The organism is Paenibacillus taichungensis, assembly GCF_013359905.1.
Lineage (GTDB): Bacteria > Bacillota > Bacilli > Paenibacillales > Paenibacillaceae > Paenibacillus > Paenibacillus taichungensis.
Map to the genome: position 1 here is coordinate 230686 of NZ_JABMCC010000121.1, position 115343 is coordinate 346028.

The following is a 115343-nucleotide window of genomic DNA, read 5'->3' on the forward strand; positions in this document are numbered from 1 at the left end:
AAACAAAAAATTAGAGTTGAGCACGGTAATTCTTTTCTTGAAGCTCATCCCTCTTCAATGATCTCCTATTGCGTGTGTTTTAAAAATGAACATAAAATTGCCTACCTCTCAGATCAAACATCCAATTTTAATTTTATAGAAAACAATTACTTAAGGGATATCGCACCAGCTAGAACATTTTGTTTTGAAGAAGAAATAACGTACTTAAAAAGCAAAGGTTTAATTCAAGGTGCTTCTTTAGAGCATGGAATAGTTATTGGTGAAAAGAAAATTTATCCCAATTCACGTTTTCATGATGAATTGTCTCGTCACAAGCTGTTGGATCTTATTGGCGATTTAGCTTTGAATCCTCCTTTTCATGCAAGAATCATAGGCTCGGGAACGTCTCATTATTTGAACACTCTTTTTGCTCAAGAATTATTAAATAATCTTATCTAAATACAAAAGGAGACCATATTATGTCATGTAATTTGAATGAAATCTCTGAACAGTTAAATGGGGTTTTAATAGGTGATGGCAATGTCGTTATAACAGGCGTAGGTTCAATTAATGCTGCTAAAGAGGGAGAAATTGCTTTTGTTACGGATAAAAATCTAAATAAATTAGATCAATGTAAGGCTTCAGCTTTCATTGTGCCAGAAACGACAATAATAGAATTTAAAGTACCTGTTATTAAGGTGAAGAATCCCAGGCTCGATTTTATTCGCTTAATTGAAATGTTCAGTGAGAAAACCAAAAGTAGGGGTGTATTATCATCAGAAGCAATTGAGCCTTCGGTAACGTTAGGCTACAATGTGCAGATCGACGAATTCGCGGTAATCAAAGAAGATGTTTCTATTGGGGATCATACTATTATTTCCGCGCATTCATTTATTGGTAGAAATGTGACCATTGGAACGAATTGCTTGATCCACCCTAATGTCACTGTTTTACATGATACTATCATCGGAGATAATGTCATCATTCACTCTGGCGCAGTGATTGGCGCTGACGGCTTTGGTTTTGAATGGGATGGTCAGAGACATGTTAAAATCCCGCATATTGGAAATGTCATTGTTTTTGATGATGTTGAGATTGGTGCAAACACCACTATTGATCGCGGGACGATTGATTCAACAACCATTGGTACAGGAACCAAAATGGACAACCTTATTCAAATTGGTCATAATGTGCAAATTGGTGAGCACTGCATTATCGCAGGTACAAGTGCAATTGGGGGTTCATCAAAAATTGGTAATCGCGTCATATTGGCTGGTGGAAGTGCGGTAATTAATAATATCACCATTGGAGACGGCTGCATTGTTTTAGCTAAAACCATGGTTACTAAAAACATGCCCGAGAACTCAATGGTTTCGGGATATACAGCTCGTTCACATAAGAGACAACTACGAGAATCCGCTGCACTTTCCAGACTCCCCCAAACGATAAAAAAACTAAATAAAAAAATTAATGAACTTTCCAAAACAAAGGAAGGTGCTAAATGATACATCAGTCAGCCATTATTCATCCTACAGTAGTAATTGGGGACAATGTCGAAGTCGGACCTTTCAGTATCATTGAAGAAAATTCAAAAATAGGTAGCGGGTGTAGGATTGGAAGTCACGTTATCATAGGGGCTAACACGATATTGGGGGGGGATAACCATATTTCACATGGTGCCATTATCGGTTCAGATCCACAAGATAAAAGTTACCAAGGCGAAGAATCGTATCTCATTATTGGAGATAATAATACCGTGAGAGAGTATGTCACTATATGTAAAGGCACATCAAAAGGAGATTGTTTCACGAGAGTAGGAAGTAACAACTTTATTATGAATTATGCTCATATCGCACATGATGTATTGATGGGAGATCATAACGTCATCGTCAATAATGTGCAAATTGGTGGACATGTTAATATTGAAGACCATATCACTTTTGGTTGTGGTTCTGGTGTACACCAATCATGTAACATCGGAAGGTTTGCAATGATTGGAGCGGGAAGTAAAGTTTCACAAGATATCGTTCCATATTCTTTAGCAGATGGTCCGCGTTCGTACATACATGGTGTTAATATCGTTGGTCTAAGAAGAAATGGGTTTTCCAATGAAGAAATAAGCACGATAAAAAAGATTAATACCATTTTATTTCGCCAAAAGCGAACTCTCGATCAATCTATTGAAGAAATAAACAACTTACCTCCTTCTGAATTTAAAGAACACACATTGAATTTTCTATATAAATCTACACGCGGAATTGTACGAATGAAGCGATAAAATGGAAACGCCGCAAAGGTCCGGAATAAAACGGAACCTAATGCGGCGTTTTTGTTGTGTTTCTGTGTTTTAATCATCAATGAACACGAACCCAATCAGGTAAGCTGACCCTGATGCAACTGATAATAGAAACCTTGCTGTTGCATCAACTCATCATGGCTGCCTCGTTCGGCGATCTTGCCGTCATCAATAACCAGAATCTGATCGGCCTCACGAATCGTGCTTAATCTATGGGCAATGACAAAGCTGGTGCGATCCTTCATCAAGGTGCGCATCGCTTCCTGAATTTGCATTTCGGTGCGTGTGTCGATGCTGCTGGTCGCTTCATCCAGAATTAGAATCGCAGGATCCGCAAGAATGGCACGAGCAATGGTTAACAGTTGTCGCTGTCCCTGACTCAGATTGCTGCCACCGGAAATGATCGGGGTATCATAACCCTGCGATAATTTGCGGATGAAGGAGTGGGCATTTGCCAACTTCGCTGCTTGCTGGATCTGTTCGTCCGTTGCATCGGGTTTGCCGTAGGCAATATTGTCACGAATGGTGCCGGAGAACAGATAGGCATCCTGTAACACAATGCCAAGTTCGCGCCTTAGCTGGTCTTTCTCTAGTTCGGAGATGTCACAGCCATCAATCGTAATCCGTCCGCCCGTAATCTCGTAAAAACGGGGCAGTAGGTTGATGATGGTTGTTTTACCCGCCCCAGTCGGGCCGACAAGTGCAATCATCTCGCCTGGCTTGGCGGTGAAGCTGACCTTTTTCAAAATCTCCCTCTCGGAGTTATACCCAAAGGATACATCTTCAAATACAACTTTACCCTGAATCTGCTGCAGTTGTTTCTTCTGTTCTTCCACGTATTCACTTGGTGTATCAATAATGTGGAATACACGTTCAGCACCTGCAATAGCTGCCTGAATCAGGTTGTACTGGTTCGCCAAATCATTGATGGGCCGCTCAATTTGGCGGGAGTATGCAAGGAAACTTACAATCAGCCCGATGGACGTCAGATCATGATAAGCCATCCATCCACCTACGGCTGCCAGTATGGCAAAGCCGATATTGTTCATAACGTTCATCGTTGGCCCGACCAGACCCGATACGCTCTGAGCTTGGGTACTGGAAGTGCGAAGCTTTTCGTTCAAATTTTGAAAATGTTTTTGTGCCTGCTCCTGGCGGTTATAGGCTGCAACCACCTTTTGTCCAGCAATGGTTTCCTGAGCGTAGCCATTAAGCTCACCAAGCAACTTTTGCTGGGCGGTAAAATGTTTGCGTGTTCTTGAAGCGATCAGCCGAGTGGCGATCGTAATCAGTGGAACCGTCACCAGACTGAGCAGTGTCAGTCGGACATCCAGGGCTAGCATAATCGACAGGGAGCCAACCAGCAAGATGGCGCTGGACATCAATTGAGTTACACTTTGATTCAGTGTCGTGGACACGTTATCGATATCATTGGTAGCCCGGCTCATCAGATCACCGCTCTGATTTTTGTCAAAAAAGCTGATCGGCAGCTGCTGCAGCCGTGAAAACAGAGCATGACGCAAATCCTTCACAGTCAGTTGAGAGACACCGATCATGACATAGGATTGAGCCCACATCATGAATGAGCCGAGAACGTATACGGTCAGTAATAACATGCAGTCTTTCAGCAGACCGTCCGTAATTTTGGGAACGATATGTTCATTGACCGCACGGCCGAGCAGATAAGGTCCTGCCAGATTAAGTAACGTTCCAAGAGCCGTCAGTATCAGAGCGGTGATAACCCCTTTACGATGACGTCCCATGTATGACCACACTCGAATGATGGCGTGCCGGGCGTTCTTGGCTCGTACTTTGGGAACCGGACCTCGGCCGGGTGGCCCAGGTCTTCCGATCATCGGTGGGACAACGGTCTGATGGTTGGAGGAAGAAGCGTTTTTAGCCAAACTGAACATCCTCCTTCCGTTGCTGCGAATAATAGATGGATTGGTAATGTGGCGAATGGGCCATGAGATGTTCATGTGTACCACTTGCCACGATCTCTCCTTCATCAAGCACGTAAATACAGTCTGCATCTTTTACAGAAGAGATCCGTTGTGCAATTAAGAAGGTCGTACTATTTTTCATTAGTGAATGCAGCGCCTTCTGAATGCTTGCTTCGGTACGCAGATCGACGGCACTGGTGCTGTCGTCCAGAATCAGAACCTCCGGTTGCATGAGCAGGGCACGGGCAATAGAAATCCGTTGTTTCTGCCCACCTGAGAGATTGACCCCGCGCTGGCCCAACTCCGTGTTATATCCATCTTTCAGATTCATAATAAAATCATCGGCCGCCGCCGCTTGAGCTGCGGCACGTAGTTCAGCTTCCGTTGCATCAGGTCTGCCGAAGCAGATATTATCCCGGATGCTGCCACTAAACAGGATGGATTCCTGTAATACGATGGACACACGGCTGCGAAGATCCTGGAGATCCCAGTTACGCACGTTCACTCCATTCACGAGCACTTCACCCTGTGAGGCATCATACAAGCGGGGGATCAGCTGTACAAGCGAGGTTTTACCTGATCCTGTAGATCCGAGCAGGGCCACTTTTTTTCCCGGCCGAGCCGTCAGTGTAATTCCAGAGAGCGTATGTTCTCCATCATAGCGGAAATAGACATCCCTGAATTCCACCTGACCTGCTCCTTTACGAGACATATCATCTCCCGATTGAATATCAGGCTGGGTGTGAAGCACCTCGTTGATTCGTGTTGCAGATACTTTGGCGCGGGAGAAGCTCATCATCATCATGCCGATTGAAGTGAGCGACGAGAGTACAACCGTTACGTAGTTGATAAAAGCAATCAAATCTCCGGCGGCAATATCGCCTCCTACTACCTGAAAGCCCCCAAACCACAGTACCGCTACAATGGTTGCATTCAGCATCAGGCTTAATACCGGTGCATTCAGCGATACGATGCGCCAGGCTTTCACTGCCGTATGGGTATAATCTTCATTGGCTTGCTGGAAACGTTTCTTCTCCTGACGTGCGCGTGCAAAAGCTTTGACGACACGAATGCCGGCCAGATTCTCTTGAAGAACCGCGTTCACCTTGTCGAGTTTGTTCTGAACGCTGGCGAACAGCGGATAGGAAGCGGATATCAGGATGTATAAGATGATAAAAAGAATCGGCACGGACAAAATGAGAATGAGCGCCAGTTTGACACTGATTGTAAACGCCATAATAATACTGCCGATAATCAGCATCGGCGAACGGATAAACATACGCAGAAGCATCTGTACAAAGGTCTGCATCTGGGTGATATCACTCGTCAGGCGAGTGATAAGCGAGCCCTCCTGGAAGGTATCCAGATTACGGAACGAAAACTTCTGGATATGATCAAACAATTCCTGGCGCAGATCAGTGCCATATCCAACGGCAGCTTTGCTTGAAAACAGCGTACAGCCTGCACCGCCAACCCATCCGATTAACGCAAAAAGAAGCATAAATAAACCTGTAGTCACGATGTGGGACAGGTTCCCTGCAAGAACACCATCATCCACAATGCTGGACATCAGCTTGGGTTGAAGGAGGTCCATGGCAACCTCAAGGACCATGAGCAGCGGAGCAAGAATAGCTGCTGACTTATACGGGGTAAGAAATCGTTTTAACGTCCACAATGGGAAAAATCACCTCATTCGTTATGAAATAATCATGTTGCAAATATTGATGAAGATAGATGAATCTCAATTAATATTCTCGCAGATTCTGAACCATGCGCTGGGCGAGCGCTGCCATGAGTTGCGATTCTTCAGGTGTAAAATCTTTCTGGGCTTGGCGATCAAGCTCCTGGAATACTTCTCTCAGTTCCTTAAGCGCAGCACGGCCCTGATCGGTCAGATAGACACGTAGACTGCGAAGATCCTTCGGGTCAGCTTCACGCCGTATAAACCCCGAGCTTTCCATACGTTTCAGCATTACCGTTACCGTTGCAGGGGCGCGGCGAAGCTGTTCGGCCAGATGTTTCTGGGTCTGACCATCTTCCCGTTCAAGCTGGAACAGCAGCGGCGGTTGTCCAGGATATAACTCAGGGTGGTTGACAAGCTTCTCATGAGCCTTGTAACGCTGTAGCTTGACGAGTTCTGATAACTGTCCCATTAACCGTTCATTTCGATCTGATTTCATAAGCGCTTCCATCCTTTTAATTAGTCGACTAACTAAATGATAAGTTTCATTTGACATATCGTCAAGCGATTTTTGACATCCCGAGGAAGCATATCTGAGAGTGCTCTAATGAATTTTTCAAGGAGATGGAAAATATTGACCTAGGGCAAAAAGATATGTTAGATTGTTATTATCTAATTGTTAATAACAAAATGTTAATAACAGAATGGGGTCTTTCGAAATGACACATGCAGGTAATTCTGATCAAAATCCATTAGATCATCAGAATCACGTGAATATAAGTGAACAACAGTTTCTTGAAACCTATGACGCGAGCGATTACGAACGTCCCTCCGTTACGGTGGATATGTTGGTATTTACAATACGGAGTGAAACGCAGGAGAACTATCGTAAGCTTGCGGAACCTGAGCTCCAGTTGCTGCTGATCCGTCGTGGCGGTCATCCCTATATGGGGCAGTGGGCTCTTCCGGGTGGGTTCGTTTCCATACAGGAATCGTTGGAAGATGCCGCTAGGCGGGAACTGTTCACCGAAACCGGACTGGATGATATTTATCTGGAGCAGCTGTATACCTGGGGAGATGTGCATCGCGATCCGCGTACGCGTGTTATCAGCTGTTCTTACATGGCGCTGGTTGACAGCAGCGAACTGCAACTTCAGGCTGGCGACGATGCCAGCGAAGCAGACTGGTTCAGAATGGAGCAGCGGCTTCTGGAGGAGAAACGCCATATCCATGAGCGTGGACGTGTGACGGAGTGCAGGGTGCAGTTGATTTTGACCAATGGAACAGAGGAATTGTCGGCGGTCATTGAGACAAAGGAAACGTTGGAAGGCAGAGTGCGCAGCAGCCATATTACCGTGAACGAAGTTCAAGGAATTGCTTTTGATCATGCGAAGATCATTTACTACGCGCTGGAACGTCTGCGGGCGAAGGTGGAGTATACGGATATTGCTTTCAATTTGATGCCGGAGACATTCACGCTAACTGCTCTTCAGAAAGTATACGAGACCATCAGTGGCAAAAAACTGCTGGCTGCCGCCTTCCGGCGCAAAATCGCCGATTGGGTCATCGAAACGGGAGAGTATACAGGGAATGCTGGACATCGCCCATCCCGTTTATACAGACTGAACCCAGAAAGATTGGCCCCATAAAGTTAGGAGGGAATATCGATGGAGAAGTTTACATTTTTCTGGCGTACAGCGTCTCCGTTCTCACAGTGGCACCCGGCGGATTTTACCGTGAGTGGCGTTCACTACACGAGTGCAGAGCAATACATGATGCATCAGAAAGCACTGCTGTTCGGCGATCAGATTATTGCAGATAAGATCCTGAAAGCAAGCTCCGCATCTGTCCAAAAAAAGCTGGGGAGACAGGTCGCAGGATTCGACCAGACTGTATGGGAAGCGGAGTGCAAACGTATTGTCTATGAGGGAAACGAAGCCAAATTCACCCAAAACGAACAACTGCTGACCACGCTGCTCGCCACCCGCGGAACGACCCTTGTGGAGGCAAGCCCGGATGACCGCATTTGGGGTGTTGGACTGGCGGAAGAAGACTCGCGTATTCGTAATAGAAGGACGTGGCGGGGAACCAACTGGCTGGGTGAGATCCTCACCCGTCTTAGAGAAAATATAGGAAGTGATGAAGATGAACGATCAACAACATAAGAACAATATTCAGAACAACAATCGCAGTAAAACAACTGGCTTCAATAGTACGAATCAACGTTCCAGACGATCCCAGATCGCCCATCAGACGCTGGCTATTCTGGAAGAAGGAGAATACGTGAACGGATATGATCGCAGGGTTCAGATCGGTACGGATTTACAGCGAGCGATCCGAGATTCGGTCTTATATCGTCCGACGGAACTTATCGCTCTTCGAGAAAAACGAAGTAAAGAAATGGTTCAGCTGCAACCTCGCGCCGAAGCTTCAGTCGTTCGCATCGAGGTTACGGGTGAGACCACACTCGCAGCCGCATCACGTCTTTCTGTGGATGAAGGAAGGAAAGATGTCGTTTGTCTGAACTTTGCATCAGCGAAAAACCCCGGTGGTGGCTTCCTGGGAGGCAGTCAGGCACAGGAGGAAAGCTTGGCTCGGGCGACGGGACTGTACCCATGTATCGCCCAAATGAACGAAATGTATGATTATAATCGTAAGCAGCGATCTTGTCTTTACTCGGATTATATGATCTATTCGCCTGCAGTTCCGGTGATCCGTGATGACGAGGATCGGCTGCTCGACAAATGCTATCTGACATCATTCATCACAGCGCCTGCTGTAAATGCGGGAGTAGTGAGAGAGCGGGAAGATGCCGATGATCGGCAGATTGAGTCCGTCATGAAAGGGCGCATTCGCTATATTCTGGACGTGGCCGCGCTGCATGGACATCGAACCATCGTACTAGGTGCATATGGCTGCGGAGTATTCAGGAATGATCCGGCGGACGTAGCGAAGTATTTCCATGATGTATTGGTGGAAGAGAACTTCAGGCATTCCTTTGAACGAATCGTATTTGCCGTATTGGACCGGTCATCAGGACAGAAAACAATCAAGGAGTTTGAGGATCGTTTGGCGGGAAAGTGAACTAGAAAAAGGTGGAAAATAAAATTTGTAAGGGAGAAGAAGACAATATGGATTTTCGCGAAATACAGCAGGATTTGTTTGCCATGGATGATCACTACACGCTTGCACACTGTATTTCTGCGGATGCCCGCATGGGTGCAGGAATTGCTGTGCAGTTTCGGCAGCGATTTGGATTGGAGATTCTCCAGGAGCAGGCGCAGCAGGAGCCGCTTGAGATCGGACAATGTTATTCGGTGGGGCGGACACTGAATCTGGTCACCAAGGCCAAGTTCTCTAACAAACCAACCTATCAGTCGTTTACCCGAGCCGTTGAATCCATGCGTGACATATGCGTTAGAGATGGGCTCAACAAACTGGCGATGCCACAAATCGGCTGCGGGCTGGACAGGTTGAAGTGGGATAAGGTGAGGGGCATTATTCAAGATGCTTTTGCCGAAACGGATGTTGAGATCGTCGTTTGTACCTTGTGATTAGGCCATGCCGACGGACTTTTACCTACAGGAATACCAATTTGGATTCAAAAAAACCTCTGCTTTGAGCGGATGGAGAGAGCATGTTAGCTTACTCTGTTCCGATCTGCAAAGAGAGGTTTTTTGGTGTTTTTTTAAATGTTGTGCGTAAGGATCATTTTACTTCTTAGAAAACATTTCTTTGGCTTCATCCATGGCCATTTTATTGCCGATTGAAGAATAGTCCAACCAAGGTTGAGCACCGATTGGGTAGACATGACCTGCTTTGACAGCCTTCAGTCCTTGCCAGATCGGATTGTTTTGCAGTTCTTTGAACATGTTCTGAGCTTCATCATCCGAGTTCACGACAACGAAGATCGCATCTGCATCAAAGTCCGGCAGTATTTCACGTGAAACAACTTGATACGGTTTGGACGAATCGAATTCTTCAATGCCTTTAGCCGGAGTTAACCCCAGATCTTCATACAAAATCGGGCCCATTGGGCGGCGTGTACTGAATACACGCAGTTCTTTGGCGGTAACACGGATAGCCATTACGGTGCCGTCACCGATTGTATCGTGAATCAGGGATTTCACTTCTTCCGTTTCAGTTGCATAATCCTGAATGTATTGCTCTGCTTCTTTCTCGCGGTTGACCAGTTTACCAATGTCTTTCAGGTGGTCGCGCCAAGTGCCATCATCCAGATTGAAGACGTGTACAGGAGCAATTTTCTCGAATTTGGCAATATCATCACCGGAGAATTCTTCGTCCAGGTAGATGACATCTGGTTTCAGGGCAAGTAAGGCTTCCATGTCCGGGTCCTTAACGGGACCGAGCGGCGTTGTATTTTGAAGACGGTCAGCCACATGGGACAGGAAGGCTTTGGCTTCCCCGCCGATCACCGAACCAACCGGTGTAATGCCGAGAGACAGCAGGTCATTGGTCAGATGGATCGACATGGATGCAATGCGTTGATCCCCGGAAGCGGAATTGCTATCCTGTGTAGCGTTCGAAGTGTCCGTAGTAGAACCTTCCGACGCAGAAGATGAATTATTGGCGTTCCCGCAGGCTGCGAGTACAAGCACAAGACAGATGCTCATGAAGAGCATAAGGTTTTTCTTTAACATGGGTAATCTCAATCTCCTTGAACATCTCATGGATGTCGTTTTTATGTTGGGTGTACCGGTGAAATTTTTCGGATTGTTCCGATAAAGCCATTACTTGGTTCGTACCAGCAGGTATAAAAAGTAAGGTGCGCCTATCGCCGCGACCACAACACCTGCCGGAATAGAATTGGGCTGAAAGATCGTTCGCCCAACCGTATCGGCGGCAACCAGGATCAACATGCCGATGAGTCCTGCGGCTGGGATCAGATGGCGATGCATCGGGCCAACCAGTCTGCGGGCCAGATGCGGCGCCGCCAGACCAATGAATCCGATCCCGCCAGCCATGGACACACTGACGGCAGACAATGCTACCGTGCACAATAGTAAAATAACGCGTTGGGATCTGACGGGTGTACCAATACTGGTCGCGGCAGCATCTCCCAGATTGAAGGCATCCAGCGTTTTGGAGCGGCTCCATATGTACGAGATGCACAGCACAACCCATGGAAGCAGCGCCTGAACATGTACCCAATCTCTGCCCCAGACGCTACCTGCCAGCCAGCGGGCGGCGAAGGAATAGGTGTCTTCATCCAAACGCAGGGACAGATAGAGCGTCAGGGCATGGAAACCGGCTGCTACGGCAATACCCACCAGAATAAGCTTAATGGGGGATACTCCGTTATGTTGGTCATAGGATAGCAGCATGATAATTAATGCCGCGGCGACACTGCCTGCAAAAGCAAACAACGGAATCAGCAAGGCAACCGAACCATTCATGGAATGGGAGAAGCTTACGAATACCATCAATCCAAAAGCCGCTCCTGCATGCAAGCCGAGGATGCCCGGATCGGCCAATGGATTGCGTGTAATGCCTTGCAACGCTGCACCAGCCACACCGAGTCCCGCTCCGGCGAGCACAGTAACCAGAATGCGTGGCAGTCGATAGTCGAACAATACAATCTGATCATCCGGCGTTCCATAGCCAAGCAGGGTGTGAAGCACGGCTATTGGTGACAGGCGAATTGTTCCCGAGTTGAGGCTGATAACGATAACGGCACAGGCGATACAGAGCAGCGCAACGCTGACCGCTATGGAACGTTTACCTCGTGAAGGTGCATTGGTGTTCATCGCTATAGGGCCCTCCTTTCTTTACGGGCCAGATAGAGGAAGAAGGGTACACCGACAAAGGCGACCATAATGCCTACTGCCAGTTCCTGAGGCGGGTTCACAATGCGTGATCCCAGATCGGCGAGCACCAGCAAGACGGCTCCGAGCAGGGAGGACATCGGAATGATGAGTCGATAATCCACGCCAACCAATTTGCGAGAAATATGTGGAATGACCAGTCCAACAAAGCCGATCGAGCCTACAGCAGAAACGGATACGCCAGCCAGCACAACAACCGCCGTCAAGGCAAACAGCCTGGTCCAGCGGAGATTGATTCCGAGATTAATCGCAACTTCTTCTCCTAGCGACATGAGAGATATCCGACGGGCCATAGGTAAAGTGAGCACGAGAGTAACCAGTAGAACAGGCAGAATCAACTTCAGATGCCGCCATTCAATCCCCCCGAAACCACCCGCATACCAGAAGGCCAAATCCTGGCTCAAGTCAAAATATATGGCGACACCAGTGCTGAGCGAACTCAGCATGGCTGCAATAACGGCACCCGCAACGGTAAGCCTGATGGATGTCAGCCCTCCAGGGGCCGCCATTCCCAGCAGGAAAATGAGCAGCGTGCCAAGCACAGCCCCTGCAAATGACAGGAACATAATCCAGCCGTAAGGCAATCCCGGCCAGAAGGCGAAGCTGAGCGCCACGACAAAGGTAGCGCCTGCATTGATCCCCAGAATGCCGGTATCTGCCAGCGGATTACGTGTGATTCCCTGCATGAGCGCTCCCGCCACAGCATAGGCTGCGCCAATGACAGCAGCAGCAATGACACGTGGCAGCCGTAGTTCGTGAATAATCTGATGCGGCGTCAAAGCCGGGTTGTACTGAAATATAGCAGTCCATACGGTTTCCAGTGTCAGTCCCTTGGCACCAAGAGAAATGGCGACAAACATACTAAGCAGCAGTGCGGCAATGGCCGCCAAAAACATCAGGCCAACCGTCACTGCGGATTTTCGTGATTTGGATGGACGTTGTGACAATCCCGGATGTTGAATGCGGGTCACTCCTTTGGTACCAACAACGCATTGCTGTTGTTATTGATTATCATTATCAATTAGTGAACATTATAAAATCTTAATTCAGGCCCGTACATGGCATAAATTAAGATTATAGAGATGGACATTTTTTAGATTACAGAAATGCTGGTTTGTTCGTCAACATAGAGAGCGCTTCATCGAGCTGGATGTTGATGGAATACGGAGCGTATACCACCCATGAATTCCAGTCTATGACATGCACACGCCCAGCTTTTACCGCAGGATAGTTTTCCCACAACGGATCAACAGTAATCTGCTGTAACAGAGTAGTACGTTCGTGCATAGACGTAACCGCAATCAGCAGCACATCCGCTTCGAGGCCATCCCATTCTCCAGGCGTGAAGGACATCCAGTTGAATCCCACACCTTCAGGTTTGCCTGTCAGTTCTTTCTGAATTCGATCTGGAGGTGACAGCTGCAGGCTGCGGTAAAATACATGACCGAAGTTGCGATTGCTGTACATGCGCGGTCCTTTTGCAGTTAAGGTACAGATCGCCACGGTGACCTGACCTGCTGTATCTCTAATCTTTTTGCGAGCCCGCTCCGCCTTACGCTCATGCCGATCCAGCCACTCCTTAGCCGCTTGAGTACGATCCACGATAGAGGCTATTTTCTGCAAATGACCAAACATGTCTGTCTGATTCCAAGGGACGGTAATGATTGGAGCGACATCTCCGATATGTTCCATCGCCTTAGCGGCGGCGTTGTCCTTAGTCAGAATCAGGTCGGGATTCACATCAAGAAATGCCTGACGTCCCTGTTCCCATGGTTCATAGGCATGGAATGGCAATGTCAACGATTTGGGAACATGGGGCAGATGGCCCTGGATCTGCGCTGCACATGGTGTGATGCCAAGAGTCATCAGGTGATCGGTGTAAGGATAGGAGAGTGAGACGATATTTCGATGTACCTGCTTGGCATAGGAAGTTGGTGCATAACCGGCGTGATTTCTGAACCGGCGGCTGAAATAGAATTCGTCCCGATAGCCTACTTGGCGAGCTACGTCACGAATTCGCAGTTCTGAAGTCATAAGCAATTCCTTGGCCCGATTCATTCGTAAATGAGTGATATATTCGATTGGATTTTTCTGCATCCGGCCCTTGAATAGCTGTGAATAATACGACGGATGCATACCTGCCAGTTCGGCCAGCTTTTCCAGCTTGATTTCGTTCATATAGTTTTCCCGCATGTACTGCAAGGTGGATCTGAGCCATTGTTCAGGCTCGTCCTGTGCTTCCGCATGCACCGGACCTTCTTGTGGCCAGAGGGTATGAAGAAGATCGGTCAGAAGCAGCTGCACTTTCAGGCTGGTCTGTGAAGCTTCGGTTGTTAATTGTGCGGCTATTCGCTGTATCCCATAGTAAGGGCCCTGAATCCACCCTGTTACAGGTGAACCAAGCTCTCGCTCATATATTCGTCGTTCTTCCGTTTTCTCAGCAACCCGAAACAGATCGAAATGAATGATATACAATTCAATCTCATGGTCCGCATCAGAGAAAAGCTCCAGAGAAGTTCCTGGTGTAGACAAGAAGGCGGATTTACGAGTGACAAGGGATTCGATACCGTTCGCTACCAGCTTGCCCGTGAATTTATGCATGTAGACAAAGGTATGGTGAGGGAGCTCAGTCTGACTCCATTGCCAATGCGTATTCATGGTAACCAGCTCTGCCTGACGCAGTTCAAGCAGCGCATCGTTCAGAAAAGCATCCATTTCCGTTCGTGTCATGGATTCATCAGTGCGTTTCGGGTGATCCGGTTGGGTCAACGTGTTGGAGGTATTGCGGTTATTATTGGTGCTTGGATGGGTTAACATGGTGTGACCTCCTTTCCTCGCGAGGTTGATATATCATAGCGAGCGCAGCCGCATATCCGATGTAAACCACTGTCGGTACGTCATCATGCTGAGCAGAATGCTGGTAATGGCGGCTGAGCTTGTAAAAGCAAACACGATCAGAATCTGGTAACGCACGGCCTCAACCGGATCAGCACCCGCAATAATCATGCCTGTCATCATGCCAGGAAGCTGTACAAGTCCTACCGTTTTCATGCCATCGATCGTGGGAATCATGCTGGATTTTACAGAACGTTTCAATACGTCCTGAAAAGCACGTCTTGGCGTTGCGCCCAGTGCAAGCAGGGATTCAATCTCTCCTTTGGAGGACTCGACCTCGCGTTTCATCTGATTCAGGAACAGCCCGGACACTACCATGGCATTACCGATGGTCATCCCACTCAATGGAATAATGTATTGGGGAGTAGGCTCTACAATCCCAAGTCCCAACAACAGTCCCATCATGAGCAGCTCCGTAACCGTAATTGCAGCCGCAATATACAAGGAAATCCAGCGAAGTCCTTTGCCGCGTTTGCCAGCATTAATGGAGGCTACTATTATCATGAATCCGACAATGGCAATGATAAGAACGGGGTGGTCCGAGTTAAATATAAATTGAAGTACATATCCGACAAGCAACAGCTGTACAGCGGAACGAACGGTGCCTATAGCAATATCCTTTTCCAGATCAAGCTTCTGCCAGACAGAGATGAGCATGGTGACCATCACAAATATAATGGTAAAACTCAAAGCGATGAGTGACATGATTTCTCCTTATTCTGCCGCAGGGGCAGGGTGCATAATGAATTGTCTGGCCAAGTCAGTGGCCGGATTGTCAAAAAAATGAGCTGTCGGCTGGCGTTCCAGCAGTGTCTGATTGCCCATAAACCAGGTGGTTGTACTGAATGATTGTGCCTGTTCCTGATCATGGGTAACCCAGACGAGCGAAGTACCTTCCTGCTGGCTCCAGCGGGTCAATTGCTCTTCCACCAGGCGTGCGTTGGTCCGATCCAGGGAAGCAGTCACTTCATCCAGCAGTAGGACCTCAGGACGCAGCATCATGGAACGAATAAGAGCTATGCGCTGTTTCTCCCCACCGGAGAGGTCGATGGCCCGCTTATGAATATCAAGATTCTCCAATCCCATACCTGTAAGCAGGCGTCGGGCGAGATCCTGATCGTATGGCTGCCTGTGAAGCAGATGCACTGTTTTCAGGTTATCTTCCACACTGCCTGCCAGCATGACAGCTTGCTGTGCGACATAAGTCATGCGTGTGCGCCAGATACGAGGGTCCGAATCCCGATAAGAAATTCCTTTCCAGATCAGGTCTCCTTCATCAGGAATATCCAGCAGGGCGAGAATGCGGAGCAATGTGCTCTTCCCTTGGCCGGATGCACCGAGTATGGCAATACGTTCTCCCTGATCCACTTCTGCGTTCACATGTTCAAATAAAATACGCTGCTCGGTTAAACCGATACGTTTTACTAGTTTATCAATGGTTAAAAGTGTGGACAAAGTCGGGTCGTCCTTTCATCCGTGATCTGCAATCATCTTAGCAAAAATACGAAAAAATTGAAATGAGAGTGAATCTCAATTAGATCATTGAACTTAGAGCATGGAATGTAAGAGATGAAACGGGTCTGACGCAAGCGGTTCTTTTTGGTAAAATAAAGAAGACTCCGTGTTGGCCTAATCGAGATCGTGATCTTTTTAAAATATGTTGATATCAGGGGAGGCTTTATGATGACGAAAGTTGTTGGACGGGACAAAGTGAATTGGGGCATTATGGGTACAGGATGGATTGCATCCCAGTTCGCACGAGATCTGGAGCATGCCGGAAACGCCGTAAAAGCGGCGGTGGGTTCACGAACATCCGGAAGCGCAGAGAAGTTTGCAGCTGAATATGGTTTTGCACGCGCTTACGGTTCATATGAAGAGATGCTTCAGGACCCTGAAGTGGATATTATTTATGTGGCAACACCGCATCCGCTACATAAGGAAAATGTACTTGCTTGTCTGGAAGCGGGCAAAGCAGTACTCTGCGAGAAACCGTTTACGATGAATGCCCGTCAGCTGGAGCAACTGGTGGAGAAGGCGCGTGAGCGCAATCTTTTTCTTATGGAAGGTATGTGGACACGCTTTCTGCCACCAATCACCCAAGCGAGAGCATGGATTGCGGAAGGCAGAATCGGCGAGGTACGTTTGGTCAAAGCAGACTTTGGTTTCCGCGTAGGCTGGGAGCCGGAAGGCAGGTTGCTTAACCCGGATCTGGGTGGAGGTGCTCTGCTTGATGCAGGGGTATATCCGATCTCCTTCGCGTCCATGATTTTTGGCGAGCAGCCTCAGCATGTGTGGAGTACGGCGAACATTGGACAGACGGGTGTGGACGAACAGTTCTCCGTACTATTGTCTTATTCCGAAGGTCGTTCTGCATCGCTGAATGGGGCCATTCGTCTTAACTTGAGTAACGAAGCTATCATATATGGCACGGAAGGGTACATTCGTTTACCACTTTTCCTGGCAGGCAAAGAAGCTTATCTGCATGTGAACGGTCAGGACGAACCGGAGACATTTATCGATGACCGGACGTGTATTGGATATGCGTTTGAAGCGGAGGAAGCAGGTCGCTGCATCCTGGAAGGACGTACGGAGAGCAGAACGATCCAACTGGACGAATCCCTGGAAATCATGAAGCTGATGGACACGATTCGTGGGCAGTGGGGTCTGCGGTACAAATCCGAGTAAATAGACAGGAGTGGAAAAGCGATGGTGAAAATTCTGATCTCCGGATTTGAACCTTTTGGCGGGGATGCTGTGAATCCGACGGGAGAACTGATGGAGGCACTTGCGCATGAAGTGATAGAGGGAGCGGATCTGAAAACAGTGCTGCTGCCTGTACACTTCGATGAATGTGCGGATCTGCTAATCGCAGAGATGGAATCCTATCAACCGGATGTCGTCATCGCCTGTGGTTTGGCCAAAGGCAGGACAGCTATTACACCTGAACGGATTGCTGTTAATGTCAAAGATATTCCTCCTGGCTCCTATGCGGACAACCAAGGGCAGAATCCCGTGGACGAGCTCATAGTGGAAGGCAGCCCGGATGGCCTGTTCTCCACATTGCCGATTCGTGCAATGGTGAATAACATGGGGGCAGCAGGCATCCCGGCTGCGGTGTCCAATACGGCAGGCACGTATATTTGCAACAATACGATGTACCGGGTGCTGGATCATATTCGGTTGAAGCAGCTTCCGATTCGTGCCGGATTTGTACATTTTCCAGCTTCAACGGAGATGGCTGTGCTTCAGCCTTCGGTGCCGTCACTGCCCATCCCCATGATGCTGGATGCTCTGCGGGTTATGATTCGCACGGTAGTGGCGGAGTAATTGAGTTTGGATCAACATTTTGTATAGGTTTGGTTTGTCGTTGAATAAATTAATAAGGGCTGTCCTATTGTCATGAATATGACGTTATAGGACAGCCCTTTGTATTATCTAACGAAATAGAGTCACGCTAATGGGCGGGTTTCCGCAGATAATGGAACCTAACGAACTCCAGAATCGTTATTTTGCCGTTCATTTGTTTTTTCTGTCTTTTCACTGAGATTTATCCCCAATAGAAAATAGAAAAACGAGATTGATACAGCCTCATTGATGTTTTGTATTAATGCTGGCGAATTAGATCCGTAACAAATCCAGATCAAACTCGGGAACAAGTCCTTCTTTCATCGCTCGTCCAAGCAACGCTGTAATTGCACCGTAACCGTCATCGCCCAGGTTGGCGCTGAACTCGTTAACGTACAGGCCAATATGCTGCGCAGTTACATCAGGGTCCATCTCTTGTGCATGTTCCATAACGTATGCTTTGGACTCATCCGGATGCGCCCAAGCGTATTCCACTGAGGCACGTGCCCAACCTGCAAGAGCGTGAGCATCCAGGTTACGACGGGCGATGATTGCACCCAGCGGGATTGGCAGGCCCGTGTCGCTTTCCCACCAGTTACCGAGATCTGTCATAAGTTTGAGATCATAATTCTGGTACGTGAAACGTGCTTCATGGATAACCAAACCTGCATCGATCTTGCCATCCCGTACAGCAGGCATAATCTGGTCGAATGGCATAACGACAATCTCACCTACACCGCCGGGAACATTTTGTGCTGCCCAGAGACGGAATAACAGGTAGGCTGTTGAACGTTCGCTCGGCACGGCAACTCGGCGTCCCGAGAGATAGGCTGGATCGGTTGTACCGTTAGCGGTCAGAACCAGCGGACCACATCCTCTGCCAAGTGCGCCGCCCGCAGGCAAGAGCGCATAATCATTCAGCACATAAGGCAGTGCTGCATAGGATATTTTCATAACTTCAGGTGTATCTGGTCCATCCGGATTTGCCGCAAGGCCGTTGGTAATATCGATGTCCGCATAACGGACATCAAGCTCAGGTGCACCAGGAATCAGTCCATGCACCCAGGCGTGAAAGATAAATGTATCGTTAGGACAAGGGGAAAATGCAATTTTCATGATGTAAGTACCTCCCGTAAAATGGAACTTGCAGCCTGGAGCGCATCCAGAGCATCCTTGATGCGCCAGGCGTCGCGGTCGCGTGGACCGACCGCGTTGGATATAGCCCGCAGTTCGAGTGCTGGTATGCCGAACTGCTGGGCTGCAGTTGCTACGCCGAAGCCTTCCATGCCTTCGGCGGCGGCATCTGGCACGCGGCGCAGCAGCTCCGCGGCCGTCTCGGCAGTTCCGGTCGCCGTGGATACGGTGACCGCCGTGCCTCCGCTGACAGCGAGCCCTGCCCGCTGCAGCTCATGGCGCAGGCGCGCGGCAAGCACCGCGTCCGCCGCCACACGGGACGAGCCGAAACCGAGCTCGTCCACGCTGAGGAAGCCGTCTGGCGTCTGCGAGCCCAGATCGGCGGCAATCATAACGTCGGCCACCACGAGTGAGCCGACGTCCGCCCGGCCGGGGAACCCGCCGCCAATGCCGGCACTGACCACCAGCGTGTACGCTGGGGTCAGTCCGGTTCCGGCCAGGGGCCCCGGCCTTGAGGATGCGGCAGATGCTTGTGCCGCATCGGGTTCGCTTGGCGCGGCGGAGCCCTGCGCCAATGCATTTGCGCCAGCCGCTGCTGAGGCAAAGGCCAGCGCGGCAGCGGTTCCTGCTGCGGCCGAGGCAGGGCCTACACCAGCAGCAATCACATCAAAGTGCGCAGCTTGGTCACCCAGGCCGCGCAGTACAGCCTCTTTTTCCGCATCAACGGCGGTTACGATTAATACACGTTGTGTCGAAGCTGTGGATGTCGAGTTTGTTTCAAAGCTACTTGACAAGTTTGTAGTTTCTGGGCGATTACGATCTATAGAATCATTCTTTTTCTGTTCATTCATCCCGAATTCTCCCTCATGAGGTTTTTATAAAGCCATCTATAAAATATGTACGCATAGGCCAGACGGAGTGACAACTGTACTGACACGAGCGAAGCGAGCACGTGAACCAGCGAACGAGCACAACGTTCTTCTCCATCATAACGGAAGGGGAAAGATCAGAACAAGCTTTGAACGTATTTAGCCGAATAAGTGATTTAACGAACAGCAGCAATCCGTCCGAACCAGTCTGAACCCTGAAATTACGCGTTTCATATAACAGAATAATCTATTTTCACCTGGCTATATGTCACTTTGATCATATATATAAACCTAACGCGAATCATATAAGAAGTCAAAGTAAATGGTTGACAATCTGTATTAACTGTATTAATAATAGTAGTACAGTTAATACACCTTAGTGTTGGATACATACACTTCAAAATACAGTCATCGTTCATCAATAGGGTATTACAACTTTTATAGAGAGGAGGTGCGGGATGTTCGAATTGGATGTACGCAGCCGTAAGGCGATCTATGAGCAACTAGTAGACAAAATCAAAGAAATGATCGTGTACGGTGTTCTCCAACCCGATGAGCAGTTGCCTTCCGTTCGCACACTGTCCGGGCAGCTTACGGTTAATCCGAATACGATTCAGAAGGCGTACCGGGAACTTGAACGTGAAGGTTATATCTATTCATTGCAGGGAAAAGGGAGCTTCGTATCATCGTCCGTGGAACATCCGAATGCAGCCATGAGAGATGAAATCAGAGCCGCTCTGGTGAAGCTGATTGCGGAAGCTTCATATTCCGGTTTGAGCAAAGCCGATATGAAGCTTTTATTTGAGGAAGCGATGGCCCGTATAGAGAAGGGGGAGCCACATGATTGAGCTGAATCAGGTCATTAAGGCATTTGAACAGGAAAAAGCCGTTGATGGCGTCACGATGCAAGTACATAAGGGTTCGATCTACGGTTTGCTGGGTTCCAACGGGGCAGGCAAAACGTCGCTGCTCAAAATACTGGCAGGCATCTATCGTCAGGATAGCGGCACGGTTCGCATTGATGGACAAGAAATATATGAAAATATGGACCTCAAGGGACGTACCATTTTTATGGCAGACGCGCCATACTTTTTCCCGCAATCGTCCATCCATCAGATGGCTGCCTTCTATCGTTCGGTATATCCGCGCTGGAATGAAGAGCGTTTTGTACAGCTCGGCAGTGTATTTAAACTGGATGTGAAACGTAAACTGCATCGCATGTCCAAAGGCATGCGCCGTCAGGCAGCCGTATGGCTTGGACTTAGCTGCATGCCTGAAGTGCTGCTCATGGATGAGCCAATTGATGGGCTTGATCCGGTCATGCGGCAGCAGATCAAAAATCTGCTGTTCCAGGAAGCAGCGGAGCGTCAGGTGACGATTCTGATCTCGTCTCACAATTTGCGTGAGATTGAAGACCTATGCGACCATGTTGCCATCATGCACAAGGGCCGGATTATCGTAGAGAAAGATCTGGATGATCTGAAGGCTGATACACATAAAATTCAGGTCGCTTTCCGTCATCCTGATCATGCCAAGGCTATGGACGAACAGGTGAATATTTTGCATGAAGAGCAGCGTGGAAGTGTATCCCTGTTTATTGTGAAAGGTAATCGCGAGGTCGTGACGGAACGGTTCCGTGCATTTGATCCCTATCTGCTGGATGTGCTGCCGCTGACGCTGGAAGAAATATTTATCTATGAAATGGAGGATGCAGGATATGATATTCAACCGATTGTTCTGTAACCGGGGCATCCTGTTCCAAAATTTCAGGCAGCATGGATGGATCGGCATCTTGTACCTGATCACGTTGTTGTTTTCGCTACCGCTCCATATCGGTACAGAGTATCGGGATTTACCACAGCAAATTACGAGTTTGTTTCAGGCGAATGGAGAAGTACAAATTCTGTTTGCCATTACGTTCCCGGTAGCTGCGGGCATTTTTCTGTTCCGGTATGTTCAATCCGGTGCACCTTCAGATCTGTTCCACAGTTTGCCGCTGCGCCGAAAGCATCTGTTAACCGTTAATTTGTTGACAGGATTTATGATGATCCTGCTTCCGATCTGGATAACGACTGCCATTACAGGCTGGGTATGGGCAGCACTGGATCAGCCCGCATTTATATTCGAAGCTAGTTCAATCTGGATGTGGGGCCTCAGTATGAGCATCTACTCGTTGTTTATGTTCATGCTGACCGTGGTGGTTGGTATGTGCATTGGACAGTCCGTGTTGCAGGGACTCACCGTCTATGCGCTTCTATTGTTGCCTGTTGTTGTATGGTTCATTTTTTCCTTGCATCTTCAACATTACCTGCTTGGATATCCGTACGATGAGGTTGGGCGAAATGCAGAAAAAATATCTTTAGTTCTTCGCATGGCTTCGATTAGTGGAGCTCCTGTGATCGGTTGGGAACTCATTATTTATTCGATATTGACACTGTTATTCATCCCGTTGTCTTACGTATTCTATGCGAAGAGACAGGTGGAATCTGCTACCCAAGCGGTGACGTTTACGCTTGTTAAACCCATATTCCGATTTGGTTTAATGTTTACGCTGGTTTTAATTAGTGGAGCCTACTTCACCATTATTGCTCCAAGAGGATCATCGGGGTGGGGAATCTTCGGATATATCCTCGGTGGAATTGTCGGTTATATTGTTGCCGAGATGATTATTCGCAAGACATGGTTGATCTGGAGCAGCAAGCTGCTGCCCAAGATGGCTTTATATGGTATTGTGGCCGGATTGATTCTGTACGTGCCTGTTGCCAGTTGGAGTGGATATGCTGCACGAGTGCCTGAGTTGAACAAGGTCAACAGTATCAAGCTTGGTGGAGAGAGATACACTTATACTAACGGTGTTTCATCGAAGTTGGATGATGGCCCTTTCTATTCAAGTGATTCTGAATATATGAAAGCCGTTATTGCTCTTCATCAGAAGATTGTGGATTCTGATCTGTCATTGCTGGATGATCCCATCAATCCTGGTATGCGTAATGACGAGTATGTGTTTATTAATTACAAGCTGGATAACGGCAAGGTGATGAAACGCAAATATTACATTCCCGAAGCTGAGTTCCGTCAGGAATTGATGGCGCTGAAGCAGTCTCAGGCTTACAAAAAATTTGCATTTGATACGTATAAGCTGGATGAGGACGCGCTAAGTATTGGTATTCGCTCAACGGTTAGTTCATACCGAAAAGTATATATTAGCAATCCGAATCAAGTTCGTGAATTCAAGGAATTGCTGAAACAGGACATTATGGACCAGACTTACGAGGAACAACGTTCTCCGTGGCAGTCTTTTGCATACGCTGAAATGAATCAGGATTCCTCATCGAATGACCCTTCTCAACCCAAGGAGATGTGGAACTTTGAGATCAAACCGAGCTATGACAGGGTACTGCACTGGCTCAAAGAGAACAAATTATACGAGCAACTGGAATTTCCAGTAGATGAGGTGGCTTCCGCACAATTTGTAAAGCAGGAGATCAACAGTCCCGGAAATCCTCAGATGGTGTACCCTCAGTCAGAATATGTGGACGGGAATTTAAGTGGCAACAAACAAATCGCTACCAAAAATAAAAAAATTATCAGCGAATTGCTTCAACGTCAAAGGTCCGGTTATCAAACAGAGAGAGATACGCTCTATCAGATCAAATTGAATGTCACCCGCGGGGAGAACATCTATATGATACTGACGGAAGAGGACCTGACGGAAGAAATGAAAGCCATCCTGGCCGGACAGTAAGTTAATCTGCAAGCGGGAAGGGTTCTCCCGGTAAATATGCTGATTTCTCTATCTGACTTGACCAGAATACAAGTATGGAATATATTAGAAAAAGGTAATGATTCGATTCGAGATGATGACCATTTCGGCGAATCCCATATGGAACGGCTTATGAGGGAAGCACCCGTAAGAGCAGGCAATACGCCTGACTTGCGGGTGCTTTTTTTGTTTTTTGCCAGTTTGTATATCAGGGATCGTAATCGAGTCACCGCACAGACACATCCAGCAGGTTCTAACTATCAATTCATATTGAAGGGAGCATAAGAGAATGCAAACTGGAATTTTGGAGGAAAAGGAAAATCATCAGGTGGGTCTTTGTTCATGTTCAGTGCAAGCCAGGCAAAGCCGCATAATTGAGGGAAATGATGACAAGCAACAAATTATGAACCAATATCATATGAGGAGCATGAAGAAACATAGTTTCATGAGCAACCTTAGCAACCGATACGGGGCACGCCCTAACCTTTGCGCTAACGTATGGACGCGTATGAGTCTGGGACTCATCATCATCTTCAGTATCAGTGTGATTTACTATTCCTCCGCTGCTGAAGCGGCGGGTCCTGAGCTTGGCGTAACAGCCCAGAAGGCGTGGGAGACCGTGCTGAGCAAGGCCGATTCGCAGACCAAGTTGTCCCTGCAACGAGCGTACGAGAACGTTGGCAACTGGACGACGCAGGAACAAGCTTGGGAACAAAAGACAAAGACCATTCATGCCGCCAATACCAAGGAGCTGGAACAATTACGTGTGAGTATAAGGCAAATCGATGATGCAAAGATCGCTGGTTTAATCGAAAAGGTAAAACAAACCGAGGCACGGTATGAGTCTTTGTTTGCCTTGTACAGTTCAGTGAATAGGCAGCTCGATGCTACCAAAGCGATCAAAAACAAGGAATGGAGTGCGGCTATTCGCACCCAAGCGGATACGTTGAAACCAGTTGTTCAGCTTGCCCGACAAGACATTCGTTTCAAGAAAAAGGAGCTTGGAGAAGCCCGCAAACGAAAGAGCGCAGAAGTGAAACGGTTGCGTACTTTACTGGCTGGAGCTGATCCGGTGAAGAAGCAGATTCAAACGGGCAAAAAACAGGCGAGCCTATCGAAAGAGCGATATTCAAACGCGTTGCAGCAGTTTAAACAGAGTACAAAACTAGGCCAGTCATCACGCGTATTAAGCTCGTTGAACTCCTTATCCGCAGCAGCGGAGAAATGGGCAGGCTCCAAACAACATATCTATACACTGGAACAGAAGGTAAGTGCTACCTATGCCAAAGTCAGACAGGAACTGACCAAGAGACCTAAATAAAAGCGAGCTACATTATCCTTTTTGCCGCTACCGAGAAATAACAGGATAGTCGATGAGAAGACAGGACTGTGGTACACTCGAAGCAAACGAGGCGGCAGGAGGATATGAATGGCAGACAAAGAAGATTTGACCCGGTTCGGTGTGGCATTTCCCACGCCTCTGATCGAACAGTTTGACAAATATATTGAAGAGCAGGGATACAAGAACCGTTCGGAAGCTTTTCGTGATTTGGTCCGTAAAACATTGCTGGAGCCCTCTGCATTGCATTCCGAGCAGGATGTAGCTGGAACCATTGTGATGGTGTATGACCACCATATCAGTGATCTTCCTATTCGGTTAATGGAGCTGCAGCACGAGGCACACCACGATATTATCTCCAATATGCATGTGCACTTGAATCATGATCAGTGTCTGGAGGTCATTGCGGTACGGGGCAACCTAGGACGATTGCGTCATCTGCATCAGCAGATCCAGGTTCAAAAAGGAGTACTGTATGCAGAGCTGTCCGTAACGTATGTGGATGAGCTCAACAAAATGGCAAGCCACCACAGTCCTCGCAATCATGATCACAGCTAAAATTAACAAAGTCATCACCATCATCCTGATTCCTCAGCGAATTAACTTTTAAAAATTCAATAACCGATTCATTGGTTTTAGCCGACTTCGTCCATGGCACGTATTTAGAACAGCAGATTATTGGTCCAATACCGATAATCTGTTGTTCTTTTGTTTTGTTATAATACCTAACTTCAAATAGTGGATCATCTATTTACACCTCTATTAATCTCATTTAAATTCCCTGTAAATGAAAATAAATGGATTTTGAAGTTAAGTTTGTTGACACAATAAATCTATTTTGTGCTACAATTTTCAAAAAAAGTAACACAGAATTGGATTGAATCGTAAAAGTTAGAGGGGGAACAACGTAAATGCGTGAATTTTCATGGGGGAAACGATCAGTTAGAGCGGGAGTAGGCATTTTACTGATATGTACAGTTGGGTTGTCAGGATGTACACAGGTGACATCCTCAACAGAGAGCGTCCATCAGGCGGCGGCTTCTCTTCCCAAAGACGAATTGGTGCTGGCCGTTGGCACGGAACCGGAAGGTGGATTTGATCCCACTACAGGTTGGGGACAGTACGGTTCGCCGCTCTTTCAGAGCACTTTGCTGAAAAGGGATGCCAAGCTTCAACTGGTCAATGATCTGGCGACAGAGCATTCCGTCAGTGAAGATGGGCTGACTTGGACCGTCACACTCCGGGATGATGTAAAGTTCTCTGATGGTGAGCCACTGACGGCCGAAGATGTCAGGTTTACATTTGAAACGGCTGCCAAGAGTGGTTCGGTCATTGATCTTACCAATATGGCTGATGTGGAAGCACCGGATACAACAACTGTCGTCTTTACATTGAAGTCGCCGCAGTCCACGTTTATCAGTCTTCTGACTACACTCGGTATTGTGCCTGAGCACGCCTATGGTCCTGATTATGCCGAGCATCCGGTTGGGTCTGGTCCATACAAGCTGGTGCAGTGGGATAAGGGTCAGCAGGCGATCGTCGAGGCTAACGAACAATATTACGGGAAAAAGTCCACATTCCAAAAACTGACGTTCCTCTATCTGGATGAGGATGCAGCCTTTGCAGCGGCGCAAGCCGGAACAGTCGATATTGCGGCTATCCCGGCGGCATTCAGCAAGCAGCAGGTAAGCGGCATGAAGCTGGAATCAGTGAAAACAGTCGATAACCGGGGCATCATGTTCCCGATGCAACCCGCAGGGGCTAAGTCTGGTGACGGCCTGCCGGCAGGCAATGATGTTACATCCGATATCTCCATTCGAAAAGCGGTAAATGTCGCGATTGATCGCACTGCATTGGTGGAGGGGGTACTGGAGGGGCAAGGTCGTCCAGCCTACTCGGTCAGCGACGACCTGCCGTGGAGCAATCCGGATTCTGTTTTTGCAGATGGGAATCCCGATGAAGCGAAGCAGATTCTGGCTGATGGCGGCTGGGTGGATACAGATGGTGATGGAATTGTAGAAAAGAACGGCATAAAGGCCGAGTTCAATCTGATTTATTTTGCAGGGGATCTAACGAGACAATCTTTAGCGCTGGCTGCTGCGGATATGGTGGCCCAGGCAGGGATCAAGGTCAATGTAGAGGGAAAGAGCAGGGAAGAGACGAAAAAGCTAGCCTATACTAATGCCGTATTATTTGGGTGGGGAAGTCATGATCCGCTTGAGACATACAACCTCTACAGTAGTACCCATAAAGGGGAAGGTTACTACAACACTGGATTGTACAGTAACCCAACTGTGGACAACTGGATGCAACAAGCTCTCCAAGCGACAACGGAAGAAGAAGCACTGCCCTTCTGGCAGAAAGCGGAGTGGGATGGATCGACAGGATTTAGTTACCAAGGCGATGCGCCATGGGCATGGCTGGTGAACATTGATCATCTGTATTTGGTGAAGAGTGGTTTAAATATCGGTGAACAGCAGATCCATCCACATGGTCATGGGTGGCCTGTGACATCCAACCTGGAAGAATGGTCCTGGGAGGAAGAATTGAAATAGAAACGCTGCGGTAGCTTTAGCCTGAATTGGGGAGAGATTGGATGGAGGACAGGATGGGATGGGCCAGATTTGTCGGATTTAAAATGCTGCGGCTGTTATCTTTGCTGGCAGGAGTCAGCGTGGTGTCTTTTATATTAATGCAGTTCTCTCCAGTGGACCCGGTGGAGGCTTACATTGGTGGAGATATGATCAGGGTGAGCGCAGAACAACGCAGTCTTATTGAAGAACGTTGGGGACTCAATGATTCACCCGTAGAACGGCTGTTTTCTTGGGGGCAGGCACTAGTTCAGGGCGATCTGGGAACATCGATGATCTATAGACAGCCAGTTGCGGACATCATCCAGGAACGATTCATGAATTCTGTCGCTCTTATGGCGGTGGCATGGGTGTTATCCGGTCTGATTGGATTCGGTCTGGGTGTCGCTGCTGCTATGAGGCGGGATTCGCGGCTGGATCGTCTGATCTGTTGGTACTGTTACACACTGGCTTCCACACCGGTATTCTGGATTGCGCTGTTACTGCTCATGGTATTCGGTGTATGGCTTGGCTGGCTGCCAATCGGACTTGGTGTACCTGCGGGCATGGCAGCAGATCAAGTGACATGGGGAGATCGGGCCATGCACATGATTCTTCCTGCGCTGACGTTGAGTCTGACGGGCGTAGCCGCTATTGCCTTACATACCCGGCAGAAGCTCGTGGATGTGCTGGACTCCGATTATATTCTTTTTGCGAGGGCACGAGGTGAGAGAGGTGTTCAACTGTTTCGTCGTCATGGGTTCAGACATGTGGTACTGCCAGCTTTGACGCTGCAATTTGCTTCATTTAGTGAATTGTTCGGTGGAGCTGTGCTTGCGGAGCAAGTGTTTTCCTATCCCGGATTGGGGCAAGCAACAGTCCAGGCTGGATTACGCGGTGATGTGCCGCTGCTGCTGGGACTTGTGCTGTGCAGTGCAATATTTGTGTTTACAGGCAATATGCTGGCCGATATTCTGTACCGTATCATTGATCCGCGCATGAAGGAGGAGGCTATAGGATGAAACAGACATTAGAACGTCCCTCCCGGCCTGCGGCTCAGACTGCACAGCATCTGAAAGTTAACTCTCCCAAAAGTGAGGCGGGGAACAAGAGAAATTGGAGGCCAGTACATCCACGTATTCATGGTGGGAAAGGTTATTCAGGTGGCGGTATTCCTCGTTTTCGTAATCCGCGCAAATGGGCGATAATCTGGGGTGGCCTAGGTGTGATCTGGATTGCCACCGTGTGGCTGACAGGCAGACTGCTTCCCGCAGAATCGACGCTGACCTCATTAATGGATCGGAATCTGGCTCCAGCCTGGGCACATCCTTTCGGTACGGATTGGCTAGGACGAGATATGTTCTTGCGCACATTGAAAGGATTGGCAACGAGCATTCAGGTGGGATTACTGGCGGCTTGTGGCGGCGGACTTATCGCACTTTTGCTGGGTCTTGCAGCTGCTTCAGGGAAAGCTGTGGACCGGGTCATTTCATGGATCATAGACCTCTTTCTGAGTGTTCCCCACTTGGTGTCGCTGGTAATGCTAGCATTTGTGTTCGGTGGAGGGTTGCCTGAGGTGACGTTAGCCATTGCCCTGACTCATTGGCCGAATCTGGCCCGGATTGTAAGGGCAGAGATGATTCAGCTGAGATCAGCAGAGTATATTCACATCTCACGCAGATTGGGTCATTCGCGAATTCGTATTGCGGTGCAACACATGCTGCCTCATCTGATCCCGCAGCTATTCGTGGGAGTGCTGCTGATCTTCCCTCATGCCATTCTGCATGAGGCAGCGATTACGTTTCTGGGGCTGGGGCTGTCACCGCAGCAGCCAGCGATCGGTATTATTTTATCAGAGTCGATGAGATATTTGTCCGCAGGGATGTGGTGGCTGGCCTTTTTCCCAGGTCTCGCATTGTTGTTGGTTGTTCGTGCGTTTGATGTGTTGGGCGGTAGTCTGAAGACATTAACGGGAACCGGCAGTTCAAGGGAGGTGGTGTAGACATGGCGCTTCTTGAAGTGGAGGAAGTATCGGTTTCGTTCCGGCGTGCTCGGGGATGGTTTGGGCACGAGGAGACCCAAGTTATTCAGGATCTGAATCTGTCTGTCAATGAAGGGGAGATTGTCGCCGTCGTAGGGGCAAGTGGATCAGGCAAAAGTGTGTTGGCGCAGGCAATCATGGGCATTCTTCCTGCCAATGCGACGATAGAAGGCCGGATTAGCTATGCAGGCGAACCCTTGACCATGGACCGGCAGCTTCATCTGCGTGGAGATAAAATGGTGTACATTCCCCAATCGGTCAGTTATTTGGATCCGTTGTTGAAGGTGGGCAGGCAGGTTCAACCTGTAAGCCAAAAGACAGGGCGTAAGCACCGATCGACGCTCCGATCCACGATGCAAAAGGCAGAGCAGGAACTGACGGGACGTTATGGATTGCCTCAGGGCACGTCGGGCAAATATCCGTTTGAGCTGTCAGGTGGCATGGCTCGGCGGGTGTTGATGGCAACGGCCACCTCCGGTGATCCGAAACTCATTATTGCAGATGAGCCCACACCTGGCATTCATCCCGAAGTGCTGGCTGAAACGATGAAGCAATTTCGACAACTGGCCAATGAAGGCGTAGGCATCCTTTGGATTACCCATGATATTACGACTGCTTTGACGGCAGCAGACCGCATATCCGTATTTTACGCAGGCTCCAATGTGGAGACGGCGCAGGTTTGTGATTTTACGGGAAAGGGCGAAAGATTAAGACATCCATACACGAAGGCGCTCTGGAATGCATTGCCGCAAAATGATTTTCAACATCTGTCTGGTACCCAGCCTGCAGCAGGTCGGCAGCAGGTAGAAGGATGCTCATTTGCACCACGCTGCATTGGAGCGACGATGGCTTGCACGAACGAACGTCCTGAGCTGCGCAAAGTTCGTGGTGGGGAAGTGAGGTGCGTTCATGCCACTTGAAGCTAGAAAGACAGGGTATCGTTATGGTAAAGACGCTTGGGTACTTCAGGATATAAATATGAAAATACAGCAGGGGGAGGTCGTTGGCTTGTGGGGGCCCAGTGGGTGTGGAAAAACAAGTCTTGGGCGTATCCTTGCAGGGTATGTGGAACCGTTGGCAGGTCAAGTGCTGCTGGATGGGAAACCGCTGCCCAAAACCGGGGCCTGTCCGGTCCAACTTGTATTCCAGCATCCGGAGAAAGCGGTGAATCCACGCTGGCGAATGCGCCGTGTCTTGAAGGAAGCCATGATCGAGGATCAGGAGCTGCTCAATGACTTGGGTATCCAGACGAATTGGCTGGATCGAAGGCCCGGTGAGTTGTCAGGCGGAGAATTGCAACGATTCTGCGTTGCACGTGCACTCGGCACAGCAACTCGTTACGTGATCGCTGATGAGATGACCACCATGCTGGATGCGATCACACAGGCACAGATCTGGCATACCGTGATGAATATCGCGCGTCAGCGCAACCTGGGACTGTTGATCATCAGCCATGATCGGGAGTTACTGGACAGGTTATGCGATCGGATTGTGCAGATGCCAACTTCATAGCTTATGGTGTATAAACCGTTTTCCAATATAAAAGGGGTGTCCGAGTAGTCCATCATGAACATGAATCATGGATTTGACTACAGGGACAGCCCCTTTTGCAATTTTACCGAACTCAGCGCTTAAATGAAACGAGCGCGAGTTATTAGACGAAATTCTAGTTTCGTTGTTGGAACGAATTGAAGACACCTTATGCCTGATTCGTTAGCGTCTTTAATTTACTTTAACGTATTTCAACTTTCTTGGTCGACAGCCTGCCCATTAGCACAGACAATCTGCGCATGGCTTCTTCCACTGTTGAACGTGGGCAGGCTACATTCATACGCATGAATCCTGTGCCTTCTGCTCCGAAGATACTTCCATCATTGAAGGCGAGTCCCGCTTCCTTGAGCAGCATCGTACACAGCTGCGCATGTGGAATATTCAACTTTCGGAAATCCATCCACAGCAGGTAAGTCGCTTCTGGAAGTCGGATTCCGACTTGCGGCATATGCTCTGCGACATACTCCTGCACGTATTCCATATTTCCGCGGATATAGACAAGACAGTCATCCAGCCATTCTTCGGCACCGTTGTAGGCCGCTTCGGCTGCAACTGCTCCCAACGTGGAGATGTTGGCAAGTCCCATCGTTTTCACGCCCTGCATGAATGATTCCCGCAGCTGGGCGTTTGGAATGATGATATTGGAGGTGCAGAGACCTGGAATGTTGAACGTTTTGCTTGGAGCTGTACAGATGATGCTAAGATCAGCGACAGCTTCAGAAATAAGGGCCAACGGAGTATGCGCACCGCGTTGGTGTACCAGATCGGCATGAATCTCATCCGAAACGATAATTACATTATATTGCACGCAAAGTGCAGTAAGGCTTTGAAGTTCTTCATGAGTCCATACCCGTCCAATCGGGTTGTGAGGACTGCACAGAATTAACATTTTGACCCGACCCGTCTTCAGGCAGGATTCCAGATGTTCCAAATCCATGGAGTAATGTCCATCGTTCTCTACCAATGAATTGGTCATCAGTTCTCTGCCTTGACCACGTACCACATCATAGAAGGGTGCATACACCGGAGTCTGAATTACTACTGCATCTCCCGGTACGGTGAACCGTTGTACAGCAATGCTGAGTGCAGGCACAATACCTGGGGTGAATACAACCCATTCATTGTTAATACTCCAGTTGTGACGGCGCTCCATCCATCCCGATAGCGCAGCGTGATACGCATCTGTTCGCACCGTATAGCCAAAAATCCCATGTTCCATTCGAGTCTTCAGCGCTTGAATGACCGACGGCGGAGCGGCGAAATCCATATCAGCAACCCACATGGGGAGTGCATCCGCAACGCCAAAGATCTCCTCAAGCGCATCCCATTTCTCTGATCCCGTGGAGAGCCGATTAATCGGCTCGTCAAATGTATGATTATTGTTCTTGCTCATTGCTTAAATCCCCCTTGAAATCCGTTCCTTCGACTACAATCGACAGATTATTATCTAATAAATTTGGTGATTTCGCAACTTGTAACCAGCAGATGGATTCCATTTTATATAGGGCTGCTTCCATGATTTTGTTCATGCAATAACAATGATTCGAGTGTGCGTATGGACAGTGAAGCAGTAACTGTCCCATATCCAAACATCCAAACAGTAAAAGCCACCAGAGAAGGTCAGGATATGACCGATTCTACTGGTGGTTTTTTTGCTGATCCTGAATTCTTCTCGCGCAGGCAGACATGAAGAGCAGGAGGAAGAATATTTATTTTTATTTCATAAATGTGATCTTATGATGGCGTTACAAGTGCTCGTTAAACCATCCGGCAATATGCTCCAGACGACGTACCCTTAAGTGCGGGTGACCTCCACGGGACAGCTCGTGATTGGCTCCCGGGAAACGAACGAACCGAGTGGTCTGTTTGCGCCGCTTCAAGGCAACATACAGTTGTTCAGCCTGTTCAATCGGACAACGCAGATCCTGCTCACCATGCAAAATCAGCAGCGGCGTGCTGACATTACCCACATATGCAAGCGGGGAGTGTTTCCATAACTTCTCGGTGTCATCCCATGCATTACCGCCAATCTGGTCTTCCGTGAAAAAGAATCCAATATCACTGACTCCGTAGAACGAGAGCCAGTTAGAGATGGAACGCTGAGTGACGGCTGCCTTGAAACGGTCAGTATGTCCAACGATCCAGTTGGTCATGAAGCCACCATAGCTGCCGCCAGTGACGCCCAGACGGGACTCGTCGATAAACGAATATCGGGACAACGCATAATCCATGGCTTCCATCAGATCACGATAATCCCCGCCGCCATAGTCACCCCGGCAGGCATTCACGAATTGCTGCCCGTATCCGAGCCCACCTCTTGGATTGATATATACAACAGCATAGCCCTGTGCTGCGAGGATCTGGAACTCATGCATAAACGTAAAGCCATACATCATATGTGGACCGCCATGAATCTCAAGGATGGTTGGGACTTTGACCCCTTCCACCATGCCAGCCGGTTTGAGCATCCAGCCTTGCAGTCGCAGGCCATCAGAGGAATCGAACCAGAAGGTCTCCGGTGTGCTAAGTTGGATTTCTTCATCCAGTTGAGGATTGCTATGGGTCAATTGTATAGGCTCGGCCCCAACTTCATCAGGTTGGGTATACAGAAAGAGATCACCAGGATGAAGTACGTCTGCTACGCCTGCCACAATCTGTCCATTTTCCAGCATAGCAAATTGATAGAACTCTTTCTCGTCCGGCAAGATGTATTCGGCATGACTGCCGTCCCGTGCAAATCGGGCAATCCGGACGCTACCTTCAATAGTAGCAAGACAGAGAATGGATAAACCATCACGACTGAATACCGCGCCCGTATTAATCAGGTGTGAACGCATATCACCAACGAGGCTGTGATTGATCTGGACATCCCAATCCTTGCTCAGACATACGGGTTGGCCGCCTGAGATCGGAAGGGTATAGAGCTTGACCAACGTAGCATTTCCATAGGAGCGGTCGCTGGCAAGCAGTGCAAGGGATTGTCCATCAGGTGCGTACGTCAGCCGGCCGAAAGAGTATCCTTCCGGGGTCAACTGCTGCACGTCAGATCCGTCAGCCTTGGCGCGATACACATGGTTCGTCAGGGTGTAATCGTTATGCTCCTCGCCCTCTTCCGGAAACTGAGCGATCCAGGCAATGGACTCTCCATCCGGCGACCACGCATAATCCCCAACGTCATAATAGCCTGTAGTTACAGGAATCGCTTCTCCGCCTTCAGTTGGAACACGGAAGAGATGGGTTCGTCGCCCGTTCCACAGTCCACCGCTGTCAGATTTCATTCGAATTCGATCCACGACAAGTTCTTGCGGCATTTTTTTATCTATGTCTTCCGTTTCATCTTCGTCTTTTTCACTCATGTCCACAGATGACTTAACAAGCAAATTGAGCCCATCTGGTGACCAGAGCAGGGAGCTGACGCCATGCTTCAAATGACTGATTTGTTGTGCTTCTCCACCATCTGAGGCGATCAGCCACACTTGTGTTTTGCCTTCATGCTCTCGTAAAAAAGCAAGCTGTGAACCATCCGGCGACCAAGCAGGAGCGTGATCCTTATCCCCAGATGTGAAAGGTCTTTCCTTCTGGTTCTCCAGGTTAAGGAGTCTCAGGTGAGAAGAATAACCGTCTCGTGCTTCATTTGTTTTCCGACTTACATATACCAATTGTCCGCCCTGAGGAGACGGAGTTGGATCATTAACCCATGTAATTTGAAAAAGATCTTCCGATGTTATGCCGCGCAGACTCTTCATTGTTTGTCCTCCCACCACGATTCAGATTGTTTTAATTTCCTAACCTTTCCATTTATATTAACGGAAAGCATGAGGCAGGACAACACGATTCTAACGAACGTACTCCTATTTCTTAACAATATCGCCTGTGCCCGAAAGGAATTATTGGAAGCATGACGAATCCTAATGTTGAATAGTCATGAAATAGACGAAAAGCTGTCTGAAAATGATGTTTAATGTCAGTTGAATATGTTTAATGAACAATGCTATTTAAGTATATTTGGTCATCCAGCTCATTTAATGAGCTGTACCCCTTTTATATAGATCATTCTTGTCTCAGTCACCATGAAGGAGGAGCATCACTTTGTCCACATCCTATGATCAACAGCACGTGGAATACCCGAGCCGGAAACGAATGGCATGGCTTACAGTAGGGGCGGCACTTTTTGTAGCAGCCGGATTTTTTTTGATGTTTGATGATTCTTCAGCCAAGGGATCTGCCATTTCTTCCGTTATAGGCTTGTTCTCCATTTTATTTTTTGGGCTTTGTCTCTGCTACAGCCTGGTGAAGATGATTAAGAAGGAACCTTCCTTTGTTGTCGATGAGCATGGGTTTGTGGATTCATCTTCTTACACATCAGGAGGGTTAATTGCCTGGAAAGATGTTGAGAATATTTTTATGTATGAATTCATGGGACAGAAGATGATTGGGGTTAAATTGTGGGACGAGAAAGCGTTTCTGGATCGTCAGAATGGGATGAAGCGCAAATTAATGACGGTAAATAGCAGCATGGTCGATGCTACGGTAAGCATTGCCCAGAGCAGCCTCACGTTACCACTGGATCAGTTGTATATCATGATGGTGGAGCGTTGGAAGCGATCGAATGAAAGGGCGAGTGAAGGGAGTAGCTTTGATCTGTTTAATAATCAATAGATAGGAAGAAGAGTATTCTCAGATTGGAGGAGTACAGATGCAACAAGGAAATCAGATGCGTACGATCCAGCTACCCGATGGGACAACATTACCTGCAATCGGACAGGGAACATGGTACATGGGTGAGAAACAATCCAGTCGGAGAGAAGAAGTTCAGGCACTGCGTCATGGTATTGAACGTGGAATGACAGTAATAGATACGGCTGAGATGTATGCTGAAGGCGGGGCGGAAGAGGTCACTGGTGAAGCGATAAAAGACTGTCGCGATGATGTATTTCTGGTATCCAAGGTATATCCTCACCATGCGGATCGGAAGCAGATGATTAGCGCTTGTGAGCGCAGCCTTTCGCGTTTGGGTACAGATCGCTTGGATCTGTACTTGCTGCACTGGCGTGGAGGTGTGCCGTTGGAAGAGACGGTTGAAGCTCTGGAACAGTTGAAACAATCAGGCAAAATTCTGCGCTGGGGTGTCTCGAATCTGGATACAGAGGACATGCAGGAGCTCTGGAACGTTCCAAGTGGTCAGCATTGTGCAGTGAATCAGGTGCTGTATCATGCAGCTTCTCGTGGTATAGAATACGAGCTTCTTCCCTGGTTGAGGGAACGCCGTATTCCTGTGATGGCATATTGTCCACTGGCCCAGGGAGGCAGGCTTCGTAAAGAGTTACTGGAGCATTCAGTCATCCGTGAGATTGCTAAGGATCGAGGAGTCAGTCCTTCGCAAATTGCGTTATCCTGGGTTATTAGGGATGGAGACATACTGGCGATCCCGAAAGCTGTACAGCTGAATCATGTTGCGGAAAATGCTGCGGCGATGGATGTTATTTTGACCCAAGATGAAATGGTTCGGTTGAATGAGGCATTCCCTGCACCTAAGGGCAAAGTGCCTTTGGATATCGTATAGAAAACTTCTTGTCAGACCGATTACATCATACAATGAACGAAGTTGAAAGAATCAAGAGTAATAAGAGCAGATCTGAGGATCTGTTCTTTTTTTTGCATTTGAAGCCATTTTAAATAAATGGGCTTTACAACAACAAATCACTAGTGTACTATGTAACTAACACACAGATACAGAGAGGAGCGAGGACATTGTGAGCATCGAATTTGACAACAACTTGCCAATCTACCTGCAGATTATGCAGTACATCAAAAGACAGATTGTGACCGGAACACTTAAGGCAGGCGATAAAATTCCTTCGGTTCGTGAGCTCGCGGCCGAATTACAGATCAATCCCAATACAGTACAGCGAACATTTCAGGAGTTGGAGCGGGAAGAAGTGGTTGAAACCAAGCGAGGTCTGGGTCGATACGTGACAAGTGAGGAGTCGAAAATTATGACGATCAAAAAAGAGATGGCTGGTGAATTGCTGGAGCGTTTTCTGACAGGAATGCAGGAACTGGGCATCGAAGAACAGGATATCGTAAATATCGTGGCGGATGCCGTTGCAGAGGGAAAGCAATCACTGCATCGTAATGGAAGAGGAGGAACAGGGAATGAGTAATATTCTTGAGCTGAACCATGTGAGCAAAACGTATGGCGGCAAGAAAGCACTTCATGACATCACGCTTGATATCGCACCAGGCCGAATTGTAGGTCTGCTGGGCAGTAACGGCAGCGGTAAAAGTACGTTGATGAAGCTGGTTGCAGGGCTTCTGCACCCCAGCAGTGGAGATGTTCGTGTTACGGGAAAAGCGGTTGGCTTGGAAACGAAGTCACTGGTATCCTTTATGCCGGACCGCCCGTTGACCGAGAATTGGATGAAGGTACGGGACGCGATTGCGTATTACCGCGATTTCTACGCTGATTTTGATCAAGAGAAAGCGAGAGAGATGCTTGATTTCATGAAGCTTGGAGAGGGAGATAAGGTAAGACATCTGTCGAAAGGCATGAATGAACGACTGCAATTAACACTGGCTCTTTCCCGTAAAGCTCGTCTTTATTTGCTCGATGAACCGATTGGCGGGGTAGACCCGGTTGCCCGTGGCAAAATTCTGGATGCGATTGTGAAGTTCTATGACGAAGACAGCAGTCTGATCATCTCTACACATCTCGTAACGGATATTGAACGGATTTTTGATGAAGTGATCTTCATCCGTGAAGGCGAATTGGTGATGCGGGAAGAAGTGGAGACACTGCGTCTCAAGTACGGTAAAAGTGTGGATGAGATGTTCAAGGAGGTCTATGCGGAATGATGACATTGCTGAAGTATGACTTTAGAAGGAATTGGAATACGCTTTTGGCTGGGTTAGCCGTATTGATTATCGTTCAAATTGGGCTGGCATTGTTTTTTTCTGAAGTAACAGGGAGTGTTATAGGTGTCATTGCATATGTCGGAGCAGGTGTGGCCATTTATGTGAAAATGATCAAGACATACCGATCCAATATCCGTTCGTTCAACCGTCGTCTTGTGCCGGTAACAGGGCTGTCTCACGTCTTGTCTCCGATCATATTCGGAACACTCTGCTGGTTGGGCTTAATGGTTGTTGCTGCCATTCACTACTTTATTTACAGTACAACGCATACAGGGATTAACTTTACCAGCTACATTAACGATTCGGGTATTCATGTTTCGGAGATTCTTAATGTGTTGCTGTTTCTCTGGTGGGTGGCTATGTTCAGCATCATAATCATCTTCCTCTCCATTTCTATCGGAGGCAGCTTCCGCTTTAAAACAGGACCATGGATTAGTATTGTCGCATTTTTCGTACTAGTCAATGTCATTAGCTGGCTGGAGAATATCATCTTCTCGGGTCGTTTTAATTCGAACGAATTATTTCATTTCACTGAAGAAAGCACAGCGCTCTCCTTTACGTCCAATCGGATTACATGGTCAGATGGAACATGGGCCAGTATTATTTTTGAAATCATCGTGGCTGTGATTTTGGTTGGTGTTGCTGTGTATCTGAATAATAAAAAAGTTGAAGTTTAAGATAAGATTCTGTCAGCTGCAATTTAGCTGGCAGATTTTTTTATTTGAAGCAATTCCCAGTTCTTATACGTAAATAGGGATATATGTCGTTTTACAATATGGGAGAAGGTTTATTTCTTGTAAGGGAGGAATTCCATGGAACTCTATTTCAGAGATAATTTCTTTAATGCAGGGTACACCGAGATTATGAACCATGAACAGGAACAGGCAGGTCATCTCGATTTGAAAAGTGCCTTTGGTTCATCGCTTGATGTATTCGATAACTCGGGACTCATTTGCAGTGGTAAATTCCGCATGTTTAGTAACCGTTGGGATGTGACCTCAGCCGATGGAAGGGAGTGGGGTGTCTTACGGGCGAGGTTCAGCTTTTTCAGTAAGAAGTATGAGTACGATGCAGGACCGCGTGGTGTGTATGATGTCTCCGCGCCCGCGTTTTCACATGAATATGATATCACCGGGATGGGCGGTAAAGTTGTGGCAAGCTTCAGGCGTACAAGTGGCTGGTTCGGTTCAGGCGCATTTGTGTTAGACAACCAATCAGAACATCTGGATACGTATGAATTGATAGCGGTTGTGATGGGTGTGCATGCGATTAATAAAAGAAGGAACTCGGCTGCCGGTAGTGGCGCGTAGAGAAAACATATGAACAAAGAGGCTGTCCCTCAGGTCGTTAGTATAACGGGGGACAGCCCTTTTTGTATTATATTATTCTAATGAAACGAACACACCCTATTTGTCCCCCTATGCATAAGTTGGACGTTTAACGAATCACAACTAACAAGAGCTATGCAGAATCACTGCCGTCTGCATTGGCGAAAGGCTTTTCAATGGTGTGGCTGCGCACTCCTCCAGAAGTCCGTTCAGGCAGTGCTTCAAGTTCGGTTTCCGCATAGCGTGCCAATACTTTTGCGGCTGTCTCGGACATTCGCTCTCGAAGCGCAGCATTGTCTGCAATCCGTACCCGTTTGCCCAGAAAACGCATTTTGGACAGCACATAATCCATCTCATTCCGCGGGATGGTCAGTTCAATGCGGTACGTCTGTTGGGCTTCCACAAATTCCACCTGCTTCTCGAAGCAGGAAAAGGCATACAGAATTCGGGACAACTCCTGATTGAACTCCGGCAGCACTTCGATCATTAAGGTCGTCTTCCGGTTTTCCGTTAAAATCGCGATTTTGGCAGCATATTGAGAAGCAGTTTCCGGTTGAAGCGGCTGAGCTTCCGCGGTAATGATGCTGTGCAGCTTGGTGGACATCAGTTTGTTGTAGAGTGGAGCATACCAGAGTACGTACCATTCTTTTTTGACCATGGAATATTCGAGCTTGTAGGGGTATCCAAACTGATCCTGGCTGATTCGTCCATTGCGTACACGCCCTGTCAAGCGAAACCCCTGATGATGCAAAATCATCTGCCGTAATGGTTTGAGCAGCGGATGAAAGACACTGTTTTCTTCACTTTTGGCTTTTTCGGTCAGGTAATCCTGAAGGTCCAGATCCTGCTCTGCATCCAGCATGTCATGCATTTTGTGCAACGTGTCAGGGTTTATTGCTTCTGGTGCGGCAGGGTGATTCAGCATCATGCGCAGCCAGGCCCGTTCCTGGGATGTCCAGGTGAACAGTCCGGTTTCATTCAATCTCGTCATCATCTGGTAGTTGAACATCTTCTCGAACAGATTCATAATATTGCGCAATCTCCTTCCATTCCTTAATCATCTCCTGACGCAGCCTCTGTGGAGCGATCACCTCACAACTTGAGCCAAAACTCCGAAGCCACGGCTTAATCTCGGTGATACCGTTGACCTGGATTTCATACAGAAAGGTATGTTCCGTTTCGGGCGTAATCGTTCCCCATTGGCCTTGCAAACGAACCCGATCCAGAATGAAGTTACGTTGGCTGTCCTGAGGATGGAAGAAGCGGGCTTGAACCGTTACGGTGTTCCCCGTATCCACTAGCCAGCTGTAGCGGCTGATCTCGGCCCACTGTTGTTTCAATTCGAGCATATATCCTTCTTCAATTGAATCCTGTTCCTCCAGCTGTGTAATGCCTTCCATGCGGAATTTCACAAAGCCTCGGCGTCCCTGATATCCAATGACATACCAGCGGCCATACTGATGGTCATAGACCACTTCAAGTGGTACGATCCGGTTGGACCGTCCGCCTGCTTCCCGTTCAAAGCGTGGATTCGTATTCTGCGAGCTGTAGCTGGACGGTTTTTTGGGTGAATAGTACAGAAACTTGACATGTTTTCGTTGGCGAATTGCACTAAGCAGAGTGTACAGATGTGCTTCGTCCAGAATGCGTGAATAATAGTGGTATTTATATATGAATGGCTCGGTGGCTTCTTCCTGCGGATAACTTGCGGCAATGGCCTTTTTGAGACTGTCCCGCAATATATAGCCTTGTACGGACGGAACCTGAGTGTTTGCCATAATATCCACAAAATCATACAACTCCAACTGTTCTTCCACGGATAGACCCGTAAGTACGTCCTGCTGCAAAAGGTAACGATATGGCCTGCCGCCAGGTTCCTTGCGGATCACCCCCACTTCTTCAAGATACTTCAAATCGGAGCGAATGGTCTTTTCGTCAGGCAGCGCCAGTTCCTCTGGAAGTTCAGCGCAGCAGGCATCCAGTAATTCCATTGCGGTTAAAGCTTGATCTTGCAGGGTATGCAAAAGGACAGAAAGTCGCTGCACTTCAGTCTCTTTCATCGACTTGGCTCGAAAGAGGAAGAGCAGCATAGGCTCAGCAGATTCTCCATACTGGAAGCGAACAAGGTCCGCCATTTCTTTGTTTGGTTCCGAGCCTGAGCGTTGGTCAGCGACGGTCTGCATGATTTCTTTTAATCTACGCTGGGTTTTATCAAAAGTATGTACGGATATACCAAGCCGTTCGGCATATTGTTTACGGTTGTACGCACCACTTGTCAGGGACAGCATACGCAGAAATTGAATTTCTTTATCAAAGCTCTCTTTAGCCATGAATATTCACTCCTTGGTGGCCTGGAGTCAGGCGAATGTATGGATGACTATGTTGGCAGAACAATTCTTCGTTATATAGAAACATTGGTGATCTTCCCATTTACTATATCCCTACATTGTATCAGGATGAGTGGCTGGTTTCATTTTAAACTTATGGATGTTTGAATCAATTTCCTAGTACCTTTAGCTGCTTCAATCGTTACAAAACGATAATTTAATGAGTTATGAAATTGATTCGTCGCCATACTTTCGCCATGTTCGCGTGCAAATGTGTGAGGCATAATAAGGTTGTGAAGCGGGGCAGCAACAAACTCTGCGGATCAAGGTTCCGAGGCGCCAGGGAGGGTTACTTCGACTGTTAATCGACCAGGTCGTTGGTTCGAATCCAATCGCCGCCGTTCATGGCGGTGTAGCTCAGCGGTAGAGCGGGTATTATACCTTCCCACCTTTTTCCTCGGAACATTTTATTATGGAATATCAGTAAATAGACTCACACCGGGAGGTCATGAGTGATGAGCAGAGCAAAACAATTATTTAGTCAACCTCAGCCAACGACACGTAATCATGGGGACTACGGAGCCTATGACCGTTTGGTGGAGGAACAATATATACAGATGTTGATGACCAATACATTGAACAATACGTTTTATGCAGACACACAGCAACTGATGGATGATGCGATGGTCAGTCATCAGGAGATGGCTGAGGTCGATGCAGGGTTTATGGCGCGGGCGCTGGTCTATGCTCGTAATGAAGGCTTGATGCGGTTACAGCCTCTATACGGGCTGGCACTCTTGTCCAAGGTGGACCCGGATCAGTTTGCGAAAGTATTCTCCAAGGTGGTACAGACACCGGCTGACTTGGCCGATTTTCTGACGATTCTAAGAGGAACGGGGCGAGGACAGGGCGGTCGAGCGGTGAAGCGCCAGGTGAGTCAATTTTTGAACGGCATCACTGAATATTGGGCAATCAAATACAACGGGCGCGGACGTGGATACAGTCTGGGCGATATGATCGCTACAGCACACCCCAAGCCGACAGATATGAAGCAGCAAGCCTTGTTCCGTTATTTGCGAGGACATGAAGTGGATCTTACAGACCTGCCGCAGTTGCAGGCGCTGGAAAAGCTGAAGGCTACCCCAAACCCTGCAAGTCGGATGCATCTGATCGAAAAAGGAAAACTGCCGTATTCGGTGGTCACATCGATCATGCAGCCGACACGTACGGTATGGGAGGCGTTGATGTCTCAGATGCCGACCTTTGCATTGTTACGTCATCTGAATGCAATGGATCGGGCGGGAGTGTTTGAAAAATCGAAAAATATCGATTACGTAACGGGTCGTCTAACGGATGCAGAAGCCCTGCGCAAGTCGCGCATCTTACCTTTCCGATTCGCCAGTGCATATGAAATGATCGCAAGAGAAGAGCTGCGCTCTGCTTTGCGGGAAGCGGTGGAGCTATCCATTGGCAACCTGCCATCGTTGCCGGGAAGAACCGCCATTTTCCTGGACCGCTCCGGTTCCATGCAAGGGGATTATTTGCGAATTGGATCGGTGCTGGCACTGGCGCTATATAAACAAACACGAGGCAACTCGCTGTTCTGGTTATTCGACCATATGGTTGAGGATGCTCGTCCCAAGATGGATGAAAGTATCCTTTCCCAAGCTCATCGGATTCGCGCACAAGGTGGAACCGACACGGGACGGCCTGTACGAGAGCTTCGGGATATTGGAGAGAAAGTGGATCAGATCATTATGATCACCGATGAACAGCAGAATGAAGGCAGTCCGTTATATGCTGAGCTTGTACGTTATCGGCGGATGATGAATCCGGACCTGAAAGCATTTATTGTGGATATTGCACCTTATCAGCAGGCAATGGTGCCGCCACGGGATGGCAATACCTTTTATATCTATGGGTGGAGTGAAACGGTACTGACGTATATTGCTGAGACTGTAGCGGGATATGATACACTTGCGAGCCGGGTGAGAGAGATAGAGATTTAAATTGGAAAATGTGGAGGCCATAGAGATGACTCATGTTCATGAAGAAATGAGAGATACGATTAGACAGCAGCTGAAGCAGATCGAACAGGAGGAGCAGGTGCGGATCATCTATGCCTGTGAATCGGGCAGCCGGGCATGGGGATTTCCTTCACAGGACAGCGATTATGATGTTCGTTTCCTGTATGTGAGATCGCTGGAATGGTACTTGTCCATTGAAGATAAAAGGGATGTTATCGAACGCCCGATCAGTGATCAGCTTGATATTAATGGTTGGGATTTACGCAAAGCTTTGAAGCTGTTTCGCAAGTCGAATCCACCACTGCTGGAGTGGCTGCAATCCCCGATTCAGTATGACGAACCGTACAGCGTGGCAGAGCATATTCGTGGACTATCGCCTTTGACCTTCTCGCCAAAGTCCTGTATGTACCATTATCTGAATATGGCGAAGGGAAACTTCCGGGATTATCTGCAGGGTGAGCAGGTGAAGATCAAAAAGTATTTCTATGTGCTGCGCCCACTGCTCGCCTGTGGCTGGATCGAACGTTATGACGCGATGCCGCCGATGGCATTTGAAGAGCTGGTGCAAGAGCTTGTTCCTCAGAGCGCGCCGCTCTATACGGAAATCCATGAACTGCTGCGCCGGAAAAAGGCGGGTGAGGAACTCGACCTGGAACCGCAGCTACCTGCGATACATGCTTTTTTGGCGGAGAAGATCGCGCATTTTGAAAAACTGGCCGCCCAGCTGGAGAATGAACAGATTATTCAATATGAAGAACTGGACCGGATTTTCCGTTTTGCACTGCAAGAGGTGTGGGCGGCAAAGGAATAACAAGGAGAAGGAGGAGAACTGATGCATCTAATGTTGAAAGCAAGAGGAGCAGGGTCAGGAGCTGTATCGCGTTTGCTGGCGAAGAATCCACATAACGTATATGACCGGATGGAAAAAGGTGTACGCGTACGAATTGTGTACATCACCGATACTGAGAGCGAAATTGAAGTGCTGATTCATGCCGAACCTGACCCTGTTGATCTGGTAAGAGGCACTCCGAACGGTTACGACATCACACAATATATTAATGACCGGGAATTTGTGACGAGCAGTCTGTTCTGCTCCTACATACGTCCTGCACTGGGGACGGCGCTGAATGGTAAACCGAAGGAAGACTATGTGCAATGGGTGGAGCATCCGTTCGATATGGAACTGTCATTTGGACCTGTTGCATCGGACCTCCCTGATCGGGTTGTGGAGGAACTATTCTCATCACTCGGCTACGCGGTTACCCTTGAGCGAGATGAGTTGTCTTATACGTTTGATCTGAAAAAGAAAAGCTCAATCCGTCGTATTAGGCTGCATGGACAGGTCACGGTGCAAAATGCACTGCGTCAGTTATTTCTGCTGATCCCAGTGTTGGACAACTACAAACATTATTTCATCAGTGAAGACGAGATTGATAAGATCAAACGTTATGGCGAAGGATGGCTGGAAAACCATCCGTTGAAAGAGCTTATTGTCCGACGTACACTGCGATTTTCTGAACTGATTCGGAAGTATGAGCTTCAGGAAGGGGCTTTGTCTGTTTCGGTTGAGCAGGCAGGTGAGTTGAATCAGATTTCGGATAAGGATATCAATGAGAGTGATGAGGGGATTCAAGATGGCTCCGCAGGTGAGGTTGAGCGATCTGAGTCACCAGTGAGTTTAAATGAACTGCGTTATCGTGCAATCACGGAAGTGGTTACAGGTCTTCCAGTCAAACGGCGTATTGTCGATATGGGAGCCGGGGAAGGGAAGCTTTCTGCTCGCTTAGCCTACATTTCGGGCGTGGAATCCATTCTGGCCGTTGAACCATCAGGTCAGTCACGGCTTCGGGCTATGGAGCGCTTTGCGAAGTTGGAAGATCGCAGTGGGGTAATTGCTATGCCGGAGCCTGTGATCGGTTCACTCTATTATTTTGATGAACAGATGCAAAACCAGGATGTCATGATCCTGTGTGAAGTGATAGAGCATATCGAAGCGTATCGCTTGAACGGAATTATGGATACCATTATGAATGATTATCGACCTGATGTGTTGCTGGTGACGACTCCGAACAAAGAGTACAACGAAGTGTATACGATGGAGCAGGAGAGCTTCCGTCACCATGATCATCGTTTCGAGTGGACTCGGGCGGAATTGGCTGAACGATGTGAGGAATGGGCACTTCAAGGGAATTATACTTTTGAAATACGGGGTATTGGTGATTACGCAGAGGAATACGGACAACCTACACAACTGGTCATTTTTGAGCGGAGAAAGGAGAATGGATCATGAAGAACAACAGGAAGCCTAATGAGATAGAAGATACAATCAGGTGCCAGGGCGATGAGGCGAATGCCTTGGATCGAATACAGCGTGAAATTCGCTTGCCGCATTCAGGCATCGTTGTTCTGGTGGGGCCTTCGAACAGTGGTAAAAGCACGTTGTTGGATCGTCTCATTTTAGAAGGTGTCATCCGAAGAACCGAAGCAGTCTCATCTGACCAATTCCGAATGTTAATTGGAGATGACGAGTATATAGATTGGAAACATCGGCCTCGTAGCGAAGCAGACGTAATCTATGCCGAGTATCACCAGGTATCTGCCAGGGCGTTTGAAGCGATGGAGGCGATACTCGCAACCCGCTGCCGTCTGAACAAGCTGACCTGGGTTGATGCCACCCATCTGTATCCAGAGGATCGTCAGCGTTTGATTCAAATCGCCAGAAAAGCTCATGTACCCGTGATTGCTGTCGTACTGGATATCCCTGAAAAAGAACTGCTCGAACGTGATGTTCAGCGAGAGTATCCGCGCGGACGTCAGAGGGTGAAACAACAGGTGCAGCAGTTTAAACGAACACTACGCTCCATCCGTGAAGATGGCTTCGACGCTAATTATGTTCTGAAACAGCCTGGTGAATTCTCGTTTATCCGTACATCCAACCCCCTTGTGATTGATATAGATACAGGTATCAACATCATTGGAGACATTCACGGCTGTTATGATGAAATGATGGAATTAATTCTGAAACTCGGATATGAGGATAAAGATGGAAGTGGTCTTTACTATCATCCGGAAGGACGGAAATTGGTTTCAGTTGGAGACGTAACCAGTCGGGGACCAGAATCGTTAAAATGTCTATTGTTCTGGCAGCGGCATTGTGCATCCGGACTGGCCTACATGATCGACAGCAATCATGGCTGGAAGATAGGACGTTATCTGGATGGTCGTGACGTGACGTTAAGTCATGGCGATGAACATGTGGAGGCTGAGCTTATTCAGTTGGAGCAGGAGCAGGGCCAAGAGACGGCACTGCAAGTACGAGAAGAACTAAGGACATTTCTACTTGATGCGCCATCGCATCTTATTTTTTCAAGAAATGGCGTGCGTCAGGTGGTTGTAGCACATGCAGGGATTCGGGATCACTTTATCGGGAAACAGTCCAAACGCATTCAGGATTATTGCCGCTATGGTGATGTGGAGGGAACGGATGAACACGGCAGACCGATTCGCAAGGATTGGTACGTAGATCACACTTCGGGTGAATGCATTGTCTGGGGACACGATCCGCATCCATATCCCATGATAGTGAATGATACGGTCAATATTGATCAAGGCGTTGTCTTTGGTGGTATGCTCACAGCGTGGCGGATGCCTGAACGCGAAGCAATTAGTGTTCCGGCAAAGCAGGATTACGCTGAAGATTTGGACAGTCCACTTAAACGTTGGGAACGGCGGAGATTTGCACCTCCGAACTTACGTAAATTCAAGGAAGGATTCACAGTGCAAACCGGGTCCCGGCTGGATGTATCCATTCATGCTGAGGTCGCGAAGGCGGCGATTGATACGTTTTCCCATTTTACCGTACCTTTGGAGGAACTAGTTTATATCCCACCTACGATGAGCCCACCACCAACAGCTTCTTCGGTAGAAGGGTATTTGGAACATCCACGGGATGCGTTCCAGTACTACCGATCTCAGGGTGTTACTCGGATGGTAGCGGAGAAGAAACATATGGGAAGCCGTGCCATTATGCTCCTGTTCCGAGACGAACAAGTAGCGGAGAAGCGGGTGGGAAGATCAATGCTGGGGAACATTGTGACCCGGACAGGACGTTCCTTTTTTGACCGGACGATTGAGCAGAAGGTGTTATCAAGATTACATGCGGATTTGATCGCAGCGGATTATTTTGACCGTCATCAGACGGAGTTCGTATTACTCGATGCAGAGATTGTACCTTGGAATCTGAAAGCGCGGGAGCTGATCTCATCGCAGTATGCACATGTAGCGGAGGCCTCATTGATGGATCGGGAATTGGTGGTAACCAAATTGCGTGAAGCCGAGATGGCAGGCCGAGATGTGGGGGAGTGGTTGCAGGACACAGAACGTAAGCTTGCCAATGCTAGAACATTCCGCGACGTATTTCAGAAATATTGCTGGGATGTAGAGGACATCGGAGATATTCGTATTGCGCCGTTTCATACCTTGGCACATAGCACCGGAGCGTTCTGGGATCAGACACATGAATGGCATATGGAGCAAAATCGTGAGTTCTCTCGGATGTCTACGATGATGATGGAAACAGAATATCGCGTAATTGCAGGTAGGGCAGATGAAGATGAGGTCATTCGTTGGTGGGATGAAATCACGGCAGAAGGACATGAAGGTATTGTCATCAAGCCGGAAACATTCCGTGCCTGGAACGGCAACAAAATGATCCAACCTGCGATTAAAGTACGAGGTCGTGCGTATTTGCACATCATTTATGGCATGGATTACCTTGCACCGGATAATTTGTCCCGGCTCAGCAAACGCAAAACGTCCAAAAAAGAGCGCCACGCTCTGATGGGAAGTGCCTTGGGCATGGAGGGAATCGAGCGTTTTGTGCGCATGGAGCCCGTGGAAAGGGTGCATGAATGTGTTCTCGGGACATTGGCTCTGGAGTCTGAACCGGTGGACCCACGTTTGTAACAGGATCGATGAAGCATGAGACTTCTGATTCCTTTAGATGCAAGGTAATAGGGCAGGTTTGGTATATCCAAGCCTGTTTTTGTTTATTTTTCGTCAAAATATTTCATTAAAGATAATTAAAATTAGGAGTTTTAACGTTAATATAAATAACTAAAGCCCTATATGTTTCCAATCCATTCTGGGTAATAATTAATAGTAAGCAAGTGGTCATTGGAATCTCACAACGTAACGATAGGGGGTAACCTGTATGGCGTCAATGATTCTGCTGGTGAAACAGACGGAAGACGATGAAAAGGTTATTTATCGATTCGGACCGAATGAGCGGAAGATGGGACTCATTGAAATGAATAAGGTCAAGGAAAGTGTGAAGGAACTGGAGCCTGTTCAGGTGGAGGGTGTCAGTCCGAGTTTTTATTTTAATCGGGCCGCGCAGCGACTGGTTCGATGTTTGTTCAGAGAAGGTGGCAAGTTCCCTGAACGGACGACATGTGAATCTTAGTAGTCAATTCAAATGAGTCATGGAGACTTAGCTCAAATTTTCTATCATATATTCATTAATAAAGAAGTCCAGGCACATCCGTTGAAGGGTGTATCTGGACTTCTTTTTGTATTCCATATCTAGATTAACTTGTTCAGAATCCGTTCAGAACGACCTGATATATTGATAAAACATGGATGGAAAATGTCTTGTTTCAACTTTCATTGTATATAGCACAACATTTCTAGGTCTCTAATTTACTATCGAAAAGGAGAGAAAAATCTTTGAATAAATGGCTTTTACGCACAACGCTTGGTGTTTTCTTGTTAAGTCACTTTCATGCGACTGCTGTATCCTCGCAAGTTACCGAAAAACTTTTCTCGGATATAGATCAAGCCTCCAACTGGTCTCTGGCCTCAATCGCTTATCTGAACGAACTGGGCATTACCCAGGGCTATGATAACGGGACGTATCAACCGCGCAAAAAAATTACTCGTCAAGAGGTGGCTGAATTGCTTGTACGGGCTCTCCAGTTACCGGCCAATGAATCTACATCCGTGCTGCCTCCGGATGTTCGTGCAAGCAGTTGGTCTGCAAACAGCATCCAACGAGTTCAGAGCCAAGGACTGATGGGCAATCCAAATGAGCCGTTTCGGCCAACAGATCTGGTAACTCGGGAAGAGTTGTTGTCCATCTTTGTCCAAGCCACTGGAGCCCAAGGAAAAGGGACTGCCGTACTGTCGGATCGTGAAGTAAGTGATCCTGTCAGCAAGCAAAGCATTGAAACATCCATGGAAATCGGTTTGTTGCAGGGGGATGGTCAAAAGTTGGCTTTGGATAGACCAACGGAACGACAGGAAATCGCTGTCTTTTTGACTCGTTTGATTCAGGCACTTGAAGAACCGAAAACGAGGGAGATGGAACTCACCATTATTAATGAGAGTACTGTCCGTATCGGTGCTTTCAAATATCCGGTGACAGACGAAATTCAAAAACTGCTGACCACTGCCAACAAGCAGTTACTCGAAGGGGCGACCTTGAAGGTCACGCTGACACCGGATTACAAGATTCAGAACATTGTGGATTTAACGGTGCCTGCTTCCAAAAAGAATCTTGTATTTGATGGTGGAGATCTGCATATTACGGGGAATTTGATCATTTTGGGTGATGAACTAACCATCAAAAACCTTTCAGTGGATGGACAGGTATTGACTAATGGGAATACCAAAACCTCGCTGGTTTTTGAGAATGCCAAGATCAAAGGAATGGAATTGAATGTGGCTACCAAGTTGACTTTGACAGGCACGACTTCCGTTGACTCATTAACTGTGGCACAAAAAGCGGTTAAGGATTCTGAGATTGTTCTCCAGCAAACTAGCGTAATCAACGATATTATTGTTCCGGACAAGCAGCTCGTTCCGAATTTGGTCAAGGATTACAGTGGGAATCAGGGCAAGATTCAGCTCATTAATGGGAAACCTCGAGACGTACAACCTGCGGTTTCTACGGGTGGAACAACTACTGGCGGCAGTTCTGGGGGAAGTGTAGGTCCAGCAGGACCAGTGGTTTCAACAATCGCCAAAATTCAGGAGGTTGCTGAGGCCTATCAGCTTCCGACGCAAGTGTCTGTCCGGATGCCTGATGGCAGTACCGTTATGAAAACAGTGGTTTGGACTGCACCCAAAGACGTGCAAATCACGAATAATGAAGTCCTTATTAATGAACCAGGGATATATCTGTTCACAGGTCAGGTTGAAGGTATCTCCGAAAAATCTCAGTTGAAATTGGATGTTAGACTGCCATTGAAACTGCAGGTAGGGTCAGAAAATTCGGGGATTGTCGTAACCACGCCTGGTGTGAGCAAAACGGTATCCTTCACATCTCAGCCTGTTTCTGAAATAGCAACGACCGTTAATCACGCCAGTTACTTGCTTGAATGGACTGATGAAAACGGCTCTTCATCTGATGTAGAGCTGATCAGTACGCCAGGATATACATCATACGATGTCGGCAATGGCTGGCTTATTACGAAGTCCGATGATGCTGCCGTTGTAAGCAAGGAAACAATCTCGTTTGAGGTGAAATTCAATGCTCCGGGGACATACTCCGTGCAGATAAGTGCTGTGAAACATAAACATTTTGATTAAGAAAAAGGAGTGTTCTCTCATGTTGAAAATGAATAAATTAACAAAAGCTCTGTTATTATCCTCTGCCTTGCTCTTGGCGGCCAGCCCTACGTATGCAGCTTCCGGAAGACCGGTATCCAATACGATTACGGCCAGTTTCAAGGTAAATCCTGTTGCTCCATCCTTTGTGCTAAAGTGGGTGGATAATGCGAACGCAGAACTGGAAACGCTGCCGTTGCAAACTGTGACTAGCGGAGAAAACAAGGATGTTAAGGTTCGTGCAACGACATCCAAGACCTATACAGATATCCAATTGTTGTTTACCATCACCCGTACAGACGGAACTGCAATTACTGCAAATGATGTGGAATTGAACGAATACGTAAACAATTCGCTTGGATCGCCAAGAACCGGAGAAGTTGGAGGTGATGGTAAACTGACTATTTATACAAGGTATTATCAAACGGTCACTTCACCAGTGCATGACTTCTTGTATAATCTGAAATTCAACAACACGGGTGAGTACGAGATCAGCGTAGTTGCTCTAAATTCACCAGCTTAAGTCAAGATTGTGAAAAGTCTGCAATAGCGGGAGAGAGCCGGGAGAATCCGGTTTTTCCCCTTGGAGATAAAAAGGAGATCAATACCTATGAGAATCCCGAAATTTGTTATGGCAGTACTTCTATCTACCGCATTGTTTACTATGGCGGCCCCAGCGTATGCCGACTATTCTTACACGCCTTTATCCAATAAAATTACAGCGACTTTCAAGGTGAATGCCCCGGCAGAACCTACCTATGTATTGAAATGGTTGGATTCAAGCAACCATGAATTGGAGACACTTCCGCTTCAAACCGTAAATAGCGGGGACAGCAAGGATCTCAAGCTTCGCGCAACCGTTAGCCAGGACTTTAAGAATATCCAATATTATTTTAAGATTACCAGAACAGACGGAACTTCCATCACCAAAAGTGATTTGGATTTGTCCCAGTATAGAGATAGTGGTGGTCTAACCGCATTAAGTAGTAGTGTGGATGGGGAGCTACTTTTAATTTATTCCAAAAACTTTAGTACTATAACGAGTCCAAGCATGGATTCGACATTCAAAATTACATTCAACTCGGCTGGGCAATATCAGATTAGTGTTGTTGCTGTTTCAGCACCAATCTAATGAACCAAACAAGTCCATAACCCGTATCATGGGTTATGGACTTGTTTTTTTGGAAACGGAACATGAAGTGGAGAAGCTTCAGGTTTGATTTGCCAGTATCAGAACGTCTTCGCAAACGAAATCAGTGCGGTAATCGTAATGATGTTAAGCAACGTCGAGATCAGAACCGTCTGGGCGGCAAAGTCTGGCTCGTTATCGTATTCCTCGGCCAGAATGGACGCATTGACTCCGGTAGGCATACCGGATGCGATAATAAGGGCTTGAGCAGCGATACCTTGCAAACCGAGCAGCAGTACAATCGAAATCCCGATGGCCGGGCCAATCAGCAAACGCAGAAATGTGCTAATATACACATCAAGACGATACAGGCGGATCGGATATTTTACAATTTGGGCACCGAGTGTCAGGAGCGCTACAGCGACCATACTTTGCTGCGCGTAAGTCAGCGGCATGGACAGGAAAGTGGGCAATGGAATGTTCCCCATATGAAACAAAATGCCGAGCAACAGTGCATAAGGAACGGGCATTTTTAGAAATCCAATGATCACCGCACGGTAATTGCCTTTGAGCTTGGCACCCTGAATAGACAGAACACCATAGGTAAACGTCAGCAATGCCTGTAAAGACATGACCAGTGCCTGGATGGAAGAGGCCAGCGGATCACCACGAAATACCAGGGAGTTGATGGGCAGACCATAATTGCCTGCATTGTCTAGCATGATGCTGTTGTTGAAGGCAGCCTTCATGCCTTTGTTCATGCGAAGCGAGCGTGCGAACACAGACCCCACAATATAGAGAATAAGTACATATAAGGCGTAAAAAAGCGTGACAGTTCCGAGCAATTCCCCCGACATATCGGAGTGGTACATGCTCATAAAGACGGCTGCGGGGGTAATACAATAGAAATTGATTTTGGCGAGGGTGTACAAGTCCAACTTGAACACCTTTTGCATCCAAGACCCGACGGCAATCAGGAGAAAGACGGGCAGGACGACTTCAAGCATGATGTCTGCAATCATCAGTTCAGCTTCCTTTTTCATGAAAATTTCAGTCCGATTTCGAAAATACTTCAACCATTATATCATTTTATACACAGATGAAAGATGTAAATGACTAAAAAAGATAAGGGGGCTTTTCATTATGATTCCAGATCATCTGGATTATGGTTTATCGATATTATTTATTGGATTCAATCCCAGCATCACGTCTGGAGAGACGGGTCATCATTATGCTTATAAAGGAAACCGTTTCTGGCGCATTCTTGAACGTTCCGGATTGACTCCTCGTTTATATGATGCACAAGAGGATGGAGAGTTGCTGAAGCTGGGGTACGGATTTACGAATATTGTTGCCCGGCCAACAAGAGGTATGGACGATATTACAAAGGAAGAATATACAGAGGGACGGCAGATTTTACGGCAAAAGCTGGAGGAATACCGACCAGACATCGCCTGTTTTGTGGGGAAAGGGGTATACACTCAGTATAGTCAGCGTGCCAAAGCGGAATGGGGATTTCAGGACGACCCGGTCGTCAAGGAAATTCATGAATTTGTAGCCCCGTCATCCAGTGGACTCGTGCGTATGTCGATGGATGAAATTGTAGCGATCTATTCACAGCTTAGTGATTTTGTCTCAGAGAAAAGCAGGGAGGGCTGAAAACGAAGCAAAAAAGAAACTCCACATGGCAGTAAGTGCAGCAGTAACAATGAACCTTCAATGGTTGCAGAGTTCGGCTATCCGGTTTACACCGGGTGGCGCGAATTCTTTTTTTTGGATAAAGTGAGAGGTTTCAGGAAGTGATTCCGTCTATATAGTACAGAACCATGCATGGAAGCTATAGAGAAGGGGGATTACATGACTCAACAGATACCAGAGGAGGAGCTCATTCAGCGTATTATGGCAGGGGACAAACAGCTATTTGCTGTGCTCGTGGATCGATATAAAAATAAAGTTTTCGGCATTTTGCGCGGAATGGGTGCGAGTCATCAGGATGCACAGGATCTCGCTCAGGATACGTTTCTTCGGATGTACCGCTATCTTTCGACACGAAGGGAAGGAAGCAGTTTCTCATCTTGGGTATACACCATCGCTGTGAATCGGATGCGGGATTTTATGCGGCAACAGAAACCGGTCATGACCGCTGTTTATACAGGCTTGGAACAAACCAATGGTGAAACGCCAGAGAAACATGTGCTGCATAAGGAGATGCAGCGTGAAATATATCGCCAGATGGACCAACTGCCAGAGTCGTATCGGCTTGTGCTGCTGCTTAAATATACGAATGAGCTGAGCTACGAAGAGATTGCAGATATCACGGACATGAGCCCCGCACAAGTGCGTAATGCACTTTATCGAGGGAAGAAAACGTTGAAGAAACAAATGGAGCGCAAAGGAGGTTTATCGACGTATGAAGCCTATTCCAAATGATGAGGATCGATTGTGGGAACAGCATTTCTTTCGTGAGGAACCGGATGCGGACTTTACGCTTGAGGTGATGCGGAAACTGGATGGAATGTCCATGGAAAGCGCAGAGCACGGGGATCCATTTACGAAAAAGGCTTCCAAGTCCCATTGGATGCGCCGTACTGGGATTGCAGCGGCGGCAGTTGTGATCCTTGTGGGAGGGGCATGGTTTGCTTTTGATCACACAGCAAAATCGACTCAATCCACGGTAAATGCCGTAAATAACCCGCCATTACCTAACATACCTGTTCCAGAAGAACTCAAGTATTCCTATTTTGCCGATGATTACAAACGCTTGAAGCCACTCGGTCTAGTGGTTAATCCGAATATCAACATTGAGGATCAGGGCTACACGCTTAAGATCAAAGATGTGTTGGTAGATCGCTCTCAAATCGTGATCACACTGAAACAAACAACACCTGATGGGCTAGGGCTTTTTGCAATATCTCCAGAGGCGGGGAGAATTCATATTACGGACGATCAGGGGCGACAGGTTGCAACTCTTGCGCGGGATACCAGAACAAGCGGTTCGGCAGCTGAACGATTGGTATTCCAGTTGCATGATGATATCCCGGATCAGGTGATCGTGCGTGGAGAACTTGGGCATCTAAAAGTAGGAAGCTATTATAATTTTGAGACAAAATCATACGAAGATAAAAATGCTGTGATAGATTGGAGCTTTCAATTCAACATCGATATGACCAAAGCCAAATCACTGGCTGTTGAGGCTCCTATGAACAATACCTACACCACTCCTGAGGGTTTGAAACTGGACATGACACAGCTAGTACGTACGCCAAACGGGACCCGCCTTGATATGAACATCAGTCTGGATGATCAACTTCGTGCCAAAGTCGGAGAAGATTGGGCAGATGATATGGACCTGATGTATCACATCGAAATTCCTGAAACGAATGAGTATCGAATATTCAACGGGAGCAGACCAGATGCCCGTCAAGCCAAGTTCCGGTTCCGAGATTTGAGTGGATTAATGGATGGTGGTCCATTGAAGTTATCGGAGACATGGGACCCTGCTTTTGTTACGGTGGATGCGAAGAAGATTCGCTTTGTCCTGGAAGGATACACCATACCAGTGTGGGGAGAGAAGTCGGTGGAAGTGGATCTGGAAAAGATGCGTAAGGATGCTGAAATTTACACCTACGTACTGCAATTTGAACAATATGGAGATGAAATTTTATTTTCTGATTTCAATTTCAAACCGGTGTGGGAATCCTATGACAAAAACTACTCATTAGTCCTGGAGGGAAGAGGGACGTTCCGAAATGCTTTTAATGGCGATCGCTGGGTGGCTGTAGATCCGGAAGGAAAAGAGTATCCTGTTCAAGTAATCGGTTATCCAGACCAGCCTAATAATGACGGAGAATACGTTGCAGACAATCTGAAATTGGTCATCCGTGGTTTTTACAAAGAAGATGGAACAAAATTAACCTTAAAACGAACCGTAGTTAATCGTGAGTATCGAGACGTGAATTGGGAAGTAGATCTTCCATCGTATACCAGTCTGCCTTGGCAGAAATAAAGAAACGGAACGGAATAAGCTTGGAAGAATAACAAGATAGAGATAGAAGGGCCCAGCATAATAAAATGCTGAGCCTTTTTGATATTCAATAAAGTTAAGTCCTGCTGATGCTAAGTAAGTTGTGCACATTGAGTTACGCCGATTCCCGTGGAATAAGGGACGTGGATAACATCACCGTTTCCTTTGGTGTTCCCGGGCGTTCAATTCTGCGCTGTAACGCTTCGATCGCACGCTGACCGAGTTCCTCTTTGCACAGGTTGACTGTGGTCAGGGGCGGTGACGATGTGGCGGCGGCATGCACATTGTCGATACCGATGACAAGGCAATCCTCAGGTGTGGAGAATCCCATTTCCTGCAACTTATTCATCCACTGCAAGGCGATATCATCATTGACGCCAATCCAGGCATCGGGCCGTTCGTTCGCGGGCATGTTTTTGATTGTGGCAGCCAATTGGTCGATCCATTCGCCGTTCTCATAAGGAATATTCCATTCTCTGAACGTGGTCAACCGACTGCTATCCGCGTGGAAATGGTTCAAAGCCAGTTCGATGCCGATCTTCCGCTGCGCAAAGCTGGCAGCTCGGCCATCATCCGTAATCAGACCGATACGGCGGCACTGCATCGACATTAAATATCTAGCCACAGTAATGCCTGCTTCCAGGTTATCATGGCTGATCGTATCGCAGTTCAATAGTGGCTCCTGATGATCCACGAGCACAATTGGGCGGCCTGTCTGGGTCAGTCGTTGCAGGACTGCATGGGGGAAAGCGCCCATGGCGATGACTCCTGCACAACGTTCCCAATCCAAGTGAGGAACGATTGCCCGTTCTGGCGGCGTGTGTTCATCAGCGACTCCCAGAGAGGGAGATACAATGGCATGATGCCATCCTCTCTCATTACAGGCAGAGATCATGCCTGAGAGGACGCGCTGCCAGTAGTGGGGCTCACCCCGGTTGAGCTGATTCATGCAGATGAGAGCAAATGGGGGTTCGGATTGTTCTGTCTGGGTTGCAGTTGGAACAGTGCTGCTTCCTGGGGTGCTTTGGCGATATCCCAAGGCACGGGCTAATTCCAGCACACGGGCGCGAGTCGCTTCGCTGACACCTGTCTTGCCACTGAGTGCACGGGAGACGGCATATTTGGATAATCCAAGCTGGTCGGCCAGCGACTGGATAGATACTTTACGTGACATTTCATTACTCCTTCATATGTAAACAATTTGCATAAAACCAACGAGCCATTTCAATCTACAAGATATGATCCAATTTATTTTTTAATATACCATCCGTTATGAATTGACGATCATCTTCCGGCACAGTACACTTACAAATAATAATGTTATTATAATTTATCATAACGAAAATAACAATGCGACACAAATCATTGAATGAATCGATGCAAACAAATATGGAAACTTCAATTCAAAGGAGACGACATCCATGGAACAGTTCAGATTACCGAAAATCCCCATGCCGCATCTGGAATTACCGCAAGCTGTGCAGAACATTCTTACCGAGGCCGAGGAACGACTGCAACATAGACCAAGATTGCTGGCACAGTTCCGTAACTGTTTTCCCAACACGTTGGAAACGACGACAAAGCTATTGGATGATGGGACAACCTTTGTTATTACAGGGGATATCCCGGCAATGTGGCTGCGTGATTCAGTGGAGCAGGTGATGCACTACGTTCCGCTGGCAAAGGAAGACGAACAGCTGCAGCGGATCATTGGCGGGCTGATCAAACGGCATACGTTCTATGCGGACATCGATATCTATGCCAATGCGTTTAACGAAACGGCTAATGGATGGCATTGGGATGCGAATGATGAGACAGAAATGTCGCCTTGGGTGTGGGAACGCAAGTTTGAGCTGGATTCACTTTGTTTCTCTATGCGGCTCGCCTATGCGTATTGGCGTGAGACGGAATTGACGGATATATTTGAAGAGCGTTTCAAGAGGGTGATGGAGAGCGTAGTACGTCTGTGGAAAACGGAGCAGCGTCATGGTGATCAGTCCCCATATCGATTCATGCGCCGGAATTGTCCAGCCCATGATACGCTCCGTAACGAAGGATTGGGGATGCCGGTAAACTATACCGGGATGATCTGGTCCGGTTTCCGCCCCAGTGATGATGCATGTGATTTTCATTATAATATCCCGGCAAATATGTTTGCAGCGGTGACTTTGCGCCAAATGGGGGAGATTGCAAGGTGGGTATTTCGAGATGAGAAGCTTGTCAGTGAGATGGCTCATCTGGAAGAAGAAATACGACATGGTATTTCCTTATACGGTACTTACCGTCACCCCGAGTATGGGCAGATTTATGCCTATGAGACGGATGGTTACGGCAACTTTTGCCTAATGGATGATGCAGGTACCCCGGGACTTATGTCTATTCCGTATTTGGAGTATGCTTCCACCGAGGACATCGTGTACCAGAATACACGGCGCTTTATTTTGAGCAAGGAAAATCCGTTTTATTATGAAGGACAAGCAGCCAAAGGCATCGGCAGCCCTCATACTCCTCCCGGATACGTCTGGCATATGGCGCTGTCCATGCAGGGTTTGACCGCAGACAATGATAAGGAAATGCTGGACATGATAGATTTGCTGGAGAACACGGATGCAGGCACCGGGTACATGCATGAAGGGTTTCATTCGGATGATCCAAACACGTTCACAAGGCCCTGGTTTGCTTGGTCGAACAGCCTGTTCTCGCAGCTTGTGTACAAGGCAATGAAAAAAGGAATTCTATAAAATGATGTAAGTTCAAAAAAATAACTGCCTGCAAAGCAGTCGTTCCGGTTACGAATCGTTCTTTCGATCGCTGTTATCCCCGGATTTTTTGATTCCCTTTTTGTAAGGGGAAATCCGGTGATAAAGGCGAGCACTTCGTTTCTCTAGAATCGATTTCGTTCCCTGCACTGCGTTTGCTATTTGGCATGACATTTTTTCGGCTACATCATTTCTAGAATAGAAGAGTGAGTAGACAAAAAGCCCAAACTGCTAAAGATTCGCAGTTTGGGCTTGGTTTATGAGGAAGGATATGTGACTCACGGCTTCGCTATGTGGTTTTCAGCAGATCCGCAATGAGCACCTTTTGACCTGTGCGGGCACTTTCGAGGGATGCAAGGACCATGGCCATACTGAACTGGTTATCACTGCAATCGGTCTCAGGCAGTCGCCCGGATTCCAGCGCTGCGAACATGTCTTCGAGACAGCCGTGGTGTCCTGTTTTGTCCATGACAGGCTGCTCTCCTTCGATCCGCTCACACGGTTGGAAAAAGGACGGTTTACCTTCCGCATCCAGATGCTGTGCCGAGACAACTTCAGCATAAATGTCATCATGTCCATCCCAGATCGCGGTTCCTTTTTCGCCGGTTACACGCCAGGATGCTTCCCATGAAGTAGGCACACCTTCTGTGCACCAGGACCCGCGATAGTTAAACACGGAGCCATCGGACATTTCGAAGATGCATAGTGCCATCGCATTACCTTGATACCAGGACCCCGGAGGATTGAATTCGTGGCAGTACACCGAGACCGGGTTGGCACCGAGAATATAACGTGCCTGGTCGAAGGTGTGAATCGCCATATCCAGCAGCAGTGGACTATCCATCAGGTCACGGAATCCTCCAAAATGAGGTCCCAGGAAGAAATCTGCCCCTGCAAAACCGACCTGACCAATCGTTCCGTTGGAAATCAACTGCCGATAGGCGCGAATACGTGGATCGAAACGACGATTTTGCATCACAGCCTGAATATTGCCTGTACGGCGTGCAGTCTGAACAATATCTTCACAATCAGAGAAGGATTCCGCCAGAGGTTTTTCGCCAAATACATGACATCCTTGCTGTAACGCCGTCATGGCAATGCCGTGATGGCTCGCTGGAATGGTGACATCAAATACGATATTGGCATCTGTTGCTCGAATGGCCTCACTGATATCTGTAAACGTGGGACAGGAGAGGCCGTGCCGTGCAGCGAGTGCAACGGCAGTCTGTTCATACAGATCGACAAGCCCCACAATTTCCGTGTCCGGTCTCTGCATGGCGTAATCAACCCAGGTATTGGACATGGCCCCACAGCCTGCCACAACTACCCGATAAGGATGACTCATCCTATCATCTCCTTATACTTTTCATTTTCTATGTTCGTGCAATGGACATCATGCCACTCCATGTTAATCCCGTTTCTATACCGGATTGGGAACAAAATCTCCACCGCGACATTGTTTTAAATATTTTAGTGCGTGCACCTGTCCGGTCATTTCGAGTTCATCTTTGTAGACAGGATCATGCCAGCCTTCAATATCAATCGTTCCCTGATACCCGTTTTGGCGCAAAATTGTAATGATGTCGGACCAGTTGGTATCCCCGAAGCCGGGTGTACGGTGCCAGACGAATTCACGTGGGCCGTGTACGCCATATTCTTTGACGATGTCCCAGGCAATGGTGGCATCTTTGCCGTGCACATGGAACACTTTAGGCGCCCATTTGCGCAGCTGAGGAATTGGATCGATCAGGCTGGACATTTGATGGCATGGCTCCCATTCCAATCCGATGTTTTCATCAGGAACTGCATCGAACATCATCTCCCAGGCGGTTGGATTATGCGCAATGTTCCAATCGCCTGTCTGCCATGTACCACCCATATCACAGTTTTCAAAAGCAATGCGTACACCCCGGTCTGCAGCCCGGCGTGCCAGTTCTCCAAACACTTCCTTGAAACGTGGGATGGATTGGTCAATCGGTTGATCGGTCAGTCGTCCGGTGAACCCGGAGACGATATCCGCTCCGAAAAGCTGGGCATGGTCAATCACTCGTTCCCAACTGGCCAGTGTATCGGCATTATCCCCGGCTCCGGTGAGCGGATTGCCAAAGACACTTACTGCAGAGATGACAATTCCTTGTTCGTCCACGATTTCACGGACACGTTTGGCTGTTTCAGCGAGGTCCAGATCACCAGTTGTTTGCCAGAAGGTCAGATTGAATGATTCGAAGCCATGTTTCATGATCTGTGGAATGACGCGGACTGCGTCGTGTCCACCCACAAGGGTGCCTATGCGTAACGGATTATTCATGGTTGAATTTCACTCCAATATTGGCTTATAGTACTTCGTGACACACTCATTATAGCCGGGCATCTGCCGCATGGCTCTATACAATCTTGTGCAATATTAGTCTGATCTTGTGGGGAAAGGAGGAGACAGCGTGCTGGACCTGAAAGCGCTTCACGAAAATACCCGCATTGACCATAAATCACATCCATTTCAGTTGTTCCAGAATCGTTGTTGGGGGATGAAAACGGAAGAATGTATTCTGTACTTGCACTGGCATGAACACTTTGAACTGATTTTTATGCGGAAGGGCAGTGCACTGTTTCATATCGACAGCAGGCCCTATGTAGCTCAAGCAGGTGAGGTCATTATCATTCCTGGAGGGGCGCTGCATGTCGGGTATGCTCTGGAGGAAGGGGATGTCCACTATGATTCGGTTGTGCTCAACAGTGCGTTATTTCATGATTTTACCCATGACCCCGTTCACTTGAAATATGTTGCTCCCTATCTGGAAGGTAAGGTAAGGTTCCCGGTAAAACCGGCGGAGCACGACATAGCTTGCCAAGGCTATTACTCCCTGTTGGATGAAGCTATCGAGGAGATGGCCTCACAGCCGCTGGCCTATCAATTGGTTGTGAAATCCAAGTTGCATGCCTTGTTCACTCTGCTTGCCCGCACATTTATGCCACACCATCTCCCTGATAAAACAACGGGATCGTATTTTCCCAATCGGGAACGATTTAAGCTTTTGATTGAGCAGATTGAAGCGGAGCCAACAGGGAAAATGTCCGTGACCGAGGCTGCCGGGCAGGTAGGGCTGAACACATATCATTTTTGCAAAATGTTCAAAAAACTAACTGGACGCACCTTTGTGGAATATGTGAATGGGTGCCGAATGACGAGAGCCGAACAGTTGCTGCAGGAGAGCAGCCTTACCATTACCGAGATCGCTGCCCAGGTTGGCTGTGATAACGCCAACTATTTTACGAAGCTGTATAAACAATACAAAGGGATGACACCCTCGCAGGGGCGGTTAAAATAAGAAGGCCTTGCCATCAACAGGGTACAAACAAAAATCCGGATCACCGCCAGAGTTGCGCGAGTAATCCGGATTGTTTTATGAATATCAAATATCAGAACAAACATTTGATCTGTTTATGAAGATGCTTATTTCATGAATTTGGAGAATAATCGATTAGCCTTTTTGGAGAGGTCGTCCAATTTGATATTGGCCTGATCCAGTTGATTGTATCCCCATTTGATCGTTTGCAGCATGCGTGGGGAGATGGGCGTACCTTTGATCCGTGGATAAATGTTGTGATAGGCCCAGACGAGATGCTCCCAGCGATTATCGTTGCCGTCCTGAATATACTCCGAGACGTCGATGACTTTCCCGCGTCCATTCTGGAGAATTACATTTTTCAGATGAATGTCGCGAGGGTTCAGTCCGCGGCTGCGTACTGCCTCACGCGCTGCGTCCACATCGAGCATCACCTGCTCAGGAACCGGGATTCCTTTTTCCAAACATTCGAGCAAGGTATCTCCCGCTTCAAAACTGATCACAAGAATATTTCGGCCGCTGCCGTAATAGGTAGGGAAATAGGGCAGGCCTTTGAGCTGCTCATATACCTGTTTTTCATTTTCAAGTTTGTCCAGGGCATGATCTGAGTACATCTTGAAGGCATACTGCGGCAATCCGTCATACGTAAATACCGCCGCATCCGTTCCTGTGCCAATACAATTCAGTCCTTCTACATGGCCAATGATGTTAACGAGCTCATTCCGGTCGCTTCCGATGACTTGGATTTGTTGTAATGCCTCTTCCGCCTGGAACCAATCCGGTCGATTCATGGGTGGTGCCTCCTTTTAGGATATGCCTGTACAATATTTTTTCATATAAGATCAACTCATGAGTTTTACACTCGGCCGCTCCGCGTGCAGAATAATCTTTCAATCGCTGTTACCCCCAGATTTTTTCTGCCCTCTCCGTTTTAGTGTAAATCTATGGTTGATCTTATATCAAAGCAAAATCCTGTACTCTTTTAGAATAGTATGCGTTCTGCTCTGTAATTTCATCTTTTGGTGATGTTACTATATAAACGTTACGCATTGAATCGGAAACGGTTGCGGATAGAAGAAAATTACGGAAGGGGTGCTTGCGACGTTTTTGCTCTTTCCTATATACTGTGAGCATTAAGGGATCTCATGCAGATCCGGCATACAGAAAGGCAGAATATCTTATGGCACAATACCCGCAGTGGTCTTATTCGCAGTCGCGGGCGAGTATGTTCGATGAGTGCCTGCGCAAATATTATTATCATTATTATGGAGCCCATAACGGCTGGAAGGCAGATTCGGCTGATGAGATGCAGGTACGTCTGTATCGATTGAAGCAGCTCAGTAATCTATACCTCGTATTCGGTGACCTCGCGCATCGGATGTGTGAATCGGCGGTTCGCAGCAGGGAAGAAGGCAAGGATAAACCTCGTGAGCACTTTCTGGAACTGACGATGCGCAAGCTGCTGAATCAGGCGTATGTGGAATCAATGGATCAAGATCAGTGGCGGCTCGATCCCAAGAACCGGGTGATGTTGTCTGAGATGTATTACGGGGATGACACGTTGAATGACCGGATTGCGACAATTAAAGAACGAGCCTCGGCCTGTGTCGGTAATTTGTACCAGACGCTCACGTGGGAGGACCTGTCCCGTGCAAGTACGGATATTTTGGAGATTGAGAAATGGGATACGATGCTGCTGCACGATACGCGTGTGTATGTGAAGATGGACTTGTTATATCGTCGCAGCAACGGCAACATCGTCATTGTGGACTGGAAGACGGGCAAGGAGGATGACTTCTCGGATCAGCTGATGCTGTACGCATCCTATGTGAGGGAGCATTACCGGGTTCCACTGGAGCAGATTGAGCTGAGGGTGGAGTACCTGTTAACCGGAACACACCGAGAGTTTACGGCAACGGAAGAGGATATCCTGAAGGTGGAGGAGAACGTGGGGCGGTATATTGCGGAGATGCGCTCCTGTGTGGATGATGAGTATTACAACCGTCCCAAGGACGTTTCGTATTTCACGCCAATGCCTTCACGCCGTGCTTGCCGGGACTGTAATTTCCGTGAGGTGTGCAGCGAACGTGTAGTATAGAGCGCCACCCGAAGCATCTTCAGAACTCATTCCTATTTCATATGAAAATAAAACAAGAAGCGCCAGCCTGGACAGGATCTGCCCGGACTGGCGCTTCTATTACGTTCCACAGGCCGGCGACAAGGCGCCAGGTGGAACGGTCATATCAAGATTACTGGACCGTGGCCGTATTCTCCAGCGCCTGTCCTGCGGGAACATAGGCATGCCCGAGATCCCGGGCAACCGCCTCATACGTGATATGTCCATTCAGCACGTTCACCGCGCTGCGAATGGACGCACTGCCGCGAATCGCGGCTGCTGCACCGTGGTTCGCCAGCTGCAGCGCATAAGGCATAGTGGCGTTAGTCAGCGCCACCGTAGACGTGCGCGGCACCGCGCCTGGCATGTTCGCTACCGCGTAATGCACCACACCATGCTTCACATAGGTCGGTTCATCATGGGTTGTGATATGATCAATGGTCTCCACAATTCCGCCCTGATCAATCGCCACATCCACAATGACCGAACCGGGTGCCATGGTGGTAACCATTTGCTCGCTGACAAGGGTTGGCGCTTTGGCGCCTGGAATCAGCACCGCACAGATCAGCAGGTCGGCAGCCGCAACAGCCGAAGCAATATTGGATGGACTCGATACCAGCGTATGAATCTGATTGCCAAAAATATCATCCAGCTGACGCAGACGATTCAGATTCAAATCGAGGATGGTCACATCCGCACCCAGACCAATCGCGATTTTGGCGGCATTGGTGCCCACCGTGCCGCCACCAATAACAACGACCTTGCCACGGCTTACGCCGGGTACGCCGGATAACAGAATGCCTTTGCCACCTTCCGTTTTCTCCAGCAGCTGCGCTCCAATCTGAGCCGACATTCGTCCGGCAACTTCACTCATCGGGGTGAGCAGAGGCAGCGTCCCGTTAACTTCCAATGTCTCGTACGCAATGGCGGTCACCCGGCTTTCAATCAGTGCCTTTGCCAGTGCAGGTTCCGCTGCGAGGTGCAGGTAGGTGAAGAGAATCAAGCCAGGGCGAAAATAGGCGTATTCGCTGACAAGGGGTTCTTTGACCTTGATGATCATATCTGCCTCTGCCCACACAGTTGAAGCTGTATCCCGAAGCTCCGCTCCGGCCGATTGATATTCGTTGTCAGTGAATCCACTGCCCAATCCTGCGCCACGTTCGATCATGACTTGATGTCCGGCTCTGACAAAATCAGCAGCTCCAGCAGGGGTCATTGCTACACGATTTTCATTGTTTTTGATTTCTTTCGGAATTCCGATTCTCATCGCCATGCACCTCGTCCATTTAATGGTTGTTAGCTTATACTACAAGTTTATGACCTGGATCATCGTTTTGCACCTTACCTCATGTCTATGTTTTGAAGTATTGATTCAACATAATGTCGAGAAAAGACTATTCAGGACATTTGTCCATCGCTTATAATGTAAGAAAAAATGACACTATGAGGGATCGATATTGAGAAATGACCGCGTGTTTACGATAAAGGATATTCTGGCTCGCCCTGTCTTTGCCAAAGCCCGGCTTGCTGCGGGGAAAGAAGGAACATCACGTCAAGTTGGATGGGTTCATGTGCTGGAGATCACCAATGTTTCTCCCTTTGTAAGTCCCCATGATCTTATTTTATCCACTGGACTATGGCTTCAATCGGAAGAAGGGCGCGAAGAATATCTGCTCCAGTTAATCCGGAGCGAAGCGGCGGGGCTTTGCGTGGAGTTTGGTACGAGCATTCATGGCATTCCCGAAGAATTGATTGAACTGGCTGACAGGCATCAATTCCCACTTATCGTGTTTGAGCAACCGGTCCGTTTTGTTGAGATCACGCAAGATATTCACGCTTTGCTTATTAATCATCAGCACCAGCTGCTGAAGAGTCTGGAAACCTATTCCCGTCAGCTTCAGCAGCGAACATTACAGAGTACAGACATGTCGGCTGTGCTTAACCTTCTGCATGAATATGCGGCCAAGCCGGTTGTGTATATCTCATCCATGGAACCGGGCAGTTTTGTGCCGGAGTTACCCTCCGAGACACAGCAAGCGATCTACACATGGTATGAACAGGAGGTTGAGCATCTGGATCTCAATGATTCAGACACGGAGTTATGGTTCCATCTGGATGAGGAACAGGTGTTACTGTGTCATCCGGTCGTATGTTTTGGTCAGGTCTTTTCCGCGGTAGGTATGGTTGTACATCCTTCAGCACCCGTTGAGTATCTTAAGTTGTTGCTCGATTATACAGCGAAGGCTGCGGCCGCACTGACTTTGCGCTCTCAGTTTCTGGAGGAGAAGATGGTACGCAACCAGAATGAGCTGATCCAGGATCTGATGAACGGTAACATTCTTCAAGAGGAGCAGGCGCAGACCCGAATGGGGCTCCGTCTGTTGGTGAAGGGACAGTACTGGTTTGCCGGCGGAGTTATTGAGATGGAGCACCGTCTGAAAGGCATTGGGCGTGAGCGAATGGAAACCAATCATCAGGATATTCTGGTGCTGCTGCGTTCCTTGCTCAAAAAGAACAATCTCGCCAGCCTCATCATGCTGAAAAATAATCAGGTATATGTATGCTGTGCCAAGGAAGAGAACAAGACATCTACACGAAATCAACTGGTAAAATCACTTGAAGGCATTATTAGTGATGTGAAGAGATTTGCGAGTCGCAACCTGAAGCAGGTTACGATCCATGCCGGATTTGGCAAGGTGCGTAACCGACTAACAGGATTGCCGGACAGTCTGCGGGAAGCGTACCAGGTCATCGAAGTTTCACGATCCGTGGATCGGCTGAAACATATTCATTTTTACGAACGTATGGGTATATATCAAATGCTTAAAGCATTGCCCCAATCGTTTTTGCAGCCTTTTGTGAATGATCATCTGGGCGTTCTGATTGACTACGATCGGACACATCATCTAAGGCTGGTGGAGACATTGGATGCCTTCCTGCAAAACTTCGGTTCCAAGCGGGATGCGGCTGCTCAATTGTTCATACATCGGCAAACCTTGTACAATAGATTGGAGAAGTTAGAAGAATTAATGGGACCTGATTTTATGGATCAGGAAAGAAGAATCTGCCTGGAGATGGCGTTGCTTGCTCATGCCATGATCGAGGAGGAACAGGAATTTCTGTCTTGATGAATCAGGCTGGTGACAGTCCAGACTGTGCATTATTGAAAAGCATGCACAGTCTAGCAATTTTTACTGATGCGCCGAGCGTGTCGTAATGCTCTTGGTAATACAGAGTTTTCAGAAGCTGGACGGCGGCCACGGAACAGTTTGGGTTGGCCGGAGGAAGGTGCAAGGGATAACGAGGTGGGAGCGGCCAAGCGATATGGCGAAGAACTGCGCTCCGGAAAAGTCTCCGTCTCCATTTTTTGGGATGAAACACCGGTTTGACGCAACCATTCATCAAGTCGCTCACGGTTGATTCCTAGTTGTCCGCTCAGATTACAGATATCGAGGTTTTTTCTCACACAAATCCGCCTTTCCTGGAATATCGGGCTGTATAGGTTCTGAAAGGGAAGCATGAAGTTCGAAATGGGTGGATGCCCACTTGATTGGTGTGCTCGATTAGCGGAATGGCGAATTATGTTGAACATCCTCATGAAAGATGTATGTACCCTGTGTTAAACGTTTGCAAACAGCTGTTTTGTATATTTACTATAATTTGGCTTTTATCTAGATTTTATCACTTCATATGTAACTGTGCGTCTCAATGTAGTCTCAATTTGTGAGAAAATACGGTTAAGGAAAGTACCAGTATCTAGTGCGGAGGACACAGATGGAAAACAGTAGTGAGATTCAATACGATAGCCATTATGGTCATGGAAAACGTTTTGTGGGTCGAGCCAAGGAACTGATGGTGTTGGACCGATGGCTCAACAATCCGGAAGCACCTTTAACCATTTTTTCGGTTACGGGTATGGGAGGAATCGGTAAATCATCCTTGCTGTCTGAGATGTTGTCCGTTGCTCGGAACCATGGAGCAACCGCCATATGGATGGATGGCAGATCCTGCGGCTCTACACCGTCGGTCTTTTTGGAGTATCTCTCCTCTACATTGGGACTAGAGACAATGGGGAGTGATGGTCACACGCGACCATTGAGCCTGCTGAGTGAGACTTCAGTAAAGAGGCGGCTGGTCCTTGCTGTGGATAACTATGAAGAACTGGCTCTTCTGGAGAGTTGGTTTATGGAAGTCTTTGTATCCAAGCTTCCGTTATATGGAGTACTTATTATTCTGGCCTCACGACCGGAGCCTGCTTCAGCGTGGCGGACACATCCAAGGTTGCGGCAGCGCCTCGTGCAGATGCCTCTTCAACATTTTACGGGTGAAGAAGTGTCCGAATATATTGCAGTGGCAGGATCATTAAACAGGAGCATAGCGGGGACGATTGCGCGTATGACGGATGGACATCCGCTCGGGTTAGCGCTTGCTGTGGAGGCTGCGGATCAGCGCAGGAATATTCCCATCTCCGATTGGACCGAATTATCACAAATGATTAGTGCCAGGCTGCTGCTTGAATTGACTCTTCCCCGTCTGCACCCAATGGTAGAGGTATTAACGCTGCTGGAAACGGCGAATCAGGAATTGTTGGCATCTGTACTGCAAACAGAGGTGACGCTTGAGGAATATAACGTCTTGAGACGTATGTCGTTCATCCGTTCCGGTCCTAATGGTCTGGCGCTGCATGATATGGCCAGATTACATCTGCTTCGGGATTTTCGCCAACGTGAACCACAGCGTCTGCAAGCTATGCGGGTGCGAATAGCGGGGCTGCTAAAGCCGCTCCATGAACAAGCTGGTCCACATGAGAGACGCCAGATTACGAGGAAAATGCTCCTTTTGTGTCAGGAATCCATGCTCCAGCATCGGAAGTACGCTGATGTGTCGGCGGATTCACTGTTTTCTCCGCTGGAGGTGATGCGATCGGAGGACTTGCCAGCGTTGCACAAATTACTCCAACAGTGGTGTGAGTATAGTGTGGAGCCTTGGCAGGCGCCGTCTTATCCTGCTTTTTTAGACGAACTTGCACAGCGTTATCCTGAGGGGATTGTACTGATGCGTGACAAGGAGGGCGATCCGATCGCGATGTTCATTACGGTACTCGTGCACCGGGAGAGCAGCGGGATGTTGTCCAAGTATTTTCCAGCCGAGATGCAGGAATGTTTCACACCGGAAGAGCTGGATTGTGATCCAGACCAGACGGATACTCACTTTGCGGTACTCGCTGCAGCAAGGGATGATGTACCAGGCTACAAACGTGAAGAACTTGTGGGTTATATGTCACTGGATCGGTTGTCCCTACTGGGAGAAGGGGCCAGGGTCATACTGGTCGCAACCAATCCGTATCTGAAGCTGTTTTTGCAGAGTATTGGTTTTCGGAGTAAGAGAGCACGTACTCGTTTATGTGACCTGTATGCAGATCAGGCAGATGTGCTAGATCTGGATTTGCGCAGTGGACAATTCGGTGATTGGGTGATGTCTCTTTTGATTCCTGATGCAAAGAACGGCGGGTTACAGCAGGGGACATCTGGCGTGAGTCAGGTACCCTGGTCCGAACAGGATTTACGCAAAATGCTGACTCATCTGCATTCTCCCGGAGAATTGCATGAGTCCGCAGGGCGAGTGAATGGCATGACGGATGGCATTCATCTACAGTCGCATATCCTGGATTTGCTGGAGGGCCGGGTTCATGGTATCTCGCAGCAGGATCAGAAGCTGTTATACGCGGCCTATTGGACATATGCTGGCAATCCAACTGCCGCAGCACAGGCATGCTCAATGAGCCGGGCGACATTCTATCGGCATCTACGAGCGGCTTTGATCCGGCTGGCAAGAGTACTGTAGCGTGATTGAAAGAATAATATGGATTCATGGGAAATTAACATCAATCATAAATTAATATCATTGGAATAAACCAAAAACACACAGTAACCGGCTTATCGAGCCAGTCCTGCGTGTTTTTTTGATTGAAATAAATCTCAAGCAGATGACCATGAAATCCAGATGCCATGATGCTGATTGGTTAGTGAAATTGAAGCTTTAATTCTTTGTTTCCACTAACCAATCGGCCAGTTCTTCCGTTTGGGTGAGAATGGCAATGGGGTCCCAATACCAGGAGCGATCAGCACCCCAGATATATACATGATCATTTTTGACGGCGTCCAATCCTCCCCAGATGGGGTCAGCCTTTAAATCCTCCATCGTCTGGTTATCTGTTGTTAGAACGATATAATCCCCAGCATATTTAGGCAAAACTTCCGTGGAGAGGCTCGCCCAGCCTGGATCGGTTAACTCAGCGATTACCTCAGCTGGAGGTTTGAAGCCAAGCACATTGTATATTACGGGTCCGCCCTTGCCATAGTTGGCGCCAACGGTTGAAATATCTTTACCCATATATTCCAGAATGGAGAATGTGCTATCGGCAGGGATAACCTGGAGCACTCGTTCTTTCGCTGCGGCTGTACGGCGGTCATAATCAGCAAGCCAGGCATTTGCTTCCTCTTGCTTACCTAGTAGCTCACCGAAATAGCTAACTTCTTCATGCACGGTTTTGAATGAGGCATAGGGTATGATTACAGTCGGGGCAATTTTAGTTAGCTGCTCATTCATTTCAGCGTACATATCATCCATAATAATCAGATCCGGCTCCATGGCAGCAATCTTCTCCAAGTTGCCGTTGCCATCTCCCAGATCCTCCACGTCTTTCAGCGCATCATGCAGGTAGGGGTTCGCAATGTGGTGACTTGATGTTCCGACAGGAGTTACACCCAGAGCGATCAGACTGCCCAGATATTCACCCGCTACAATTCGTTTGGGTTGCAATGGGACTTCAATATCTCCTGTAACCGTGGATACGGTTTTGGTCTGTGGTTGCTCGGCAGTCGTAGTTCCAGCAGCTTGTCCTTGTTTGGTATTGGTCGGAGTTGTCGCATTCTCAGCTGCTCCCGAGGAACTATTACCTGTAGCCTCCGTCCCGCAAGCACTGATCAACAACATAAAGCTAAGCAATAATACCGCCGTAATCGGTGGTCTTGATCCTCTGTACATGTACAATTCGTCCTCTCCATTCCCAACTCGTTGATAATCATTATCATCTACAACAGTATAGCTGAGGGGGTTTGGAGGGCCAATGGATAATCTCATGGTTGTAGAAGGACTATCTTCTCGTTGGGTGGCTCTATGCTCCGCTCTGAAATGTGAGGGAGAGACGCCTTTATACTTTTTGAACAGCCTGCCCAGATAGTAGGGGTCCTGATAACCAACGCTGGATGCAATCTCTTTTAAGGTGGCATCCGTCTCCAGCAGCAATGCTGCCGTCTTTTCGATCCGTACTTTAATGAGATAATCAATCGGGCTGAGTCCGGTCCGGCTTTTAAAATAGGAGGAGAGATGTGGAACGCTATAATTCAGGTTCTCTGATAGTAATTCCAGCGTAATGGCTTCGGCGAATCGAGACTGAATAATCGTGATGATTTGCGCAGCCAGATCGCGTTTCTGAGAACGTACACCTTGAGTCTGCATCTGATTCAGCACTTCAGTGATGAATTGAAAAAGCAGGCTCTTGGCACGCAAATGTCCAAGCGCTTCGGCTTTGCTCCATTCCTTATGCATGTCCGTCAAACAGCGATAGAGTATAACGGGTTCCGCAGGGATTAGGCTGTAGGTAACGTGGAAAGGACGAAGACGTTCAGCTAGTGCTGCAAGTTCGCTATGGGCTGGCAGTGAAAGTTTTGCTTTATAATATACGCAATAATATTCGAACTCTTCTTGTCCGGCTTCTACGTTCAGAATGCTTCCTTTACCCGCATGGAATATCTGAAAACGTCGTGTATTGTGTGATGTCTCATCGAGTATAATCTGAGCACTTCCGCGGACAGACATGATAAAGACACTGGCTGGCAAGACATAGGGACGCAAAGTCTGACCTGCTTGGACTACCACGCGGCGGATATCAAATATGTTGAAGGAAGCGTGATTCCACAACATCATGTGATTCTGTATCTCCATGTGCTACAACCAACCTTCTTCATCGAGGCTTAACAAAATTCTATGTATCATTTATTATAACGACAAGAAGAGGCTGGTCATAGACCGAGCCTCTTCATGCGGTTATAGAGCGTTGCTCTGGAGATGCCGAGCTGCCGGGCGAGCGTTCTTTTGTTGCCTCCAGCGGCTTTCAGATATTGCAGCAGGAGATCCGACTCGTAGGTGTCCAACTTCTCCTGATAGGATAGGGTCGAAGTATCCAGCGGCTCCTCTTTTTTTTCTTCATGTATCGGAACAGATGGGTCCGAGCTTTCAGGTGAACTAGAAGAGACTGATTCCAGACCAGGTTGTGGATGAAGCTGTACCGCCTCGTGCAAAATGGATTGTTCCTGATCCATGGATGCAATGAAGGTGTCAGGGAGATATTCGGGCTTGACCTCGCCATCCGTGGTGAGAATGGTGATCCGCTCAATCACATTTCTTAATTCCCGTACATTACCCGGCCAGTCATACTGGAATAACAGCTTGAACACCTCAGGAGGAACCAGTTCAATATGACGATTATAGAGCAAGGAAAACTCTTGCAGGAAAGTCTGTGTCAACTCGTAAATATCTTCCTTGCGCTTACGCAGGGGAGGGATGACGAGGTTAATGACATTCAGTCGATAGTAGAGATCCTCCCGGAACTGATTGCGGGCGATCATGCCCAGCAGATTCTGATTGGTTGCGGCGATAATCCGGCAGCTGGCCTGTTTCATGCGTGTTCCACCGACAGGGAAGTAACTTTTCTCCTGCAATACACGCAATAGCTTCACCTGAAGCTCCAGTGGCATCTCACCTATCTCATCCAAAAAGAGCGTGCCGCCTTCGGCCAGTTCAATCTTTCCTTTTTTTCCTTTGGGATCAGCCCCTGAAAATGCACCCTTCTCGTACCCGAATAACTCACTCTCAAATAATGAACCAGGAATAGCTCCGCAGTTAATGGCGATAAACGGCGCTGTCTGCGGTTCACGCAGGTCATGAATGGCTTTGGCGAATAACTCTTTTCCCGTTCCGCTTTCTCCAAGAATAAGCACGGTAGCTGAGGTGGTGCTGATCTTGCGAATAGTCTCCAGACACTGGTTGATTACCGGGCTGCTGCCCTTGATTCTGGAAAATGGATCGGAATCCGGGCGCAGACGGGCAACGGCTTTCTCCAGATGTTGGACTTTGGATGTCATATGTAATAACTCTTGGTGCAGACGGATTTCGGTTGTTATATCCACTTCCGCAGCAACCGCGCCTACAATACGTCCATCGAGTTGCACTGGACGTGCATTAATCAGGGCGAATAGATCGGGCCTTGGCTGGTGCTGCTTTCGATACACGGTTTCCCCTGTGTATAACGTTTTGAGCGATTGAAGGCGATCAGGCGGAAAGAAATCCGCTGCCGGTTTCCCAATGATATCTTTTTTGTTGATGGAAAAAACATGCTCCGCACCCGATGTCCAGTAGGTCACCTTTGCTTCTTCATTAATCAATGTCAGAGCTGAGCCTGCCGTTTCCAGAGTAGTCTCGAAATAAGCTTCCATAAGCCGATGGGCATGCATCATTTCTTGTAAAACATCAGATACAGCGATATAGCCCAATAGAGGTCCATCATCCTGAACTAACAGATAAGGACTGGTATTAAATAGGGGGATGGCTTCGGCCAGTCCAGTGGTTGAAGGGATAACGGGCATGGAAAGGCCCGAATCCAGGATACTCATATTTGTACGTAATAAGGTCATTAATTCTGGAAGTAAATGTTTCATCAATATCACCTCAGTTAGGGCATAACTTTCGGAAACTATACCTGTTGCACGAGCTGCTTACAAGCGGCCCCCAGATGAAATGATTGTGGGGATGATAGTTACCCATATTATAGCTTTCCAAATGAAGTGTGTATATATTTTTTGACATGAAGCGTACATGGTATCGGCGCAGAAGAGAGGGGTATCGATTTATTATTTTTGTTATGCGCTTACAATTTTACGGTTTAGGAATAATTGTTAATTACAATGGACGAGTTAAAATTTTAGGTGAGATGTGAGTTATTAAAACTAACATTAGAAACAGTGGACTACACTGTTATCTCTCACCCAGTACCGAGCTGTTTAAGTGATTATTCATATAGAACATAAATTGTCCACACCATTAAGAAACTTCTGAATAATGCTATAAGAAGGCTCAATGCGCATGAAGAAAAATAAAAAGGAGGCTGATGAAATGGCCATTCTATCAACCGGCCCCATTGAAAATAATATTTCAGGTGTAACCGGTACCCGCCCCACTCAATTCGTCACCGTCAAAATCGATAATCGGGATTCAATAGATGTATATAGCGTTCTTCTTTTGGGTTACTATCTCGATGGAGTCAGAACGTTATATGTGGAAGAAATGTTTAATGTGCTTCCCAATCAGGTCGTAACCAAAGACTATAATGCAAATTTTGATGCGTTCGAGTTTATATTTTCCACAGCAGACCTCGCTGCCCCGGAAGCGCAAATTTCCGTATGGGGCAAAGACGCGGAAGGCGAGTTAGTCACAGCTCACCGATTGGTATCCCAGGAATTACTGAGTGATGCACTGAGCACAACAGGTGTAACCGGAGCCACAGGAGTAACAGGTGTAACCGGAGCCACTGTAGTGACGGGAGGAACAGGCAACACCGGAGTGACGGGAGGAACAGGAGCCACCGGAGTGACGGGAGCAACAGGCAGCACTGGAGTTACGGGAGCGACAGGCGCTACTGGAGATACAGGAGTTACAGGAGTTACAGGCGACACAGGCGACACTGGGGTTACGGGATCAACGGGAGTTACTGGGGCAACCGGTACAACAGGCCAAGGTTTGGCATCGTATGGCTATATTTTTAACACCTCAGCTCAGTCTGTAGCTACCGAGACGGATATAACCTTCGATAGCAACGAAAACCTTACCAACATTACTCATACACCTGGCACGGCTGAAATTAATATTGGTAATGCTGGGGACTATGCGGTGTTCTTTATCATTACAGGTGTTCAGGCAAACCAATTTACCCTTTATCAAAACGGAGCCCCTGTCGGTGGCAGTGTCTATGGTTCAGGAGCTGGTACTCAACCGAATCCAGGAATGATTATTATTACCGCTGCTCCCGGCGATGTGATAACTTTACGAAATCATTCCAGTGCCTCGGCTGTTGATCTGCAAACACTAGCAGGCGGATCACAGATCAATGCAAATGCTTCTATTCTCATTCAACAATTGAGCAGATAATCAATTGGTGTCCAGAAAGTTAGACATTTTAAATTGGGGATGTTCATATTTTAGACATTGTCTGGAATGTTGTGTTGTACAGAAAAAACCATGTGCCCTGAAAGAAAGTGGCAGCATGGTTTTTGTTTTTCTCGTTGTATTTTATATAACTGAATCCAGCCGGGAAATTATCTAAACATGTTTTTGACCACCATCCAGAGATTTGCGGGTTTCTCAGCCAGACGGCGGGTGTAGTACGGGTACCACATGGTTCCATAGGGCACGTAACAACGAATGCGGTATCCTTCTCTGGCCAGACGTTCCTGTTCGCCCATACGCAAGCCGTACAACATTTGAAATTCAAATGCCTCCGGGGAAATTCCCCGATCCTTCGCATATTGCTTGGTCCAGGAAATAATGTGGTCATCATGTGAAGCAACCGCAGTGTATACCCCCTGATCGAGATGATTGCGAATCATCGTTTTGAATTGATCAATCACTTCTGAAGTGTTCTGATAAGCTACGGATGCAGGTTCCTTGTAAGCACCTTTGACCAGACGCAGCCGGATGCCTTCCCGAATCATATCACGTGTATCTTCCACGGTACGATGCAAGTAAGCTTGCAGTACCGTACCTGTATTATCCAGTCCTTCCGAGTGCAAACGGCGCACAATATCCAAAGTCGCTTGGGTAAACGGGCTGTCCTCCATATCAATCCGCACAAACAGATTATGCAGCTTCGCTTGGGTGGCAACCGCTCGTATATTTCGATAACCTTCCTCAGGGTCCAGCGCGAGTCCCATTTGGGTTGGTTTTAGCGAGACATTGGAGTCCGCACCCTGACGGGCAATGCCCTCCACCAGACGTATATACTCATCCCGATACAGCGCAGCTTCTCTTAAATGGGTAATGCCCTCGCCCAGATGATCCAGTGTAGCCATAATGCCTTTGTTGTTGAGTACCCGAATCTCTTCGAGAGCTTCTTCCAGTGTGTTGCCTGCAATAAATTTGCCAGCCAGCTTTTTGCCGTATTTGATGGAGAGATTCTCCACAGCTTTATTACCTGCGACGGTCAGCAGCGTTTTACGGTACATTTCGGTTCCGATACTCATCGGGGTTCCTCCTTATGGATCATGTTTCTATATAACAAAGTGATCAAGCAATAATCATGCCAAGGTTATTCTGCATAGAAGAAAACGGGCGGTGATTTTGAAGAAAAAACATTTATTTATAAAAATATTCCTTCTTCAACCGGAGTTGGCACGGATCTTGCTACATATATTGGGTGATGAGTAAAATGCATGGCAACTCAGGCAAACAGCCAGCGAACCCCCACATCTGAAGGAGGAAATCATTTATGAATATCCCTTTTGTTAACGAACCATTCACATCCTTTGCAGTCCCGGCCAATCGGGAAGCTTTTGAGAACGCACTTCGTAAGGTGGAGGCTGAACTTGGCCAGGAATACTCCATTATTATTGGTGGACAAAAAATAACAAGCGCCCGCACGTTATCCTCCGTGAATCCTGCGTACAAAAATCAGATCGTCGGAAAGATCTATCAGGCTGATCAAGAGCTTGCCGAGCAGGCCATCCAAACAGCTGCGGAAACATTTCGCACCTGGAAACATACGGACCCGCATGAACGTGCCCGCTATTTGTACAAAGCGGCGGCGCTCATGCGGCGTCGTAAGCATGAATTCTCCGCTTGGATGGTGTACGAAGCAGGCAAAACATGGCCAGAAGCGGATGCGGACACAGCCGAAGCTATTGATTTTATGGAGTTTTATGCCCGTGAGATGCAGCGTCTGAGTGAACCACAGCCGCTCACACGAATTGCAGGCGAAGATAATGAATTGAGTTATATTCCGCTTGGTGTGGGGATTGTCATTCCACCATGGAACTTCCCACTCGCGATTATGGCAGGCATGACTTCTGCTGCATTGGTATCGGGCAACACGGTTGTATTGAAGCCAGCCAGTACAACGCCAGTTATTGCAGCTAAATTCATGGAGCTGCTTGCAGAAGTGGGTGTGCCGGATGGCGTAGTGAACTATTTGCCAGGGCCGGGCAGTGAGGTTGGCGATTATCTGGTGGACCATGCGCTCACCCGCTTTATCAGCTTCACAGGCTCCAGAGATGTCGGTCTGCGGATCAATGAACGTGCAGCACGCACTGCGCCGGGGCAGAAATGGATTAAACGAGTGATTGCTGAGATGGGCGGCAAGGATTCAATTGTTGTAGATAACGACAGTGATCTGGAATTGGCTGCGGAATCCATCACGGCTTCCGCGTTTGGTTTCTCGGGACAGAAGTGTTCCGCGTGTTCCCGCGCCATTATTCATAAAGATGTATATGACGAGGTATTGCAAAAAGTGATTGAACGAACCAAGCTGCTGAGCATGGGCAGTCCACTTGAAGTCGGAAATCAGGTAGGTCCGGTTATCGATGATAAGGCGTATGCCAAGATCACAGAATATATTGAAATAGGCAGGGGTGAAGGTCGCCTTGTACTCGGGGGTAGTACAGGGAACGAGGCAGGTTATTTCATTGAACCGACCATTATTGCCGATGTGGACCCGCAAGCACGGATTTCACAGGAAGAGATTTTTGGACCGGTGTTGGCCTTTATCAAGGCAGAATCCTTCGGGGATGCACTGGATATTGCCAATAATACCGATTATGGACTGACAGGTGCGGTGATCTCTCGCAATCGCGAACATCTGGAACAAGCCAGACGGGAATTTTTTGCGGGTAATCTATACTTTAACCGCAAATGTACAGGTGCACTGGTGGGTACACATCCATTTGGCGGATTTAACATGTCGGGAACGGATTCCAAGGCAGGGGGAAGGGATTACTTGCTGCTGTTCACCCAAGCGAAGTTGGTATCGGAGAAATATTAAGTTGAGAAATTGGGTTTGGGCCCGCTGACAATCGTTTGGTTTGTATGCTATCATTTCCTGAAAATAGTCTTTGTTCGTCAGTATACTGTAGTAGCTTGAGCAACGCTTATAGGGGGGAGACGGATGTTAGGATTTCAGTTGGTGCAGGAGGGGCGTATTCGATTATCTATTACGCCGGAGATGAAGCAATCCATTCATCTGCTGACCTTATCGGGTCAGGAATTGGCACGTTATTTGCAGGAAGCCGCGGATGAAAATCCGGTGCTTGAGCTAGAAGAGCCCTTTACCCTGCGCCCCCGTCTTCCCCGACGATTGAATCAGGAGAGGTTTTCCTCTTATGATCCGCTGTTGCAGATGAAAGGGGCCGAACCTACACTTGAACAACTGTTGATATCTCAGCTTCGGTTGCAGAATCTTCCGCCTGCAATGGAGAAAACAGCTGTATATTTGGCTGGTTGTGTCAATGAAGATGGCTATCTGACGATGGAATTGACTGAGGTTGTATCAGCAAGGGGAATATCGATGCCTGAGGCTGAAGCAGCCATGGACATTCTCCAGTCGCTGGACCCGCCAGGTGTAGGAGCGCGTAACTTGCGTGAATGCTTGTTGCTTCAGATTAGGCGTGATCCATTCGCTAACCAGCATGCGGAGCACATGGTGGAGGAAGGTCTGGAAGAGTTGGTTCGTTTCCATCCAGGCAGAGCGGGAACAAGACTGGGGATTACGTCACAACAGGCTCAGGCAGCCTATGACTATATTGCTTGTCTTGACCCGAAACCTTGCCGATCCATCGGGTGTACGGAACGTGCACATTATATTATTCCGGATGCCGTTGTGCAGATAAGAAATGGTGAGCTTTCGCTAAGGTTAAATTCAGCGGTTGTGCCGCGGGTATCCTTGAACGAAGCTTGTTGCCGCTGGATCAGGGAGATTGATGCAGATGAGGTCTGGTCAGGCCGGGCAGCAGAGGCGAGAGCGATCATTCGCAGCGTGCGTATGCGTCGCCGAACTCTGATGCGTGTTCTGGCGGCGATCATGACTGAACAGGAATCTTTTCTGCGTGAAGGACCTGCCGGTTTGAAGCCGCTCAATCTGGCGATTATTGCCGAGGTCATCGGCATGCATGAGTCGACGGTGAGCCGTGCAGTCAATGGCAAATATGTTCAGACACCGCATGGTGTCTTTGAACTCAAAGCTTTTTTTGCCTCAGGTCTGGAAACAATGAACGGAGAAATGGCCTCTGCGCCGGCGGTGAAGCTCAGATTAAAAGAGCTGATTCGTTCTGAACGGGCGGAACGTCCATACTCGGATAGCCAACTCACGGCATTGCTCGCGAATGAAGGCATCGTTATCTCCCGCAGAACGGTTGCGAAATACAGGGAAGAGCTTCAGATATTGCCTTCACTTGAACGGAAGCGCTGGGCATGAATGACGTATGCCTTCATTATATATTCTAAACAAGTAACCCCCGCGAGCCGTGGTAACGGTCTGCGGGGGTTACTTGTTCCGACTTAACAGCGATCGGAAGGTTGTTCTATCATCGAAGTGTCAATGTAATCACTCATTAGTTGAATTTAAACAGCGTACTAACGTTCCATATTGTGCAGGAAGTGCTCACCTGCAATACCAGGAGTAGTCATCTGCTCCGGATGCAAAATTTCTTCCAGTTCTTCCGGTGTCAGTAGACCCCGTTCCAGAATAATCTCTTGCAAGGTGTTTCCAGTCTTCAACGCTTCCTTCACAATGGAGGCTGCCACATCATAGCCCAGATGTGGATTGAGCGCTGTAATTACACTAAAGCTCTGCTTCATGATCAATGCACAACGCTCACGGTTCGCTTCCATTTCTTCAACGGCATAACGAGTGAAGACGTCGATGCCGTTATTCATGATTTTCAGCGATTGCAGCAAGTTGAACGCAATAACCGGGCCCATGACGTTCAATTCGAATTGACCGGCTTCACAGGCCATGCAGATCGTATGGTCATTGCCCATAACCTGGAATGATACCTGATTGATCACTTCCGCCATAACCGGATTCACTTTGCCTGGCATAATGGACGAACCTGGCTGACGCGGTGGAAGACGCAGCTCATTGAATCCTGCACGTGGGCCAGAAGCCATCATGCGAATATCGTTACAGATTTTGGACAGACTGACAGCACATACTTTCAGTGCGGCCGACAATTCCAAATAAGCATCTGTATTCTGTGTGGCATCCACAAGATCCTCGGCCGTTTGCAATTTCAATCCTGTCACATCAGACAGATGCTCCGTGACTTTGACGATGTATTCCGGTTTCGCGTTGAGGCCTGTACCTACAGCCGTCGCACCTAAGTTAATGGTGAGCAGGCGGCGATTTGCGAACTCAAGACGCTCAATATCACGTCCGATAACGCGCGCATAGGCACCGAACTCTTGTCCAAGGCGAATAGGCACAGCATCCTGAAGATGTGTCCGACCTACCTTAACTACATCGTTGAATTCCTGTTCTTTTTTGCGGAACGCATCCTGCAAACGTTTCATCGTATCCAGCAGCGTTTCGGACAACCGATACGCAGCAATACGCAGTGCAGTTGGGATTACGTCATTGGTGGATTGGGACATGTTCACATGGTTATTCGGGTTACAGTGGAAATAGTCACCCTTGTTCTGCAATAACAGTTCCAGTCCGCGATTGGCCAGAATTTCATTCATATTCATATTCATGGAGGTGCCTGCACCGCCCTGAATGGAGTCAACAATAAAATGATCTAGATGATGGCCTTTCATCATTTCTTCAGCAGCCATGACGATGACATCGCCAATTTTGCGTGGCAGCATCTTCAGCTCCATATTCGTGATTGCTGCAGCCTTTTTCACCGCAGCCAGAGCTGTAATCAGCTCCCGGTGTACAGGAACGCCGGTAATCGGGAAGTTCTCTACAGCCCGAACCGTCTGTATTCCGTAATAAGCATAAGCAGGAATTTCTTTTTCTCCAATAAAATCTTTCTCCGTCCTTGTGGACAATGTAGACATTTCGTTCGCCTCCAGTGGCATCCAAAAATAGGTCAGCCCCGGCAATGCCGAAGCGCACTCAGTATATCATTTAAGCAAAATGGATGCCAAGCTAAATCATTTCACCCTACTTGCCGATAAATAATTTAAATTAAGGATATCACCTTGGCAGACTACAAAGGAACCAGTCAGTCAAAACTCGTCTTATCAATTATGCTCCACTTAGAGGAGAAGTCATGCATGAAGAATAAGATGGGGGTTAATTTGTCGTTTTCAGTGATCTAAATCACATGTTATTTGGTTATCTACTGGTAAAATAGGAAAAAAGGACTATGAGGTGTGAATATGAAATGGACTTTAGGCGCAAAAACCGTCGCAGGTTTGGTACTGATTTCACTGATTACGTACGGAACTAGCGGCTTTTTTATATTTTTCCTTCAGGACTGGCTCTCGTTCTCCATGCCAAGCTGGTTATATATCTCTATCGTACTTGTCATGGGCGTATGCTGGAACGCAATCCTGGGCTGGTTTGCCTCTCGGTGGTTGACTCGTCCAATTGTGCATTTGTCCCGTGCGGCTCAACAAGTCTCATCGGGGGATTTGACGGCCGAGATTCCAGAGCGGCGAACACAGGATGAAATTACTGTATTATATGATGCTTTTCGCGTAATGGTTTTCAATTTGAGAAGTATTGTAAACGATATTACAGATAGTACACGTACAACCTCTCAGAATGCCCAGTCACTAAGCGAAGCAATTGCCCAGGCAGCGGAGCAGATCGAGATGATGTCTGATGCGGTGGATCATATTGCTGTGGGTGTGGAGGAGCAGAAGACGACTTCACATCAATCGTTGATTACAGCAGATGAGATGTTGAACGATTTTCAGCGTATGCACAGTCAGTCGATTGGGATGACAGAGATGTCCGGCCAGATGGAACGTTCGGTAGATCATACGAAGCAGACCTTCTCTTCTTTGATGAAAGGAATGGACGAGCTGACGGAGTCACACAACCGGTCCCGGGACATCATGGTGCTGCTTGAGAAGGAAGCCTCGGATATTGAAGCCATTACTCAGTCTGTCAAAAACATTGCAGAGGAAACAGGGCTGCTTGCCCTGAATGCTTCCATTGAGGCTGCGCGTGCGGGAGAAGAGGGATCGGGCTTTGCTGTCGTTGCTCAGCAGATTCGTAAGCTGGCAGATGAGAGTAAACAATCGGTGCATCGGATTAATGAGCTGATCAGCCGCGTACAGCAGCGGATTAAAGATACAGCTCAACTGATTCATGAACAGCATGGCCTCGTCGTGAATGAATCCGAGCGCACGATCTCTGTTGATCAGACGTTGCAGGAACTTACAGGTACGGTAGAAGTGTTTATGAAGGGCGCTTATGAAATCGGATCCAAAATTGGGGAACAGACCAGCCGCGTAGAACAAACGCACGGTCATGTGAAAAAGATTCAAGGGAAAGCCGGATCATTCTCGGATGAGGCGAGACGGATTATGGATGCAGCACATGAAGAGACGGCAATCATGCAGGAGATTTCATCCTCGGCAGAAGAGCTGAGACAGTTAACAGATCGATTAATGGACAAAACGAAAGCATTTCGGATGCAGCCTTGAGCTGTTTCCGGGGTGTTTTTTTGCTTATTATGGTTAAAGCCGAACATTCTTTCGTAGAAACTGAAATATGTAAAGATTTTTTTATGAAACATTAACAAATTCGCAACGCTTGGGCGATAAATGAAGATATAATGGTAGTATTCCACTACAGATTAAGGAGCCCAGCATATTGAAAACTTGGACAGGTATCCTGCTGATGATTATTTTGGCGGTAGCGACGATTAGTACAACTTCGTCTGCCCGAACCATGAATGAATCGCAAAAACAGCTTAACATAGATGATCAATCCAGCCAGACCTCAGCGGTCGTGGCTTCCAATATAGAAACAATGAATGAAGCAGCGTTTACAACGAAGGAATCAATTCCTGTTAAGGGAGAGTACGTCTCGGTTGCTCCGGAAAATGAGAATGTAAGACTATACCCCATGAAAGTTGAAGGTTCAGGATATATATATAACGGAATGGTGTTGGAAGTAAACGGCAAGAAACGTGAATTCAGTAAATGGCAAGGAGAAGGCGGATCCTACAAACCCGAAGTGCACGAACTGGATCTGAATGGAGATGGCAAGAAGGAGATTGTTGTGTTGTTTACAGCCGGTCATGGAACAGGCATCTATCTGGGTGAAGCGCATATTATCGATCCAGAAACGCTGGAAGAGATGAAGATGCAATCACTGGATGAGATTGTGAAGCAGCATGTAAATTCGAAAATCAGTATTAAACCAGGTCAGGTGACGGTCAACGTTACCGTTGATGGTGTTCATTCAGAACCTTCCCTGATGGAGGAAGACACGAGCGAGGGAGTGTATAACGAGCAGCTCAAGTTCGGCGGTGTTGTTTATTACAGTGTGGAGAATGGCAAGTTGGTTGTGTCGGCATCTGGTGCATACGGTATGGGCTTGTATGACGGTGATCTTAACTTTGCCTATGACTATAAAGATGGCGAGTGGCAGGCCGTGGACTTGGAATACAGCACGGAAGAGTATGAAGATGAGTACTATGAATCTTTTGATTGAATCGAGTGTTTAGAGAAGAGCGGGAATGCTGAGAACAATGATAAAAAAATATGTCCCCACGGTCTGAAATGACAGAGGGAAACGGGTGAGGCTGAAAAAAATGATGTACTTTTAGCCTCACTTTGTGCTATCCAAAATCGAATTTCATTCCAAGAATTTACCATGAAATGGTTGACACAAGCACTTTAGTCGTTTAAATGTATAAAGGATGGAACTCATCTATTTCATACTTTTAGGAGGGATCATTCATGAAGAAGAAGGTCGTATTGGGTTTAATGGTGGGTACACTAACACTCGGCATCGGCACTGGGGCACTTGCAGCAACGGGTCTGGAACCGATCAAAGCGTATTTGAACAGCAAGATATCTTTGAAATTAAATGGGACAACGGTAACAGCCAAAGATGCCAATGGCAAAACGGTATTGCCAATTACTTATAACGGAACGACCTATTTGCCAGTGCGTGCAGTCGGCACGCTACTGGGTACAGAAATTACGTATGATAGCGCAACCTCATCCGTTAACATTGGCAGCAATAATGGATCTGTACCACCATCCGAAACCGGCAAGCTGACATTAAGTTCGCTCGGAACTGCAGCCTTGGGCACCTCGGATTGGCATACCAAGGATCCGGCCGAAACGGCGTATAAAGGCAAAGATTACAAAGATGTATACCTGCATACCGACACAGCCAAGCAAGGCAAGAGCTTCCAAGTCATGACCCAGAAAAAGTATGCCAAGCTGCATCTCGATTTGGCTGTTCTTGGCGGTTCACAGAAGCTTGAGATTATGGACGAAAACAATACAACGCTCAAGACAGTATCGCTTGCCCCTGAAGACGGTTTGATTGGTGTAGACGTGGATGTTGCAGGCACGGATTTCATCTTTGTTGAAATCGTTGATGAGGCTCCGGGCTCCTCTCTGTTTGTTCCATTGACGACCTCATATTTAACCAAAAAATAAACGAGATATTAAAAACGATTATCGCCTATGCATCAGCCGGACGGTTATTCCGGACTGGCATAACGATAATCGTTTTTTTTGTTCTTTTGGGACGTATGATCAGGTTAGCGAATTACGGTATCGAGCGGTTTGAGATTCGCTTCAATCTCTGCACGACGACCTTCAAGGAATGGAGGCAATGCCAGGGACTCTCCAAGATAAGCCAGTTCTTCATCCGTGTCGAAGCCGGGACCATCAGTTGCCAGCTCGAACAGAATACCATTAGCTTCACGGAAGTACAGGGAGCGGAAGTAGAAACGGTCTACGAAACCGGAGTTCGGGAATCGGAAATTATGAACCCGTTCTACCCATTGTTTTAGTTCTTCTTCATTATCGACGCGGAAGGCAACATGGTGCACACTGCCTCGTCCAGGGCGTTCTTGGGTAAGGTCATTTCGTTCTTCGACATGCACCTCGGAGCCGCTACCACCTTCACCGGATTCGAAGACGAGTACATCGGGTTGGCCTTCGACAAAAGCAGGATAGGTTCCTTTTTGACGGAAGCCGAGCAGTTCGGTAAGAACTGGAGCGGTAAGGGACGCATCTCTAACGGTAAGATGGACTGGGCCCAAGCCGACAATGCCATACTCGACAGGCACAGGGCTTTGATCCCAAGGTTTGCCCCCGGCAACACCTGTATTGTGTTCATCAGAAACAAGGATCAGACGTTGTCCTTCAAAGTCCGTGAACGAGAGAGTGGCGCGCCCCCCACGTTCGGTGATTTCTCCATGAGGAACCTCGAATTCGTCAAAACGCTGTTGCCAGTACGTAAGGGCTGCATCGTTAGGAACACGAAGTGACGTTGCTGAGATACTGTTCACGCCTTCACGTGTCTGTCCGGCCATTGGAATTTCAAAGAAAGTAAGCTCGGTACCCGGATTCCCTTTTTCATCTCCATAGAAGAGGTGATAGACGGAAACATCATCCTGATTGACTGTTTTTTTGATCAATCGCAAACCCATGACGTTGGTGTAAAACCGATAATTCTCAGCGGCGTGTGCGGTCAGTGCAGATACATGGTGAAGTCCTTTGATTTGCATTATAAATTCCTCCTGGTGGTTAATTTATTTTTTATAATATTCCGTTAAGAAAGTTACTAACTTTTAGTTTGTTTTGTTGTTGAATTTATCTTAACATAAAGATATTTAAAATACAATCCTAATTTAGAATTCCATCTGGACAGTACACTCATTCAATGACAAAATGAAAAAGTTAACATTAAAGAGATATATTGTGTTTGTGTAACATAAAGGAGTGAAGAGGAGCATGGCTTATCCACCGTGGCTGGACCCTTATGACGCAGAACCGTTTATACTGTTTTCCACTTCGCACCTATGGGCGATTAGCCTTATTGCTGCATTAATTATATTGATGTTCCTGTTTCGGAATTGGCTGCGGTCCTGGGCACCGAACACACGCCGTAGCTTTCGGATTGCTCTGGCATGTGTCATGTTCGGCTGTGAGATTGTGCTTCAGATATGGTACATATATGGGGATGTGTGGAGTCTAAAGACTTCATTGCCGCTGGAGTTATGCAGTTTGTCACTATTGTTATCTGCGCTGCTATTATTGACACGCAGCAGACTGCTGCATTCTGCATTGCTGTTCGCAGGAATAGCTGGTGCCTTGATGGCGATCGTAACGCCTAATCTTGGCTATGCTTATGAACATTTTCGTTTCATTCAATTTTTTACGGCTCACGCTTGTATTATTCTGGCGTTACTCTATATGACTTGGGTGGAACAGCTTCGTCCAAGCTGGAGAACTGTTGTGGGGTCGATGATATTTGTGAATGTGGCTGCGTTAGTTGTATACGGTGTGGACGTCCTGCTTGACGCTAATTATATGTTCCTGAGACACAAACCGGATACACCTTCAGTTCTCGACATGCTGGGACCTTATCCTTTGTACATTCTTGGGGAAGAGGTACTGGCGTTAGTCATGTTCTCCCTAATGTACGTCCTGCTCTTTGCGATTCCGGAGCGGCTGAATAATCGAGTGAAGAGAGGAAAGAGTTCTGCGCTCTAGTTAAAAGTCATCCCATACCAATGGTAGGCAGAGGGAGCTGTTCTTCGTTCTTCTATAAAGATATATTTAAAACTAAACATCCCGCAGCGGTCTGGATATCCAGATCGTTTGCGGGATGTTTGGCTATTAACTCCACATGGGACATGTTTCTAATTTTTATCCACGGAGCAAAGATTCCGCTCCATCCACGTAGATCCGGGTACCGGTCACATGGGAAGATTCATCGGAAGCGAGGAAGAGCACCAGATTGGCGACTTGCTTCGACGTTCCAGGTTCACCTTTGAGTGGATGTTCATGACCTTCCGGAAACTCAACTGGAATCTGTACTTCTTTCAGATCGTCCGAAGGATAGGTGTTGTCACCGATGTTGGTATCAATGGCCCCCGGACAGACCGCGTTGACACGGATTTTGTAACGGGCCAGTTCCAATGCAGCCATCTTCGTAAATGCGGTCTGACCTGCTTTACTGGAAGCGTATGCAGAGAACCCGATTCCAGAGAATACACGGTTACCGTTAATGGAACTCGTAATAATGATGCTACCTCCGCGGTCTTTCAAATGGGGGATGGCATACTTCACAGTTGCGAACGTGCCGCGCATATTGATGCCCATCGTCTGATCCCAGTCCTCCGGTTCCATCGTTTCAATGGGAGCCATCGTGCCATTAATTCCCGCATTGGCAAATACAATATCGAGCTGTCCAGCTTGCTCCGCAACCTGATTGATTGCTTTTTGCACGTTGTCCGGTTTGGAAATATCACATTCAATGACGTGGGCTTCTCCGCCTGCGTTCTCAATCGTCTGTTTGGTTTCCTTCGCATTCTCCGGGGTCCGGTCCAGCATGAACACTTTGGCCCCATGCTCAGCGAAACGAATGGCTGTTGCCTGACCAATTCCTGAGCCACCTCCGGTTACAATCGCAACTTTCCCTTGCAAACGTTGTTCTGTCATCCTGATCCCTCCGTATCGTATGAATTATCAGTAACTCTCTCTCTACTTCTACATACCCGACTAAAGAGTGATGAATCAAATGTACGATACAAAAAAACAGGACCGTTCAACGGCCCTGTTTCTATCATTTAGATATCATGATGATCTGATTGCTGCAAAAGTTACTTATGTTTCTTCCAGTCCATCGAACTGTTATTCAACAGGTACTCAAAATCATTATCTTTTCGCTTCTGTTCAGCTTTACGCGCTTCTTCCGCCTGCAGGCGTTCCTGCTCTTTCCGGTCTGCCTCCGCAGCCTTGGCTTCATCGGCCTGAGCTTTCAGTTTCTCTAACACATCACTGCTCAGCAGATCCTTTAGGGTAGTCGGTTTATCCTGTGCTGCTTTGGGAGCAGGGGTGTGTTTTTTAGATTTTGCCATAGAATAATCTCCTCTCAAAAACATGAATCAGCTTCCATTATCGTTCAGTAAACTTATTATATCAGGTTCACCAAACCCATTCCATGAAACTGCGGGACAAAAGCAGGAAATAGGAGGTTACGTGACGAATGAAAACGGGTATAAATTCATATATTATTACCGATACTGCGACTATTCCCTGGAGAAAGGAGTCGTTGTTCGTGGAAGTAAACCGTAGTTTACTGAAAGGGCTTGCATGGGGTGTTGCTTTCAGCTGTCCGTTATGGATTGCGATCATCGGTTGGTTGCGTTTGATGGGATGGATGTATTGAGACCAGCGGGTTGCAGAGCTGCTGCATATAGAGTTGTGCCAGAAGAGGGCATTTTTTATAAAGTCATTTATGTAAACGCTAACATTGAATAAAGCTCTGCCTTGCGTGAATACGCAGGACAGAGCTTTTGTTTGTCTTCCAAAGGTTAAGGCATTTTTACCGGTTCTGGATATTCCAGACCGTGGGTGTCGACAGTGACTTTTTTCATCACCTGATCGGTAACCGGTTTGTCTTGTGCGCCTATTTTCTGAGCAGCGATTCCATCAACGACTTCCATACCTTCTGTAACTTTACCGAATGTGGCATATGCATTATCCAGATAATCGGCATCCGCTAACATGATGAAAAACTGGGAGCCTGCGGAGTCCAAATTATCGGATTTACGCGCCATGGAAATCACTCCACGAGTATGATTCAGATGGTTTTTGTGACCATTAGATGTAAACTCACCTTTAATGGTATATCCTGGGCCGCCCGAACCATCACCGTTTGGATCGCCACCCTGAATCATAAAGCCTGGGATAACACGGTGAAAGTTCAAACCGTCATAGAAACCTTTATTGGCGAGTGAGATGAAATTGTACACGGTATTGGGTGCAATTTCGGGATATAGCTCAATGACGATTTTCTGCCCGTCTTGCATTTCAATTGTGGCCACTGGATTTGGCCCTTCGGGTGCAGCTGGGACTGGTGTTTCCGTCGCGCTGCTTGCAGGGCGCCCACAACCACTAATGACGATAAGCAGCATCGCTAGAACCAGCGACACAGCTGTTGTTTTTTTCCACCGAAAAGACATGAGAACGTTCCCCCTTGCATCTCTGCATAATATATTTAGTCAGAATTATTTTCGGATAATCCCTCAACTATCATACCGTTTTTGCGGACAAGATGGCAATGCAAGGCAACATATTATGGGCGATAAGGGATGGTGTAAATGCTTACAGAGGTGTAAAATAAGGAAAATGCTTCCGCAGTCAGGGACGTACGGGTCTGTTCCGTCCGCTCCAATACACGGCAGTCCCGACGTCATTAACGGAAAGGGCGTGCGGGTATATGGACTTCTCGTGGAAGCGTAATCTGGTGATTTTGTGGATTGGTGTGTTTTTTTGTAGCACCGCTTATTCAATCTCCATCCCATTTCTGCCTTTGTTTCTGAGTGGCGATCTGGGCGTTCGTGATCACCTGGAGTTCTGGTCAGGGCTTGCCTTTGGCATCACGTTTCTGGCAAGTGCGCTGGTGTCTCCTTTCTGGGGATCACTGGCTGACAAATACGGGCGCAAGCCAATGCTGATCCGGTCGGGGTACAGCCTTGCGGTTTTGTATTTGATCAATTATTTTGTGCAGGATCCCTATTCACTAATCGTGGTTCGTTTGTTTCAGGGGTTGCTCGCGGGGTTTGTTCCGGCGGCGATTGCACTGGTCGGTACCAATACACCGGAAGAGAAGACTGGGTATGCACTTGGTATCATGTCAACAGCCGGGGCAACAGGAGGCATAATCGGTCCATTGATTGGCGGGGTCGTAAGCCACTATTATGGCAACCGGAATGCGTTTTTATTTTCCAGCATCGTAGTGTTGGTCTCGGCGTTGATCGCAACCTTCTGGGTCAAAGAAGAGAACTTCAACAGGAACAAGGCACGTTCTCATGTGATGGATGACATCCGTGAAGCCAGGGCAAATCGATTGTTTATTACGGTGCTTGGCATGATGGGTATCTGTACCTTCTCCGTGATGATTCTGGAGCCATTATTGACCGTATACGTGATGGAAATGGGCATTCAGCCCGATCGTGCTTCACTTAGCTCGGGAATTATTTTCTCTGCGGTTGGTGTAGCTACGGTTATTATGGCGCCGCGCTGGGGTAAGATCGGTTCACGAATCGGATATGGCAAAGTTCTGATCATTGGCCTCGTTGGTGGGGCGATTGGTAACCTGCTGCAGTTTTTCACTACAGGTTATATTGGATTCGGCATCTTGCGTTTTGTGTATGGATTATTCTTTGCTGCGGTGTTCCCGGCGATTAATGCAATGATTGTGCAAGTGACTGAACCTGGCTTCCGGGGAAGAGCATTCAGCCTGAATCAGTCGGCTTCCCAGATCGGTACGATGGCGGGGCCGATAATCGGTGGTGTTCTGGGTGGCTGGTTGCCGATTCGTTGGATTTTTATCATCAATGGAGTGGCGCTGCTGATTACCGCGATTGTAGCGAAATGGTCCCGACTGGAGGAGAAGTTGCCGGGGTCGGGCAAACCTTTGGCGAAGTAATCAAAAACGTAAAACGTTAAACGGTTTATCAGATAGAAGAGATAGGGATGGCACCGTACGGATACGGTAGCCATCTCTTTTTCAGGATACAGCCTTTGTTATTACGAAATTAAAGCAAAAAGAAACCTCTTGAGCAAGAGGTTTCCTATATTCCTTAATGAATCTGTAATGCGTTCCTATTCATCCCAGGATGAATCTTTTCGTGGACCTTCAACGCCTTCATTGTTTTCCTTTGGAATGGCATGTTCAACAGCATCAAGTTGATCCTCATCTGCTAGGGCTTCCGGAAAGGAATCTTCCGTAAATAATCCAAAATTCGGATCAATATCCCGTTCGGTTACCAGATTATCGGGCTCATGTACTTGTCGCTTATGATTATCCTTCATCGTGACTGCACCTCCTAATTCAGGCTGTGACAAGAGGATTAGCGCCGTGGTGGAATATCGCTCTCCGGTTTGGCATCTGCTCCAGCGCCGTTTAACAGGTCCGTCCCGTGAAGCGCATTGGGATCGGGTGCGGCAGGATCAACTGGACTATTCGGTTGGATAAGATCAGCATCAGGGACGGATTCGAGTGCAGGCTCCGCTGTTCGTGACTCCAATTCCGGTTCTTCCGTAGCCGCTACAAGTGGCGGATTCATTGTATTTTCGGTATCGATACGTTTCCCCGTAACTTCATCAAAAGTGTCTATGTCACCTTCAGGAACTTCGGTTTCCAGTGGAATATCACGTGACCTCTGATAACGGTCGTAGTAACGTTCGCTCTCTTCATTACTAATCGGTCTGTCTGACATAAGTAGCACTCCTTTTTAGTGGATTATATTTAATGGTTGTTTGTTTAATTGGGCAGTTATCTAGTAAAGGTTCTTATTCGGTAGTTACCCAAAGGGCTAACATTGTAATCTCGCACAACTTATGATTCCCTTGTGTTCCCAAAATATGAATATAAGATGAAAGTGCAATGTACGGATTACAGATTCAACGTATAGGCTTTAAAATTTTGGAAATACATATTTGACCAAAAAGTACAGAAATCCAAAGAAAATAATGATATAAGCCGCATACTTGATAAACGTGGAAGCGACCATACTTGAATCCGATTTGTGTTGGACATCCTTATGTTCTACCTCTACCGTTCTGTGTGGCTCATTCATTTGAATCACTCCTCAATGGTAAGTGTTTGCTTTGAGGAACATTACACCCGGAAGGGACGATTGAATCGCAGAGATCAGTTTTACAGCTTTTCATCTTTGGCCTATGATATGATGAAACATGGATATATGAGGGAGGGATTCCAATTGGATTGGTATACGCTGGGCAATATGATCACTCAAATCCGAATCGGGCAAAAAGCGTCTACGCCCGGGTTTTCCCGTACCGTTATACGCCGTCCGGACGGGCTGTTCTGGGTAGGCGGGATATGGTCAGGACAGATTGTCCAGTTGCGGGATTATCTTTTCTCGGATATATGGACGATCTATGACGATGAGGAGACGGAGCAGTGGTTGGAATATCGTACGAAGATTGAACAGAAAGAGCGCGAAATGATTGAGAACCAGTTCGAAGATCTGCGCGGATAATGGAGAAAACACTCGAAATCTATCAATAAAATGGAAATAAAACTATAAATCTACTAAAATGTGAATTTTCATTTCCCTACAAGAAGGTGACACGTCAAACTGTGGCGAATGATAAATGAGAGAACTTGAGGGATAGAGAAAATAAGAACTTTGAGGTGCTGTGAATGAAAAATGTGCCCAAAGCTATCATCATCTTATGGATAAGTATGTTGAATATTCTTTGCTTGCCGCATGATTTCGTCTCAGCGACTGCAGGAGAAGTTGACAAACCTGTATCCATTACGGGATGGGAAGTAAAATGGGGGAACGTACACGATCAGGGATTCATCAGTGAGGTTCAAGGTTCAGAGGAGATCTGGGAGAAGCAAGGTGCAGAAAAGCTGGAATATAGCAGCGAAGAGGCTCCTTCGGGTTCCATGTGGACTCGTTTGACCATTCCAAAAATAAATGAAGATAGCTCGGCAATCCGTTTTGAAAATATTAAAGGGAACCACATTGTAATCTATCTGGATGATCGTAGGGTGTATGAGAATTATCATTACAATTATGATAACAACGCTGTGTTGTTACCCCTTTCGAGTGAGAATTCAGGTAGCAAACTGTATGTATGGTCCGAGAATGAAAAAGGCAGACTTGGCATCTACGGAACAGTTCAGGTTGGGCCTTATGCTACATTACAGGAAAAATACATTCACAATGGACTGCTTGATGTAATATTGGGAGCGACCTTTGTGTTCACGGCTCTAACGATGCTGAGTTGCACTTTTTTCCTGGGCAAATTCCATACAGGGTTGTGGATTTCGCTATGTATCGTGATGGGTTCAATCGGAACGATGATTATCACCTATTCACAGTTTTTATATACGTTCTATCAGGTCTACGGTAATCTGTATTCCGTATTGTTTGACCTGGCTATGCTGATGGGCATGCCTGCACTCTGTTATTTTTTTGAACAAATTATCGGACCAGGTCGTTATGGCATCTTTACCAAACTAAGAAAATTCCAATTCATCTATTCTATAGTAGCTGTGGCTGCCCTGATGATTGATTTTATTTCAGGCGGTCAATGGGACATGCTCTATAGTTTGTTGGTTCAGAATGTAATTGGATTTGTTCTCGTAATCCTGTTGAGCATCTTAATGATCGGCACCATCTCCAAAGCACTTCAACGGAGCCGGGAAGCTCTTTTGCTGGCTACGGGATTTGGCACATTTGCCTTAATCAGTGTTGCTGAACTACTCTGGTATTACCAGCGTAATGGAACATATCATCTGATATGGTGGAAATGGTCCATGGTTGCTTTTATTATCTCACTTATTGCCATACTGGGAAGCCGATTTGCTGAAAAACATACCAAAGTGCTTGAATACTCGAAAGAGTTGGAATTGTTCAATAATGAATTGCAGCGATCCGAGAAAATGGAGATCATTAGCGAACTGGCGGCGTCGGTTGCTCATGAGGTTCGTAATCCACTGCAGGTGACACGAGGATTCCTTCAGCTTATGACAGAGCAGGAAGACAACAAAAACAAAGGGTATGTGCGGATAGCTCTGGAGGAGCTTGATCGGGCATCCGGCATTATTACCGACTTCCTAACGTTTGCCAAACCGGAGTTCGATCATATTGTCTCTCTAAACATCGCGGATGAATTTGATCATATTGAAGGCATTCTTGTACCGATGGCTAATCTGGAAGGTGGCAAAATAACAACTGATATTCCGCCAAATCTATGGATTAGAGGGAACTCGTCCAAGTTCAAACAGGCTTTTATTAATATTATTAAGAATAGTATAGAAGCTCTGCAAGGAGAGGGTCAGATTGATATTTGGGCTTATGCCCAGGACGGGATCATCAAGGTACATGTTAGAGATAATGGAGAGGGCATGGATGAGGAAGCGCTGGTCCGCCTTGGGGAGCCTTATTTCTCGAATAAAATTAAGGGGACAGGCCTTGGCATGATGGTGACTTTCCGAATCGTTGAAGCCATGCATGGGCAGATCAGCTTTACAAGCACAAAAGGGGTAGGAACAGAAGCCGTTGTATCTTTTGCTGCGTTCGTCGAATGACGAGCGGCAGAAGTGTACGATGGCTTTTTGGTTCACTACCCCTGATGTCGATCAATCACATATTCAATCTAATCCGTTTAGCTTCTCCACGGTCCGCAATTTACGTCATAATCCACTTTGGATGGATTGGGAGGAATCACGAGAACATAATCGTTCTGTTGTTCTTCAACGGTACGGACTTGAATGTGTTCAGGAATATCAATGCCAAATGCTTCGCGAAGCGCTTGCTTCGGGTTGGAGTGCAGTTGTTGTCTGAAGTGCTCATCAGTCCAGGCCTTTTCAATAATATCCTCGTGCAACGTTTTCTCTGATACCATCATCGTCAACATTCCCTTCATATTTAAAATTCAACTGTACCAGCTCTTCTTTGGTGATTAGGACAAATGTTGTTTCTCGCTGATCCAGTAATGAAACCCGCCTTGAAAAAGCATTTTTTTGTGTTGTTCAATGTCGTGAACAGTTTGTCCCAGAATGCCGCATAAGTAGGAATTAAATGCTTCGAGATGCGAAATTCCCGAGTTAGAAGATGTTAGTCTGATGTTATATTGCTGAGCAATGTCTACATAGGAGTTCATCAATTGGGTATTGTATACATTATCATGTACACGTTCGCTTACAGGATGAGCCGGGTAGTTATGTTCCAGTGCTGCGGATATGTGTGAGAGGAAGCTGTTGTAATTTCCATGCACAGCATCTTGTTTCGTGTCTGTGAAGTCATCTGTCATCTGGAGAGTCATCAGTGCAATGTTGACGGCAGAACATACCGGAGTAATGCGACGCTCCTGTTCCAAAAGAAGGAGTGAGCCAGCAGCTCCAAGTTGAAGTGGGGCGGCTTTTTGGGCGATTAATAGCGGGCTTCTCTTGAAATAATCGATGGAGTTCTCACCGGTGACGCTCATGGCCCAATCCTCCACATACTGTCTGAAATACGTCCAGAACGGGGAAGAAAGGCTGAATAGCTCTGAATAGGCACAGATCGCATCCACGTAGTAAAGATTACCCAGTGATAATTTCAGTGTTACATCTTCTGGCTGTTCGTCCATAACTTCATCCTGATTCAGAAAATATAGCATATGCAGGAGACAAGCAGTACTTAGTTTGTGTGCCTTCTCTGGAGGTAGACCATCTGAGAGCTGCATCCACAATGGAATAATGTAGCCGATGTAGCTGTGACCCGAATCTCGTAACAACGGATTGACCAAATGAAGTTGTTCTAGTGCATGTTCTGACATTGGTTCAGGATATTTCTGTACCAGCTGCTCTGCTGCAGCGAACACCACCTCCACATCGGATCTAAACGGATCAAACCATTCTCTCCGCATCGTTTGGTTACGCCCTTCCCATAATAAAGTAATTAAGGACTTTTCGACTAGATCATGAAGTTACTTTCAGTATACCGGAAATGAATTGAAAAAAATAGGAGGTTTTGTGATGAATTGTGAAAAAAACAATGACATTTTGTATTTTTATGGCATAAAAAAGCGGAAGTTAGGCTCAAACTAAGAGAGCACAGGATTTTGACATATGAAAGGAAGAAGAGAAATGAAATACAGATGGAAAAAATGGATGGCAGCCGGACTGGCAGCCGTATTTATAACAGCATCAACCGGCTATACGGCATCCGCTGATCCAAATGGATCTGTTGAAGATGGGGCTACACCATCCTCTTCCACAAACCAGAAGAAGCCATGCATGCAAGCAGGTCATGGCCTGTTTATGATTGGAGAAACCGCAGACCTGCTCGGTATTGGGCTCCGTGATTTAAAGGAACAGATGGAGCTTGGCAAAACGTTGACTCAGATTGCTAAGGAACGCAAGGGACTTAGTGAAAATCAATTGTTGGAGAAGCTGAAGCCTTCGCTCTCTCAGCGATTGGATAAAGCAGCCGAAGAAGGCTGTCTCACGAAAGAGCAGGCAGCAGCAGCCAAAGCAGGTATGGATACGAAGCTGAAGAAGGTAATCAACACACCACTGCGGGAGTTAAGACGTGAGTTCGCTCACCATGGCAACAGACATCCAATGATGGACAAGGGCGCTATTGCACGTTTTCTCGGCATCACCCCGGAGCAGCTCCATCAGCAGCTTCAAAGCGGGAAATCATTAGCTGAGATTGCTCAGGCAAAAGGCATCAGTGAAACGCAGTTGGTAGACAAGCTGAAGGAGCAGTTGACGGGTGACCTGAAAAGGTTCGTTAATCAGAAGGGCAATACACATCAAGCTCCTGGTCCTCACGAACCTGTACCCGGTCGATCCGCTTCCACAGAAGTGAAGTAAGAAAAAAGCGTCTTCCACGAAGGGAGACGCTTCTTCTATATTCAATCAGGATTAGCTGGTTTCCGGACTGCGATTTGCGCTAGATGACGGATTACGCTCGGGTGAACTTGTTCTGATTGCAGAAACAGTATCATGCAAACGGGGACTTGGGCGTTTCTTCCGTTGTAATCCTATGGTGAAGCGAGAGCCAGGAAGTTGGGAAAGTCCCCAGCTGATTGCAAGAGACGTTGCCACGGTGACAAGAAACGAAAGCAATGTAATCGGTAGATGCCATCCGGTTAGCGTAAGTGGTCGGGTAATATACGCAATGCAGTAGATAACCAGTGCATGAACCAGATAGCCACCAAAGGAATATCGGCCAATCCACGTCAGGAGACGCTGAAATGGTGAATCTTTGCCACGCAGCAGTACAAGGAACCCATAGAACATGAACATCTGGGCCATGATGATGATGAATGTTGTTGGTTTCAGATAGGTTGATATATTCAGGTTAACGACATCACCCGATCCCCGCAGCACATCATACCCAAGCCACATGTACATGCCGATAAACAGACAGACCATCCAGGGCAATACTTTTGCGGTCCAACTTCTCCAACTATCCACTGACCAGGCACAGACTGCGCCCAACAAAAAGTAAAACCAGTACATAACCCATGAATAAGAGCGATACTGCAGCAAACCCGACCAAGGTTGGGGTAAGGAAGCTGTCCATCCGCCCATATCGTAGTAGGACCATTTCATAAGTAAAGTGTATAATGCCATCCCAATGAGAATCAGCGTGATGACGGATTGCATTGGGGTGAAGCGTGTAACTTTTTCAATACGTTTCTGAATGAACTTGGCTCCCGCAAGAAACAGGGGAAACAGAATATAGAACTGAAACACCATAATTACAAACCACAGATGATATCCCGTCTGGGGGAGGAACAGTTCACGAACAAGACTGCGGAAATCTGGCATACCCGAAAGCCAGAACTCGGGCGTGAATACCCGGACAAACAACCAATAGATGAACGTCCATACCACAAAGGGCACATAGATATCTCCAAACCGCTTACGGATAAACTTGGGGTAATCCGGTTTGGTATGACTATGATGATAGAACAGCATTACACCGGACAGAAAGACGAATGTCGGTGTACCAAAACGAGTCAGATGATAAATCATGGTCAGTATGATGGAATCAGGTTGTTCAATATCAGCGCGATATATATATTCTGCAATGTTATGCTGCATCACAATAGCGAGAAATGCAAGGGCGCGCAGTTGAGTCCATTCCACGATTCGCGGTTTATTCACGTGTAACCCTCCTTCGTGTAACCGGAATTCATCATTTAAGGGTACCTGTTAAACATTAAGACTGCATTAAATGGGGGAAATAGGTACAAAAAAAGATGGCAGCAGCCATCTTTTAGTCGAAGTATCTTTGCGATACCTGCCTCATTTTGTTTCCATTCCATTTAGTTTAAGTCTTGTACTTTTGTTGATTCATCCTCTGAAGATTTTGCATCTTCCTCAAACAAATTCTGAATGTATGCTTGAAGTTTCGGTTTATTAACACCGAGTACCTGGGCAGAGCCTGCAAGCTCATTGGTAAGCAGCTTGTTAGGAGGGATCTGCTGTTTATCGATTTCATTCACGTTAATATCGAATCCGAGCGAAGCTAATTTTAACATCTGTGTTGGACTGAGGTCTGTCTCGATATATGGAGCGACAGCTTCCAAAATTTCAGGAATCTTGAAGAGTGAAGTCGTGCTTTGCATCTTCTTGGCCAGCTCAGTCATGAAAATCCGTTGCCGTTCGGTACGCGTAAAGTCTGATGTGGCATCATGCCGGAATCGGACATATTGGAGGGCGGTCTTACCGTCCATATGCTGAAGTCCTTTTTTGAGATCAATATCGTACATATGTTTATCTGCTTTGCTGGTATAATACATGTCTTTCTCTACATCAATATCGATCCCGTCTACAGCATCAACCAGCGCCATAAATCCGATAAAATCGGTATACACGTAGTGCTGGATAGGGATGCCGAGCAAGTCACCGACCGTTTGTTTGGTTAATTCCGCTCCGCCGTAGGAGAAGGCCGCGTTGAGTCTGCTCTTTCCGTGTCCCGGAATATCAACATATGTATCACGCAGAACAGAGAAGAGATGGGCTTTCTTGGATACCGGATCAATGGAAGCGACCATGACCGAATCTGAACGGCCGGCATCATCCCCTCTGGTGTCACCTCCAAGCAGCAAAATGTTAACTCGTTCCTTCCCTTCCCATTTAGGAACAGGGGTGGTTGGAGTGTCCGTATTTTGGTTTGTGTCAGAAGTGGAAGTCTCGGAAGCAGTTGAGATGCTATTGGCAAAATGAACGATCGAGTATCCGTAATATACAATGACACCGGCTATGGCAAGTGCCAGGGTTAGGGATGTTCCCCATAACCATTTCTTAAGCATAATCTTCACCTTTCTATGAATGAACTATTATGTAACCCAAACTAGTTTAACAAAAAGTAAGAGAAATGTCCCCTTTGATTTCGAAAGTTCGGTTACTAGGCTACATGTTTGACAAATAGTTAGTGTATATTTATTATGTAAAAAATAATCGTGATTTGTGTAATGGAGGTATTAAACGACTGTTATGAATCAATCTGTATTTAATTGGATCAACCAGTTTGCTGATCGTATTCCGTTTCTGGATTGGTTTATGATTACATCCGCTGAATATGCCGTTTGGGTTATGATAGGGCTTCTTGTGATTGTGTGGTTTCTTGGCAACCCGTCGAAGCAACGAATTGTGTTTTATGCGTGTGTAGCTTCAATCGTAGCACTTGTTCTGGCAAAATGGGGAATTTCACCTGTGGTAGGTCATCCAAGGCCGTTTATGGAAGGCACGGTGAATCAACTGGTTCCGCATGTGCCAGATCCATCTTTTCCAAGTAAACATGCTTCCTTTGTATTTGCGCTAGCTGCAGCTTCGTTTTTTATTGGACGTCGCTTCGGTATGTGGATGCTGTTGCTTGCTGTGCTGACAGGAGTGTCGCGGGTTTATGTAGGTGTACATTATCCTGGGGATATCCTTGGTGGATTTATTCTGGGTAGCCTGGTCAGTGTAATCTTGATTGCTACGCGTAATTATACCAAGTCGATTCCTGATTTCTTCATTAACATTCATCGGCGAATTTTCCGTTAGAAATGGTTGAATATAGTAGGGATTGGAAGAGAAGTTTCGGATATGAAAGCCTTAAGTCTTTGGTGAGCCAAAGACTTAAGGCTTTTTTTGTGTTTATTTCGAAGTTAACTGAAATTTACAAAAAATCGAATTCTCATATATACAATTCATGACGATACGTGTCGATATACTATAAATATGTACTAGTTGAGGAGTGGGGAACATGAAAGACTCGCGGGGAAACGTGACAAAGAAATTGAGATTAACAATTCGAATGAAATTACTGACTGGATTTCTAATGGTAGTGGCTTTACTGGCTTTTGTAAGCATTTATGCGTTAACCCAAATTCATGATATGTCCAAAAAGGCCGATGAGATCGACAAGATGTGGATGCCCAGTGTGAGCCTGCTCGGGATGATGAATGGTGATGTTTCCGACGTCGAACGGCTTGCTCTTGCAATAATTGTCGAAACGAATCCAACTGAAATCACCAAGATGAATGAAGTGTTGGAACAGCTCCAAGCCAAGATTGCGATTGAGCGCAAGGAACTGGTTTCACTTATCTCAGGCAATACCGAAGCGGTGGGAATGTACAATACATTTAGCACGAACTATGAGGCGTATTTGGCTAAAATGCCGGAATTTATGAAATTGGGCATGGCTAACAATTACGAAGAAGCCAGCAGATTGCATTCAGAGGCCTATCCATTATGGTATACAGCGAATGATACCATTGCTCAATTAATCACGATGGGGAACTCACTGTCGGATGCAGCAACGAATGCATCGGTTGAGTCTGCTGAACAAGCATTTAATATTATTTTGGGAGTCACTATTGTTGCTTTCCTGGTCGCCATGTTTATTGCCTTCTTCATTGCAAGCATCATCTCGCGTCCAATTCAGAAGATGAATGCAGCAGCGATGTTGATTGCAGATGGGGATCTGACCAGTGAGAAGATTGTTCTCAAGAACAAGGATGAGCTGGGAACGCTGGCCGATTCCTTCAATGTGATGACTGGCAACCTGCGGGAGATGATTCAATCTGTATCGATGACATCCGAACAGGTAGCCGCTTCCTCGGAAGAACTTCTCGCGAGTGCTGAGCAGAATACAAGGGCGTCGGAACAGATCTCCGAGACGGTTGAGGAATTGGCTGTAGGCACATCGGATCAAGTAGATATGGTGAAACGTTCTTCACAGGCGATGAGTGAGATGGCTCTTGGTTCGGAACAAATCGCTGAGCTTGCTCAAAGTGTATCCGTATCTGCTGTTGATGCAGCGAATCAGTCAGCCGAAGGAAATATGATTATTCAGCAGGCTGTTGAACAGATGGGATCTGTTCGCAACTCCATTGCATCACTGACAGAACTGGTTACAGGGTTGGGAGAACGTTCCGCAGAGATTGGTACCATTACCGAGGTTATCAACAATATTGCCCGTCAGACTAATCTGCTTGCATTGAATGCAGCAATTGAAGCGGCACGTGCAGGTGAGCACGGACGTGGCTTCGCAGTTGTAGCCGGAGAAGTACGGAAGCTCGCAGAGGAGTCTTCTACATCCGCGCAGCGGATTACGGATCTTGTCCAATTGATTCAGAAGGATACAGATCATGCCGTGCAGGCTGTGAAAGTGAACAGCAATGAAACGGAAGCCGGCATTGAGATTGTAACAGCGGCTGGACAAGCCTTTGAGCAGATTTCGGATGCAGTGAACAAGGTCGCTGGTGAAATCCAGGAAGTATCTGCAGGTTCGGAGGAAATGTCAGCAAGTACGAATGAAGTTGTAGGGTATGTGGATCAGATCTCTAACATCGCTGGAGAAGCAGCAGGTGGGGTGCATAATGTATCCGCAGCAACCCAGCAGCAGCTGGCTTCGATGGAAGAGATCGCTTCCTCCGCAGGTTCTTTGTCCAAAATGGCTGAAGAGTTGCAGGAGCAAATCAACAAATTCAGAGTGTAAACGATCCAAAAGTAGGGTGTTCAGACTGGATAGTACCATGGATCATCATGCAACCTGTAGCACGGGTTATTCAAAATATCAGGACTGTTTCTCATATTGCGTTCAAGCGATATGAGAAACAGTCTTTTTTGTCATATCACTACCCAAACATGTCACAACAATGTTATTTCAGAAGTCACCAGCGCTGATATTGCAACTGGAGCAAAAGGATATAATGGTAATTAATGGTGGAAATACATGGAGTCACACCATAGAAAGGAGCGGGTCATTACATCAGTGTAATTGGAAAATTACGAGACGACTATTGCAAAAGGAGATGAATGGTTGAAGATGAAGGGAAGCTGGTGGAGACGAATCGCTATCCTCGCGTTATCGGTAGGGCTACTGGCAGGAAGTACATCCATACAGGCATGGAGTGGTAAGGCAGATGCGGCTGCCGGGAATCATAACTATGCGGAGGCATTACAAAAGGCGGTTTATTTCTATGAAACACAGCGTTCAGGGATTTTGCCCGAAGACAATCGGGTGGAATGGCGTGGTGATTCCGGATTAAATGACGGAGCGGATGTTGGGGTTGATTTGACCGGAGGGTGGTACGATGCTGGAGATCATGTGAAATTTGGTCTGCCCATGGCCTATTCGGCTACGATGTTAGCTTGGTCTGTTGTGGAATACCGTGAGGGATACGAGCAGGCAGGGCAACTGGAGCAGATTAAGGATAACTTGAGATGGGCTACAGACTATTTTGTGAAAGCGCATACGAAACCAAATGAATTATGGGGACAGGTTGGAGCAGGTAATACAGACCATGCCTGGTGGGGCCCTGCTGAAGTGATGCAGATGAACCGTCCTGCTTATAAGATCGATGCATCCTGTCCGGGAAGTGAACTTGCGGGAGAAACTGCAGCTGCACTCGCTTCTTCATCCATTGTGTTCCGTGACAGTGACCCGGCTTATGCCAACAAACTGCTTCAGCATGCGAAGGAACTTTACAACTTCGCGGATACGTATCGAGGCAAATACTCGGATTGCATTACAGATGCTCAATCGTTCTACAATTCATGGACAGGTTACTATGATGAACTCGCCTGGGCAGCAACATGGTTATATATGGCGACAAATGATAGCGCTTACTTGTCCAAAGCGATTGCTACGGCGAATCTGTGGCAAGCGGATGGACAGAACGGGAACTGGGCCTATACATGGACCCAAGGCTGGGATGACAAACATTACGGAGCACAGATTCTGCTGGCCCGCATTACTTCGAGTCTGAACATGCCGGAAGCGACGCGGTTCATTCAATCCACGGAGCGCAATCTGGATTATTGGTCTGTAGGCACGAATGGACAAAGGATTAAGTATACACCGGGCGGGCTTGCCTGGCTTGATACATGGGGATCACTCCGGTATGCAGCGAATGCATCGTTTATTGCTTTTGTGTACTCCGACTGGGTCAGTGATCCGGTGAAGAAGGCGAGGTATCAGGACTTTGCCGTCTCTCAAATGAACTACATTCTGGGAGATAATCCTCGCCAAAGTAGTTATGTGGTCGGTTATGGTCAGAATCCGCCTAAGCACCCTCATCACCGGACCTCCCACAGTTCATGGACGAACAATGAAAATGTACCTTCAGAGCACCGTCACACGTTATACGGCGCGATGGTTGGGGGACCGGATGGAACGGATGCCTATACCGATTCCATTGGGGACTATGTCAGCAATGAGGTGGCAACCGATTACAATGCAGGCTTTACAGGCGCGTTAGCCAAAATGAATCTGTTATTCGGCCAGAATGATCAGCCCATCGCGAATTTTCCGGCTCCGGAAGTGAAGACAGATGAGTTCTTTGTCGAAGCTGCTGTGAAGGCATCCGGTTCCAATTACACGGAAATCAAGGCTCAACTGAACAATCGTTCAGCCTGGCCTGCGCGGATGGGGGATAAGTTGTCTTTTCGTTATTTCCTGGATCTGAGTGAAGTTTATGCTGCAGGATACACCGTTTCCGATGTCCATGTTACAACCGCATATGCCGAGGGGGCTACTGTATCCCAACCGGTTGTGGTTGATGCAGCGAAACGAATCTACGCTGTTACAGCGGACTTTACTGGAACCAAGATATATCCAGGCGGGGAAGGACATTATCGCAAAGAGGTACAGTTCCGCATTACCGGCCCGCAAGGCGCCTGGCATGCGAATAATGATCATTCATTCCAGGGCTTGGGCACAGGCAATGTGGCGAAGAGTGTATATCTCCCAGTCTACGATGCGGGAATACGGATATACGGTCAGGAACCAGGTGTTACATCGGTCGTCACTCCTGTTGCACCTTCGGGAGTGCAGGTTGTGTCAGGGAATGCTCAGGTAATCCTGAACTGGGTAGCATCCCCTGGGGCAGAATCATACACCGTGAAGCGTGCCGAGGTGAATGGCGGTCCATATACTTCTGTAGCGACAGGTGTGCATGGATCGACATACACGAACACGGGGCTCACGAACGGGAAAACCTATTATTATGTAGTGACGGCTGTTAATTCAGCCGGGGAATCTCCCGGTTCTGAACAAGCCTCTGCCACGCCACAGGCTGGAACATCGCTGCCTGGTGCACTGACATTAAGCGGTACTTCAGGCAATGCACAGTCGATTCTGACCTGGACGGCAGCAACGGGAGCTTTGTCTTATAAGGTACAGCGCTCAGTTGTAGGTGGTGCTTATACCGATGTGGCAACTGGGTTGGCAGTATTGAATTATATCGATGTAACAGCGGTAAATGGAACGGCGTACAGTTATCGAATCGCCGCTGTGAATGCGAGCGGACAGACGTTGTCCAACATCGTGACGGTTACACCGAGTGCGCCTCCGGCCACGACGGGCACGCTTGAGGTGCAATATCGTAACGGAGGGTCAGGTGCTTCCGGCAATGCGGTGACTCCGCAGTTTAATCTAAAAAACACAGGCACTCAGGCGATTGATCTGAGTACGGTGAAGCTCCGATATTATTTTACCAAGGACGGTGCAGGCGATCTGACCTTCTGGTGTGATTATGCTCAGATCGGCACGGCCAATATTGAAGGCCAATTTGTCACGCTGACTCCGGCAAAGGGGACAGCGGATACGTATCTGGAGATCAGCTTCAAATCCGGGGCTGGCAGCCTGGCTGCTGGAGCGGAGACGGGCGTGATCCAGGGGCGCTTTTCCAAGAACAATTGGAGCAATTTCGATCAGAGCAACGACTATTCCTATGATGCAACTAAGACGGCTTTTACCGCATGGAATCAGGTAACTGGGTTTCAGGGAGATACGAAAGTCTGGGGTATGGAGCCGTAACCTAAGGGAGTTCAACAGCAAGGGCAGACCCGCAGTAATTCTAATTGAATTTCACCATTCCAGGGAGGTAAGTACATGTTGAAATCAGCTGCTAAAAAAAGTTTGTCTGCCATGCTAGCAGGCACCGTTATGTTAACCGGGTACACCGGCTTGTGGGCGGGTCCCCAAACGGTTTATGCCGAAGAGCAGACCATTGATGCTCAGGCGGACGGAATAAACGAAGCTCGATTTTTGCAATTGTATGATCAACTGAAGGACCCGGCGAACGGTTATTTTTCTCCAGAGGGCATTCCGTATCACTCGATTGAAACGCTGATGAGCGAGGCACCGGATTATGGGCACATGACGACATCCGAGGCATACAGTTACTGGCTCTGGCTGGAAACAATGTACGGTCACTATACGGGTGATTGGTCCAAACTGGAAGCCGCTTGGGACAGCATGGAGAAATACATCATCCCAGTCAATGAAGGTGACGGCAAGGAAGAGCAGCCTACGATGAGTTATTACAATCCGAACAGCCCGGCCACCTATGCAGCGGAAAAACCTTATCCGGATCAATATCCTTCTGCCATTAATGGTCAATATGCTGCCGGAAAAGACCCACTTGATGCCGAGTTGAAAGCTTCCTACGGCAACAATCAGACATACCTGATGCATTGGCTGCTGGATGTGGATAATTGGTACGGCTATGGTAACCTGCTGAATCCGAATCATACGGCAGCTTATGTGAATACATTCCAGCGTGGGGAGCAGGAGTCTGTATGGGAGGCCATCCCTCATCCTTCCCAGGACAATAAAACGTTTGGCAAAACGGGCGAAGGTTTCATGAGCCTGTTCACCAAGGAGACCCAGGCGCCAGCAGCCCAGTGGCGTTATACCAACGCAACGGATGCTGACGCACGTGCGGTACAGGTACTGTATTGGGCGAAGGAGATGGGCTATACCAATACAGCGTATCTGGACAAAGCGAAGAAGATGGGTGACTATCTGCGCTATGGGATGCACGACAAGTACTTTCAGAAGATCGGAAGTGCCAAGAACGGTACACCAACTGCCGGTACAGGCAAAGACTCTAATATGTATCTGATGGCGTGGTATACCTCATGGGGCGGCGGCCTTGGCGAGGGTGGGAACTGGGCTTGGCGGATTGGAGCCAGTCACACGCATCAGGCTTACCAGAATCCAGTGGCAGCTTATGCCTTATCTGATCCGGAAGGCGGCCTGATTCCAAAATCAGCAACTGCCAAGGCAGATTGGAATGCATCGTTGAAGCGCCAACTGGAATTCTACACTTGGCTACAGTCTCACGAAGGAGCGATTGGAGGGGGAGCGACGAACAGTTTTGATGGCGCTTACAAAGCTTATCCTACTGGAACCAGTACGTTCTACGACATGGCTTATCAGGAAGCTCCAGTATATCGGGACCCGGACTCCAACACGTGGTTTGGTTTCCAGGCTTGGTCGTTGGAGCGTGTAGCTGAGATGTATTACATTCTTGCCGAGAGCGGGGACCTCAGCTCTGAGAACTTCCAGATGGCCAAAAAAGTCATTACCAAGTGGATTGACTGGTCCAAGGATTATGTGTTTGTGGATGAACGTCCAGTTACAGATGCTGAAGGATATTATTTGAATGCGGCAGGTCAGCGTATTCTTGGTGGTACCAATGCACAGGTTGCAACTTCACCTGCACCAGGCGAATTTTGGATACCAGGCAGCCAGGAATGGCAGGGGCAACCGGATAAATGGAATGGGTTCAGTTCCTTTACGAACAATCCTAATTTCCATGTGGTAACCAAAGATCCTGCTCAGGACACAGGCGTACTGGGGAGTTATATCAAAGCCCTGACGTTCTTTGCTGCAGGGACTCAAGCCGAAGGCGGCGTACTCAGTACCAAAGGACAGGAAGCCAAAGATATAGCCGAGAAACTGCTGAATACAGCCTGGGATTACAATGATGGTGTGGGAATTGTCACCGAAGAAGTCCGTAAAGACTACTTCCGCTTCTTCGCCAAAGAGATCTACATTCCGGCGAACTGGACGGGAACCTTCGGGCAAGGGAACACGATACCGGGTACAGCTGGCGTACCTTCTGACCCCGCCAAAGGTGGTAATGGCGTATACATTGGTTACTCTGACCTGCGTCCGGCCATCAAGCAAGATCCGGCTTGGGCTTATCTGGATAATCTGTACAAAACGTCTTATAATCCAACAACGAAAAAATGGGAAAATGGCGCACCAACCTTTACGTATCACCGTTTCTGGTCACAGGTAGATATGGCTACCGCGTATGGAGAATATGATCGTCTCCTGGGTGAAGCCGGAAACCCAGGAATTCAGGTGCCGGGAGCTCCAGCTGGTCTGACAGCTGCAGCAGGCAGTGAACAGGTTGTTCTGAACTGGACAGCATCCACTGGTGCCGCTTCTTACACGGTAAAACGTGCAGAGGTAAACGGTGGCCCGTATACTTCCGTAGCAACGGGGGTTACTGGCTCGACCTTCACAGATACAGGACTGACCAATGGCAAAACGTACTATTATGTGGTGACCGCAGTGAATACGGCAGGTGAATCTGCACCTTCTGCTCAGGCCTCCGCAACACCGCAAGCGGGAACATCCATACCGGGAGTGTTAACCCTTACAGGAACGGCAGGCAATAATCAGGCTGTGCTAACATGGACCGCATCGACCGGGGCTGCAAGTTACAAGGTACAACGCTCGGTTGTAGGTGGAACCTACGCCGATCTAACTACAGGTCAGACGGCATTGACTTACACGGATGCCACGGCAGTGAACGGTACCGCATATAATTACCGAGTGGTAGCTATAAATGCAAGCGGGCAGACCTTGTCCAATGTAGTGACGGTGACACCCACAGCGCCTCCTGTAACGACAGGTACACTTGAAGTGCAATACCGCAATGGTGGTTCAGGGACGTCTGGCAATGCGGTGACCCCGCAGTTCAATATCAAGAACACTGGCACGACAGCAGTGGATCTGAGCCAGGTGAAGGTGCGGTATTACTTTACGAAGGATAGTGCATCCGATCTGAGTTTCTGGTGTGATTACGCTCAGATTGGCAGCGCCAACGTTGAAGCTCACTTTGTGACAGTAGATCCGGCTAAAGGGACAGCGGATACGTATCTGGAGATTGGTTTCAAATCCGGGGCAGGCAGTCTGGCTGCCGGAGCAGAGACGGGAATTATCCAGGGTCGCTTCTCGAAGAACAACTGGACGAATTTTGATCAGACCAATGACTATTCTTTCGATGCGTCCAAAACGGCCTTTAGCGCCTGGAACAAAGTGACCGCTTATATTGGCGGAGTCAATGCTTGGGGGATGGAGCCATAATCGATTTATATTGAGACAGAGTACAGCCGGGGAGAGATCTCCGGCTTTTTTGTGATGATTTTGGGATTCAGGTACTCATTATCGCGAAATGAACCATAGTAATGTTTACCAAATATAGAATTTGAATATTAAAATATAGGTCGTATGGCGCATGTCCTAAGTGATGCTCGGTTTAGGTCTCATTTCTGCTTAAAACGAAGCACAGCAAATAGTTACAATAATTTAACCTTTGAAAAAGAAGAGATTTGCGGCAGTTTTAGCCAACTGATGTGAGAGGTATCCCTGATTCTTAGTGCTCAAGCCTGCCTGATCGAATACAGGACTTTGGACTGATGATCGTTATGGACAGCCCGTTTTACAATGGGGCAAGCCCGGCGAATGAGGCCAGGTTAAAATTCTGTAACATCAGGGGGAACACGACATCATGAACTGGAAAAGCAAGATCATTACTGCAAGTGTAACAGCAACGATGCTGATGGGAAGTCTGACAACAGGAGCATTAACGACACCTGCATCAGCAGCGGCAGTTGATAATTCAAAAGTTAAAGTCATCTGGGGCGTTAATTTGCGTACATCGCCATCTTCTTCCGCAAGCATTGTTCGTTTGGTGCCAAAAGGAGAGACTGTCACGGTAGTGCAAAAATCCGGATCAGGCTGGTATAAAGTTACGGACTCCGGTAACCGGACAGGATACATATCATCTTCTTCAAAATATACACAAGCCGTGAAAGGCAACACGACAACAGGAAGTTCAGTTACAGGCAGTGCTTCGGTGGAGAAAGTCATAGCTGCTGGTATGAAATATTGGGGAACGCCTTATGAATTTGGGGCAAGTCGTAACAGTACGGCTACGTTCGATTGTTCAAGCTTTGTCCGCCAGGCATTTATTGATGCACTTGGAATCAAGCTTCCATCCGATTCGCGTAAACAAGGTGCTTATGTGAAAGCTAATGGTACCGTTCAGACCAATTGGAAAAATCTGAAGCGTGGCGACCTGATGTACTTTATGTCCTACAAAGGCAGTTCGGCTTCATCGTATTCTAGTGTGAACAAATCCACTGCTACGATTACCCACACGGGAATTTATCTGGGTGACGGCAAAATTCTGCACACTTATTCCAATGCTGGCGGCGGTGTAACGATTAGTGATATCTCCGGTAAACATTGGGAGTACCGTTTCCTGTTTGGTGGGAGTGCACTTTAAGTTCCAGTACGCTTATTAAATAATGAACATATATAGAACCTTCCATCTCTGCTTATACGGGGGATGGAAGGTTCTTTTTGTTGTTTATTAGTCCTGGTAGTACAGACGGAACAGAATATCCTGATCATAGTTGCCGAATCCTTGACCATACAACGTCAACCCGCCCACATGCTGCGCATCTTCCTCCACGGAGAGGCGTAATGTCCACTGATTGCGTTCCACGGGAATATCAGCAAGCGTAACTTCGGACATAAGCTGTCCATCAATAAATGTGCCCTCATGGGTGATCCGCAGCACTTTGAGCATGCCGTATTGATTGACACTGTCGCTCCACCATTCCGGGGTGAACATGCCTCGTCCATTTCCGGAATCTCCAGGACTTGTCCATTCACCTAGTCGAATTCCGTTGAGCATGAAGGTAATATCCGAGGGCCAATTTGGGTTGACCGAAGGGGCCTCTGAACCTATTTCAAGTGACAATTCAATGGCACTGATCTGTTGACCTGACAAGATATAGTTTGGGATTTTGTATTCTACGAATCCGCGTCCAAACCAGAGAATATGGGCATGCATGCGTTCGGGATCCAGAAAATAGCGTGGATCATCATATTGTCCAATGACCTGATTGGATGTAGCCAGACCACAAGTTGGATACACATCAAAATGGGTATAATGCCCGACAGGGATTGCCACTTCATGAAGCTTGCGGGAAGCTCCCGTTTCCTGTGGCATAGAGATGCCAATCCAGTCGACTGCCAGGCTGTTCATTTTGTGCGTGCCGCCATCCTTGCGAATCATTTTGGACTGAATAATGCCCACATCCTGAAGCTTGCGAACATGCATGGTTACAATTGCGCTGCTCAGGCCGAGTGATGCGGCAATGTCCTTCACGTTCATTGGGGTCTCCGCGACAAGTCTGATAATCTGCAGACGCACTTCACTCGCGAGTGCTTCGTATAGGGGCAGCCATTCTGCATCGGTATTTGCTCTAATCACATCTGTTCCTCCATTTTTGATTTATAGAATTAAGTTAAACATAAATCCAGTCAAAAGAATAATATTTTGCAAAATTCAGGTTGAAATTGGTGCCATAATCGATTTTAATATAAATATGAACGTTGATCCATAGATTATCAATTAATTTTTATATTAATCTTAGGGAGCTGAACTTCACGATGGAAAAAGCAAAAATGACGGTAGACAAGGATTTCACAATTGGCGTAGTTGATAAACGTTTATACGGTTCATTTATTGAACATCTGGGACGTGCCGTATACGGTGGAATATATGAGCCGGGTCATCCTACAGCGAATGAAGCCGGATTCCGTGGAGATGTGCTGGAGATGGTTAAGGAGCTGCAGGTCCCGATTGTGCGGTATCCTGGCGGTAACTTTGTATCTGGTTACAATTGGGAGGATTCTGTTGGTCCTGTGTCTGAACGCAAACGCAGACTGGAACTCGCCTGGAGAACAATCGAGACCAATGAATTCGGGTTTAACGAATTTGTGGATTGGTCCAAACAGGCGAATTCGGAAGTGATGATGGCCGTCAATCTGGGAACACGGGGTGTAGACGCAGCCCGCAACATCGTGGAGTACAGCAATCATCCTGAAGGTTCCTACTATAGTGATTTGCGTATTAAACATGGATACAAAGAGCCTCATGCCATCAAAACCTGGTGTCTAGGCAACGAAATGGACGGTCCGTGGCAGATTGGTCACAAAACAGCAGAAGAGTATGGACGGATTGCACTTGAAGCGGCAAAAGTGATGAAGTGGACAGATCCAACGATTGAGCTGGTCGCTTGCGGAAGTTCATCCCTGGGTATGCCATCCTTCCCGGAATGGGAAGCAACGGTACTGGATCATACGTATGATCATGTTGAATATCTGTCGCTCCATCAGTATTACGGTAATGCTGAGCAGGATACGCCGACATTCCTTGCGCGTTCCCTTGAGATGGATCGTTTTATTGAGACTGTAAAAGCAACCTGCGATTATATCAAAGCGAAGAAGCGCAGCAAGAAGACGATGTTCCTGTCCTTTGATGAATGGAATGTCTGGTACCACTCTAATGAAAGTGACAAGAAGCTGGACCCATGGCAGATTGCTCCGCCACAGTTGGAGGACGTATACAACCATGAAGATGCACTGCTTGTGGGATGTATGCTGATCAGTATGCTGAAACATGCGGACCGAGTTAAGATGGCGTGTCTGGCGCAGCTCGTCAACGTGATCGCTCCAATCATGACCGATAATGGTGGTGCTGCATGGAGACAGACGATCTTCTATCCGTTCATGCATGCTTCCGTGTTTGGACGTGGAACAGCACTTGTACCGTTGATCCAGTCCCCGAAATATGACACCAAACAAATTACGGATGTTCCTTATCTGGAGGGCATTGCGGTGCATAACGAAGAGCAGGGTGAAGTAACTGTTTTCGCTGTAAACCGTCATCTGGAAGAATCACTTCCACTTGAAGTGGATCTGCGCAGTTTTGGGAAGTGCCGCTTGATTGAGCATATTGTGCTGGAAAGTGATGATCTAAAAGCAGCCAATACCGCAGCACAGCCGAATCGCGTTGCTCCGCATAATCGTGGTGATGCAGAAGTATCAGATACACTGATCACGGCAAGCCTGGCCAAAGCTTCGTGGAACGTAATTCGATTGAAAGTTCAATAATAGGTGAAATGAGTCGAGGAATCATTCAGGGTTAGTTACACTGAGCACTCCGATGGTAGAACTACCTTGGGATCGTTGTGTTCCTCAACTATAAACGTGAATAAAAGCTGGATGCGAACAAATCACATCCAGCTTTTTCGTGTTTCTTGGAGAGAACTACTAGAGAAGACTCCATTTGTTAAAAGTCACTCATCTCATCAATGAACTTTATTTTAACTCCGTATCCGGTCCGAACACAAAGCTCTCGCCATCGCGTGGAATGAGCACCTGTCCGTCCAATTGTTCGGATGCCAGATAACTGGCGAGGTCCACACGGGACATCATGCAATGGTTAATGGCATCCATATGCACAGCAATCACATGTGCATCCGGTGCATGGCGTTTCACGGCAGCGACGTCAGGCCCGTCCATCGTAATCGGATCTCCTTGCAGGAAGCGGGCACCGCCAGCATTCACAACAATCACCTCAGGTTGGAATTGACCAATGGCTTCGGCGGGCTCTTCGCACCAGATGGTATCCCCGGCGATATAGGCGACAGGTTCTTCGTCAGCTTCCAATACAAAACCAGACACCTTGCCCATACGTTCGCCAATTTCCCCGGTTCCGTGTTGTCCTGAAGTGCGGGCCAAACGGACAGAATGATACTCGTGTTTCTCATCCACGGCGGTAACGTTGGTAAATCCGGCTCCAGTGAACACGGCCTCATCTCCTGGCTGGCACAGCAGAGGTACATCCTTGCGGAGCTGTTTCGCTGCTGCTTCATCCCAGTGATCGGGGTGGGTATGCGTAACGATCACCAGATCTGGATTCATATAATCTGTTTCCGTCTCGGGTAAGGAGACTCTAGGATTGCGTAATTCATTGGGCGTGTTCGGGAAAGCAGGCATCACTTCTTTATCCATCAACATGGGATCAACCAGTATATTCAGACCCCCATATTCCAACCATAATGTAGCATTACGAATCAATTGAATTTTCATCGAACCTGCACTCCTTCGGGAATTAATGTTATTATCCTATATGTTATACAACCCGTTTATGGGCGTAAATAACACACTGAAAGTAAACAGACCACTTTAATTTCAAGTTGAAAGGATTGCAAAATAGATGAATGAGACGATTGATGATACAGATATACGCATACTGAAAAGCCTGATCCGGGACGCCAAACGTTCTCACAAAGAGATCGGCGAAGAGGTGCATCTGACCGGACAGGCTGTAGGTGCGAGAGTGCGTAAGCTGCATGATCTGGGTGTGATTGAAGGCTATACGGTAAAATGGAACCCGGAACGCCTCGGCTTGGGCCTGCAGGCATTTGTAACGATTTTTCTGAATTCCGGCGACCGACATGCCGCCTTCCGTGAATTTATGGCTGCACGTGAAGACATCGTGGAGGTTCACCGTGTCAGCGGAGAGGGCTGTTATCTGATGATCGTACGCACAGGAACCATGGAGCAGCTTGGCAGTTTGCTGGAAGCCATTTTGCCGTATGGAAATTATAGAATGAACCTGTCTGTTGGTATCGAAAAGTCGGAATGATGTGAGCTGGATTTCAGATGTCCTGTTGCTGTTTCTCACGCAGCGTCTCCTGTAAAAGGACGACTGCTCGAACGAGCTCTTTTTTGGTTAGCAAATGATCGGTCTGGATATGACGCCGGGTGCCGTCTTTCAAATACAGGGCAATCATGGGGGAAGCAGACAATATCCATTTGCTGAAGGCGGGAGAGCCAAGCTCAATTTTACGAATCTCATTCCAGGGAATGGTCCGTTTAAGGGTATGAAGACCTTCATCATTCCAGGATAATAACACAGGAGAACTCGCGATTGCGCGGGATAGAAACATAAAAAATAAAGGCCCGATAAACCACATGCCAAGAATGGCTGCGATGGAATAATACAATGTCTCCAGTTGTCCAGCATGATCGTCATAGATGATCCATAACAGGGTTACACATAACAGAAAGAACAGAAGACATATTGCTCCTTTCCATGTAGCCGTGAAACGGCGATAGCCAATCTGTCGATGCTCAAGCTTCGACTCTGATGATTTAGATAATTCAGGTTTCATAAATACGCCTCCTTAACATCATTTCCCAGAAAATATACCAAACATGCCGCCTGCATCGCAGAGCGGCACGTTCAACGTTA

At 47.5% G+C, this 115343-nt stretch carries 101 protein-coding genes (1 of these 101 running past the window's edge); 62 read left to right on the top strand and 39 right to left on the bottom strand.

What is annotated here, in order from left to right; translation table 11 throughout:
* The 3 genes in view from lpxC to lpxA are tightly spaced (at most 20 nt apart) and all read left to right on the top strand, a layout consistent with a single transcriptional unit that may run on beyond the window.
* Nucleotides 1–438: the 3' portion of a UDP-3-O-acyl-N-acetylglucosamine deacetylase gene (lpxC, locus tag HP548_RS28710; RefSeq protein WP_175383572.1), read on the top strand. It extends 393 nt beyond the left edge of the window; only the last 438 of its 831 coding nucleotides appear in the window; the start codon falls outside the window, past its left edge; it ends in the stop codon at nt 436–438.
* 20 nt (nt 439–458) lie between these two features.
* Nucleotides 459–1484, top strand: coding sequence for a UDP-3-O-(3-hydroxymyristoyl)glucosamine N-acyltransferase (gene lpxD / locus HP548_RS28715; protein ID WP_175383573.1), 1026 nt, complete (start codon nt 459–461; stop codon nt 1482–1484).
* A complete protein-coding gene (lpxA, locus tag HP548_RS28720; RefSeq protein WP_175383574.1) occupies nt 1481–2257 on the top strand; it encodes an acyl-ACP--UDP-N-acetylglucosamine O-acyltransferase in 777 nt (258 codons plus the stop codon). Before lpxD ends, lpxA begins: the two co-directional genes overlap by 4 nt.
* Before the next feature lie 95 nt (nt 2258–2352).
* Here lpxA and HP548_RS28725 read toward each other — a convergent pair whose 3' ends face one another.
* The 3 genes from HP548_RS28725 to HP548_RS28735 form a co-directional block, all read right to left on the bottom strand.
* Nucleotides 2353–4179, bottom strand: a complete 1827-nt coding sequence (locus HP548_RS28725; RefSeq protein WP_076290265.1) for an ABC transporter ATP-binding protein — start codon at nt 4177–4179, stop codon at nt 2353–2355.
* Nucleotides 4172–5893, bottom strand: coding sequence for an ABC transporter ATP-binding protein (locus HP548_RS28730; RefSeq protein WP_175383575.1), 1722 nt, complete (start codon nt 5891–5893; stop codon nt 4172–4174). Before HP548_RS28730 ends, HP548_RS28725 begins: the two co-directional genes overlap by 8 nt.
* A 70-nt stretch (nt 5894–5963) precedes the next feature.
* A complete protein-coding gene (locus HP548_RS28735; protein ID WP_076290263.1) occupies nt 5964–6398 on the bottom strand; it encodes a MarR family winged helix-turn-helix transcriptional regulator in 435 nt (144 codons plus the stop codon).
* Nucleotides 6399–6618: 220 nt separating this feature from the next.
* Here HP548_RS28735 and HP548_RS28740 point away from each other — a divergent pair, with 220 nt between their 5' ends.
* The 4 genes from HP548_RS28740 to HP548_RS28755 are packed head-to-tail and all read left to right on the top strand — an operon-like array spanning nt 6619 to nt 9453.
* A complete protein-coding gene (locus tag HP548_RS28740) occupies nt 6619–7548 on the top strand; it encodes an NUDIX hydrolase (RefSeq protein WP_175383576.1) in 930 nt (309 codons plus the stop codon).
* Nucleotides 7549–7566: 18 nt separating this feature from the next.
* Nucleotides 7567–8064 carry an NADAR family protein gene (locus tag HP548_RS28745; RefSeq protein ID WP_099855609.1) on the top strand — a complete coding sequence of 166 codons (498 nt, stop codon included), beginning with the start codon at nt 7567–7569 and terminating at the stop codon, nt 8062–8064.
* Nucleotides 8045–8983 carry a TIGR02452 family protein gene (locus HP548_RS28750; RefSeq protein ID WP_175383577.1) on the top strand — a complete coding sequence of 313 codons (939 nt, stop codon included), beginning with the start codon at nt 8045–8047 and terminating at the stop codon, nt 8981–8983. The genes HP548_RS28745 and HP548_RS28750 overlap by 20 nt, the downstream gene beginning before the upstream one ends.
* Nucleotides 8984–9030: 47 nt before the next feature.
* Nucleotides 9031–9453 carry a macro domain-containing protein gene (locus tag HP548_RS28755; protein ID WP_099855613.1) on the top strand — a complete coding sequence of 141 codons (423 nt, stop codon included), beginning with the start codon at nt 9031–9033 and terminating at the stop codon, nt 9451–9453.
* Between the two features lie 159 nt (nt 9454–9612).
* Here HP548_RS28755 and HP548_RS28760 read toward each other — a convergent pair whose 3' ends face one another.
* The 6 genes from HP548_RS28760 to HP548_RS28785 form a co-directional block, all read right to left on the bottom strand.
* Nucleotides 9613–10560, bottom strand: coding sequence for an iron-hydroxamate ABC transporter substrate-binding protein (locus HP548_RS28760; protein ID WP_076290259.1), 948 nt, complete (start codon nt 10558–10560; stop codon nt 9613–9615).
* A gap of 90 nt (nt 10561–10650) precedes the next feature.
* On the bottom strand, nt 10651–11667 hold the full coding sequence (locus HP548_RS28765; RefSeq protein WP_076290258.1) for a FecCD family ABC transporter permease: 1017 nt from the start codon (nt 11665–11667) through the stop codon (nt 10651–10653).
* Nucleotides 11668–11669: 2 nt separating this feature from the next.
* A complete protein-coding gene (locus HP548_RS28770; protein ID WP_076290449.1) occupies nt 11670–12641 on the bottom strand; it encodes a FecCD family ABC transporter permease in 972 nt (323 codons plus the stop codon).
* A gap of 202 nt (nt 12642–12843) precedes the next feature.
* Nucleotides 12844–14562: a helix-turn-helix domain-containing protein gene (locus tag HP548_RS28775; protein WP_076290257.1), complete on the bottom strand. Its 1719-nt coding sequence runs from the start codon at nt 14560–14562 to the stop codon at nt 12844–12846.
* Between the two features lie 33 nt (nt 14563–14595).
* Nucleotides 14596–15345 (bottom strand): ABC transporter permease, encoded by a 750-nt coding sequence (locus HP548_RS28780; RefSeq protein WP_064640349.1) that lies wholly within the window; start codon nt 15343–15345, stop codon nt 14596–14598.
* A gap of 9 nt (nt 15346–15354) precedes the next feature.
* Nucleotides 15355–16095, bottom strand: a complete 741-nt coding sequence (locus HP548_RS28785) for an ABC transporter ATP-binding protein (protein WP_076290256.1) — start codon at nt 16093–16095, stop codon at nt 15355–15357.
* Nucleotides 16096–16323: 228 nt separating this feature from the next.
* On the opposite strand from HP548_RS28785, the gene HP548_RS28790 reads away from it, so the two are divergent.
* Both HP548_RS28790 and HP548_RS28795 read left to right on the top strand, forming a co-directional pair.
* On the top strand, nt 16324–17325 hold the full coding sequence (locus HP548_RS28790) for a Gfo/Idh/MocA family protein (RefSeq protein ID WP_076290255.1): 1002 nt from the start codon (nt 16324–16326) through the stop codon (nt 17323–17325).
* Between the two features lie 21 nt (nt 17326–17346).
* On the top strand, nt 17347–17967 hold the full coding sequence (locus HP548_RS28795; protein WP_076290254.1) for a pyroglutamyl-peptidase I: 621 nt from the start codon (nt 17347–17349) through the stop codon (nt 17965–17967).
* A gap of 291 nt (nt 17968–18258) precedes the next feature.
* Here the strand turns inward: HP548_RS28795 and HP548_RS28800 are convergent, their stop codons facing one another.
* Both HP548_RS28800 and HP548_RS28805 read right to left on the bottom strand, forming a co-directional pair.
* Nucleotides 18259–19101: a 1,4-dihydroxy-6-naphthoate synthase gene (locus HP548_RS28800; RefSeq protein WP_063568235.1), complete on the bottom strand. Its 843-nt coding sequence runs from the start codon at nt 19099–19101 to the stop codon at nt 18259–18261.
* A complete protein-coding gene (locus HP548_RS28805) occupies nt 19098–19970 on the bottom strand; it encodes a futalosine hydrolase (protein WP_175383578.1) in 873 nt (290 codons plus the stop codon). The genes HP548_RS28800 and HP548_RS28805 overlap by 4 nt, the downstream gene beginning before the upstream one ends.
* 476 nt (nt 19971–20446) lie before the next feature.
* Here HP548_RS28805 and HP548_RS28810 point away from each other — a divergent pair, with 476 nt between their 5' ends.
* From HP548_RS28810 to HP548_RS28860, 11 genes are all read left to right on the top strand, one after another.
* Nucleotides 20447–20836 (top strand): GntR family transcriptional regulator, encoded by a 390-nt coding sequence (locus tag HP548_RS28810; RefSeq protein WP_175383579.1) that lies wholly within the window; start codon nt 20447–20449, stop codon nt 20834–20836.
* Entirely contained in the window at nt 20829–21731 is a 903-nt protein-coding gene (locus tag HP548_RS28815) for an ABC transporter ATP-binding protein (RefSeq protein WP_175383580.1), read from the top strand. The genes HP548_RS28810 and HP548_RS28815 overlap by 8 nt, the downstream gene beginning before the upstream one ends.
* Entirely contained in the window at nt 21706–23733 is a 2028-nt protein-coding gene (locus HP548_RS28820; protein ID WP_175383581.1) for a hypothetical protein, read from the top strand. Before HP548_RS28815 ends, HP548_RS28820 begins: the two co-directional genes overlap by 26 nt.
* A 57-nt stretch (nt 23734–23790) precedes the next feature.
* On the top strand, nt 23791–24036 hold the full coding sequence (locus HP548_RS28825) for a hypothetical protein (protein WP_175383582.1): 246 nt from the start codon (nt 23791–23793) through the stop codon (nt 24034–24036).
* Nucleotides 24037–24196: 160 nt separating this feature from the next.
* Nucleotides 24197–25072 (top strand): hypothetical protein, encoded by an 876-nt coding sequence (locus HP548_RS28830; RefSeq protein WP_175383583.1) that lies wholly within the window; start codon nt 24197–24199, stop codon nt 25070–25072.
* 108 nt (nt 25073–25180) lie between these two features.
* A complete protein-coding gene (gene nikR / locus HP548_RS28835; RefSeq protein WP_175383584.1) occupies nt 25181–25648 on the top strand; it encodes a nickel-responsive transcriptional regulator NikR in 468 nt (155 codons plus the stop codon).
* Nucleotides 25649–26001: 353 nt separating this feature from the next.
* Nucleotides 26002–27645 carry an ABC transporter substrate-binding protein gene (locus HP548_RS28840; RefSeq protein WP_175383585.1) on the top strand — a complete coding sequence of 548 codons (1644 nt, stop codon included), beginning with the start codon at nt 26002–26004 and terminating at the stop codon, nt 27643–27645.
* A 41-nt stretch (nt 27646–27686) separates the two neighbouring features.
* A complete protein-coding gene (locus HP548_RS28845; protein ID WP_072735174.1) occupies nt 27687–28682 on the top strand; it encodes an ABC transporter permease in 996 nt (331 codons plus the stop codon).
* Nucleotides 28679–29662 carry an ABC transporter permease gene (locus HP548_RS28850; protein WP_246318259.1) on the top strand — a complete coding sequence of 328 codons (984 nt, stop codon included), beginning with the start codon at nt 28679–28681 and terminating at the stop codon, nt 29660–29662. Before HP548_RS28845 ends, HP548_RS28850 begins: the two co-directional genes overlap by 4 nt.
* Nucleotides 29663–29664: 2 nt before the next feature.
* Complete coding sequence (locus HP548_RS28855) at nt 29665–30621, top strand: oligopeptide/dipeptide ABC transporter ATP-binding protein (protein ID WP_175383586.1); 957 nt, start codon at nt 29665–29667, stop codon at nt 30619–30621.
* A complete protein-coding gene (locus HP548_RS28860) occupies nt 30611–31213 on the top strand; it encodes an ABC transporter ATP-binding protein (protein WP_175383587.1) in 603 nt (200 codons plus the stop codon). Before HP548_RS28855 ends, HP548_RS28860 begins: the two co-directional genes overlap by 11 nt.
* A 220-nt stretch (nt 31214–31433) precedes the next feature.
* On the opposite strand, the gene HP548_RS28865 is transcribed toward HP548_RS28860, so the two are convergent.
* Together HP548_RS28865 and HP548_RS28870 are read right to left on the bottom strand one after the other, a co-directional pair.
* On the bottom strand, nt 31434–32645 hold the full coding sequence (locus tag HP548_RS28865; RefSeq protein WP_175383588.1) for a MalY/PatB family protein: 1212 nt from the start codon (nt 32643–32645) through the stop codon (nt 31434–31436).
* A gap of 352 nt (nt 32646–32997) precedes the next feature.
* Complete coding sequence (locus HP548_RS28870; RefSeq protein ID WP_175383589.1) at nt 32998–34998, bottom strand: S9 family peptidase; 2001 nt, start codon at nt 34996–34998, stop codon at nt 32998–33000.
* A 343-nt stretch (nt 34999–35341) separates the two neighbouring features.
* Between HP548_RS28870 and HP548_RS28875 the strand changes: the two genes are divergently transcribed.
* From HP548_RS28875 to HP548_RS28900, 6 genes are all read left to right on the top strand, one after another.
* Nucleotides 35342–35911 carry an STM3941 family protein gene (locus HP548_RS28875; RefSeq protein ID WP_083678977.1) on the top strand — a complete coding sequence of 190 codons (570 nt, stop codon included), beginning with the start codon at nt 35342–35344 and terminating at the stop codon, nt 35909–35911.
* A 37-nt stretch (nt 35912–35948) separates the two neighbouring features.
* On the top strand, nt 35949–36815 hold the full coding sequence (locus tag HP548_RS28880) for an aldo/keto reductase (RefSeq protein WP_175383590.1): 867 nt from the start codon (nt 35949–35951) through the stop codon (nt 36813–36815).
* 190 nt (nt 36816–37005) lie between these two features.
* Nucleotides 37006–37416 (top strand): GntR family transcriptional regulator, encoded by a 411-nt coding sequence (locus tag HP548_RS28885; protein ID WP_175383591.1) that lies wholly within the window; start codon nt 37006–37008, stop codon nt 37414–37416.
* On the top strand, nt 37409–38107 hold the full coding sequence (locus tag HP548_RS28890) for an ABC transporter ATP-binding protein (protein ID WP_163756133.1): 699 nt from the start codon (nt 37409–37411) through the stop codon (nt 38105–38107). The genes HP548_RS28885 and HP548_RS28890 overlap by 8 nt, the downstream gene beginning before the upstream one ends.
* Nucleotides 38104–38844 (top strand): hypothetical protein, encoded by a 741-nt coding sequence (locus tag HP548_RS28895; RefSeq protein WP_063567683.1) that lies wholly within the window; start codon nt 38104–38106, stop codon nt 38842–38844. The genes HP548_RS28890 and HP548_RS28895 overlap by 4 nt, the downstream gene beginning before the upstream one ends.
* A 135-nt stretch (nt 38845–38979) precedes the next feature.
* On the top strand, nt 38980–39477 hold the full coding sequence (locus tag HP548_RS28900; RefSeq protein ID WP_175383592.1) for an LURP-one-related/scramblase family protein: 498 nt from the start codon (nt 38980–38982) through the stop codon (nt 39475–39477).
* A gap of 151 nt (nt 39478–39628) precedes the next feature.
* Here HP548_RS28900 and HP548_RS28905 read toward each other — a convergent pair whose 3' ends face one another.
* Together HP548_RS28905 and HP548_RS28910 are read right to left on the bottom strand one after the other, a co-directional pair.
* Nucleotides 39629–40522 (bottom strand): WYL domain-containing protein, encoded by an 894-nt coding sequence (locus HP548_RS28905; RefSeq protein ID WP_175383593.1) that lies wholly within the window; start codon nt 40520–40522, stop codon nt 39629–39631.
* Nucleotides 40470–41825 carry a helix-turn-helix transcriptional regulator gene (locus HP548_RS28910; protein WP_163756139.1) on the bottom strand — a complete coding sequence of 452 codons (1356 nt, stop codon included), beginning with the start codon at nt 41823–41825 and terminating at the stop codon, nt 40470–40472. Before HP548_RS28910 ends, HP548_RS28905 begins: the two co-directional genes overlap by 53 nt.
* Before the next feature lie 512 nt (nt 41826–42337).
* On the opposite strand from HP548_RS28910, the gene HP548_RS28915 reads away from it, so the two are divergent.
* From HP548_RS28915 to HP548_RS28950, 8 genes are all read left to right on the top strand, one after another.
* A complete protein-coding gene (locus tag HP548_RS28915; RefSeq protein ID WP_175383594.1) occupies nt 42338–43831 on the top strand; it encodes a TROVE domain-containing protein in 1494 nt (497 codons plus the stop codon).
* 25 nt (nt 43832–43856) lie between these two features.
* The gene (locus HP548_RS28920) at nt 43857–44660 is read left to right on the top strand and encodes a nucleotidyltransferase domain-containing protein (protein WP_175383595.1); all 804 of its coding nucleotides are present in this window, start codon (nt 43857–43859) and stop codon (nt 44658–44660) included.
* Between the two features lie 21 nt (nt 44661–44681).
* Nucleotides 44682–46139, top strand: a complete 1458-nt coding sequence (locus HP548_RS28925; protein ID WP_175383596.1) for a methyltransferase domain-containing protein — start codon at nt 44682–44684, stop codon at nt 46137–46139.
* Complete coding sequence (locus tag HP548_RS28930) at nt 46136–48814, top strand: polynucleotide kinase-phosphatase (protein ID WP_175383597.1); 2679 nt, start codon at nt 46136–46138, stop codon at nt 48812–48814. Before HP548_RS28925 ends, HP548_RS28930 begins: the two co-directional genes overlap by 4 nt.
* A 247-nt stretch (nt 48815–49061) precedes the next feature.
* The gene (locus HP548_RS28935; RefSeq protein WP_063567677.1) at nt 49062–49313 is read left to right on the top strand and encodes an RNA-binding protein; all 252 of its coding nucleotides are present in this window, start codon (nt 49062–49064) and stop codon (nt 49311–49313) included.
* Nucleotides 49314–49576: 263 nt separating this feature from the next.
* Nucleotides 49577–51439: an S-layer homology domain-containing protein gene (locus tag HP548_RS28940; protein WP_175383598.1), complete on the top strand. Its 1863-nt coding sequence runs from the start codon at nt 49577–49579 to the stop codon at nt 51437–51439.
* 19 nt (nt 51440–51458) lie between these two features.
* Complete coding sequence (locus HP548_RS28945; RefSeq protein WP_076290232.1) at nt 51459–51980, top strand: hypothetical protein; 522 nt, start codon at nt 51459–51461, stop codon at nt 51978–51980.
* An 87-nt stretch (nt 51981–52067) separates the two neighbouring features.
* Entirely contained in the window at nt 52068–52589 is a 522-nt protein-coding gene (locus HP548_RS28950; RefSeq protein ID WP_175383599.1) for a hypothetical protein, read from the top strand.
* Between the two features lie 98 nt (nt 52590–52687).
* Here HP548_RS28950 and HP548_RS28955 read toward each other — a convergent pair whose 3' ends face one another.
* Nucleotides 52688–53608 (bottom strand): AEC family transporter, encoded by a 921-nt coding sequence (locus tag HP548_RS28955; protein WP_063567676.1) that lies wholly within the window; start codon nt 53606–53608, stop codon nt 52688–52690.
* 121 nt (nt 53609–53729) lie between these two features.
* Here HP548_RS28955 and HP548_RS28960 point away from each other — a divergent pair, with 121 nt between their 5' ends.
* From HP548_RS28960 to HP548_RS28970, 3 genes are all read left to right on the top strand, one after another.
* On the top strand, nt 53730–54245 hold the full coding sequence (locus tag HP548_RS28960; protein WP_175383600.1) for a mismatch-specific DNA-glycosylase: 516 nt from the start codon (nt 53730–53732) through the stop codon (nt 54243–54245).
* Between the two features lie 198 nt (nt 54246–54443).
* The gene (locus HP548_RS28965) at nt 54444–55016 is read left to right on the top strand and encodes an RNA polymerase sigma factor (RefSeq protein WP_175383601.1); all 573 of its coding nucleotides are present in this window, start codon (nt 54444–54446) and stop codon (nt 55014–55016) included.
* Nucleotides 54997–56592: a DUF4179 domain-containing protein gene (locus tag HP548_RS28970; RefSeq protein WP_175383602.1), complete on the top strand. Its 1596-nt coding sequence runs from the start codon at nt 54997–54999 to the stop codon at nt 56590–56592. Before HP548_RS28965 ends, HP548_RS28970 begins: the two co-directional genes overlap by 20 nt.
* A 133-nt stretch (nt 56593–56725) precedes the next feature.
* Here the strand turns inward: HP548_RS28970 and HP548_RS28975 are convergent, their stop codons facing one another.
* Nucleotides 56726–57784: a LacI family DNA-binding transcriptional regulator gene (locus HP548_RS28975; protein ID WP_175383603.1), complete on the bottom strand. Its 1059-nt coding sequence runs from the start codon at nt 57782–57784 to the stop codon at nt 56726–56728.
* 247 nt (nt 57785–58031) lie between these two features.
* On the opposite strand from HP548_RS28975, the gene HP548_RS28980 reads away from it, so the two are divergent.
* Nucleotides 58032–59351: a glycoside hydrolase family 125 protein gene (locus tag HP548_RS28980; RefSeq protein ID WP_175383604.1), complete on the top strand. Its 1320-nt coding sequence runs from the start codon at nt 58032–58034 to the stop codon at nt 59349–59351.
* Nucleotides 59352–59658: 307 nt separating this feature from the next.
* Here the strand turns inward: HP548_RS28980 and HP548_RS28985 are convergent, their stop codons facing one another.
* Both HP548_RS28985 and HP548_RS28990 read right to left on the bottom strand, forming a co-directional pair.
* The gene (locus HP548_RS28985) at nt 59659–60714 is read right to left on the bottom strand and encodes a Gfo/Idh/MocA family protein (RefSeq protein WP_175383605.1); all 1056 of its coding nucleotides are present in this window, start codon (nt 60712–60714) and stop codon (nt 59659–59661) included.
* Between the two features lie 75 nt (nt 60715–60789).
* A complete protein-coding gene (locus HP548_RS28990; RefSeq protein WP_072735191.1) occupies nt 60790–61677 on the bottom strand; it encodes a sugar phosphate isomerase/epimerase family protein in 888 nt (295 codons plus the stop codon).
* Between the two features lie 130 nt (nt 61678–61807).
* Here HP548_RS28990 and HP548_RS28995 point away from each other — a divergent pair, with 130 nt between their 5' ends.
* A complete protein-coding gene (locus tag HP548_RS28995; RefSeq protein WP_175383606.1) occupies nt 61808–62695 on the top strand; it encodes an AraC family transcriptional regulator in 888 nt (295 codons plus the stop codon).
* Nucleotides 62696–62820: 125 nt separating this feature from the next.
* On the opposite strand, the gene HP548_RS29000 is transcribed toward HP548_RS28995, so the two are convergent.
* Nucleotides 62821–63504, bottom strand: coding sequence for a serine/threonine protein kinase (locus tag HP548_RS29000; protein ID WP_163756160.1), 684 nt, complete (start codon nt 63502–63504; stop codon nt 62821–62823).
* Between the two features lie 389 nt (nt 63505–63893).
* Between HP548_RS29000 and HP548_RS29005 the strand changes: the two genes are divergently transcribed.
* The gene (locus tag HP548_RS29005) at nt 63894–64811 is read left to right on the top strand and encodes a PD-(D/E)XK nuclease family protein (RefSeq protein ID WP_175383607.1); all 918 of its coding nucleotides are present in this window, start codon (nt 63894–63896) and stop codon (nt 64809–64811) included.
* Between the two features lie 151 nt (nt 64812–64962).
* Here HP548_RS29005 and ald read toward each other — a convergent pair whose 3' ends face one another.
* Nucleotides 64963–66096 (bottom strand): alanine dehydrogenase, encoded by a 1134-nt coding sequence (gene ald / locus HP548_RS29010; protein ID WP_175383608.1) that lies wholly within the window; start codon nt 66094–66096, stop codon nt 64963–64965.
* Nucleotides 66097–66286: 190 nt separating this feature from the next.
* Between ald and HP548_RS29015 the strand changes: the two genes are divergently transcribed.
* From HP548_RS29015 to HP548_RS29025, 3 genes are all read left to right on the top strand, one after another.
* Nucleotides 66287–67957 carry a PucR family transcriptional regulator gene (locus tag HP548_RS29015; protein ID WP_099855673.1) on the top strand — a complete coding sequence of 557 codons (1671 nt, stop codon included), beginning with the start codon at nt 66287–66289 and terminating at the stop codon, nt 67955–67957.
* A 69-nt stretch (nt 67958–68026) separates the two neighbouring features.
* A complete protein-coding gene (locus HP548_RS29020; protein ID WP_125477266.1) occupies nt 68027–68218 on the top strand; it encodes a hypothetical protein in 192 nt (63 codons plus the stop codon).
* Between the two features lie 385 nt (nt 68219–68603).
* Nucleotides 68604–70673, top strand: a complete 2070-nt coding sequence (locus tag HP548_RS29025) for an ATP-binding protein (RefSeq protein WP_175383609.1) — start codon at nt 68604–68606, stop codon at nt 70671–70673.
* 195 nt (nt 70674–70868) lie between these two features.
* Here the strand turns inward: HP548_RS29025 and HP548_RS29030 are convergent, their stop codons facing one another.
* Together HP548_RS29030 and HP548_RS29035 are read right to left on the bottom strand one after the other, a co-directional pair.
* Complete coding sequence (locus tag HP548_RS29030; RefSeq protein ID WP_246318260.1) at nt 70869–72818, bottom strand: AraC family transcriptional regulator; 1950 nt, start codon at nt 72816–72818, stop codon at nt 70869–70871.
* A gap of 95 nt (nt 72819–72913) precedes the next feature.
* Complete coding sequence (locus HP548_RS29035; RefSeq protein WP_246318261.1) at nt 72914–74584, bottom strand: sigma-54 interaction domain-containing protein; 1671 nt, start codon at nt 74582–74584, stop codon at nt 72914–72916.
* Nucleotides 74585–75062: 478 nt separating this feature from the next.
* Here HP548_RS29035 and HP548_RS29040 point away from each other — a divergent pair, with 478 nt between their 5' ends.
* On the top strand, nt 75063–76094 hold the full coding sequence (locus HP548_RS29040) for a BclA C-terminal domain-containing protein (protein WP_246318262.1): 1032 nt from the start codon (nt 75063–75065) through the stop codon (nt 76092–76094).
* A 167-nt stretch (nt 76095–76261) separates the two neighbouring features.
* Here the strand turns inward: HP548_RS29040 and HP548_RS29045 are convergent, their stop codons facing one another.
* Entirely contained in the window at nt 76262–77185 is a 924-nt protein-coding gene (locus HP548_RS29045; RefSeq protein WP_076290216.1) for a proline dehydrogenase family protein, read from the bottom strand.
* A gap of 245 nt (nt 77186–77430) precedes the next feature.
* On the opposite strand from HP548_RS29045, the gene pruA reads away from it, so the two are divergent.
* Together pruA and rpoN are read left to right on the top strand one after the other, a co-directional pair.
* Nucleotides 77431–78978, top strand: a complete 1548-nt coding sequence (gene pruA / locus HP548_RS29050; protein WP_175383611.1) for an L-glutamate gamma-semialdehyde dehydrogenase — start codon at nt 77431–77433, stop codon at nt 78976–78978.
* Between the two features lie 123 nt (nt 78979–79101).
* Complete coding sequence (gene rpoN / locus HP548_RS29055; RefSeq protein WP_175383612.1) at nt 79102–80406, top strand: RNA polymerase factor sigma-54; 1305 nt, start codon at nt 79102–79104, stop codon at nt 80404–80406.
* 158 nt (nt 80407–80564) lie between these two features.
* On the opposite strand, the gene HP548_RS29060 is transcribed toward rpoN, so the two are convergent.
* A complete protein-coding gene (locus HP548_RS29060) occupies nt 80565–81995 on the bottom strand; it encodes an aspartate ammonia-lyase (RefSeq protein ID WP_099855685.1) in 1431 nt (476 codons plus the stop codon).
* A gap of 324 nt (nt 81996–82319) precedes the next feature.
* Between HP548_RS29060 and HP548_RS29065 the strand changes: the two genes are divergently transcribed.
* From HP548_RS29065 to HP548_RS29075, 3 genes are all read left to right on the top strand, one after another.
* Nucleotides 82320–83597 (top strand): methyl-accepting chemotaxis protein, encoded by a 1278-nt coding sequence (locus tag HP548_RS29065; protein WP_076290212.1) that lies wholly within the window; start codon nt 82320–82322, stop codon nt 83595–83597.
* 169 nt (nt 83598–83766) lie between these two features.
* Nucleotides 83767–84612, top strand: coding sequence for a hypothetical protein (locus tag HP548_RS29070; RefSeq protein ID WP_175383613.1), 846 nt, complete (start codon nt 83767–83769; stop codon nt 84610–84612).
* Nucleotides 84613–84860: 248 nt separating this feature from the next.
* Entirely contained in the window at nt 84861–85574 is a 714-nt protein-coding gene (locus tag HP548_RS29075; RefSeq protein WP_076290210.1) for a stalk domain-containing protein, read from the top strand.
* Between the two features lie 104 nt (nt 85575–85678).
* Here the strand turns inward: HP548_RS29075 and HP548_RS29080 are convergent, their stop codons facing one another.
* Entirely contained in the window at nt 85679–86653 is a 975-nt protein-coding gene (locus HP548_RS29080; protein WP_175383614.1) for a ring-cleaving dioxygenase, read from the bottom strand.
* A gap of 226 nt (nt 86654–86879) precedes the next feature.
* Here HP548_RS29080 and HP548_RS29085 point away from each other — a divergent pair, with 226 nt between their 5' ends.
* The gene (locus HP548_RS29085; RefSeq protein ID WP_076290208.1) at nt 86880–87641 is read left to right on the top strand and encodes a YwaF family protein; all 762 of its coding nucleotides are present in this window, start codon (nt 86880–86882) and stop codon (nt 87639–87641) included.
* Nucleotides 87642–87797: 156 nt separating this feature from the next.
* Here HP548_RS29085 and HP548_RS29090 read toward each other — a convergent pair whose 3' ends face one another.
* Nucleotides 87798–88592, bottom strand: a complete 795-nt coding sequence (locus HP548_RS29090; RefSeq protein WP_099855694.1) for an SDR family oxidoreductase — start codon at nt 88590–88592, stop codon at nt 87798–87800.
* Between the two features lie 161 nt (nt 88593–88753).
* Nucleotides 88754–89011 carry a YqkE family protein gene (locus HP548_RS29095; RefSeq protein WP_024632484.1) on the bottom strand — a complete coding sequence of 86 codons (258 nt, stop codon included), beginning with the start codon at nt 89009–89011 and terminating at the stop codon, nt 88754–88756.
* Nucleotides 89012–89139: 128 nt separating this feature from the next.
* Here HP548_RS29095 and HP548_RS29100 point away from each other — a divergent pair, with 128 nt between their 5' ends.
* Nucleotides 89140–89322 (top strand): hypothetical protein, encoded by a 183-nt coding sequence (locus HP548_RS29100; protein WP_024632483.1) that lies wholly within the window; start codon nt 89140–89142, stop codon nt 89320–89322.
* A 145-nt stretch (nt 89323–89467) separates the two neighbouring features.
* On the opposite strand, the gene HP548_RS29105 is transcribed toward HP548_RS29100, so the two are convergent.
* Nucleotides 89468–90118, bottom strand: coding sequence for a peptidylprolyl isomerase (locus tag HP548_RS29105; protein ID WP_175383615.1), 651 nt, complete (start codon nt 90116–90118; stop codon nt 89468–89470).
* Between the two features lie 257 nt (nt 90119–90375).
* Here HP548_RS29105 and HP548_RS29110 point away from each other — a divergent pair, with 257 nt between their 5' ends.
* The gene (locus HP548_RS29110) at nt 90376–91587 is read left to right on the top strand and encodes an MFS transporter (protein WP_076290204.1); all 1212 of its coding nucleotides are present in this window, start codon (nt 90376–90378) and stop codon (nt 91585–91587) included.
* A gap of 176 nt (nt 91588–91763) precedes the next feature.
* Here the strand turns inward: HP548_RS29110 and HP548_RS29115 are convergent, their stop codons facing one another.
* The 3 genes from HP548_RS29115 to HP548_RS29125 all read right to left on the bottom strand — a co-directional run bounded on the left by HP548_RS29115 (nt 91764) and on the right by HP548_RS29125 (nt 92740).
* Nucleotides 91764–91973: a hypothetical protein gene (locus HP548_RS29115; RefSeq protein ID WP_175383616.1), complete on the bottom strand. Its 210-nt coding sequence runs from the start codon at nt 91971–91973 to the stop codon at nt 91764–91766.
* A gap of 38 nt (nt 91974–92011) precedes the next feature.
* Complete coding sequence (locus HP548_RS29120) at nt 92012–92380, bottom strand: hypothetical protein (protein ID WP_175383442.1); 369 nt, start codon at nt 92378–92380, stop codon at nt 92012–92014.
* A 198-nt stretch (nt 92381–92578) separates the two neighbouring features.
* Complete coding sequence (locus HP548_RS29125; protein WP_017690239.1) at nt 92579–92740, bottom strand: hypothetical protein; 162 nt, start codon at nt 92738–92740, stop codon at nt 92579–92581.
* 144 nt (nt 92741–92884) lie between these two features.
* Between HP548_RS29125 and HP548_RS29130 the strand changes: the two genes are divergently transcribed.
* Both HP548_RS29130 and HP548_RS29135 read left to right on the top strand, forming a co-directional pair.
* Nucleotides 92885–93166: a hypothetical protein gene (locus HP548_RS29130; protein WP_076290201.1), complete on the top strand. Its 282-nt coding sequence runs from the start codon at nt 92885–92887 to the stop codon at nt 93164–93166.
* A gap of 206 nt (nt 93167–93372) precedes the next feature.
* The gene (locus HP548_RS29135; protein ID WP_246318263.1) at nt 93373–95232 is read left to right on the top strand and encodes a sensor histidine kinase; all 1860 of its coding nucleotides are present in this window, start codon (nt 93373–93375) and stop codon (nt 95230–95232) included.
* A gap of 77 nt (nt 95233–95309) precedes the next feature.
* Here HP548_RS29135 and HP548_RS29140 read toward each other — a convergent pair whose 3' ends face one another.
* Both HP548_RS29140 and HP548_RS29145 read right to left on the bottom strand, forming a co-directional pair.
* Complete coding sequence (locus tag HP548_RS29140) at nt 95310–95570, bottom strand: NHLP leader peptide family RiPP precursor (RefSeq protein ID WP_240343015.1); 261 nt, start codon at nt 95568–95570, stop codon at nt 95310–95312.
* Nucleotides 95571–95606: 36 nt separating this feature from the next.
* On the bottom strand, nt 95607–96554 hold the full coding sequence (locus HP548_RS29145; protein ID WP_099855708.1) for a hypothetical protein: 948 nt from the start codon (nt 96552–96554) through the stop codon (nt 95607–95609).
* Between the two features lie 220 nt (nt 96555–96774).
* On the opposite strand from HP548_RS29145, the gene HP548_RS29150 reads away from it, so the two are divergent.
* Nucleotides 96775–97506 carry a hypothetical protein gene (locus HP548_RS29150; RefSeq protein ID WP_175383617.1) on the top strand — a complete coding sequence of 244 codons (732 nt, stop codon included), beginning with the start codon at nt 96775–96777 and terminating at the stop codon, nt 97504–97506.
* Between the two features lie 51 nt (nt 97507–97557).
* Here the strand turns inward: HP548_RS29150 and HP548_RS29155 are convergent, their stop codons facing one another.
* Both HP548_RS29155 and HP548_RS29160 read right to left on the bottom strand, forming a co-directional pair.
* The gene (locus tag HP548_RS29155) at nt 97558–98808 is read right to left on the bottom strand and encodes an acyltransferase family protein (RefSeq protein ID WP_175383618.1); all 1251 of its coding nucleotides are present in this window, start codon (nt 98806–98808) and stop codon (nt 97558–97560) included.
* Nucleotides 98809–98969: 161 nt separating this feature from the next.
* Entirely contained in the window at nt 98970–99959 is a 990-nt protein-coding gene (locus HP548_RS29160; protein WP_175383619.1) for an LCP family protein, read from the bottom strand.
* Between the two features lie 184 nt (nt 99960–100143).
* Between HP548_RS29160 and HP548_RS29165 the strand changes: the two genes are divergently transcribed.
* From HP548_RS29165 to HP548_RS29185, 5 genes are all read left to right on the top strand, one after another.
* A complete protein-coding gene (locus HP548_RS29165) occupies nt 100144–100695 on the top strand; it encodes an undecaprenyl-diphosphatase (RefSeq protein ID WP_076290195.1) in 552 nt (183 codons plus the stop codon).
* 235 nt (nt 100696–100930) lie between these two features.
* Nucleotides 100931–102634 (top strand): methyl-accepting chemotaxis protein, encoded by a 1704-nt coding sequence (locus HP548_RS29170; RefSeq protein ID WP_175384005.1) that lies wholly within the window; start codon nt 100931–100933, stop codon nt 102632–102634.
* A gap of 330 nt (nt 102635–102964) precedes the next feature.
* Nucleotides 102965–105958 (top strand): glycoside hydrolase family 9 protein, encoded by a 2994-nt coding sequence (locus HP548_RS29175; RefSeq protein WP_175384006.1) that lies wholly within the window; start codon nt 102965–102967, stop codon nt 105956–105958.
* A gap of 75 nt (nt 105959–106033) precedes the next feature.
* Complete coding sequence (locus tag HP548_RS29180; protein ID WP_175383620.1) at nt 106034–109309, top strand: glycoside hydrolase family 48 protein; 3276 nt, start codon at nt 106034–106036, stop codon at nt 109307–109309.
* Nucleotides 109310–109733: 424 nt separating this feature from the next.
* Nucleotides 109734–110513, top strand: coding sequence for a C40 family peptidase (locus tag HP548_RS29185; protein ID WP_076290193.1), 780 nt, complete (start codon nt 109734–109736; stop codon nt 110511–110513).
* An 87-nt stretch (nt 110514–110600) separates the two neighbouring features.
* Here HP548_RS29185 and HP548_RS29190 read toward each other — a convergent pair whose 3' ends face one another.
* Entirely contained in the window at nt 110601–111509 is a 909-nt protein-coding gene (locus HP548_RS29190; protein ID WP_099855718.1) for an ArsR/SmtB family transcription factor, read from the bottom strand.
* A 179-nt stretch (nt 111510–111688) separates the two neighbouring features.
* Between HP548_RS29190 and arfA the strand changes: the two genes are divergently transcribed.
* Nucleotides 111689–113194, top strand: a complete 1506-nt coding sequence (gene arfA / locus HP548_RS29195) for an arabinosylfuranosidase ArfA (protein WP_090953023.1) — start codon at nt 111689–111691, stop codon at nt 113192–113194.
* A gap of 207 nt (nt 113195–113401) precedes the next feature.
* On the opposite strand, the gene HP548_RS29200 is transcribed toward arfA, so the two are convergent.
* A complete protein-coding gene (locus tag HP548_RS29200) occupies nt 113402–114175 on the bottom strand; it encodes an MBL fold metallo-hydrolase (protein WP_175383621.1) in 774 nt (257 codons plus the stop codon).
* 127 nt (nt 114176–114302) lie between these two features.
* Between HP548_RS29200 and HP548_RS29205 the strand changes: the two genes are divergently transcribed.
* Nucleotides 114303–114734 carry an Lrp/AsnC family transcriptional regulator gene (locus HP548_RS29205; protein WP_175383622.1) on the top strand — a complete coding sequence of 144 codons (432 nt, stop codon included), beginning with the start codon at nt 114303–114305 and terminating at the stop codon, nt 114732–114734.
* A gap of 13 nt (nt 114735–114747) precedes the next feature.
* Here HP548_RS29205 and HP548_RS29210 read toward each other — a convergent pair whose 3' ends face one another.
* The gene (locus HP548_RS29210; protein ID WP_175383623.1) at nt 114748–115263 is read right to left on the bottom strand and encodes a hypothetical protein; all 516 of its coding nucleotides are present in this window, start codon (nt 115261–115263) and stop codon (nt 114748–114750) included.
* Between the last annotated feature and the right edge of the window lie 80 nt (nt 115264–115343).

Bases quoted from the DNA above. Each gene is read 5' to 3' on its own strand.
- HP548_RS28760 (WP_076290259.1), bottom strand. From the start codon at position 10,560: ATGTTAAAGAAAAACCTTATGCTCTTCATGAGCATCTGTCTTGTGCTT.
- lpxD (WP_175383573.1), top strand. From the start codon at position 459: ATGTCATGTAATTTGAATGAAATCTCTGAACAGTTAAATGGGGTTTTA.
- HP548_RS28890 (WP_163756133.1), top strand. From the start codon at position 37,409: ATGAGTAATATTCTTGAGCTGAACCATGTGAGCAAAACGTATGGCGGC.
- HP548_RS28935 (WP_063567677.1), top strand. From the start codon at position 49,062: ATGGCGTCAATGATTCTGCTGGTGAAACAGACGGAAGACGATGAAAAG.
- HP548_RS28820 (WP_175383581.1), top strand. From the start codon at position 21,706: ATGATATTCAACCGATTGTTCTGTAACCGGGGCATCCTGTTCCAAAAT.
- HP548_RS28985 (WP_175383605.1), bottom strand. From the start codon at position 60,714: ATGAGTCATCCTTATCGGGTAGTTGTGGCAGGCTGTGGGGCCATGTCC.
- HP548_RS29125 (WP_017690239.1), bottom strand. From the start codon at position 92,740: ATGAATGAGCCACACAGAACGGTAGAGGTAGAACATAAGGATGTCCAA.
- HP548_RS28800 (WP_063568235.1), bottom strand. From the start codon at position 19,101: ATGAAAATTGCATTTTCCCCTTGTCCTAACGATACATTTATCTTTCAC.
- HP548_RS29085 (WP_076290208.1), top strand. From the start codon at position 86,880: ATGGCTTATCCACCGTGGCTGGACCCTTATGACGCAGAACCGTTTATA.
- HP548_RS28910 (WP_163756139.1), bottom strand. From the start codon at position 41,825: ATGGCTAAAGAGAGCTTTGATAAAGAAATTCAATTTCTGCGTATGCTG.
- HP548_RS28900 (WP_175383592.1), top strand. From the start codon at position 38,980: ATGGAACTCTATTTCAGAGATAATTTCTTTAATGCAGGGTACACCGAG.
- HP548_RS28790 (WP_076290255.1), top strand. From the start codon at position 16,324: ATGACGAAAGTTGTTGGACGGGACAAAGTGAATTGGGGCATTATGGGT.
- HP548_RS28975 (WP_175383603.1), bottom strand. From the start codon at position 57,784: ATGTCACGTAAAGTATCTATCCAGTCGCTGGCCGACCAGCTTGGATTA.
- HP548_RS28930 (WP_175383597.1), top strand. From the start codon at position 46,136: ATGAAGAACAACAGGAAGCCTAATGAGATAGAAGATACAATCAGGTGC.
- HP548_RS28805 (WP_175383578.1), bottom strand. From the start codon at position 19,970: ATGAATGAACAGAAAAAGAATGATTCTATAGATCGTAATCGCCCAGAA.
- HP548_RS29005 (WP_175383607.1), top strand. From the start codon at position 63,894: ATGGCACAATACCCGCAGTGGTCTTATTCGCAGTCGCGGGCGAGTATG.
- HP548_RS28815 (WP_175383580.1), top strand. From the start codon at position 20,829: ATGATTGAGCTGAATCAGGTCATTAAGGCATTTGAACAGGAAAAAGCC.
- HP548_RS29090 (WP_099855694.1), bottom strand. From the start codon at position 88,592: ATGACAGAACAACGTTTGCAAGGGAAAGTTGCGATTGTAACCGGAGGT.
- HP548_RS29200 (WP_175383621.1), bottom strand. From the start codon at position 114,175: ATGAAAATTCAATTGATTCGTAATGCTACATTATGGTTGGAATATGGG.
- HP548_RS29075 (WP_076290210.1), top strand. From the start codon at position 84,861: ATGAAGAAGAAGGTCGTATTGGGTTTAATGGTGGGTACACTAACACTC.
- HP548_RS28735 (WP_076290263.1), bottom strand. From the start codon at position 6,398: ATGAAATCAGATCGAAATGAACGGTTAATGGGACAGTTATCAGAACTC.
- HP548_RS29020 (WP_125477266.1), top strand. From the start codon at position 68,027: ATGCGCCGAGCGTGTCGTAATGCTCTTGGTAATACAGAGTTTTCAGAA.
- HP548_RS29135 (WP_246318263.1), top strand. From the start codon at position 93,373: ATGTTGAATATTCTTTGCTTGCCGCATGATTTCGTCTCAGCGACTGCA.
- HP548_RS28775 (WP_076290257.1), bottom strand. From the start codon at position 14,562: ATGTTAACCCATCCAAGCACCAATAATAACCGCAATACCTCCAACACG.
- HP548_RS29120 (WP_175383442.1), bottom strand. From the start codon at position 92,380: ATGTCAGACAGACCGATTAGTAATGAAGAGAGCGAACGTTACTACGAC.
- HP548_RS28830 (WP_175383583.1), top strand. From the start codon at position 24,197: ATGAGCAACCTTAGCAACCGATACGGGGCACGCCCTAACCTTTGCGCT.
- HP548_RS28915 (WP_175383594.1), top strand. From the start codon at position 42,338: ATGAGCAGAGCAAAACAATTATTTAGTCAACCTCAGCCAACGACACGT.
- HP548_RS28780 (WP_064640349.1), bottom strand. From the start codon at position 15,345: ATGTCACTCATCGCTTTGAGTTTTACCATTATATTTGTGATGGTCACC.
- HP548_RS28970 (WP_175383602.1), top strand. From the start codon at position 54,997: ATGAAGCCTATTCCAAATGATGAGGATCGATTGTGGGAACAGCATTTC.
- HP548_RS29145 (WP_099855708.1), bottom strand. From the start codon at position 96,554: ATGCGGAGAGAATGGTTTGATCCGTTTAGATCCGATGTGGAGGTGGTG.
- HP548_RS29165 (WP_076290195.1), top strand. From the start codon at position 100,144: ATGAATCAATCTGTATTTAATTGGATCAACCAGTTTGCTGATCGTATT.
- HP548_RS28925 (WP_175383596.1), top strand. From the start codon at position 44,682: ATGCATCTAATGTTGAAAGCAAGAGGAGCAGGGTCAGGAGCTGTATCG.
- HP548_RS29160 (WP_175383619.1), bottom strand. From the start codon at position 99,959: ATGCTTAAGAAATGGTTATGGGGAACATCCCTAACCCTGGCACTTGCC.
- HP548_RS28950 (WP_175383599.1), top strand. From the start codon at position 52,068: ATGAGAATCCCGAAATTTGTTATGGCAGTACTTCTATCTACCGCATTG.
- HP548_RS29065 (WP_076290212.1), top strand. From the start codon at position 82,320: ATGAAATGGACTTTAGGCGCAAAAACCGTCGCAGGTTTGGTACTGATT.
- HP548_RS28870 (WP_175383589.1), bottom strand. From the start codon at position 34,998: ATGAAGAGTCTGCGCGGCATAACATCGGAAGATCTTTTTCAAATTACA.
- pruA (WP_175383611.1), top strand. From the start codon at position 77,431: ATGAATATCCCTTTTGTTAACGAACCATTCACATCCTTTGCAGTCCCG.
- HP548_RS29035 (WP_246318261.1), bottom strand. From the start codon at position 74,584: ATGACCTTATTACGTACAAATATGAGTATCCTGGATTCGGGCCTTTCC.
- HP548_RS28855 (WP_175383586.1), top strand. From the start codon at position 29,665: ATGGCGCTTCTTGAAGTGGAGGAAGTATCGGTTTCGTTCCGGCGTGCT.
- HP548_RS28845 (WP_072735174.1), top strand. From the start codon at position 27,687: ATGGAGGACAGGATGGGATGGGCCAGATTTGTCGGATTTAAAATGCTG.
- HP548_RS28980 (WP_175383604.1), top strand. From the start codon at position 58,032: ATGGAACAGTTCAGATTACCGAAAATCCCCATGCCGCATCTGGAATTA.
- HP548_RS28945 (WP_076290232.1), top strand. From the start codon at position 51,459: ATGTTGAAAATGAATAAATTAACAAAAGCTCTGTTATTATCCTCTGCC.
- HP548_RS29045 (WP_076290216.1), bottom strand. From the start codon at position 77,185: ATGAGTATCGGAACCGAAATGTACCGTAAAACGCTGCTGACCGTCGCA.
- HP548_RS28965 (WP_175383601.1), top strand. From the start codon at position 54,444: ATGACTCAACAGATACCAGAGGAGGAGCTCATTCAGCGTATTATGGCA.
- HP548_RS29060 (WP_099855685.1), bottom strand. From the start codon at position 81,995: ATGTCTACATTGTCCACAAGGACGGAGAAAGATTTTATTGGAGAAAAA.
- HP548_RS28745 (WP_099855609.1), top strand. From the start codon at position 7,567: ATGGAGAAGTTTACATTTTTCTGGCGTACAGCGTCTCCGTTCTCACAG.
- HP548_RS29105 (WP_175383615.1), bottom strand. From the start codon at position 90,118: ATGTCTTTTCGGTGGAAAAAAACAACAGCTGTGTCGCTGGTTCTAGCG.
- lpxA (WP_175383574.1), top strand. From the start codon at position 1,481: ATGATACATCAGTCAGCCATTATTCATCCTACAGTAGTAATTGGGGAC.
- HP548_RS28955 (WP_063567676.1), bottom strand. From the start codon at position 53,608: ATGATTGCAGACATCATGCTTGAAGTCGTCCTGCCCGTCTTTCTCCTG.
- HP548_RS28770 (WP_076290449.1), bottom strand. From the start codon at position 12,641: ATGTTTTTGGCGGCCATTGCCGCACTGCTGCTTAGTATGTTTGTCGCC.
- arfA (WP_090953023.1), top strand. From the start codon at position 111,689: ATGGAAAAAGCAAAAATGACGGTAGACAAGGATTTCACAATTGGCGTA.
- HP548_RS29030 (WP_246318260.1), bottom strand. From the start codon at position 72,818: ATGATGTTGTGGAATCACGCTTCCTTCAACATATTTGATATCCGCCGC.
- HP548_RS28765 (WP_076290258.1), bottom strand. From the start codon at position 11,667: ATGAACACCAATGCACCTTCACGAGGTAAACGTTCCATAGCGGTCAGC.
- nikR (WP_175383584.1), top strand. From the start codon at position 25,181: ATGGCAGACAAAGAAGATTTGACCCGGTTCGGTGTGGCATTTCCCACG.
- HP548_RS28895 (WP_063567683.1), top strand. From the start codon at position 38,104: ATGATGACATTGCTGAAGTATGACTTTAGAAGGAATTGGAATACGCTT.
- HP548_RS28755 (WP_099855613.1), top strand. From the start codon at position 9,031: ATGGATTTTCGCGAAATACAGCAGGATTTGTTTGCCATGGATGATCAC.
- HP548_RS28850 (WP_246318259.1), top strand. From the start codon at position 28,679: ATGAAACAGACATTAGAACGTCCCTCCCGGCCTGCGGCTCAGACTGCA.
- HP548_RS28880 (WP_175383590.1), top strand. From the start codon at position 35,949: ATGCAACAAGGAAATCAGATGCGTACGATCCAGCTACCCGATGGGACA.
- HP548_RS29095 (WP_024632484.1), bottom strand. From the start codon at position 89,011: ATGGCAAAATCTAAAAAACACACCCCTGCTCCCAAAGCAGCACAGGAT.
- HP548_RS28920 (WP_175383595.1), top strand. From the start codon at position 43,857: ATGACTCATGTTCATGAAGAAATGAGAGATACGATTAGACAGCAGCTG.
- HP548_RS29180 (WP_175383620.1), top strand. From the start codon at position 106,034: ATGTTGAAATCAGCTGCTAAAAAAAGTTTGTCTGCCATGCTAGCAGGC.
- HP548_RS28905 (WP_175383593.1), bottom strand. From the start codon at position 40,522: ATGAATCTGTTCGAGAAGATGTTCAACTACCAGATGATGACGAGATTG.
- rpoN (WP_175383612.1), top strand. From the start codon at position 79,102: ATGTTAGGATTTCAGTTGGTGCAGGAGGGGCGTATTCGATTATCTATT.
- HP548_RS28865 (WP_175383588.1), bottom strand. From the start codon at position 32,645: ATGAGCAAGAACAATAATCATACATTTGACGAGCCGATTAATCGGCTC.
- HP548_RS28750 (WP_175383577.1), top strand. From the start codon at position 8,045: ATGAACGATCAACAACATAAGAACAATATTCAGAACAACAATCGCAGT.
- HP548_RS29100 (WP_024632483.1), top strand. From the start codon at position 89,140: ATGAAAACGGGTATAAATTCATATATTATTACCGATACTGCGACTATT.
- HP548_RS29205 (WP_175383622.1), top strand. From the start codon at position 114,303: ATGAATGAGACGATTGATGATACAGATATACGCATACTGAAAAGCCTG.
- HP548_RS29140 (WP_240343015.1), bottom strand. From the start codon at position 95,570: ATGAAGGGAATGTTGACGATGATGGTATCAGAGAAAACGTTGCACGAG.
- HP548_RS29110 (WP_076290204.1), top strand. From the start codon at position 90,376: ATGGACTTCTCGTGGAAGCGTAATCTGGTGATTTTGTGGATTGGTGTG.
- HP548_RS28990 (WP_072735191.1), bottom strand. From the start codon at position 61,677: ATGAATAATCCGTTACGCATAGGCACCCTTGTGGGTGGACACGACGCA.
- HP548_RS29210 (WP_175383623.1), bottom strand. From the start codon at position 115,263: ATGAAACCTGAATTATCTAAATCATCAGAGTCGAAGCTTGAGCATCGA.
- HP548_RS29040 (WP_246318262.1), top strand. From the start codon at position 75,063: ATGGCCATTCTATCAACCGGCCCCATTGAAAATAATATTTCAGGTGTA.
- HP548_RS28860 (WP_175383587.1), top strand. From the start codon at position 30,611: ATGCCACTTGAAGCTAGAAAGACAGGGTATCGTTATGGTAAAGACGCT.
- HP548_RS29150 (WP_175383617.1), top strand. From the start codon at position 96,775: ATGAAATACAGATGGAAAAAATGGATGGCAGCCGGACTGGCAGCCGTA.
- HP548_RS29000 (WP_163756160.1), bottom strand. From the start codon at position 63,504: ATGAATCGACCGGATTGGTTCCAGGCGGAAGAGGCATTACAACAAATC.
- HP548_RS28960 (WP_175383600.1), top strand. From the start codon at position 53,730: ATGATTCCAGATCATCTGGATTATGGTTTATCGATATTATTTATTGGA.
- HP548_RS28795 (WP_076290254.1), top strand. From the start codon at position 17,347: ATGGTGAAAATTCTGATCTCCGGATTTGAACCTTTTGGCGGGGATGCT.
- ald (WP_175383608.1), bottom strand. From the start codon at position 66,096: ATGAGAATCGGAATTCCGAAAGAAATCAAAAACAATGAAAATCGTGTA.
- HP548_RS28740 (WP_175383576.1), top strand. From the start codon at position 6,619: ATGACACATGCAGGTAATTCTGATCAAAATCCATTAGATCATCAGAAT.
- HP548_RS28840 (WP_175383585.1), top strand. From the start codon at position 26,002: ATGCGTGAATTTTCATGGGGGAAACGATCAGTTAGAGCGGGAGTAGGC.
- HP548_RS29185 (WP_076290193.1), top strand. From the start codon at position 109,734: ATGAACTGGAAAAGCAAGATCATTACTGCAAGTGTAACAGCAACGATG.
- HP548_RS28810 (WP_175383579.1), top strand. From the start codon at position 20,447: ATGTTCGAATTGGATGTACGCAGCCGTAAGGCGATCTATGAGCAACTA.
- HP548_RS29115 (WP_175383616.1), bottom strand. From the start codon at position 91,973: ATGAAGGATAATCATAAGCGACAAGTACATGAGCCCGATAATCTGGTA.
- HP548_RS29080 (WP_175383614.1), bottom strand. From the start codon at position 86,653: ATGCAAATCAAAGGACTTCACCATGTATCTGCACTGACCGCACACGCC.
- HP548_RS29175 (WP_175384006.1), top strand. From the start codon at position 102,965: ATGAAGGGAAGCTGGTGGAGACGAATCGCTATCCTCGCGTTATCGGTA.
- HP548_RS29025 (WP_175383609.1), top strand. From the start codon at position 68,604: ATGGAAAACAGTAGTGAGATTCAATACGATAGCCATTATGGTCATGGA.